Source organism: Rathayibacter sp. AY1F4 (assembly GCF_002931775.1).
Lineage (GTDB): Bacteria > Actinomycetota > Actinomycetes > Actinomycetales > Microbacteriaceae > Rathayibacter.
In genome coordinates, this window is record NZ_PSVE01000016.1 from 1 (window position 1) to 90,964 (window position 90,964).

The window sequence follows — 90,964 nt, forward strand, 5'->3', positions numbered from 1 at the left end:
GCCGATGGTACTGCAGGGGGGACCCTGTGGGAGAGTAGGACACCGCCGGACACCATTCACGATGGCCACCCAGAAATGGGTGGCCATCGCTGTTTAACCACCACCTCGGATCCCCGCTGCTCACTGGAGCGCGGTGCGGGTTAGGGTGGTGCGACGGTTACGGCCGTCCTCCCCGCCCTCGGGCGGGTCAACTCCACAGAGCATCACCACGACAGGCGAGGAACGCATGGACGACTCAGGATCCGACCGCAACGACCGGGACTCCGGACGTCGTGACGAGCGGCCGCCTCGCGCCGGCGGCCCCGGCCGCTCCTCGAACGATCGCGGGGGCTCGGGCGATTCCCGCCCCCGCCGCGACGGTGATGCTCGTCCTCCCTATCGTGGCGGTGGCGACTCCCGTCCGCAGCGTGATGGTGACTCGCGTCCTCCGTACCGTGGCGGTGGCGATTCGCGTCCGCAGCGTGATGGGGACTCGCGTCCTCCGTACCGTGGTGGTGGGGATTCCCGTCCGCAGCGTGATGGGGACTCGCGTCCTCCGTACCGTGGCGGTGGCGATTCGCGTCCGCAGCGTGATGGGGACTCGCGTCCTCCGTACCGTGGTGGCGGCGATTCCCGTCCGCAGCGTGATGGGGACTCCCGTCCTCCGTACCGTGGCGGTGGCGATTCGCGTCCGCAGCGTGACAGTGACTCTCGTCCTCCTTACCGCGGGGGTGGGGATTCCCGTCCTCAGCGCGATGGGGACTCCCGTCCTCCTTACCGTGGAGGTGGGGACTCCCGTCCGCAGCGGGACGGTGACTCGCGTCCTCCCTATCGCGGTGGCGACTCGCGTCCGCAGCGGGACGGTGACTCTCGGCCTCCTTATCGCGGTGGCGACTCGCGTCCCCAGCGTGACGGGGACTCCCGGCCTCCTTACCGTGGAGGTGGAGATTCGCGTCCGCAGCGGGATGGTGACTCCCGCCCTTCCTACCGTGGTGGTGGCGACTCTCGTCCGCAGCGTGACGGGGACTCGCGTCCGCCATTCCGCGGTGGATCGCGCGATGGGGGAAGCAGGCCGTGGTCGGACGATCGTCGGGGCGGCGGAGACCGCCAGGGCGGCGGACGCGGACGCGAGGGCTTCGGCGGCGGACGCGGCGGCCCCCGCGAGGAGCCGGAGCTCACCGAGGAGGAGCGCGAGCGGCGCTCCCTCCAGTCGGTGCGTCCGCGCCACGACGACCCGGACCTTCCGGACGACGTGCAGGCCAAGGACCTCGACAAGGTCGCCCGCAACGAGCTGCGCACGCTCTCGAAGGACAACGCCGAATGGGTCGCCCGTCACCTGGTGATGGCCGGCCGCCTCCTCGAGGAGGACCCCGAGCTGGCGCACCGCCACGTGCTCTCGGCGGCTCGTCGCGCGGGACGCATCGCCGTGGTCCGCGAGTCGCTGGCCATCTCGGCGTACGCGACGGGCGACTTCGCCCTGGCGCTGCGCGAGCTGCGGACCTTCCGTCGGATCTCCGGCTCGGACGAGCAGGTGCCGCTGATGGTCGACTCCGAGCGCGGCGTCGGCCGACCCGACAAGGCGCTCGAGCTGGGACGGTCGATCGACCGCACCACGCTGAGCCCCGGCGCGCAGGTGTCGCTGGCGATCGCCATGTCCGGCGCCCGCCTCGACCTCGGGCAGGCGGAGCTCGCTCTCATGGAGCTCGAGATCCCGCAGCTCGACCCGGACCGCGCGTTCTCGTACAGCCCGGATCTCTTCGCTGCCTACGCACTCGTCCTCGACGAGGTCGGCCGTTCCGACGAGGCCGCGGAGTGGCAGCGTCGCGCCGACATCGCGGCGCAGGCCGTCTTCGCGGCCGAGGGCGGCGGTGACGACGAGACGATCGAGGTGATCGAGGAGGAGCACGAGTCGGCCGGCGCCGCGTCCGCTCCCGATCGCGCCGAGGAAGGGACCGCGGTCGACGACGCGGACGACTACCTGGACGACGAGGACGGCCCGACCGCCGTCGACGACGCGGACGAGGACGAGGTCCACCGGACCGTCTCCGAGGAGATCGCCGACGATGACGACGCGGACGCGGACGACGCCGCTGCGACCGCTGACGCCGAGGCCGACCTCGTCGACACGGACGAGCCGACCTTCGCGGACGAGTCCCTCGAGTCCGACGATCTCGCCGAGACGGACCCGGATGAGGCTCTCGACTCGGCTGACCCGACCGCCGACGAGTCGGTCGAATCCGCCGACACCACCGAGGAGGACGCCGATGTTCCGCAGCAGCAGGACTGAGCCCACTCCGCTCGACGGCCGCGACTCCGTCCTGGCCGACCTCGACGGGGTCGTCTACAAGGGCGCCGACGCGATCCCCTTCGCGGTGGAGAGCCTCAACCGCGCGGCCGAGACGCTGCGGGTCGGCTACATCACCAACAACGCCTCCCGCACGGACGCGTCCGTCGCCGGGCACCTCTCCGAGCTGGGGCTGAGCGTCCGGCCCGAGGACGTCGTCACCTCCCCCCAGGCGGCGGTCGTGCTGCTCGCCGACCTGGTGCCGGCCGGCTCGACGATCCTCGTCGTCGGGGCGGAGGGCCTCACCTCCGAGGTCGAGCGCGCCGGGTTCACCGTGACGCGCAGCGCGGAGGACTCGCCGGCGGCGGTCATCCAGGGCTTCGCACCCACGGTCGGCTGGGAGCAGCTGGCCGAGGCCTCGTTCGCGCTCCACACGGGGATCCCGTGGGTCGCGACGAACACCGACTGGACGATCCCCGTCGCCCGCGGCATCGCCCCGGGCAACGGGACCCTCGTCTCGGCCGTGCACACCGCGGTCGGTCGGCTCCCGGTCGTCGCGGGCAAGCCCGAGCGGGCCATCTTCGACGCGGCGACCGCGCGCTTCGGCTCGACGAACCCGCTGTTCCTCGGCGACCGGCTCGACACCGACATCGCCGGCGCGAACGGCGCAGACATGGAGAGCGCCCACGTGCTCACCGGGATCGACCGGGCCAAGCAGCTCCTCGCCGCGGAGCCCAAGCTCCGGCCGACGTACATCCTCGGCGACCTGCGCGAGCTGCACCTGCCCTACCCGGCGACGACGGTCTCGCGGAACGGCACGCACGCCGTCCGCGGCGCCAAGGTCCGCCTCGACGGCGACTCCGTGGTGATCGTGGACGCCGGCGATGACGCGACCGATCTGCTCCGGGCCGCCTGCTCGGTGATCTGGTCGTCCGGCCGCGCGATCTACGGCCTCGACGTGCCGGAGTCGCTCTACAGCTGAGCCTGCTCGGCGGGCTCCCGGCGTCCCTCGCGGCGCAGGAGCCCGTCGAGCCGGCGGGCCAGACCGACCGCGACGATCGCGATCAGCGCGGCGTACGAGAAGGTCGCGGCGAAGACCCCGGTCCCGGCCCCGATCAGGCCGGTGACCGCCGCCGCGAGGAGGCCCGTCAGCGCGAGGGAGACCGAGGCGCCGGTCGAGTCGGCGATCTGCAGGGCCGAGCTGTTGAAGCCCTCCCGGCCCGGAGCGGAGAGCGCGAGCGTCATCGTCCCCATCCGCGGGAACATCGTGCCCATGCCGCCGCCGGCCAGGAACCAGCCCACGCCCGCGACGATCGGGCTGAGGGCGAGCACCGTGACGAGCAGCACGACTCCGATGCCGGCGAGCACGAGCGACGTGCCGAGCCGCATCGCTCCGCCGTGGCTGAGGCGGGTACCCGGGCGTCCCTGGATGTTCGAGCCGAGAGCCCAGGAGACGGCGCCCGCGGTGAGCATGGCGCCCGAGAGCCAGGGCGGCAGGCCGTACTGCTCCGAGAGCAGCAGCGGCAGGTAGACCTCGGTGCCGAAGAACGCCGCGGCGACGAGGGCGCGGAGGAGGATCACCGACGGCAGGACGCCCCGAGCGCGCAGCGTGCCGTCGGGCAGGAGCGCGCGAACCGCCACGACCACGACCACCACGGCGGCCGCGGCCAGGAGCCCGGCGAGATCGGGCGCGAGCTCGGCGCTCGTGCTCAGCACGACGACTCCGGCCGAGACGACCACGGCGCGGGCGATGCGGCCGACGGCCCGGCGATCGAAGGGGAGGCGCTCGCGCGGCTCGAGCGAGCGGAGCGTCGGCGCGATCGCAGCGCTCGCGAGGGCCACCAGGGCGACGACTCCGAAGAAGACCCAGTGCCAGCTCACGAGCTCGGCGACGACTCCGGCCACCAGCGGCCCCACCAGCGACGGCACGACCCAGGCCGCGGCGAAGGCGCCGAAGATCCTCGGATGCAGCTCGCTCGGGTAGACCCGCGCGACGAGCACGTAGAGGGTGACGGTGATCCCTCCGCTGCCCAGCCCCTGCAGCAGGCGGGCCGCCACGAAGACCGGCATCGACTGCGCGGCACCCGCGGCGACGAGACCCAGGGTGAAGAGCAGGATCGCGACCACGAGCGACGGCGTCGGGCCGCGGCGGTCGGCCGAGGAGCCGGCCGCGACCATCCCGACCACGGCGGCGGCGAGCGTCGCCGCGAAGGCCAGTGGGTAGAGGGCACGACCGTCGAGGTCGGCGCTGACGATCGGCATGATCGTCGTCACGGCGAGCGACTCGAACGCGCAGAGGAAGACGAGGCTCGTCGTTCCGATGGTCGTCAGGAGGAGGGGAGCCGAGGTGATGCCGCGGCGATCACGAGAACGCACCTGCTCAACAGTACGCCGAGCGCACGGCCGGTCAGCGGTAGACGGCCCAGTCGTCCTTCGCGAGCACCGTCGGGGTGCCCTCGATCTCGACCAGCCAGCCGCGGTCGTCGCGCTCGAGGTAGCGCCCCTGCACGATCTCGGGGGCCCAGCCGCCGTCGCGGGAGGAGATCCAGCGGACGAAGCGGACGGTGCCTCCGCGCCGGAACAGTGTGCCGTTGTGGTCGCTCATGCGGGGATCTTCTTCACGGAGAGGTCGTCGGGCGACGAGGTTTCGGGGAGGAGGTGGAGGCCGAGGCGGCCGTTCGAGGCGTTCGAGAGCTCGCGCAGCCAGTGCGGGTTCAGCTCGATCGCGGCGGTGCCGTCGTACTCGTAGCGGGTGGGGATGCCGGGGTGGAGCCACAGTTCGGAGCGGCGGCCCTCGGCGTCCTCGATCGTCAGGAGGAAGCCCTCGCCGCGGCGGAACCGTGAGGTGATCACGGTCTGGAGGTGGGCCAGGGCGCGGTCCTCGAAGGCGTGCGAGCTGGCCGGTGCGCCGTAGAGCAGTCGTCCCATCGAGCGCACCTCCTCACCGTCGGCGGCGCACGGAAGGCGTGCCGCACCGTCGACACTAGGTATTGCTAAGTCGGTTGACTAACAGTCTCGGCGCCGACTGCGCTTTCGGGACACACGCCGTCCGATCGCCGGAGAAGTGGTTCGATGGGTGCAGCGAGTTCCCGTCCGGGGCGCCTGCCGCTCGGAAGGTGCACCTCGATGGACGCTCGGCCAGACCTGTTCGCCCTGCTCACGCGATTGCGCACGGCGGAGCGCGACTACGACGGCCGCGTGGAGCGCCGCCTGGGCATAGGCGCCACGGATCTCGCGGCCCTGCGGCTGATCGGGGTCGGGGAGCGGCGCGACGAGATCGTCCGCGCCGTCGACCTGTCCGCGGCCCTGTCGATCACGACGGCGGCCGTCTCCCTCCTCGTCGACCGCCTCGCCCGCGCCGGCTACGTGGACCGCACTCCCGACCCGTCCGACGGCCGCGGCCGCATCCTCTGCCTGACGGAGCGCGCACAGAAGGCCATCGTCGGCACCGACGACCCGACCTACGAGCAGATCCGCGCGATGGTCGCGAAGGTGCCCGAATCGGAGGCCGCGACCGTCGCGGTGCTGCTCGACGGCCTCAGCCGCATCCTCGAGGGGCAGCCGCCGCCCGAGCTCGTCGACTGATCAGCTCTGCAGGGTGGCGCTCGGCGACTCGCCGAACCGCTCGGAATAGGCCGCGCTGAAGCGGCCCGCGTTCCCGAAGCCCCAGTGCCGGGCGACGGCGGCGACCGTCGTCCCGTGGGGCGGGCTCGCCGCCAGCTCCACTCGGGCGCGGTCGAGCCGCACCAGGCGCAGGTAGGCGATCGGGCGCATCCCGAGCACCCGCTGGAACGCGGACTGCAGGCCCCGGACGGTCAGGCCCGACGCCGCCGCCATCTCGGCCGGGCCGATCGGCTCGCTGCAGTGGGCGTGCACGTACTCGACGGCCGTCCGGACCCGCGCGTTCCGGGGGGCGAGGAGCTCCGGCGGGACCGGCGCCGACTCCGGGGGGTAGAGGTCGAGCAGGGCGGAGGCCGTGGCACGGGTGAGCTCGTCCCAGAGCAGCGGCTCGACGCGCTCGCTGCGCAGCGCGCGGGCGGAGTCGGCGACGGCCGTGCGCCAGCGGCGGATCGCCGCGGTGTCGGGGCGGTGCTCGGGGTCGAAGACGAGGGACCCGACGAGGCCCCGCTCGCCGGCGACGCGGTCGACCACTCCCCGGTCGAGGTGCACCAGGCGCTGGTCGAAGTCGACGTAGTCGAAGGCGAACGGCCGGCCGACGGGGAAGAGGACGGGACGGTTCTCCTCCATCGCGATCGAGGCGCGGCCGACGTCGATCCGGCCGGAGCCGCCCACGATCCACTGCACGACGACATCGTCCGAGTCACCCACGCCGCCCGCGAGGCGCCCGGACATCCGCGAGGTGCGGAGGGTCATCCCGCCGTCGCCGATGGCGGCGTAGCGGTAGCTGAAGTCGGCCGCGGTGGTGGCGGCGCGCCACTCGTCGCCGTTGTAGAGCCGCGCGAGGCTGTGCCGCGCCTCGTCCGGATCCTCGCCGCGGGCCTCCAGCCGGACGCGAGGGTGGTGATCGTCCACCGGTCGTTCCGGTGCCTCAGCGCGTGAGGCGCTCGATGAGCTCGCGGTAGCGCGCGGCCGTGCGCTCGACGATCTCGGACGGGAGGGTCGGCGGGAGGCCCTGGCCGTCCCAGTTGTCGGAGAGCCAGTCGCGCACGATCTGCTTGTCGAACGAGCGGCCGCGGATGCCGGCGTCGTAGTCGTCGGCGTCCCAGTAACGGGAGGAGTCGCTCGTGAGGACCTCGTCGCCGAGGGTGACGACTCCGGTCCCGCGGTCGACCCCGAACTCGAACTTCGTGTCGGCCAGCAGCACGCCGCGGGCCAGGGCGATGGTGGACGCCTCGCGGAAGACGGCGAGCGAGAGGGTGCGCAGCGCCTCCGCGGCCTCCTCCCCGACGATCTCGACCGTGCGCTCGAAGGTGATGTTCTCGTCGTGCTCGCCCTGCGGGGCCTTCCACGCGGGGGTGTAGATCGGCTCGGGGAGCGCGTCGCCGTCGTGGAGGCCCTCGGGGAGCGGGACGCCGCAGACTGAGCCCGTCTCCCGGTACTCCTTCCAGCCGCTGCCGGAGAGGTAGCCGCGCACGACGCACTCGATCGGGAACATGTCGAGCGTCTTCACCAGCATCGACCGGCCGCGGACCGCCTCGGGGATGTCGCCCGGGATCAGGTGGTTCGGGACGTCGGCGAGCTGCGCGAACCACCAGAGGGAGAGCGTGGTCAGCAGCTCGCCCTTGCCGGGGATCCCGGGCTCGAGGACCGCGTCGTACGCGCTGACCCGGTCGCTGGCGACGACGAGCATGCGGTCGGCGCCGAGCACGGGGTCGGCGTCGTCGGGGGTGTAGAGGTCGCGCACCTTGCCGGAGTAGGCGTGCTGCCAGCCGGGCAGCGGCGCCGTGGTGTCGAAGGACAGGGAGTCGTCGCGGGTCACCGCACCATTCTCCCCGATCCGGGGGGCTCCGCGGCTCCTGAAGACCTCCTGTGTCCTGGCGGATCGGGGCTGTCAAGCACGCGCGGCCGCCGATCCCGCGCGCCTAGCGTCGAGACATGACTTCGCAGAACGACCAGACCCCGCAGAACGACCAGTACACGTTCCAAGACCCGACCGCGATGTTCGCCGACATCGACACGGAGGCCCAGTACCAGGAGGGCTCCGGCCTCGACTCGAAGATGGACGACCCCGCCGACCGCGGCGAGTCGACCTACCGCGGCTCCGGCCGCCTCACCGGGCGCAAGGCGCTCGTCACCGGAGGCGACTCGGGCATCGGCGCGGCCGTCGCCATCGCCTACGCCCGCGAGGGCGCCGACGTCGCGATCGTCTACCTCCCCGAGGAGGAGTCCGACGCGAAGAAGGTCGTCGCGCTGATCGAGGAGGCCGGCCGCACCGCCGTGGCCATCCCCGGCGACATCACCGACCACGACTTCGCCGTGGGCGCCGTCGCGAAGGCCGTCGAGGGCCTCGGCGGACTGGACATCCTCGTCAACAACGCGGGCAAGCAGCAGCACGTCGAGGACTTCCTCGAGCTCTCGGACGAGCAGTTCGACGAGACCTTCAAGACCAACGTCTACGCGATGTTCTGGATGACGAAGGCGGCCGTGCCGCACCTCGCCCCCGGCTCCGCGATCATCAGCACCTCATCGATCCAGGCCTACCAGCCGTCGCCGATGCTGGTCGACTACGCCAGCACGAAGGCCACGATCAACACGTTCTCGAAGGCGCTCGCGCAGCAGCTCGCGCCCAAGGGCATCCGCGTGAACGTCGTCGCCCCGGGCCCGATCTGGACGCCGCTGCAGACCGCGGGCGGTCAGCCGTCCGACAAGCTGCCCGAGGTCGGCTCGCAGACGCCGCTCGGACGCTGGGGGCAGCCGGCCGAGCTCGCTCCCGCCTACGTGTTCCTCGCCTCCCCGGAGTCGAGCTACGTCGTCGGCGAGACGCTGCACGTCAACGGCGGCATGCCCACGCCGTAACACTCGGCGCTCACGGCGGGCCCGGTCGCGGCGCGGAGGAACCCTCTTCCGCGCCGTGGCGGGGCCCGCCGTTTTGGTTGTCGTAACAATCGACTGCTGTGCAGGTTCGTGCGCGAGAGTCGGTGCATGACCGATTCCCTGCCGATCCTCGACCTGTCCCGCCTCGACCGGGGGGAGGCGGAGGCCGCCGCCTTCCGCCGCGACCTCCGGGAGACCACGCACGACGTGGGCTTCTTCTACCTCGTCGGCCACGGCGTGCCGCAGGGCCTCCTCGACGACGTCGTCGCCGTCTCCCGCCGCTTCTTCGACCTGCCGGAGGAGGAGAAGCTCGCGATCGAGAACACCCTCAGTCCGCAGTTCCGCGGCTACACCCGCTTCGGCGCCGAGCTCACCAACGGCGACGTCGACTACCGCGAGCAGGTCGACATCGGCATCGACCGACCGGCCGTTCCCGCCGGGCCCGGCGTCGCCGACTACGAGCGCCTCGAAGGGCCGAACCTCTGGCCCGAGGCGCTGCCGGAGTTCCGCGAGGTCTTCGAGCGCTGGCACGCGGAGCTCGCCGCGGTCGCGATCCGGCTGCTGCGCACCTGGGCCGTCGCGCTCGACGCCCCGGAGGACGTGTTCGACGAGGCGTTCGCCGAGCGGCCGTTCTCGCTGGTGAAGGTCGTCCGCTACCCGGGCACCTCCGACCCGGAGCCCAAGCAGGGCGTGGGCGCGCACCGCGACGGCGGCGTGCTGACGCTGCTGCTGGTCGAGCCCGGCAAGGGCGGCCTGCAGGTCGAGCACGACGGCTCGTGGATCGAGGCACCCGCGATGGAGGGCGCGTTCGTCGTCAACATCGGCGAGATGCTGGAGCTCGCCACGGGCGGCTACCTCAAGGCGACGCTGCACCGCGTGATCTCGCCGCTGATCGGAACGGACCGGATCTCGATCCCGTTCTTCTTCAATCCCGCGCTCTCGGCCACCATGCCCTCGCTCCCGCTGCCCGAGGAGCTCAAGTCCGGCCTCTCGGTCGACCCGACGAACGCGCCGATCCTCGAGACCTACGGCGAGAACGCGCTGCGCTACCGCCTCCGGGCCCACCCGAACGTGGCGGCCGTCCACCACGCGGACCTGCTCGCTCCCACCGTCTGACCCGGGACGACGAAGGGCCCCCTCCCGCGCGAGCGCAGGAGGGGGCCCTTCGTCGTCAGTGCGTCAGCAGCGCGCGGCGGCCACGGGGACCGTCGCGGTGAACGCGGGCTGGCCGGTCGCCGATCCGGTCACCGTCACCGTGCCGGCCGGCATCGAGGCCAGGCGGGTGGTGAAGGCGGCGGAGGCGGACGATCCGGGTGCGACCGCGGTGAACGACTTCGAGCCGTAGGCCGAGGTGATCGTGACGTCCGCGGCAGCGGTGTCGGTGTTCTTCACGGTCGCGGTGAGCACGATCTTGCCGGCGACGCAGCGCGTGGCGACCGCGGGGACGAGCTCGAGGGTGTCCAGCGGGACGACGGCCGAGACCGACGTGCGCACCAGCTTGTCCGCGTACCCGGTGTAGGAGGCCGTGACGCCGGTCACGCCCGCCGGGACCGAGACGCTCGCCGAGCCGCCGGAGAGCGGGACGGTCGAGGTCCACGAGCCGCCGGTGAAGGTGACCGAGCCGACGACGTCGCCCTTGTCGGCCGCCGCGACCGTCGCCGTGACCGTGCGGCCGTCGGCGGTGAGGCTCGTGGTGGAGTCGACGGCGGTGACGCCGGTCCAGTTCTTCATGGCGGTGAGGACCGTCTGCGGGACGCTCACGAACGCGCCGTGCCGCGGGCTGGCCGGGAGGCCGGCGCGGCTCTTGGGCGAGACGTTCCAGTCGGCCGACTGCGAGAGGCGGTTCGTCTGCGAGCTGCCGGCGATGGCCGCTCCGGAGGTGAGGAAGGCCTTGTAGCCGCCGTCGCCGTAGTTGTCGACGAGGAAGGCGTAGCCGTCGCCCGTGCCGGTGGTGTCGTTCGGGTCGCCCGCGTTCAGCTTGATGATCTCGGGTCCCTCACCGGCCTGGCCGGTCTCGAGCGAGGTCATCCGGGTGTCGGTGAGCTGCCAGGTGGTGTTCGGGTCGGCGCTCCAGTTGGAGGAGGTCGTCCCGGCGGTCAGGACCTTCGACTTCTCGAGGAAGATGTCCTTCCCGGCCTCGAGGGTTCCGGCGGCGCCGCCCTCCTCGTTCTTGGTGAAGCGGTAGTAGTAGTCGCCGATCTTCGTGATCGTCGAGTCGATCCGCGCGTAGCCGGTGTCCTGCCAGGTGGCGGGAGGAGCGGTGAAGGTGCGGAAGTCGCGGGTGATCACGGAGAAGACGCGGGAGTAGAGCTTGTCGCTGTTGGTCTTCGTCGCGTCGGAGTAGAGGCGCGAGGAGAAGAACACGACGTAGGACTGCAGGGCGTCGTCCCAGTACGCCTCGGGCGCCCAGGTCATTCCGGCGGCCGGCTGGTTCACCGTGATGCCGGTGTCGGCGCCGTTGGTGCGGGTCCACTGCACCAGGTCGGTCGACTCCCAGACCTCGATCTTCAGGCTGCCCTTGGACTGGGCGTCGCCCCAGCCGGTGCCGCAGGAGATGCAGAGGTCGGTGGCGACCATGTAGTACTTGTCGCCGTTGTGCGAGCGGAGGATGAACGGGTCGCGCAGGCCCTTCGTGTCGGTCGTCGAGGTGATGACCGCCTTGCCGCCGTTGACCGGCGAGAAGGTGAAGAAGTCGTTGCCCGAGGTCGCGGCCTGGTAGATCTTCTCGTCGCCGTCCGACTTGAAGTACGCCGAGGCGTAGCCCGCGTCGGGAGCGGTGCGGCCGAGCTCGGCGACCGTCAGCGTGAAGGCGCGCGTCTCGGTGACGCCGTTGAGGGTGGCCGTGGCGGTGAGGGTGACGGTCCTGTCCCCGGAGCCGTAGGCCGGCCGGGTGACGACGCCGCCGCCGCGGTAGGGGTCGGCCGCGCCGACCGCCGGAGCCGCGTAGGAGGTGTTCGTCGGCGTGACGAGGGCCGGGTCCGAGGAGGTCCAGGTGATGTCGGTGCCGTTCCGGGCGCCCTTCACCGCGAGGGGGAGGTTCTCGGTGGTGCGCGTGGCGAGCTTCAGCGCGTCGAGGTCGTCGTTGATGCTCGGGGCGAGCACGACCACCTCGAAGGCGATCGTCGCGCCCTGGGCGGTGGTCGCCGTCAGGGTGACCGGGGTGTTCTGCGCGATCGAGCGCGAGACGACGCCGGTGGCCGAGACGACCGCGCTGTTCGAGGAGGTCCAGGTGAGCGGGACGCCGCTGCTGGAGGCGGGCAGCGTCAGGTTCGAGGAGACCTGGGTCAGCGACGGGTTGCCGGCCAGCAGGACGGGCTGGATGTCCGAGCGCAGCAGGGCGGAGGTCGCGGACGCCTTCGCCGCGGCGGTCGGCATGCTCGAGGCGACCTGCTCGGCGGTGAGGGAGGTGTCCCAGAACTTCACGTCGGTGACGTCGGCGGTCACGAGCGCGTCGCCGGAGTAGAGCGAGCGGCCGAGGTAGCCGAGCGTGGACCCGGTCGGGACGATGCTCGCCATCGACTTCGTGGTGTTCGCGGTCGAGATCTGCGTGCCGTCGCGGTAGAGGGTCAGCACGGTGCTCGACCCCGTGCCGGTGCCGACGAGCGTGAGCGTCGTGAACCCGGGGTTCAGCGTGCCGCCGAACGGCATGCGGGTCTCGCCGTTGCTGGTGGGCTCCTTGACGCGGATGCCCGCGAGGACCTGTCCGCTGGGCGAGCCATCGGGGTTGCGCGGGTTCACGAAGACGTGGTTGCCGAGCTGCGTGGTGTTCCACGGGCCGACGCCGTCGCCGATGACCCAGCCGAACTGGTTGGCGGTGGTCTGCGTCTTCACCGTGTACTCGACGGCGAACGCGTTGTCGGCTCCGGTGACCAGGCCCTGGGGGAGGCTCGCGTAGCCGTCGTTCTTGAACCGGGCGACCTGGTCGCCGCCGGCGTTCGCGAAGGACGCGTCGGTGAGGCCGGTCAGGGTGGCGTTGCGTCCGTTGCCCGAGATGTCGAGCAGGGCCGAGCCGGCGTGCGACATGTCGTAGTGCGCGGTGGGCGCAGGGACGTCGACGGCCTGCGCCGAGACGGGGACGAGAGCGCCGGTGAGGGCGACGCTCGTGCAGGCGAGAGCGGAGAGGAAGAGGGATCGCACGCGGCGCCGAGGCGCGGCGGCAGGGGGCTCCGGGGAGCGTCGTCTCATCGTCGAGACCTTTCCTTCAGGGGAGGGATGCGTCGAGCCGAGGGGACCGACGCGTGTGTTCACGTTAACATGTGGTCCGCCTCAGAGCCATGGGGGAATTGCTCCGGCATCGGGAGCGAATCATGTGACAGGGGCCCGATTCGGCGCAAGGCCTGCACCCGCGAGCGCCCGGAGCGTAGCGTGAACGCACCGCATCCTGGCCCCGGTGACGGAACCATGCCCATCCGCCTGCCCTGCGAGGACTTGACCATGACGACGCTCTTCCACACCGGAGGCTCCCTCTCCCTCGACGACGCGACCGCCGACGCCGTCGTCCGCTACTCGCTCGCGCTCGCGCAGCAGCACCGGATGAGCACGGTCAGCGTCGCCGACGACTCGGCCCCCTCCTCCGTCGTGACGCTCACCGTCGGGCTCGGCGTCCCCCTGGTGGTCGCAGGGACCGGTAGCGCAGCGGCGGAGTCGAGCGCCGAGATCCTCGAGCGCCTCGACGCGCTCGACAGTGCGGGCGGACCGGTGCCCGCCTCGGACGTCGACCCCCGCGCGACGTGGGAGCTCGAGAACGAGTACTGAGCTCCGAGCCGCGGCGCCGTCGGCGCGGATGCGCCCCGCTCCTGCTCCGCGGGCGCGGAGCGTCAGCGCCGGTAGTCGCGGATGATCTCCTGGGCGAGCGTCGTGATCGGGGTCGACGTCGCTCGCGCGCGGACCCGCAGCACCTCGAAGGCCTGCTCGACCGTGGTGCGGTGGGCGTAGGCGAGGATCCCCTTCGCCTGCTCGATCAGCACCCGGCTGTCGAGGGCGTGCTGCAGCTGCTCCTGGGTGACCGTGCTCTGCTGGAGCGCACGCTGGTGCAGGATCCCGATCGTCGCGACGTCGGCGAACGCCTGCACGACCGCGATGTCGTCCGGATCGAGCCGCCCCGGCCGGGCCTGGAAGAGGTTGAGGGAGCCGATCGTCGTCCCCGCCGACCGCATCGGCACGCAGTGCGCCGAGAGCACGTCGAGCTCGACCGCCAGCGTCCGGAACTCCGCCCACTCCTCGCCCACGGCACGGGCGTCCTCGACAATCACCGGCCGCCCGGTCTCGAAGCACTGGATGCACGGGCCCGACCCGCTATCGAGCTGGAGCAGCTCGATCAGCCGGGTGTCCTCGTCCGTGGAGGCGAGCACCTCGAGGGAGCCGGTGGAGTCGGCGAGGACGAGCCCCGCCGAGACGGCGTCGAAGAGGGTCGCGCTGCTCTCCACGAGGGTCTGGGTGAAGTCGACGACGTCGTAGTCGTCGACCAGCGTGTCGGAGAGGGCGACGAACGTCTGGATGACGCTGCGCTCGCGGGAGTTCGTCACCATGTGTCGTCCTGGGCGGTGAGAGGGCGGTCGGGGAACCCGTCGTGCCGGGCCACGATGCCGGAGGCGACATCGACGACGGAGCGCTGCTGGGCGAAGGCGTGGGCGCGCAGCAGCAGCTGCGCCTCCTCGGCCGTGCTGCCGTAGCGCGCGATGATCATGCCGGTCGCCTGGTGCACCACGCGTCGCGAGCGCGGATTCGTGCTCTCCTCGACCTCGTTGTCGCGCAGCACCGCGGCAAGCACCAGCAGCGCCGTCGCGGTGGTCGAGGCGCTGATCCGGCCGAGGAGGGAGTCGCTGAGCGACGTCGGGCGGCGGGAGTAGAGGTCGACCGCGCCGATCGAGAGCCCCGCGATCGAGAGCGGGAAGGCGAAGACCGCGCGCACCGCCGTGGGGCCGATCGCCTCGGTGAAGAGCGGCCAGCGCTCCTCCGCGCCGGTGTCCGGCACCGAGACGGGGCCGGCAGCGCGGATCGCCTCCCAGCACGGGCCCTCGCCGAGGTCGATCTGGATCTCGTCCAGCCGGCTCGCGGTGCTGTCGCTCGCGGCGACGGTCTCGCCACCGAAGGGGCTGCCGACCGTGGAGATCGCGACGCCGTCGATCGGATACCCGCGCAGATACGGGTCGCAGAGAGCGTCGGAGTCGGTCACCGCGCCCATTTTAGCCGTCGGCTCCGCTCGGAGCGACGCTCCGCCGGACCGGCGGGGACCACGACGCGGTGACGCGCGGGAGCCCGCCTGGCTGCGCTGCCCGGGCGCACGAGGCGACGGCCCGTGAAGCGGCTCGTCGGGCGCGGACGGTGCATGGTGCGGGGCGACGGGAGCCGGAGGACGGCGGCCTGCACGGCGACGGAGCGGCTCAGGCCGGGGTCGATCGAGCCGGGACGCTCGAGGGCGGCGATGAGGTCGTCGAGGACGGCGAAGGCGGGATCTGTCATCACTGCTCCTGGCCGGGTGTCCGCGGCCGTTGTCGTGCGCCGAGGCGCGGGAGGTGTCGATCGGGTGTCGTCGTGCGGGGTCCGCGCACGACGTCGACGAGGTCCTGCCCGACGGTACGGGGCGCGGATCGACCGGACGACGTGGTTGACCTCTCGGAGGTCCGCCGCTACTCGTACTCTGCGTTGAGCTCGTCGAAGTCGTTCGTGATGATCGACAGCGGGGTGTACGGCGTGATGAGGGGGAGCGCCGGGTTCGCGCGACCCTCGCCGTAGTTGACGGTCAGCCACTGCGGGGTCGGGGAGGCCAGGGCGGCCTCGACCTCGGCGCGGAACTCGTCGAGGCTCCTGTTGTTGACCGTGTAGGCGGTGCCGTTGTAGATCAGGTCGATGCGCTTCACAGCTGATCGCCCTTCGCCGGAGGACGCACCGGTTCGGCGGGCTCCGAGATCACGTACAGCCCGCCCGCGGAGTTCGCGAGGTCGGTGAGCGCGGAGATCCAGGCGGGGTTGATGCGGGGCATCCGGCCGCCGAAGTACTTGTAGCGGAGCGCGTGGGAGGGGTGGATCCAGATCGCGCTGCGGCCGTCGCCCATGCTGTGGTCGTCGCGCCAGCTGAGCAGGAACGACTCGTTGCGGCGCAGCTTCGCGGTGATGACGATCTGCAGGTGCGCGAGCACGCGGTCCTCGAATTCGATCTCGACGGTCCCGTCGTAGTGCAGCTTCCCCATCGGCGTCTCCAGCCCCTGATCTCCGGTCGGCAGGCGCCCCACCGTTGCCACCACCCTTCCGCAGACCGGAGGGATCCGACAACCCGGTCTGCCATTCTCTGCTCGACCTGTCCAGGTCTTCCGTCAGCGGCGGTCCTCTGTCAACCTTCTCCCTCCACGCAGCCGGCACTGCCGAGCATGGACGGCATGAAGCACATCCTCTTCGCCGACAAGACGATCCTCGTGGGGGACGAGGCGGCCGACGCGCTCGTCGAGTACGCCGTCGCCCTCGCCGCGAAGGGCGCGGCCGACACCGTCGAGTACACGGGGATCGGCGCCGACGGCGGGACGGTCGACGCCACCTTCCTCGTGAACGCCGCGGCCGCCCTCATCGTCGAGACCACGCCGAGCGACCTGCCCGAGCCGGACAACGCGGCGGAGGTGGCTCGGCTGCGCGAGCGGATCGACGCGCTCACCGGCGAGCATCCCGTGCAGCCCGGCGACGGCGAGCTGACCAGTGGTGCCGACTACGAGGACTCCTCCGAGCGGTGAGTGGTTCCCCGTGGTGCGCGTCCGGGCGCGACCGGCGTCCGTTACCACTGCGAGGCTCCGCAGTGAACCCCCTGATCGGCTGAGGGGAGGCGGACGTACCGTGGCCCTGCGGGTCGCCGACGACACGATCACCGGTCGACCGCTACGGGCACGGCCGCGGGCCGGCCGGGGAGGACGGGCACGATGATCGGAGACCATCCCTTCTGGGTGCGCCTCGCGCGCAAGGAGCCGCAGTGCGCCATCGTGCGCGGCCGGGTCTTCGAGATCGGCGCCCCCGACGAGCGGGATGGGGCCTTCCTCCTCACGGTCTGGGAGAAGGGGCGGCCCGTCGGGCACGTCCTGAACGTGGATCCGCCCGCCTACAAGCCGTGCGGACCGGGGCACCCGGTCGAGCCGCAGCGGGTCGACGGGGTCGAGGAGCTGCTCGAGCTCCTGGTGCCCCAGCGCACTCGGCTCGCGGCGCACGGCTGACGCCGCTCCCGTCCGCGTGGGCCGCCCGAGTCCTGTGCACCGGGAGCGGGGCGAGCGCTGAGCACCCGCTGACGGACGCCCGGGACGGGGGAGTCGTGCGGCCGGGCGGCGGCTGGCATCCTGACCTCGGTGCGACGAGCGCGCCCGCGAGGGGGAGCCCGATGAGCACCACCGAGGACGTCGACGACGGGACCGCTGAGTTCGGGTACCGCCCCTCCCTCACCCGCGGGATCGGCCGCTTCGGCAGCTTCGCCGCGGGCGTGAGCTACATCTCGATCCTGACCGGCACGTTCCAGCTCTTCTCCTTCGGCTTCGCGCTCGGCGGTCCCGCCTACTGGTGGTCCTGGCCGATCGTGTTCACCGGGCAGCTCATGGTCGCGCTGTGCTTCGCCGAGCTCGCCGCCCGCTACCCGGTCGCCGGCTCCGTCTACAACTGGAGCAAGCGCCTCGCCGGGCCGACGGTGAGCTGGCTGGCGGGCTGGCTGATGGCCACCGCGTCCGTGGTCACGCTCGCGGCCGTCGTGCTGGCGTACCAGGCGACGCTCCCGCAGATCTGGAGCGGGTTCCAGCTCGGCGGCTCCGCGGGGGTGAGCGCGGTGGTCTGGGGAGCGGTCCTGATCGCGTTCACCACCGCGGTCAACGCGCGCGGCGTGCGGCTGATGGCCCGGATCAACAGCGTCGGCGTGCTGATCGAGCTCGTCGCAGCGGTGCTGCTGGTGGCGGTGCTCGCGGTGAACGTGGTGCATCCGCCGACCGTGCTGCTCGACACCAGCGGCTACGGCGGGAGCACGCCGGGCGGGTACGCCGGCGCGTTCCTCATCGCCGCGATCGCGTCGGCGTACGTGATGTACGGGTTCGACACCGCGGGCTCGCTCGGCGAGGAGACGGTCGATCCGCGCCGGACCGCGCCGACGGCGATCCTGCGGGCGGTGACCGCCTCCTTCGTCCTCGGCGGCCTCATCCTGCTGCTCGGCATCCTCTCGGCGCCCGACCTCGCCGACCCGGCGCTCGGGCAGGCGTCGGGCGGGCTGCAGCGGATCGTGCTGCAGGTGCTCGGGGGGCCCCTCGGATCGGTCCTCCTGCTCTGCGTGGTCGTCGCGATCACCGTGTGCGCGCTGGCGGTGCACACGGCGGGCATCCGGCTGATCTTCGCGATGGCCCGCGACAACGCCCTGCCCGGCAGCCGCGTGCTCGCCCGCGTCGACCCGCGGCGCGGGACCCCGGTGGCGCCGGCGCTGGTCGTGGGGGTGCTCGCGGTGCTGATCCTGGTCGTGAACATCGGGACGCCGGCGATCTTCACGGCCGTGACGAGCGTGGCGGTCATCCTGATCTACCTCGCCTACCTGCTGGTGACGGTGCCGCTGCTGATCGCCCGGCTCCGCGGCCGGTGGCCCGCAGCCGCGCCCGGGCGCTTCTCGCTCGGCCGCGCGGGCCTGCCGGTGAACGTCGTCGCGGTGCTCTGGGGCGCGGCGATGACGATCGACCTCGCGTGGCCGCGCGTCGAGGTCTACGGGGAGGAGCTGCGCTGGAGTGCGGTCGTCGTGATCGCCGCGGTCGTCGGGATCGGCCTGGCCTGGTTCCTCCTCCGCGGCCGGCACCGCCTCGGCACCCTGCCCGCGCACGCGCTCCCCTCGACGCCGCCGCAGAGCTGAGTCGCTCGAGAAGGCCTGTTCTCGAGGGGCAGGACGATCCTTCCCGGGCGACTCGGCGGCGGCACCGGGAGGAGGATGGGGGAGCGGGTGCTCGGCCGAGCGCCGCGGGAAGGAGCGCGCGTGCGGAACCGCCTGGCGACTCCGTCCCTGCTCGCGCACGCCGTGCTCATCCAGGCCGTCGCGTTCCTGCTCCGGCCGGCCGCCGTCTACCAGGCGATCCGGCTCGACGTGCCGGCCTGGGCGCTCGGGGCGCTCGGCGCCTCGTTCGCGCTGGTGCCGCTGCTGATCGCGCTGCCGGTGGGCGGGCTGGTCGACCGGGTCGGCGCTCGGGCAGTGATGGCCGTCGGCTCGCTCGTCGCGGTGGGAGCGGCCGCGGTGCTGCTCCTGGCGGGCGGGAGCGTCGCGGGGCTGCTCCTCGGCATCGCCCTGCTCGGCGCGGGGCACCTGGGCTGCGTGGTCGGGCAGCAGACCGTCGTCGCGGGCGGCACCGGAGGGACGCGTCTCGACAGCCGCTTCGGCTACTACACGTTCGCCGCGTCGCTCGGGCAGGCGATCGGGCCCGCGTTCATCCCGGTGCTCGCGGGCGGCTCGGTGCGGCCCGACCCGGCGCCGCTGTTCCTCGTGGGCGGGATCCTCGCGGTGCTGCTGCTCGTCTCGACGGCGGGGATCCGCAGCCCGTCCCCGCGAGGACCCGCGGCGGAGGGGGCGGCGGCTCCGGGCTCGACGCTCGGTCTCCTCCGGGTGCCGGGCCTCGCGCGCGCCCTGCTGACCAGCGCGACCGTCGTCGCCGCCGTCGACCTGACCGTCGTCTACCTCCCCGCCCTCGGCGCCGAGCGAGGGCTCCCGGCCGGCGTCGTCGGGGCCCTCCTCACCGTGCGCGCGCTCGCGTCGATGGCCTCGCGGCTCCTCCTCGGTGCGGCCACCGCCCGGCTCGGGCGCACTCGGGTGATGGTGGGCGGCATCCTGATCTCGGCGCTCTGCCTGGTGCTGGTCGCCCTGCCCGCGCCGACCGTGCTCCTCTTCGTCGCGGTCGCCGCCCTCGGCCTGGGCCTCGGGATCGGCCAGCCCATCACGATGTCGTGGCTGATCGAGCGCACCCCCGCCGACCGCCACGGCCGCGCCCTCGCGCTGCGCCTGGCCGGGAACCGCCTCGGGCTGATCGCCCTGCCCAGCCTCCTCGGCGTCCTCGCGGCGGCGTCCGGAGCGGGCGGCGTCCTCATCGGCACCGGTGCCGCGGTCGGCGCGACCCTCCTCCTGCTGCGCGGGGTGCGCCTGGACTGAGGTGCCCGGGGCCGCAGTGGATCGGCGGCGCGAGCCGCGTTCCCTGGCCTCTCCGTCGGAAGACCGGAGGATCAGCTGCCCGGCTCCTCCACGCGGACGTCTTCGGCGGCCTTGTCGGCGCGCCAGCCGCGCCAGACCGGCTGGCGGAGGGTCCCGGAGGCGGTGCGCTCGCGGTAGCGGACCTCGCCGACCAGGACGGGCGACACCCAGTGCACGCCGCGCGACTCGAGCGGAGGGACGGAGACGGCGGGCTCCTCGGTGGCGTGCTCGGCCAGGCGGTCGACCAGTCCGCGGCGCTCGCGGTCGCTGAAGCCGGTGCCCACACGGCCGGAGTAGGCGAGCCCGTCCTCGCCGGGGATCGCGGTCAGCAGCGCCCCGACCGAGCCCTGCAGGCCGCCGTCGCCCTCGCGCCAGCCCACGATCACGACCTCCTGCAGCCGGTGGTGGGTGAGCTTGATCCAGTCGCGCGAGCGGCTGCCCTCCTGGTAGCGCGAGTCGCGGCGCTTGGCGACCACGCCCTCGAGGCCGAGGGCGCGGCTGGTGGCCATCGCCTCCTCCAGGTCGCCGTCGAACACGGACGGGACGTGCACGCGCTCGTTCTCGGCGACGAGCTCGACCAGTGCCGCGCGACGGGTGTCGTAGTCGCTCCCGGTCAGGTCGTCTCCTGCGCGCTCGAGCAGGTCGAAGACCATCAGGTGCACCGGCGTGGACCGGGCGGCCGCCTCGATCTCGCGCGGCTTCGTCAGCCCGCCGCGGGTCTGCAGGGCGCCGAAGTCGGGGCGCCCGCGAGCGTCGAGGGCGACGATCTCGCCGTCGAGCACGGCGTCGGCGGCGGCCTCGGCGAGCGGGGCGAGCAGGTCGGGGAACGCCGCGGTCAGGTCATTGCCGTTGCGGCTCGTGAGGGTCGCGGTGCCGCCCTGCACCCGCACGAGAGCGCGGTAGCCGTCCCACTTCATCTCGATCGCGGCCCCCGGGTCCACGTCGCCGCGGCGTCCGGCCGTGGCGAGCATGGGGCGGTGGCGGCGCGGAGCGGAGTCCTCGGCCGGGCGGTCGGCGGAGGGTGCGGGGCGGGGAGCGGGCGACGCGGCGGACGCGGTCGCCCGGCCCCGTCGCTGCGTCCCGTGCCCGTGAGCGGGACCCGGCGCCATCAGGTGCAGGAGCCAGTTCTTCTCGGCGCTCTCTCTCGAGCCCGTGTGCAGCAGGGCGTAGCGGCGGGGCTCGCCGCCGAGCCCGCCGTCGGGGCGGCCGGTCAGCACCGCGATCACCTCCTTCCCCTCGCGCCACTTCTCGAGCGCGTAGGTGCCCTCGTCCCAGATGCGCACCTCGCCGCCGCCGTACTCGCCGGCCGGGATCGTGCCCTCGAAGGTCGCGTATTCGAGGGGGTGGTCCTCGGTCTGCACCGCGAGCCGGTTCGGGTCGCCCTCCAGCGGCGGGCCCTTCGGCACCGCCCAGCTGACCAGGACGCCGTCGTGCTCGAGCCGGAAGTCGTAGTGCAGGCGCCGCGCGTGGTGCTCCTGGATGACGAAGGAGTCGCCCGAGGAGGTGCCCGCGGACGCCGCCTCGGGCACAGGCTCCGGCGTCCTCGACGCGTCGCGCATGCTGCGGTAGGTCGCCAGGCGGTCGGAGGAGGCGTCCGTCGCGGCGAAGCCCGCCATCCTCTCCGGGGTCGGCTCGAGCCCGGCACCGCGGGCGGCGAGCAGCGGGCGGAGGAGGTCGCCGTCGCTCCGCAGCCGCTCCACCACCTCGTCGGGCGACAGGTGGCGCAGGTCCTCGGCGCCCAGCTCCTCCCACGTGCGGGGCGCGGCGGCGGCCGGCCGGAGGCGCCCGCGGAGGGAGTAGGGGGCGATGGTCGTCTTCGCCGCGCTGTTCTGGCTCCAGTCGACGAGGACCTTGCCCTCGCGCAGGGTCTTCTTCATGTCCGAGACGACGAGGTCGCGGTGGTCCGACTCGAGCGCGCGCGCCAGCTCGTGCGCGACCGCCGAGATCTGGTCGCTGGAGGCGGAGGCGTCCAGCGGGCAGTAGAGGTGGATCCCCTTGCTTCCGCTGGTCACCGGCAGCGGAGCCAGCCCCATCCCCTCCAGCAGGTCGCGGGCGAGGAACGCGACCTCGGCGCACTCGGCGAGGCCCGCCCCCTCGCCCGGGTCGAGGTCGAGCACGAGACGGTCGGGCGGACGGCGCTCGCCGTCGGAGCCCACCCGCCACTGCGGGACGTGCAGCTCGAGCGCCGCCTGCTGCGCCAGCCAGGTGAGCCCGGCGACGTCGTCGACCAGCGGGTACTCGACGTCGCGCGACGAGTGCGTGAGCCGGGTCCGGCTCAGCCAGTAGGGGGCGGAGGAGGGGAGGTTCTTCTCGAAGAAGACCTCGCCCGGATGCTCGGCGGTGCCCACTCCGTCGACCCAGCGCTTCCGGGTGACCGGGCGGCGCGCGAGATGGGGCAGCATCGCGGAGGCGACGGAGGCGTAGTAGGAGAGCACGTCGGCCTTGGTGAAGCCCGTCTCCGGGTAGACGACCTTGTCGAGGTTCGTCAGCCGCAGCCTCCGCCCGCCGACCGAGACGATCTGCTGCGAGGCGGCCATCCCCCCATGGTGGAGGCAGGTGCGCGCCGAGGGAACCCCGGACCGTCGCGGGAACCCGCAGCGAGCCGCCTCCACGACTCGGGGTTCCCTCGGCGGCGGGGAGTAGCGTCGACGCACCACGTCCGAAGGAGCCCTCCGTGCCCGACACGATCGCCGACATCCCCCTCACCACGATCGACGGCACCACGTCGACCCTCGCCGACTACCCGCCCGTGCGGCTGATCGTCAACGTCGCCTCCCGCTGCGGCCTCGCCCCGCAGTACGAGAAGCTCGAGGCCCTGCAGAAGAGCTACGGGGAGCGCGGATTCACGGTCCTCGGCTTCCCGAGCAACCAGTTCCTCCAGGAGCTGAGCGACGAGGACAAGATCAAGGCGTACTGCTCGACGACCTGGGGGGTCACCTTCCCGATGTTCGAGAAGGTCCGCGTCAACGGCCGCTCGGCGCACCCGCTCTACGCGGAGCTCACCAAGGCCGAGGACGAGAACGGCAAGGCCGGCCGGGTGAAGTGGAACTTCGAGAAGTTCCTGATCACGGCCGACGGCACGGTCCACCGGTTCCGCCCGACGGTCGAGCCCGACGACCCGCGGATCGTCGACCTGATCGAGGCGTCGCTGCCCGTCTGACCCCGCTCAGCGGCGGGCGCGGGGCGGAGCACCCCGCCCGTCGCGGATCAGCGGTCGCGGAGCCCCAGGGCCGAGCGGGCGTCCGCGGGCTCGACGCCCTCGGGGCAGACGATGTCCGAGACGTCGAACGGCGTCGCGCGCGAGAACGGGATCATCTCGATCCCGTCGACGTGGCGCAGCAGCACGAGGCCGCCCTCGCCCTCGCGCAGGCTCCGTCGCACCTGGCGCAGGAAGATGCCGGCCATGTCGAGCTCGACGACGAAGGAGCGGCCGCTCACGTCGATCCGGCAGCCGATGACCGGCTGGGAGTCGACGGAGACGGAGTCCGGCACGCGGCGCGGCTCGATCGGCTGCTCCTTGCGGAGCGTCCGCACCGGGGTGAGGGTGGGCAGGCCGGTCGCTCGCGCGGTGTCCGTCATGGTCGTCTCCGTCCGTCGACGTCCGCCGATGGTTCCGGGGACGTCTTCTCGACGGCACTTCGCGTCCCCGCAGAGGGGACGGGGTTGACGGCCGCGCGATCAGGGGGCAGCGGGGCCCCTGGAGCGGCAGGGCTCAGGAGCCCTGGCGCTGCTCCTCGGGCTCCGGCAGGACCGAGAGCTCGCCGTGCATGCTGGCGACGCTGAGCATCTGCTCGATCCACGCGCGGTTGAGCTTGGGCTGGTGCGCCTCGGTGAAGCGGAAGTGCAGCGGCACCGACGGGTGCAGCCAGACGGAGCTCCGGCCGTGTCCGGTGGAGGCGTCCTCCATCCACGAGAGCGAGAAGGCTTCGTTGCGGCGCAGCTTCGAGAGGACGGCGACCTTCAGGTGCGCGAGGACGCGCTCCTCGAATTCGATCTCGAGGTTCTGCGGTCCGTAGATGAGCGTGGCCACGGGCCCCCTTCGTTCATCGGGCCGGCCCTGGCGGACGGCTCCTCGGGGGACGGTATCTGCTCGGACCCCGGTGCGGGGAATCGGGCGGGAGACACGCCGGACCCCCATTGACAGTCCCGCGGACGGGACGTACCACTGCCGGGCGTGCTGGGCGCCACGTTAGCCGACGCATGTAGCGAGAGTCGATGCTCCGTCGCGGATCTCCCGTCGGCCGGGGCCGGCCCGGGAGCGAGTGCGGGCACCTCCGGCTGCCGGCCGCGCCGCTCAGGATCCCGTCACGGCCCGGCCGGCGCGTCCCACCCCTCCTGCGGAGTCGCGCAGGTGCCGCGGAAGACGTACTGCGACGGAAGCTTCCGCTGGTGCGAGGACCAGTCGATCGCCGGCCGCCGCTGCTCCGGAGGCAGGTAGCCGAGCCGGTACACCGCCATCAGCTCCAGCTCGTCGGGCACGGCGAGCAGCGACTCGATCCGCGCCCACGCTCCCGGCACCTCCATCGGGAACGACACGAACTGGATGCCCATCCCCAGCTCGACCGTGCTCAGCCAGACGTTCTCCATCGCGGCGCCCATGCTGAACACCGAGTAGAAGGAGGAGAGCTCGCCCGGACGGTACTCGGAGCGGTCGAGCATCACGCCGAGCAGCAGCGGCGATCCCGCGACGAGCCGGCGGTTCTCCTCGCCGAGCGTCTGCGGGACGCGGAGGGAGTTCATCAGGAACTGCCCGCGCTTCGTGAAGACCTGCTTCGTGAAGGGGCGGAGCGGAGCCGGCAGCTTGTCGAACAGCATCCCGTCGCGCCGCTGCTCCATCTCCTCGCTGCTGAAGCGGAAGTAGGGCTTGTAGCGCTCGAAGAACGTGCCGTTCGACATCGCGGTGGTCATGCTCTCGCCGCTGATCGCGGCGATCCGGTCGATCGACTCGCGCTCCTCGACGAGCACGAACCGCCACGGCTGGCTGTTGAGCTGCGAGGGCGCCCGGCCGGCCACCTCCATCAGGAGCCGCTGGTGCTCCTCGGAGACGGGGTCGGGCAGGAACGCGCCGTTGGTGGTCTTCCGGCGCCGGACGACATCGAGGAACTCCATGCCTCGATCCTGCCCCGATCGATCGCGCAGAGGGGGGAACGGCGGCGGCCCGGGGCGCGCGCGGTACCATCGAGGGTCCTGTGCAGACTCGAGGGAAGCGGTGGAACGGTGAAGACGAGGGTCATCTTCTACCTTCTCGGAGGTGTGTTCGTGCTCGGCGCGGGCATCAACTCGGTCGTGGGCAGCGGCTTCTCGGTGCCGAATCTGCTGACGATGCTCTGCGGCGCGCTGATCCTCGCGATCGCCGGCTGGCAGGCGCTGCGCTCGTACCGCTCCGACCCCGACCGCGACGTCGAGCCCCCGCGCTAGAAGCCGGGGCGCGTCAGCGCAGGGCTGACCCGGCCCTGAGACGCTGGAGCACTCCTCGGCGCCGCGCCGGCCGCCGCGTCCGCCCGAGAGCGGCGAGCACGAACGGAGCCGCCGCCAGCGCGATCACCGGGTGCCGGCGTCCGTGCGTCCCGGCGAAGGGGATCACCGCCAGCGGGACGGCGGCGGGAGCCAGCGCGGACGCGGCGCGGGTGTCCGACCGCCGCAGCGTCGCCCAGGCCAGAGCGGTGAGCGTCGACGTGCAGATGTAGAGCGCGTGATGGATCCAGTGCCAGCGGCCCGTGCGGAGAGCGCCGGTGGCGACGGCGGTGCCGAGGGCGCAGTTGGCGGAGTAGCTGACAGCGGCGGCGCGCAGCCAGAGCGGACCGGAAGCGCTCGCCCTCCGCCGCGTCCTCACACCTCGCCCCGCGCGAGCAGCAGCCGGTAGGGCGCCGCGCGCTCGACCCGCCACCCCTCGGGCGCCACCGCCCGCAGCTCGGCGGCGGTGAAGCTGCGCCGCACCGACAGCGACCCGTCGTAGTGGAGGAACGAGCCGGCCGCGATCGGTCGTGTGGCCAGCAGGTAGGCCGTGTAGGCCAGCCGCGAGCGCTCGATGTCGTTGTGGAGGGCGCGCGGGGCCAGGCGCTCGCTGTCGGCGAGCAGGTCGGCGAGTGAGTCCGGCGACAGGTGGTGCAGCACGTGGTTGGAGGTCACCAGGTCGAAGTGCTCGCCCTCGGCGACCAGGTCGGCGCTGCTCGCGCGGCGGAACTCGACTCCGGGCGGCGCGGGCGTGGACGTGGCGAACGCGGAGGCGCGCTCGTCCGGATCGACGGCGGTGATCGCCAGGCGGAGGCCGTCCTCGCGGGCCCAGCCGGCGAGGGAGCGGGCGACGTCGCCGCCTCCGGAGCCGATGTCGAGCAGGCGGAACGGCTCGTCGGGCCGCAGCAGCGGACGCAGGCGCGAGCGGTAGAGGCCCCGCCACCCCGAGACCAGCCGGTTCACGGTGCCGAAGCGGGCGTAGGTGGCGTCGAGCAGGGTCCGGTCGCAGTCCGGGTCGTCCATCAGCTCCTGCTCGGAGACCTCGCGGTGGCGCAGGTCCGGCGCGAGAGGGGCTCGCGGAGTCACTCCCCGCCCCGCTTGGTGAGCAGCGCGAGCTCGACGGTGAGGCCGGGCCCGAACGCCATCGCGCCGACCCGCTCGCCGTCGGCCGCCTCGCCGTGCAGCAGGCGCCGCAGGATGAAGAGGACGGTCGCGCTCGACATGTTGCCGTTGGTGCGCAGAACCTCGCGCGACGGGGCCAGCTGCTCGTCGCTGAGGGCGAGCGAGGCCTGCACCTTGTCGAGGATGCTGCGGCCGCCGGGGTGGATCGCCCAGCGCTGCACGTCGCTCCGCTCGACCTCGGCGCCGGCCAGCAGCGGGGCGACGGCCGCCTCGATGTTCGCTCCGATGATCGAGGGCACGTAAGTGCTCAGCCGCATCGAGAAGCCGTGGTCGCCGATCGTCCACGCCATCTCGGTCTCGCCCTCGTCGGTGAGCGTCGTGGCGAGCGCGTCGAGCTCGAGCACCGGGGTGCCGGGCGCGGCCTCACGGGCGGTGACGACGGCCGCCGCACCGCCGTCGGCGAAGACGGAGGTCGCGACGATCTGCTCCGGGTCGTTGGAGCTCGTGAGGTGGATGGTGCACAGCTCGACCGCGACGACGAGGACGACCGCCTCCGGGTCGGCCTCGCAGAACTGGCGGGCGGCGCGCAGGCCGGGGAAGGCGCCGTAGCAGCCCATGAAGCCGAGGTGGAAGCGCTGCGTCGAGGGCGCGAGGCCGAGGCGGCGGACCAGCTGGTAGTCGGGCCCCGGAGCGTAGAAGCCGGTGCAGGAGACGGTCACCACGTGGGTGACGTCCTCGGCCGTCATCGACGCGGATGCGAGGGCGCGGCGGGCCGCCTCCGTGAAGAGCTCGGGAGCGCGCTCGGTGTAGACGGCGTTGCGCGCGGCCGTCCCCGGGTCGAGCACCAGGCCGCTCCCCGCGTCGTAGAAGACGCTCGCACCCTCCCGCTCGACCCGGTCGAGCTCGTCGACCACCGTGCTGCGGGTGTCGATCCCGGACGCGTCGAAGGCCGCGCCGATCAGGCGGGACCCGAGCCGGGTCATCGCGGGCTGGGACGCGAAGAGGTCGCGCACCTCGGACTGGCGCAGGACCGTGGTCGGCACCGCCGTCTCGATGCTGCGGATGTGCACACTCACCCGCAGGAACCTATCGCGGAATCCTGCGGGTGAGCGGTGCCCTGGAGCGTGATCAGAGGATCGGCTTCCCGCCGGTGACGGCGATCGTCGACCCGCTGATGTAGCTCGCCTCGTCGGAGGCGAGGAGGACGTAGGCGGGGGCCACCTCGGCCGGCTGCCCGGGGCGGCCCAGCGGGACCTGCTCGCCGAACTCGGCGACGGCCTCCTCCGGCATGGTCGAGGGGATGAGCGGCGTCCAGATCGGGCCGGGCGCGACGGAATTGGCGCGGATGCCCTTCTCGCCGAGCGCCTGCGCGAACGAGGCGGTGAGGCTGAGGATCGCCGACTTCGTGGCGGCGTAGGGAAGCAGCTGGTACGACGGCTGGTCGGACTGCACCGAGCTCGTCGCGATGATCGACGCGCCCTCCTTCAGGTGGGGCAGCGCCGACTTCACGAGGTGGAAGTAGGCGCTGATGTTCGTCGCGATCGTGCGGTCCCACTCCTCGTCCGGGATGTCGGTGACGCTCTCGCGGCTCATCTGGAAGGCGGCGTTGCTGACGAGCACCTCGAGGTGGCCGAAGCGCTCGACGGTCTCGGTGACGACGGCGCGGCAGTGCGCCGGGTCCTGCAGGTCGCCGGGGAGGAGCAGCGCCTCGCGGCCGGCCTCCCGGACCCACTTGGCGGTGTCCTCGGCGTCGTCGTGCTCGTCGAGGTACGAGATCGCGACGTCGGCGCCCTCGCGCGCGAACGCGATCGCGACGGCCTTGCCGATGCCGCTGTCGCCGCCCGTGATGAGGGCGACCTTGCCGCTGAGGCGGCCGGTGCCGCGGTAGCTGGTCTCGCCGTGGTCGGCCTTCGGCGTCAGCTCGGCCTCGGTGCCGGGCGGTGTCTGCTCGGGGGATTCCGGAGTCATGACTCTCCCTCTCGTGTCGTCGGTCGGTGCCTCCATGCAAGCGGGTGGGAGGGAGGGGGCGCAGGGGGTTGACGCCCGGACCCCTCCGTCGTGTCGTCAAGCCCGCGACACCGAGGGCTCCCTGGGTCTTGACTGAGCGTGTCGCCCTTCTTCGGGGCGCTCGGCCAGGAGGTTCGACATGAGCACGACAGACAGGGATCCGGCTGACGGCGGACTGCCGCGACGGGCAGAGGGCTCGGCGGCGGGCGGCACGGCGCGCATCGACTCCGCGGGGGACACGGGAGCGGCTGCGGCGACGGACCGCTCCGCGACTCCGGACCGTTCCGCTTCGACGGACCGCTCCGACTCGGCCCACTCGGCGCCCGAGCACCGCGCGCCCGTCGACCCCGACTCCGCCGAGGCGAAGCAGGCCCGTGCGGCCGCGCGCAAGGACATCCACCAGCGCGAGCGCGACCGCTTCGGCGGCTTCAAGATCGGCTGCGCCTTCTTCGGCTGGCTCGCCGCCACCGGACTCGCCGTCCTCCTGACCGCCCTCGTCACCGCGATCGGGGCCGCCGTCATCGGCACCCAGGACGTCACCGGCGACCTCGCGGCCGACCCCGCCGCGTTCGGCTGGGCGGGCGCGATCGCACTGCTGGTCATCCTCCTCGTCGCCTACTACTGCGGCGGCTACGTGGCCGGCCGCATGGCCCGCTTCAGCGGAGCGAAGCAGGGCGTCGGAGTGTGGGCCTGGGCGGTCGTCGTCGCGATCGTCGTGGGCATCGTCTCGGCGATCACCGGCGGCAGCCAGGCGCTCTCCGCGGTGAGCGGCTTCCCGACGATCCCCCTGGACGCCGGCGACGCCACGGCCGCGGCGGTCGTGACGGCGCTCGCCGCCCTGGTCGTCGCGCTGGTCGGCGCCGTGCTCGGCGGTCTCGCCGGCATGCGTTTCCACCGCCGCGTCGACCGCGAGGGCCTCTCCGGCCTCTCCGTCTGACGCTCCCGTCCCTCCTCCCTCCCCGGAAGCTGCCGCTCCGGTACGCCACGCACGCCGTGTCGCGCACCGGAGGGGCAGCTCACGGAGGGGAGGTAGGGTCCATCGCGTGACGGGGGAGCGAGGGACGCGGCTGGCGGACGAGCTGCGGGAGTGGGACGCGGGCGCGCTCGCGGACCTGCGGGACGAGTACCTGGCGTTCCTCGAGCAGCGCGGCGAGCCGGCGCTCGAGCGCGACGGCGGCCCCGAGCACGTCACGGCGAGCTGCTTCGTGCTCTCGCCGAATCTGGCGCAGGTGCTGCTCTGCTTCCACCGCAAGGGCCGGTTCTGGGTGCAGCTCGGCGGTCACGTCGAGCCCGGCGACCACTCCACGGCCGACGCGGCCCTCCGCGAGGCGCGGGAGGAGAGCAGAGCGGCACGACTGCAGCCGCTCGGCGTCCTGCCCCTCGACCTCGACCGGCACGCGCTCGGCGACGGCTTCGGCCGCTGCTCGCGACACTGGGACGTGGGCTACGGCGCGATCGCCGATCCGGACGCTCCCGTGACGGTCAGCGACGAGAGCGACGACGTGGCCTGGTGGCCGGTCGACGCGCTGCCCGCCGAGGTGCCGCCGGGGTTCGCCGAGCGGCTGGCCGGGGCGCTCGCCGCGGCGCGGCTGCTCCGTGGTGCGGGGTCGCTCGGCGGCTGATCGAGGCCCGCCTCCACCCACCTCGCATCCCGGCAGCGCGCCTGCGACGAGTCCTCCCCGTGACTCCGGCGCCGTGCGGCACGATGGGGCGATGAGCAGCACCGCTGACCCTGTCGTCGTCCTCGCCGGTGCGAGCGGATTCCTCGGGACGGACCTCGCCCGCCGCTTCGCCGCCGACGGCTGGACGGTGCGGAGGATCGGCCGCTCCGGGCCGGACGCGCGCTGGGGCGACACCGCCGGCATCACCCGGGTGCTCGACGGTTCGCGCCTCCTGGTGAACCTGGCCGGCAAGAGCGTCGACTGCCGGTACACCGCGGCGAACCGGGCCGAGATCCTCCGCTCGCGCGTGGCGACCACCGCGGAGCTGCACCGCGCGGTCGCGGCGGCCGCGACTCCTCCGCCGGTCTGGATGAACGCGAGCACGGCGACGATCTACCGGCACGAGGAGGAGCGGGCGAACACCGAGGACGAGGGCGCGCTCGGCGAGGGCTTCTCGGTCGACGTGGCGCGGGCGTGGGAGTCGGAGTTCTTCGCCGGGGAGACGCCCGGCGTGCGGCGCGTGGCGCTGCGGATGTCCATCGTGCTCGGAGACGGTCCGGCGACGGCGATCCTGCTGCGGCTGGCGCGGCTCGGCCTCGGCGGTCCTCAGTTCGACGGGCCGTGGCCCTCGACGCGCGCCCGCCGGGAGGCCGGCGTGCACCACGAGCACCGGCGAACCCGCGGCCGTCAGCACTTCAGCTGGATCCACGTGGAGGACGTCCACCGGTCGATCCGCTTCCTCGAGGAGTCGACCCTCGACGGGCCGGTGAATCTCGCGTCGCCGAATCCGAGCGACAACACCGAGCTCTCCCGGCTGCTCCGCGCCGCCGTGGGCCGCCGGATCGGCGTGCCGGCTCCGCGCTTCGTCCTCGAGCCCGCGACGCTCGTGCTCCGCACCGAGTCCGAGCTCCTGCTCAAGTCCCGCTGGGTCGTGCCCGCCCGCCTCGAGGACGCCGGCTTCACCTTCGCGCACCCCCACCTCGCCGAGGCCCTCCGCACCCTGGCCTGACCCGCCCCCTGCGTGGCGACCGACCTCCGCCGCGAGCCCGTGTCGCGGAGGTCCGAGTCCGAGCGCGGATCCACCCCACCCCCGGCCACCCTCGAGGCGTCGACCGGAACGCGTGCCGAGCGTTTCGGACGCGCCGAACGCTCCCCGGTCTCCGAGACCCGGCCACTCTCCCAGCCGACCGCGCCACGCCGCGCGGGGAGCGGCGTGGCCGACAGCGCGTCGGAGGTCGCGCTACTGCGCGACCTTCGCCGCGATGTCGCTCCGATACACCCCGCCGTCGAGGTGGATCAGGTCGAGCGCGCGGTACGCCCGCTCCCGCGCCTCGGCGAAGTCGGCGCCGCGTGCGACGACGTTGAGCACGCGGCCGCCGGTGGCGACGAAGCTCCCGTCGACCAGCTGGGTCGCAGCGTGGGCGATGGTGACGCCGGGGACGTCCGCCGCCGCGTCGAGTCCGGTGATGGTCCGTCCGGTGACGGCGTTCTCGGGGTAGCCCTCGCTCGCGAGGACGACGGTGACGGCGACCTCGTCCGTGAACGCGGGCCACGGGACGGAGGCGAGCGCGCCGGTGGCCGCCGCGTGCAGCAGCGCGGACAGCGGGGAGGCGAGGCGGGGGAGGACGACCTGGGTCTCGGGGTCTCCGAAGCGGGCGTTGAACTCGATCACGCGCAGGCCCGCGTCGGTCACGATGAGGCCGCAGTAGAGCAGTCCGACGAAGGGGGTGCGCTCGCGCTCGAGCTGGCGGATGGTCGGGATGGCGACCGTGTCGATCACCTCGTCGACGAAGGCGCGCTCGCTCTCCCAGCGGTCGGCGAGCCAGGGGAGCGGGGAGTAGGCGCCCATGCCGCCGGTGTTCGGCCCTTCGTCGCCGTCGCCCAGGCGCTTGAAGTCCTGCGCGGGGGAGAGGGGGACGACGTCGTGGCCGTCGGAGAGGAGGAAGAGGGAGACCTCCTGGCCGGCGAGGAACTCCTCGATGAGGACGTCGCCGGACTGCAGCCAGAACTCGGCGTGCGCGATCGCCGCGCTGCGCGACTCCGTCACCAGGACGCCCTTGCCCGCGGCGAGGCCGTCGGCCTTGACGACCGAGGGGAGTCCGTACTCGTCGATGGCGCGGGTCGCGTCGACCAGGGTGGAGACGCGGGTCGCGCGGCCGGTGGGCACCCGGGCCATGTCCATCACGCGCTTCGCGAAGGTCTTCGAGCCCTCGAGTGCGGCGGCGGCCCGGTCGGGGCCGAAGGTGGGGATGCGGCGCTTGCGGAGCGCGTCGGCGACTCCGGCGACCAGGGGCGCCTCGGGGCCGATGACGACGAGCTCGATGCCCTGCTCCACCGCGAAGTCGCTGACCAGCCGGGGGCTGTTCGTGTCGAAGTGGATGACCTCGACGTCGCGCGCGATGCCGGCGTTGCCGGGCGCCGCGATGATCTCGTGGTGCTCCTCCTCCGCGAGGAGAGCCGTGATGATGGCGTGCTCACGGGCACCCGAACCGAGGACGAGGATCTTCACCCTGACAGGATAGGGCGCCCCGCCCCGGGGCTGGTCCCTGTGACGTCCTCCTCCGCAGGGCGGCGCTGCGGACGCCGACACGCCGGGCGGAGCCCCGCGGGAGGCCTCCGGGAGCGAGCGGCGGCGGCAGGATGGATGCATGGCCAAGGGCAGGATCGATGAGGCGAGCGGGCAGTCCGCGGTGCGGGCGGCGCTCGCCGGAGGAGCGGACCGGAACACGACGGCGACGGCGGTGCGGTTCCTCCTGCAGATCATCGAGACGAACGTCCCCGGACGCAGCGTCGAGGTGCGCGTTCCGCCGTTCGGCGCGGCCCAGTGCGTCGAGGGACCGGGTCACACCCGCGGGACTCCGCCGAACGTGATCGAGATGGACGCGGCGACCTGGCTGCCGCTCGCGACAGGCTCCCTGCCGTGGAGCGAGGGCCTCGCGAGCGGGCGGATCCACGCCTCCGGAGTGCGCGCGGACCTCACGCCGTTCCTCCCCATCCTGCGCGTCGGCTGAGCGTCGGCGAGTTAACTTTTCGTAAACGCGGCGGCGAGCCGTCGTCGGAACGTTTGACCTGGGGTCCGCCGTCGGGTTGTCTGGGAATAACCCCCTCACGCGGCACGAATCCTCTCCGGATCCACCGCTCGATGCTTGGAGTCCCCTTCACGATGCGCAGTACTTCCCCGGGCCGACGCGGCCTCACCCGACTCCTCTCCGCGACCGCCGTCGGCGCCGTCGCCGGAGCGGCCCTCCTCGGCGCCACGCCCGCCGCGGCGGCCGAGGGCGATGTCGCCATCGACATCCTCTCGATCAACGACTTCCACGGGCGGCTCGCCGCCGACCGCGCCGTCGCCGGAGCCGCCGTGCTCGCCGGCGCCGTCGACTCCTACCGCGCCGCCAACCCGAACACGCTGTTCGTCTCGGCCGGCGACAACATCGGCGCCTCGACCTTCGTGTCGAAGGTGCAGGGCGACATCCCCACGCTCGACTCGCTCAACGCGATGGGCCTCGACGTCAGCACGCTGGGCAACCACGAGTTCGACCAGGGCCGCGCCGATGTCGACGGCCGCGTCGTGGACGCCTCGGCGTTCCCCTACGTGAACGCGAACCTCTACGACACCGCGACCGGCGAGCGCGCCTACTCCCCGTACGTGATCACCGAGCAGGACGGCGTCTCCGTCGCCTTCATCGGCGCGATCACCGAGGACCTCGGCAAGCTCGTCAGCCCCGCCACGATCTCGACGCTCTCCATCGAGCCCATCGCCGAGAACGTCAACGAGGTCGCCGCGCAGCTCCAGGACGGCGACGCCGCCAACGACGAGGCCGACGTGGTCGTCCTGCTCCTGCACGAGGGAGCCGACGCCGACGCGGCCGAGCTGAACACTCCGGAGGCGGACCCCAAGTTCGGCGCGATCGTCAACGCGGTCGCCCCGAACGTCGACGCGATCGTCTCGGGCCACAGCCACCAGGAGTACAACGCGGGCATCGACGCCGGCCGGGCCTTCCCGACCGTCGTGTCGCAGACCGGCAGCTACGCCGAGAACATCGGCCGCATGTCCCTGACCGTCGACCCGGCGACCAAGCAGCTCACCTCGCTCACCAGCGAGGTCGTGCCGCTGACGAAGGTCGTCGACGACCCGGCCTCGGACGACCCGGCCAAGACGATCGTCGTCGGCGCCTTCGAGCCCGACCCCGAGGTCGAGACCATCGTCGCCGACGCCCAGGCCGTCGCCGTCCGCGAGGGCAGCGTGAAGGTCGGCACCATCACCGAGGACATCTCGCGCGCCTACCGCCCGGACGGCACCACGACCAACCGCGGCTCGGAGTCGACCCTCGGCAACCTCGTCTCGGACGCTCAGCTCTGGGCCACCCGTGAGCTCGGCACGCAGATCGCCTTCTCGAACGCGGGCGGCCTGCGCGACGACCTCTCCTACACCGCGACTCCGGACCAGCCCGGCGACGCGGACGGCGTGGTCACCTACGCCGAGGCCTCCGACGCCCAGCCCTTCGCGAACACCCTGGTGACCCTGCAGCTGACCGGCGAGCAGATCTCCGACCTGCTCGAGGAGCAGTGGGTGGGCAGCTCCAGCCACCCGCAGCTGAACCTTTCCACCTCGAAGGACCTCACCTACGTCTTCGACGCCACGGCGCCCGAGGGCTCGCGCATCTCGCAGGTGTTCTTCCAGAACGAGCCGATCGACCCGGCCGCGACCTTCACCGTCGTGACCAGCAGCTTCCTCGCGAGCGGCGGCGACGGCTTCAGCACCTTCACCGAGGGCACCGGCACGGCCGACTCCGGCCGCATCGACCTGGACGCCTTCGTCGGCTACATCCAGGACCTCGGCACCGTCAGCCCCGACCCCGTGCAGCGCACGATCGGCCTGACCGACAACGTCCCGGACTCGGGCGAGTACGCGGTCGGCGACACGATGACCGTCGACCTCTCCTCGCTCCTGTTCAGCACCGGAGCCGCGGCCGACACCACCGTGACCGCGAGCGTCGACGGCACCGTCGTCGGCACCGCGACGATCGACCCGACCCGGGCCGTCACCGACGACTCGACCGGTCGCGCCTCTTTCTCGGTCCCGATCGACGAGAGCCTGGCGGGCGGCGCGCACACCGCGACGTTCGCGCTCGACACCACCGGCACCGAGATCAGCGTCGGCTTCGCCGTCGCGGCCGGCGCCGGAGCGGGCACCCCGACTCCCGGACCGACCACGGAGCCGACGCCCGCGCCGACCACGCCGCCCATCACGGGCCCCGCGCCGACGCCGACCACTGCTCCGGTCGCCGGCTCGCACCACCTCGCCGAGACCGGAGTGGACGCGACCCCCGCGTTCGCCGCCGGGATCGCCGCTCTGCTGCTCGGTCTGGGCATGACGGTCGCGCGCCTGCGCCGCCGCACCGCCGCGAAGTAGCCGCACCGCGCGCACGACGGGCCCTCGACTCCGGTCGGGGGCCCGTCGTCGTGTGCGGGGCGAGCCGATGGTCGACCGCCGGGAGCTGTGGCGGGGAGGCGCTCCCCGAGGAGCGGCAACAGCCCCCGGAGACGCGAGAACGCCGCCTCCCGATCGGGAGACGGCGTCGGAACGCGATGAGGTGCTGTCGCGGAGCGGCGGGGCTCAGTGCTGCGCGGGGACCTGACGGTAGCCGTCGCGGCTGGCGACGAGCACCGTCGACACCGTGCCCCATGCGGCGAGGCCACTGAGGACGACGAGGATTGCGATGCTCATGAGTGTTCTGCCTTTCGTTGCGGCGGCTTCTGATCGATCCGCCGGGATGCTGTGTACAACGTCCAGTGTCCGGCCCGGTGTTCCGTAGGACAATCGAACTGTTCTTGCCCTGACGTGTAGTTTCTCTACATGGACGTGCGACGGCTGGAACTGCTCCGCGAGCTCTCGATGCGCCGCTCGATCACGGCCGTGGCGGAGGCGACGCACCGCACGCCCTCCGCGGTCTCGCAGCAGCTCAAGGTGCTCGAGCGCGAGGCCGGCGTGCCGCTGATCGAGCGCTCCGGCCGCGGCGTGGTGCTCACGGCGGCGGGACGCGAGCTCGCCCGGAGCGCCACCGAGATCGCGATCGCGCTCGAGCGGGCCGACGCCGTCTGGCAGACGTTCAAGAACAACCCGATCGGCGAGGTCACCATCGCGACCTTCCCCACCGCGGGCCAGATGCTCCTCCCGAACGCGCTGGTCGCGCTCCGCAGCGTCGAGGGACTCGTCGTGCAGTGCGAGGACGCGGACCCCGGCACCGACGAGTTCGCCGACCTGACCGCCGACTTCGATATCGTGCTCGCCCACTCGCCCACCGGCAGAAGCGCCTGGGCCGGCCGCGGACTCGCGATGGCGGAGCTGATGGTCGAGCCCCTCGACATCGGCCTGCCGGCCGGGCACCGCCTCGCGGACCGGGCGACGGTCTCGGCGGCGGACCTGGTCGGCGAGACCTGGATCGGCGTCCCGGACGGGTTCCCGTTCGAGCGCGTGATGCAGGACATCGAGACCGCGTCCGGCGAGGCGGTGCGGGTGGAGCAGCGCTTCGCGTCGACCCGAGTGACGGAGGCGTTCGTCGCGGCGGGCCTGGGCATCGCGGTGCTCCCGCGCTACACGGCGGGCGGCGCGGGAGTGGTGGTGAAGCCGCTCCGCGGAGTGAACTCCGTGCGGCACATCGTCGCGCTGATGCGGCCGGACCGGGCGGAGCGGCTCTCGGTCCGCACCGTCGTCCGCGAGCTGCGCGCGCAGGCGGGCCGGCTGGTGCACGCGCTCTGAGCGATCACGGTGCCGTGCCCTCGCCCGCACGGGGGAGAATGGAGGCATGAGCGATCCCGCCCGCCCCGAGGTCACCCGCGAAGAGGTCGACGTCCGCCGCTCCCCGCGCGTCTGGCGCATCCTGACCCTCGGCGTCGGGCTCGGAGCGATCGCGGCCTTCGTGCTGACCTTCGCGCTGCCCGAGACGCAGGGCTTCTCCCGCGGGCAGGTCTTCGGCTTCAGCCTGCTGCTCTTCGTGACGCTGTTCGGCGCTCTCGCGGGGCTTGTCGTGGTGCTGCTCGACCGGGTCGTCGGCCGGAAGGTCGTCCGGACCACCGCCGAGCGGATCGTCGAGCGCGAGGACGCGGCCGAGGAGCCCGTGGCCGAGGAGGCCCTGCCCGACGTGCGCACGACGTCCGACGAGGACGACCCGCGGACGGGGTCCGACCGGGTCTAGCCGGCGGAGGCGCGCCGCCCTGCGGCCGCGGCACTCCGCCCTGCGCTGAGGGTCCCGCCCGCGGCTCGTGCTCGCGGACGGGACCGCGGCGTCAGCGTCCCCGGCGCGACGAGGAGCGGCGGCTGCTGCTCGTCGTGGACGTCGGGCGCTTGGCGGCGGCGCGCTTGGCCTTCTGCGACTTCGAGATCTTCTTGGCCACGAAGGTGAGCAGGAACGGAAGGATTCGGTAGATCACGGGGGACTCCTCGGGTGCATGCGCGCGGGGCCGCGCACCCTCCGATCATGGAGCGGCGCAAGGATCCGCGGCACCCGTTGCGTCGCGCCCGGCGCTGTGCAGAGCTCAGCTCAGCTGCGTGCGCTCCACCCAGTCGAGGTACTCCGGGGTGACGGTGCCCGTGACGTACTCGCCGGTGAAGCAGCTGGTCTCGAGGTCGGTGACGTCCGAGCCCTCGAGGATCGCCGCCTTCATGTCGGCGACCTCCTGGTAGATCAGCTGGTCGGCGCCGATCGCCTCCGAGATCTCGGGGATGCGGCGGTTGTGGGCCACGAGCTCCTGGCGCGAGGGCATGTTGATCCCGTACACGTGCGGGTAGCGCACGGGGGGCGCGGCGGACGCGAAGGTGACCGTGTTCGCGCCGGCCGCGCGGGCCATGTCGACGATCTCCTTGGAGGTGGTGCCGCGGACGATCGAGTCGTCGACGATCAGGACGTTCTTGCCCTTGAACTCGCTCGACATCGCGTTGAGCTTCTGCCGCACCGACTTCTTGCGGACCGCCTGCCCGGGCATGATGAACGTCCGGCCGACGTAGCGGTTCTTGTAGAAGCCCTCGCGGTACTCGATCCCGAGCTTCTGCGCGACCTGCATCGCGGCGGGGCGGGAGGAGTCGGGGATCGGCATGACGACGTCGATCGCTCCGCCCGGGGTGTACTGCGCGATGGTGTCGGCGAGGCGGTCGCCCAGGCGCAGGCGCGCCTCGTAGACCGAGATGCCCGACATCACGGAGTCGGGGCGGGCGAGGTAGACGTACTCGAACGAGCACGGGATGAGTCGCGGGTCCTTCGCGCACTGGCGGCTGGCCATCCGGCCGTCGGGGGTGATGAAGACCGCCTCGCCGGGAGCGACGTCGCGGACGATCTCGAAGCCCTGCGCCTCGAGCACGAGCGACTCGGAGGCGACGACCCAGTCGTCCGGCGCCCCGGTGTTGCTGCGGCGGCCGACGATGAGCGGGCGGATCCCGAAGGGGTCGCGGAACGCCAGCAGCCCGACGCCGGCGATCAGCGCGATGGTGGCGTAGGAGCCCTCGACGCGCTCGTGCACGCGGGCGACGGCGTCGAACACCTCGTCGGCGTCGAGGTCGCGGCCCGACATCGAGGCCTGCAGCTCGTTCGCCAGCACGTTGACCAGCAGCTCCGTGTCGGAGGTGGTGTTGAGGTGGCGGCGGTCGATGCGGAAGAGCTCCTCGGTGAGCTCGCGCGTGTTCGTGAGGTTGCCGTTGTGGACGAGGATGATGCCGTACGGCGCGTTCACGTAGAACGGCTGGGCCTCCTCCTCGCGCTCGGCGTTGCCCTTCGTCGCGTAGCGCACGTGGCCGAGGCCCATGGATCCGAGCAGCGAGCGCATGTCGCGGGTGCGGAACGCCTCGCGGACCTGTCCCGCGGCCTTCTTGATGTGCAGGGTGCTGCCGTCGGCGGTCGCGATGCCGGTCGAGTCCTGGCCGCGGTGCTGCAGGAGGGAGAGGCTGTCGTAGATGGACTGGTTGACCGGTCCGGAGGACACGATCCCAACGATTCCGCACATGCCGGAGGGGCTCCCAAGGGGATAGCAGGGGGGTTTGACGGTCCATCCTGGCACGCGGGGGACTCATCCCCTAATGGTTCGCCGTGGGCGGATCCGTGGTCGCGGGGGTGCTCAGGGCGGCGCCGACCGGCGGATCGGCCGGGCCGTCGTCGCCATCCGACCGGAGCGCGCGCGACCAGGCGACCTCGCGGCCGAGCTGCCCCGACTCGGTGAACAGCCGCACCTGATGGGTGCCGGCCAGGGCGGCCGCGAGCTCGTCGCGATCGGCGGGCTCGAATCCGAGCGACCGCCAGAAGGGGCCGGATCTGCGGGAGAAGAGCCAGGCGCGTCGGGCACCGCTCCGAGCGGCGTCGGCGAGAGCGTGGCGGGCGAGGCGGCTCCCCGCGCCGGACGCTCGGCGGTCCGAGGCCACCGCCACGCTGCGGATCAGAGCGTGGCTTCCGTCGGTACTCGGCTCCCAGCCGGTGCTGCCGACGACGCGACCGCTCCGGTCGCGCTCGAGCCAGAGGCGCACGGAGGGGGAGTCGATCCCGGCGAGCGTGAGGTCGGCGGCCGCGAGGAAGGCGCGCGCCGCGTCGACGTCCGCCGGTCCCGCACGCTGCAGCTCCACCCGTCCGATGCTGCCGCAGAGGGGCCCTCAGAGGAGTGCGCGGCTGCGGAGAGGCGGAGATCCCGGGCCGGGATCCGGCTCCGCGCCGCGGCGGGAGAGGGCAGTCGGTAGGGTCGTCGCGTGAGTGATGAGACGAGCAGCTACGCCCGCGCAGGAGTCGACACGGCGGCGGGGGACCTCGCCGTCGAGCTGATGAAGTCGGCGGTGTCGGCGACGCACGACAGCCGGGTCCTCGGCGGGGTCGGCGGCTTCGCGGGTCTGTACGACGTCTCCTTCCTCCGCGACTTCCGAGCCCCCCTCCTCGCGACCTCGACCGACGGCGTCGGCACCAAGGTCGCGCTCGCGCAGGCGATCGACAAGCACGACACCATCGGGCAGGACCTCGTCGGCATGGTCGTCGACGACATCGTCGTGGTCGGCGCCCGCCCCTTCTTCATGACCGACTACATCGCGTGCGGCAAGGTCGTCCCGACCCGCATCGCCGACATCGTCGCAGGCATCGCGCGCGCCTGCTCCGAGACGGGCACCGCGCTCGTCGGCGGCGAGACGGCCGAGCACCCGGGCCTGCTCGGACCCGACGACTACGACGTGGCGGGCGCGGCGGTCGGCGCGATCGAGGCCGACCAGGTGCGCGGTGCCGACCGCGTGCGCGACGGCGACGTCGTGGTGGCGATGGCCTCCTCCGGACTGCACTCGAACGGCTACTCGCTCGTGCGCCACATCCTCGCCGAGCGCGGCATCGGCTTCACCGACCGCTCCGAGGAGCTGGGCGGCGTGGTCGGCGAGGTGCTGCTGGAGCCGACCCGCCTCTACACCCGGCCCCTCCTCGACCTCCTCGACGACGCCGAGCTCGGCCCGGCCGTCCACTCCATCAGCCACGTCACCGGCGGCGGGATCGCGGCGAACCTCGCCCGGGTGCTGCCGCGCGGCTCCTGGGTCGAGGTCGAGCGGGCGAGCTGGAGCCCGTCCGACGTGTTCCGCGCGCTCGCCGGGATGTCCGGCGCGACGCTCGAGAGCACCGAGGGCACCTGGAACCTCGGCATCGGCATGTTCGCCGTGGTCGCGGCGGAGGTGGCCGACGGCGTGATCGCGCGCCTCGAGCGCTCGGGCGTCCCGTCGTGGGTCGCGGGCCGCGTCTCGACCGCCGCGCGCGGGTTCGAGGGCTTCGAGCAGGGCGCGAAGGGCGTCGACGGCGGAGCGGTCCGCCTGGTCGGGTCCTACGCGGGCTGATCCTCGGAGGCGCCGCGGATCAGCGCGGTACGGCGTGCGCGCGCTCCCAGGAGTGCTCGTGCCGGGTCAGCAGCCACGAGCCCGCAGCGCAGAGCGCGCAGGCGGCCGCGGTGGCGAGCAGGGCCGTCGCCCAGGTCGGGGCGTCGCGGCTGACGAGCAGGTTCGCGGAGGCGACCAGCACGCCGAGACCGGCGCCCGCGCTGGTGCCGAGCACGAACGGGCCGTCGCGGCGGCTCGCGACGCGCACCGCGACCATGCCGGCGACAGCTCCCGCACCTCCGACGACTCCGATGCCCGCGCCGGAGGCCGCTCCCATGAGCAGGCCGAAGCTCACCAGCCCGGGCGGGCCGTCGGCGGCGAGGACGCCGGGCAGGTAGAGGACCAGGGCGACGGCGGCGCCGACCGCGCCGCCCACCAGGATCGCGCCGACCAGCAGGGCGGCGGTGACGTAGCCGATCCGCGCGGCAGGCCGCGCGGATCCTCCGGGTTCGAACATTCGCGGCTCCATCGACGCGGGCCCGCGGGGCAGCGGGCGGTCCTCGGACAGTACGCCCGAACGCCCCTCGGCGGAACCGCCGTCGGGGATCGGCGGGTCTAGCGGCGGAGGGTCTCGCTCGGGAGCTCGCCGAAGCGCGTCGCGTAGTGCTGGGCGAAGCGACCGCCGCTGATGAACCCCCAGCGGGCGGCGACGTCGCCGACCACCAGCGAGCCGGCCGACCCGGACACGAGCTCCTCGTGCGCGCGCTCGAGGCGGACGTCGCGCAGGTAGTGCCGCGGGGTCTCGCCGAAGGCGCGCTGGAACGCGAGCTGCACGCCGCGGACCGTGAGCCCCGCAGCGTCGGCGATGTCGGCCACTCCGAGGGGCAGATCGGCGTTGGCCTGCACGAACTCCACGGCCCGGCGGAGGCGCCGCGCGCTGACCGAGGGCGGCACGGCCGGCAGCGGGGCGATGCGGTGGGCGAAGGTCTGCAGGGCGGCGAGCGCGGCGATGCGGGCGACGCCGTCGCGCTGCAGCACGGTGGGCGTGTGCGCGGAGGCGAGGGTGTCGCGCAGGAGCCGGATCGCCGCCCACCAGGCGGTCGTGTCTCGCGCCACGGGGGCGAACCGCAGCGGGCCGGGCTCGGTGCCGTGCAGCTCGGCGGCGATCGCCTCGAGGTGGGCGGCCTCGAAGTGCACGAGCGCGTCGCGGTACTCGAGGGCCTCGAAGCCGAAGGGCCGGCCGCTCGGGAACATGGCCGGGCGCCCGACGACGAGGCGGTGCTCGTCGCGCCCCAGATCGAGGGAGGCGCGCCCCGCGGTCAGCCAGAGGGCGACGTAGACGTCGCTCGGGGCCACCGTGCCGCGCACCCGGCCGAGGAAGGAGGCGGAGTGGAGGCTCACGGGCCCGGGCCCGGTCGTCGTGTAGCGGAACGCGAACGGCACGACCGAGCGCTCGGCTCGGAAGCCGGAGCCGTTGTACGAGCCCGCGTAGAAGTCGCGCGCCTCGTCGAGGTCGCTCCCGCGACGCTCCGACTGCCACACGGGCAGCCGTGCGGGCGGGGAAGTGCTCATCGGGTCAGTGTCCCAGGGGGCACCGACATTCTGCCCTCGGTGGCGGAAAGCGGGAGAACGTGCTCAGCCGAGCGACCCGCGCTCCAGGTCGGGTCCCTCACCCGCCGGATCCCCGCCCGCACGCGAAACGGGGCCGCCCCGAGGGAGCGGCCCCGATTCACGGGAGGAGTCACGCACGCTTCTGGTGCGGCTCCTCGACGAGGTCCGTGTCGTCGCCGTCGTCCTCGGCGTCGATCCACTTCGAGTAGTCCGGCTCGTCCGGGTGGCTGAGCTCGCGCTCGAGCGCACTGTAATCGACCGCCGGGCTGAACGACTTCAGCTCACGGGCGATCTTGGTGTTCTTCGCCTTCTGACGGCCGCGCCCCATGGGTGACCCCCTCACGATGACAGGCCAGACGGGCAGTGAGCCGGCTGGGGAAAAGAGCAGACAGGGAAAGTTGAAATCTACGCGGTAGTTTAGCAGACGGGGGACACGCCACCCCGGGCCTCGATCTGCCGGACGGCCGCCCATCCTCGACCGCGTCAGGAGCACCGTGGACAGCGTCGCCCCACCGCGTCCCGTCGTGGTGATCGGCGCGGGTCAGGCGGGTCTGTCCGTGGCCTACTACCTGCGCCGTCTCGGCCTCGTCCCCGGGCGCGACCTGATCGTCCTCGACCGCGGTCCGGAGCCCGGCGGGGCCTGGCAGTTCCGCTGGGAGGCCCTGCGGCTCGGCTCCGCGCACCGCGTGCACGATCTCCCGGGCATGGAGCGGATGGGGCTGTCGTTCCGGACGGCCGATCACCGGCGACCGGCACGGGACGTGGTCCGCGAGTACTACGGGCGCTACGAGGAGGAGCTCGGTCTCGAGATCCGCCGTCCGGAGTCGGTGCGGCGCGTCACGAGTGCGACGCCGCACGACACGGGGTCGCCGCTCGTCGTCGAGTCCGACCGCGCGGTCGAGCGCGCGAGTCTGCTCGTCAACGCGACCGGCACCTGGGGATCGCCCTTCGTCCCGCACTACCCCGGGCGGGACCGCTTCCGCGGCGTGCAGATCGACCCGACCGAGTACGTCCGCGCCGAGGACTTCGCCGGGAAGCAGGTGCTCGTGGTCGGCGGCGGCACCTCGGCGATCGGCTTCCTGCTGGAGCTCGAGCGGGTGGCGCGCTCCCTGACGTGGGCGACGCGGCGACCGGTCGTCTACCACGACGGCGAGCAGCTGGCGATGGAGTCGGCGGTGGAGGCGGTGGCCGAGCAGGACCGCGCCGCCCGCGCCGGGCTGCCCCTCCCGAGCATCGTCGGCGGCACGGGCGTGCAGCGCACCCGCCGGGTGGTCGCTGGGATCGAGCGCGGGCTCCTGCACGAGCGGGGCATGTTCTCGTCGATCGAGGAGGAGGGCGTCCGCTGGCCGGACGGCTCCTTCACGCGCGCCGACGCGATCATCTGGGCGACGGGCTTCCGGCCGGAGCTGCGCCACCTCGCTCCACTCGGGCTGCGCGAGCGCGAGGGCGGCATCGCTGTCGCCGACGGCGCCTCGCTGACGGATCCGCGCGTCTTCTTCGCCGGCTACGGCCCGACGGCCTCCACCATCGGGGCGAACCGCTCGGGCCGGCGCATCGCGCGCGCGGTCGTGGCGCGCCTGCCCTGAGCGCGCCTGCCCTGAGCGCGCCTGCCCTGAGTCGGTCTGCCCTGAGCGGCGCGGCGCCTCAGATCCTGCCGTCCCAGTCCACCGGCACCACGGAGCCGCGGTAGCGGATCCCGTCCACGCGGATCGGCCCGGCGAGCGCGGGCGAGAGCGGCGCGACGACCAGGGTGTCGCCTCCGGGAGCGAGCCCCAGCGCCGCCGACAGCACGGCGACGGAGGCGGCCGCCGACCAGGCCTGCGGTCGGCAGGCCGCCGGGTACGGCACCGGCGCGTGCACCTCGGCGGCGGGGTCGCCCGAGTGCAGCTCGGGCATCCGGTAGCCGAAGCCCTCGGCCGCGGCGATCAGTCCGCGCGAGAGGGTCGTCGCCTCCGCCCCGAAGCCCTCCCGGGCGAGCCCGGTGACGGCGATCGCGGTGTCGTGCGCCCAGACCGAGCCGCCGTGGTACGACAGCGGCCAGTAGCCGCCCGAGCCGGTGTCCAGGGTGCGCAGGCCGAAGCCCGAGTCGAGCCCGGGGGAGACCAGCAGCTCGGCGACCCGGGCGGCGTGCTCGGGGGAGAGGATGCCGGTACCGAGGAGGTGGCCGAGGTTGCTGGTGATCGTGTCGACCGGGCGCCCGGCCGCGTCGAGCGCGATCGCCGGGTAGCCGCCGTCGGCGTCGTCGATCCAGAACGCCTCCGCGAAGCGCGCCTTCAGCGTCGACGCCGCCTCGCGCCACTCCGAGCCGTCGCGGCCGAGGTGCTCGAGCAGCGCCGCTCCGCCGACCATGGCTTCGTGGGCGTAGGCCTGCACCTCGCAGAGCGCGATCGGACCCTCGGCGAGCGTGCCGTCGCGCCACTGGATCGAGTCGCCCGAGTCCTTCCAGCCCTGGTTGGCGAGGCCGTGCCCCGTGGTGTCGACGTACTCGAGGAACCCGTCGCCGTCCGAGTCGCCGTCGTCGCGGAGCCAGCGCAGCGCCGCCTCCAGGGCGGGCAGCAGCTCCTCGACCTCGTCGTCCGGGAGCCCCCAGCGCCAGGCGTCGTGGAGGAGGCAGACCCAGAGCGCGGTGGCGTCGACCGTGCCGAAGTAGAGCGGGGGCAGCGAGACGCCCTCGCCGGGGATCTCGAGGGTCGTGGCGCGCAGCTCGTGCATGATCCTGCCCGGCTGCTCGGCGGTGTCCGCGACGTGGCGGGTACCCTGCAGGCCGGCCAGGACGCGGAGGGTGGAGGCGGCGATCCCGGTCCCGAGGGGGAGGAGCATCCGCGCCGCCCAGATCGAGTCACGGCCGAAGAGGGTGAAGAACCACGGCGCTCCCGCGGCGAGGAACGGCTCGCCGGGGCGCTCCACGGTGACCATGCGCAGGGCGTCGAGGTCGTCGAGCGCGGCGCGGCACCAGGAGGCGAGGCGGGAGTCGCCGGTCTCGAGCGCGGTCCCCGCCCACTCGGCCGGTCCGGACGCGGCGGCGACCACGGCGGAGGCGTCCTCCGCGGCGACGCTCCACACGACCTCGACGCTCCCGCGGGCCGGGACCACGACGCTCCAGGTGAGCACCGTGCCCGAGATCGAGGCGCCGGGTGCGCGCAGCTCGGCGCGGACCGGGCCGTGGGTCCAGTCGAGGCCCCCGTCCACCGGAGCGGTCGCGAAGGAGGGCTCGTCGCGGAGCCCCGCCTTCACCACGTGCACGAGCGAGAAGTCGGGATCGAGGGTCAGTTCGACGGTGGTCGCGACCTGGTCGGGGAGCGCCGACTCGAGGCGGATGCTCTCGCGGACGCCGCCGGCGGAGACCTCCCGCGAGCGGACCACGCGGATCCGCGGGTCCGCGGCGGCGTCGTCGAGATGGCGGGCGAGCGCGGTGAAGCGGGCGGAGGAGGCGCCGTCGCGGCCGGTCGCGATCGCCTCGAGCGCCGCGCCACCCACCCGGAGGGAGGCGCCCGCGAGCACGCGCACGTCGCCGAGGTAGAACCCGTGCACGGGGCGGGAGCCGACCTCGCCCGCCTCGTCCGACCACAGCTGCACGGGTGCGCGGAGCAGGACGAGGGAGTCGTGGAGGAGGGGCTGGCGGGGCGGGGTCTGTCGGTCGTCGCGCTCGGTCGTCACGGTCGACTCCTCACTGGATCGTCGGTGCTGGGGGCGTGCCGCCGATCGTCCGCCGCCGGCCCCGGGAGTGCCGGAGCGGGGCGGACGGTTGACAGCGGCGTCGTCGGAGGTAACCTTACCGAAGGATTTGATCGATCAAATCGGTGGATCCCGCCTGGTTGGAACGATCAAGAGCACGTCGAGGAGGACGCATGGCACTGCCGACCGTCGAGGACGTCGCCCGTGCCGCGGGCGTCTCGCGCCAGACCGTGTCGAACGTGCTCAACAGCCCGCACATCGTCCGCGACAGCACCCGCGAGCGCGTCGAGAAGGCGATCGGCGACCTCAACTACCGGCCGCACGCCTCAGCCCGCCGCCTTCGCACCCGCAAGTCCGGCACCATCGGCGTCCGGATGGACCGCGTGCTCGACGGCATCTCCGGCAGCCTGCTCGACCGCTTCCTCCACGCCGTCACCGAGCAGGCCGACGCGCGCGGCATGCGCATCCTCCTCTACACGGCGAAGAGCCCGGAGGAGGAGATCGAGCGGATCGGACGCCTCCGCGACGGAGCCGACGTCGACGCCTTCGTACTCACCTCCACCTTCTACGGCGACCCCCGGACCGCCTGGCTGATCGAGCAGGCCGTGCCCTTCGTCACCTTCGGCCGCCCCTGGGGCGTCGACGACCGCAACGACCCGCAGCACCTCTGGGTCGACGTCGACGGCGCCGCCGGGCTCGCCCAGGCCACGGCGCACCTCGCCGACAGCGGCTGCTCCCGCATCGGCTTCCTCGGCTGGCCGAGCGGATCCGCGACCGGCGACGACCGCCGCAGCGGCTGGGAGCGGGTGCACCGCGAGCGGTTCCCCGACACGCCACTGCTCGCCGCCTCCTCCGAGGACGACGTCCAGCAGGCCCGGATCGCGGCCATCGAGTTCCTCCGCGCGACCCCGGAGCTCGACGGGCTGGTCTGCGTCTCCGACTCGCTCGCGCTCGGCGCCTCGATGGCCGCCGTGGCCGTCGGTCGGCCCTCCCTCCCGATCGTCGGCTTCGACAACACCCCCGTCGCCGCGGCCGTCGGCCTGCCGAGCATCGAGCAGGACCTCGACGCGGTGGCCGCGGGCGCGCTCGAGCTCCTGCTGGGCGAGCGCGGCGACGACGTCGTCCACCGCTCGCTCGCTCCGGGCGAGGCCCACCGCCTGATCGAGCCCCACCTCGTGCTCCGCACACCCCTCCACCACCCCGCCGACTGAGGCGCCGTCACTCCGACCGGCGCCCCTCCCCACGAAAGGCCAGACCATGACCCCCACCCACCGCGCGGCACGCTGGGGTGCCGCGATCCTCGCCGGAGGCCTGCTGCTCCCGCTCGCCGCCTGCTCGAGCGGCTCCGACTCCGGTGACGCGGGCGGCGACTCCGCCCTCACCGTGATGATCGGCTCGTCCGGCGACGCCGAGACGACCGCCGTCACCGACGCCGTGAACGCCTGGGGCGAGCAGAACAGCACGACGGTCGACGTGGTCGCCGCCAGTGACCTGACGCAGCAGCTCGGGCAGGGCTTCTCCGGCGGCAACCCGCCCGACCTCTTCTACATGAGCTGGGACCAGTTCCAGACCTACGCGAGCAACCGCTACCTGGAGCCGTACGCCCAGGACGCCGGGAACGCCGACGCCTTCTACCCGGCGCTGCGCGACGCGTTCAGCTACGACGACCGGTTCTACTGCGAGCCCAAGGACTTCTCCACGCTCGGCCTCGTGATCAACACGGACCTCTGGGCGGCGGCCGGCCTCACCGACGCGGACGTCCCCACCGACTGGGCCTCGCTCGAGTCGGCGGCGACGAAGCTGACCGCGAACGGAGTGACCGGGCTCTCCTTCGGCGCCGAGTACGCGCGCATCGGCACCTTCATGAACCAGGCCGGCGGATCGCTCCTCTCGGAGGACGGCACCACCGTCACCGCGGACACCCCCGAGAACGTCGCGGGCCTGACCGAGGTGAAGACGCTGCTCACCGACGGCGTGCTGAAGTTCCCGGCCGCGCTCGACTCCGGCTGGTCCGGCGAGGCGTTCGGCAAGGGCGCGGCGGCGATGGTCATCGAGGGCCCGTGGATCAACGGAGCGCTCGCGGCCGACTACCCCGACGTCGACTACCGCGTCGCCGAGCTCCCCGCCGGCCCCGGCGGGAAGTCGACCTTCACCTTCAGCAACTGCTGGGGCGTCCCCGTCGGCAGCGCCACGGCCGAGAAGACGGAGTCGCTCGTGTCGGCCCTGACCTCTGACGAGCAGCAGCTCGCCTTCTCGGACGCCTTCGGAGTCATCCCCTCCACCGAGACCGGAGCCGCCGAGTACGCGACGAAGTACCCCGAGAACGCCGCCTTCGTCTCCGGCAACGACTACGCGGTGAGCCCGGTGGCCTTCGCCGGCGCGGCGACCGTCATCACCGACTTCAACTCGGCGCTCGAGGGCCTCGCGACCGGCGACCCGGAGTCGATCCTCGGCGACCTGCAGACCAACCTGCAGGACGCGCTCGACACGGCGAACGCGAAGTAGCCCGGCCGGGAGGCGGCGGACCCGACCGCCGCCTCCCCGTGCCCGACCGGCACGCCCCACCCCGCGCACGTGAGTCGAAGGAGACGCATCGATGAGCACCACCGCCGCCCCCCGGAGCCGCCGCTCCGGCATCCGCGGGCACGAGGCCCGCTACGGCTGGCTCTTCACCCTCCCGGCGATCGTCGTGATCGGCGTGTTCCTCGTCGTCCCGATCGGCCTCGCCCTCTGGGTCAGCGTCAGCAACTGGAACGGGCTCGGCTCGCCCCTCGGGCCGACCGCGCAGTTCGTCGGAGCCGACAACTACCGCGCGGTGCTCACCGACTCCGGCCTGGCGCAGAAGGACTTCGGCACCGCGATCCGCAACAACGTCTACTACGTGCTGCTCGTGGTGCCGCTGCAGACCGCGCTCGCGCTCTTCCTCGCCGTGCAGGTGAACCGGCGGATCCTGCGGGGCCGGGGCTTCTTCCGCACCGCCTTCTACTTCCCCTCCGTCACCTCCTCGATCGCGATCACCGTGATCTTCCTGTTCCTCTTCTCCGCCTCCGGCGTCGTCAACGCGGTGCTCGGCTGGTTCGGCGCCGACGGGCCGACCTGGATGGCCGACCCGACCGGTGTCCTGCACTCGCTCCTGGGCGCCGTCGGCGTCGACGGCTCCGGGCCGCTGGCCGCGGGCGCCCCGCTCGGCCTCACCTGGTGGGACTGGCTGTCGGGCCCGTCCGTCGCGATGTGCGTGCTGATCACGATGGCGATCTTCACCACCTCGGGCACGTTCATGCTGCTGTTCCTCGCGGCGCTGCAGAACATCGGCGCCGAGATCGACGAGGCGGCGCTCATGGACGGCGCCGGCCCGCTCCGGAAGTTCTTCTCGGTCACCCTGCCGATGCTCAAGCCCACGCTCTTCACCGTGCTGACCCTCGGACTGATCGGCACCTGGCAGGTGTTCGACCAGATCTACCTCACCGGAGGAGGGGCGCCGGGCAAGACGCTGCTCACCCCGGCGTACCTCGCCTACGAGTCCTCGTTCACGGACCTCCGCTGGGGTCAGGGCGCCGCGATCGCCTTCATCCTCTTCTTCATCATCGTCGTGCTGACGCTCCTGCAGCGGGCGCTCCTCCGCGAGAAGGGGGAGCCGCGCCGGCGCCCCCGCCGCGCCGCCCGCGCCGACGCCGCGACGACCCTCACCACGGGAGGCATCCGATGAGCACGCTGACCGAGCCCGGCACCCGCGCCCCCGAGAGCCCCGAGCCCGCCGCGCCGGTCCCGCACCGCCGCATCCGCCTCGGCGCCCGCGGCCGCGCGTCGCTGATCGGCGGCTACCTGCTGCTGATCGCGCTGGCGCTGGTGTACATCTACCCGTTCCTGATCTCGGTCGCCTCGTCGTTCAAGTCGGACGCCGACGCCACCGCGAACCCGCTGTCGCTGCTGCCCGCGACCTGGTCGTTCGCCTCCTACGAGCGGCTGTTCACCGACGTCCCGCTGCCGCTGTGGACGCTCAACTCGGTGATCGTCACCGTGTTCGTCACCGTCGGCCGGGTCTTCTTCGACTCGCTGGCCGGCTATGCGCTGTCGCGGCTGCGCTTCCGCGGACGGGGCCTGCTGTTCGCGCTGTTCATCGGAGTGATGAGCGTGCCCGCGGTGGTGCTGCTGATCCCGCGGTTCCTGATCCTCAAGCAGCTCGGCCTCTATGACAGCTACGCGGGGATGATCGTCCCGCTGATCGTGGACGCGGCGGGGATCTTCATCATGAAGCAGTTCTTCGACTCGATCCCGCTCTCCATCGAGGAGGCCGCGCGGATCGACGGGGCCGGAGTGTTCCGGACCTTCCGCTCGATCGTGGTGCCGATGGCGCGTCCGGCGATCGTGACGCTGTTCATCCTGTCGTTCCAGGGCTCGTGGAACGAGTTCTCGCACTTCGTGGTGTCTCGGCAGTCGCCGGAGCTCAACACGCTGACGACCGGAGTCGCGTCGCTCGTGTCGGGGCAGCTGGGCACCGGCAACCAGTACCCGCTGCAGCTCGCGGCCGCGGTACTGATGTCGATCCCGGTGGCCGTGCTGTTCTTCGTCTTCCAGCGGCGGATCATGAACACGACCGAGGGCGCGGAGAAGGGCTGACGCGGGGGCTCCGGAGAAGCGTCTCCGGATCATGCTGAGCGAGCATCGCGCGCGGGTGGCCGACTCGTGCCGATCGAGCAGCGCACAGGCCGCGGCCGACGCAAGCTGATCGAGCAGCGCACAGGGCGCGTATCGAGATCCGTGTCCGTGCGACGGGCCTCGATACGCCCCTGCGGGGCTGCTCGATCAGCATGCGCGGAGCGCCGCCGCTACTTCGCGAGGAACTCCAGGACGACGCGGTTCCACTCCTCCGGGTGGCTCACGGTCACTCCGTGCGGGGCGCCGTGGACGACGTGCAGCTCGGAGCCGGGGATCGCCGCGTGGGTGCGGGCGCCGGAGCCCTCGAACGGAACCGTGCCGTCGCCGTCGCCGTGGATGACGAGCGCGGGCACCGACACGTTCGGCAGGTCCTCGCGGAAGTCGGTGGTCGCGAAGGCCGTCATGCAGGCGAGCGCGGCGTGCTTGGCCGACTGCTTCGCTAGGGCGATCGCCTCCTGGCGCTGCTCCTCCGTCACCTTCAGCACGCCGTCGACCGAGAAGAAGTCGGTGGTGAACTGGTCGTAGAAGTCGTCCTCGCTCTTCGTGAGGCCCGCGGTCATCTGCGCGGCCTGCGCCTTCTCGAGCGGGCCGTCCGGGTTGTCGTCCGTCTTCATCAGGTACGGCGGGACGGCCGAGGCGAAGACGACGCTGTGCAGGCGCTCGGCGCCGTGCTTCGTGAAGTAGCGGGCGACCTCGCCGCCGCCCATCGAGAAGCCGACCAGGGTGACGTCCTGCAGGTCGAGCTCGGTGAGGAGGGTGTGCAGGTCCTCGGTGAGCGTGTCGTAGCTGTAGCCGGTGAGCGGCTTGTCGCTGCGCCCGAAGCCGCGGCGGTCGTAGGTGACGACGCGGTAGCCGGCCTCGGCGAACGCGGGGACCTGCTCCTTCCACGACTCGCCCGAGAGGGGCCAGCCGTGGATGAGGACCACGGGGCGGCCCGATCCGCCGGTGTCGTCGACGTGCAGGTCCGTGTCCTTGAAGAGTCCGTGGTGGGCGGTGATCTCGGCCATGGCGAGTGCTCCTTCCGGCGCCGACGATCGGCGTCACTTGATGTTCGAGGACGTCCCTGCGAGCGGATGGCCGGGGCGGGGAGGGTTGACAGCTCCCGTCAGTCCGCGACGACGGCCGCGGCGAGCCCCCGCAGCGTCGCGTGCAGCCCGGGGCTCATGGGCAGCCCGGCGTCGAGCACGGCGTTCGCGGCGGCGACCAGCACCGGTGCCGCGGGGGAGGAGACCACGGTGAGGCCGACGGGCGGATCCGTGTCGCCCGAGGGCCGCACGACCAGGACGAGCCGGGAGCTGGGAGCGCTCGTGCTGATCGTCGCTCCCGATCGGGCGGGCAGCACCGCGAGGGTGCCGCGGCCGACGAACTCGCGCTCCTCCCGACTGGCGACGGTGAACGCGCCCTCGAGCGGGAGCAGGAGCACCACCGACCCCGGGTCGGCGCGGGGGCTCGGGCGGAAGTCGATCGTGCCGGCCGTGTGCCAGATCCGCCGCAGGAGCACGCCCTCGGCGGCGGCCTCCTGACCGGTGACGGCGAAAGCGGGGTCGGGCCCGGCCTCGGCGTGGCGGGCCCGCAGCCAGTGCCGGGCGGAGTCGCCGCGGAGGGGCATCGGGCGGATCAGCGGATCGGACACGGCGGCTCCCGAGGAACGCGGACCTGAATCGGCCGAGACAGTGAGGAACCATCATCCTAGGAGCGGCGGGAGGCGTCGTCCCGGAGTGGCGCGTCCTCACATGCCGATGCCGCCCCGGCCGCGCTGAGCGCGACGCCGGAGCGGCATCCGAAGGGTGGTGCGGACTACTGGAATCCGCCGCCACGGTCCTCCGGGTCCTCGATCGGGTCGGAGTCGGGAGTGTCGATCGAGTAGGTCACGTGGACCGCCTCGCCGACCTCCTTCGCGGAGACGGCGTTGTAGACGAGGTGCGTCTCCTGGCCGTCGACGGCGGCGTAGACGTCGACCTCCTTCTCGTAGCCCCCCTCGGTGCTGACGCGGTTCTCGGTCTGGCCGTCGAACGGCCCGCCCTGGAAGAAGGCGAGGTAGCTCTCGCCCTCGGCGAGTGCGCGGATGTCTTTGCTCATGCCCCCAGGTCTACCACTCGGCGCCTTCCCGCCGCTCGGCCTTGCGCTCGGCGGGCGGAGGAGGGCCGGGAGCGGCGGCGGCCGTGCCGCGAGGTGGCACTGCTCGACGGGATCTCTCCGCACGCGCCGTCAGGGCACGAGCCGCTGCGTGATCGAGGCGGTCGGCCCGCTCAGCGCGATCTCTGCGAGCGCGCCGTTGACCAGGGGCATCTGCGGCGGCTGGTGCCCGGTGTCGACGTCGAGGATCACCGGCACACCGAGGTCGCCGAGAGCGCGCCGCACCGCGTCCTCCTGGCTCAGCTCGGGCAGGGACGCGCCCTCGGTCCGGCCGATCAGGACGCCGGTCGCCTGCTCGAACCACCCCGCGAGGCGGAGGGAGGTGAGCATCCGGAGCACCGAGACGGAGTCGGACCCGGCCGCCTCCAAGTAGACGACAGTCCCCTCCGGCGCGTAGCGGCGAGCGAAGCCCGGCACGTCGCCGTAGGGCGTGCCCGCGAGCAGGGACACCGTCTCGAGGCATCCGCCGATCAAGCGGCCGCGCCGACTCGGTTCGGCGGGCTACGACGTCCGCCTCCGGCCGCACGCCCTGAGTGCTCGCCATCCGACGACGCTAACGCCGCTCGCGGCGACCGGCTTCGGATGCCCGGTCCGGCGAGTACCTCCGCGCCCCTCCTGCCCCGAATTGTCGGCCGGCCGCCGAGCGCGATCGCGAGGAGGGTCAGCGCGAGTGCCGCGCCGCCCACCCACTCGCGCGCAGCGCCGGCCGCCAGGAAGAAGGACGGGGCCAGGAGGCGCACCGGAACGTGACGTCGCGGTCTCGCGCAGGCGTCTCGGCTCCGCTGCTGCCGGCGGCGATCCGCGCCACACGGCTCCTTCAGCTCGTGAGGCGGCCGATCTCGTCCTCGGAGAGGAGGCGGTCGGAGTAGAGCACGATGCGAGCCGCGGGGTCGGGGCTGTGCGCGTCGGGGCCCGCCCACCTCCGTTCGAGACCGAGTCGAGCGACCGTGCGGTGCGATCGCTCGTTCCGTTCCGCGACGACCGCGGTCACGGGGAGCTCCGGCCGGAGCCGCCGCGCCCGAGCGATCCCTGCGGAGGCGACCTCCTGGGCGTACCCCCTGCCCCAGTGGTCCGGATGGACGGTGAACGCGACGTTCCAGGCCGTGTCGGTGAGGAGGGTGCATCCGCCGATCCCGATCGCACCGTCCGCGCCGCCCTCGGGACTCCGCAGCCGGACGACCCAGCTGCTGAGGTCGTCCCGTTCCCACTGCGCCGTCCGGCGGGCGAGCACCGCCCGGGTCTGCTCGACGGAGCCGTGTCGGAGGAGGGGGTCGCCCGCCGCGATCCGCTCGTCGGAGTGCAGCCGCCACAGCTCGTCCAGATCGCTCTCGGCGGGACGGAACAGCCGGAGCCGCTCGGTCGTCTCGTCGGGGCGATCACCGGCGCCGATGCTGCTAACGCTCGCTCGAGGCGGGACTCGGGGCCATCGGGGCGGTCGCCGAGGGGTGAGGCGAGCGCGGTGACCGCGCCTGGACGTCCACCCGCTCAGCCCGTGATCAGGCCGGTGAGGCGGTCGGCGGCGGCTCCGACGGTCGAGACTGCATTGACCGTGACGAGGCAGGCGATTCCCCAGAACCAGGTGCGACCGGGTGCCCCGGCGCTGCGCCGCTCGAAGGCGAGCCACCAGGCGCCGACCACCGAGACGCACGCCGCGACCACCGAGCCGAGCGCCATGCGGACGTACTCCTCCGGTCCGGGGGAGGACCAGGCCGTGGTCGCGAGGACGATGAGCAGCGGGACCACGATCATCCCCAGTGCGCCGAGCAGCACCGCGTGGAGGTGACTGCGGGGAGGGGCCCCGGCCGTCGTCGTCGCGGTCCGCGTCCGTGTCGTGTCCATGCCGCGTCCCCCGTCGCCGCGGTCCGGTCCGCGCTGCCCCGACGCTATCCGCTCGCCGTCCCGCCGTCACCCCGCACCTCCGAGCGGGCCGCGTGCCCGGTGGCGTCAGCACCACGCCGCCCGCGCCGCCCCGGCCGAACGCCGAGAACGTAGGATGTCCGGGATGACGATCGGACGCCGCCTCTTCCTCTCGGGAGCCGCCACGGGAGTCGGGCTCCTGGCCCTCGCGGGCTGCACGCCGTCGCGTCCGACGCCGACCCGCTCCGTCACGAAGGCCCCCGTGCCCACGCCGAGCACCACCGCCGTCCCCGCGCCGGCCGCCTTCGTGCGCTCCGCCTGGGCCGAGGATCCGTACGCGCTCGGCTCCGTCTCGTACCTGCCCGTCGGCGCGACGCCGCAGCACCGCACCGACCTGGGCACCGCGGTCCTCGACCGCGTCTTCCTCGCGGGCGAGGCCACCGACACGGAGGCGCCCGGCACGCTCCAGGGCGCCTGGAACTCCGGGGTCCGCGCGGCCGCCGAGATCAGCGCCGTCGCCGACGAGGGCGAGCGGATCGCGATCGTCGGGGCCGGCCTCGCCGGAGCGGTCGCCGCACGGCGCCTGTCCGACGCGGGCTTCGACGTCACCGTGGTGGAGGCGCGCGAGCGCACCGGCGGCCGCATCGCCACCGCGACTCTGGACGGCTGGCCGATCGCCGTCGAGACCGGAGCCTGGGCCCTCACCGGCGCGGGAGCCGCCCTGCGCGAGAGCATCGCGGACGCGGGCGTCGTCACGACCGCGGTCGACCTCGCCGACGTCCGCTCGAGCGACGCCGACGGCGCGGCCCTCGACACCGGCACCACGGGCGCCGACGCCCTGACCCGTGCTCTCGAGTGGGGAGCGGAGCAGCCGGAGGACCTGGCGCTCGCCGAGTCGTTCGCCGGCTCCGGAGCGCCCGACCCCGCCGAGGCCGAGCCGGGCTCCGGCGACGGCGACGCCGCCCGCGTGGCGGCGCACCTCGCCGGGACGACCGCGCTGCGCACCGGCGCCGCTCCCGAGGAGCTCTCCTCCTGGTACGGACTGGGAGACGCCTCCGCCGCCACGACCGCGGAGGAGCTGAGCGACGACTCCGGCGACGCGCTGCTGACCGACGGGCTCGCGCCCCTGGTCGACACCTTGCTCGCCGACGTCGAGGTCTCGTTGCGCGCCGTGGTGAGCGGGATCGGCTACACGGACACCGGGGTCAGCATCCGGCTGGGCACCGGCGAGTCGTTCACAGCCGACCGGGTGCTGGTCACCGTGCCGATCGGGGTGCTCCAGACCGACGCGATCGCCTTCGACCCGCCGCTCCCGTTCGCGCAGCGCGCGGCCGTCGCGGCCCTCGGCTCCGGCGTCGTCGAGACGCTGTGGCTGCGCTTCGACGAGGCGTTCTGGGAGGCCGACGCCCCCGCGCGCTGGTCGCTCGTCGGCTCCGAGGCGGGCATCACCGAGTGGCTCAATCTTCAGCCGTCGACCGGCGAGGCGGTGCTCGTCGGGCTGGTCGGAGCGGATCAGGCCCTCTCGCTGCAGGACCTCAGCGACGACGAGCTGGTCACCCTCGCGCAGACGGCGCTCGAGCCGTTCGCCGTCGTCCCCGGCTGACGAGCTCGCGGAGCCGCGCCAGCGGCCCTTGCCACTCCGACGCGTGCGCCGCCCCGAGCGGCCGCACCCGGCTGAGCGCGAGGACGAACGCGGCGATGCCGGAGATCAGGCTCAGCACGATCACGTCGTAGAGCACGAACATCACGGGGCCGTCGACCTGGCCGGGGTCGAGGAAGAAGTACGGGTACCAGCCGATGAGGGCCCCGCGGACCAGGGTGATGACGCCCCAGACGATCGGGAAGCCGAGCACCGTCAGCGCCCCGCGCCAGGCGACCGGGCGGCGGCCGGGTCCGAGGATCCAGTCGAGGATCGCGAGCGTGGGGATCACGAAGTGCAGGAGCGCGCTCGACCAGGGCACGTCGACCCGCACGCCGCGGTTGTTGGCCTCGACCGCGATCAGCCCGAAGACGATCCCCGACACGACCATGTAGGTGAGCACGAGCGCCCGCACCGTGCTGAGCCAGCGCGGCTCCCGCTCGCGCGCGAGGGCGACCAGGCCGGACAGGCCCAGCACTACGACCCCGGCCATGTTCGACTGCGTCGTGAAGTAGGCGAAGAAGTTGTCGATCTGGAACGCGCGGAAGCCCAGTGTGTAGAAGAAGTCGCCGACGAGTCCGACCGCGCCCAGCCCGGCGAGGGCCAGGCGGAGGATCGCGAACGCCTTCCGCACACCCGCTCCGATCCGTCGCCGCTGGGCCCGGAGGGCCGGACTTCCGGACGATTCTACGGTCGCCGCGCTCGGAGCTCCCCGAGCGCGCGGCTCCGCCGGACGGGGGAGGCGGGCCCCGCGGAGGCGATCTAGCGTGAAGGAATGGTGCGCGCACAGGACGGGAAGGGTTCGGGTCGGATGTCGACGGAGGAGGCGTCCCGGCGCTGGAACGCGGTCACGGGTCCGCTGTTCCTCGCGGCGGGAGCGGTCTTCGCGGTCCTCGGGAATCCGGTCTGGCCGGTGTTCCTCGTCCTGGGGATCACGTTCCTCGGGCTGACCACCGGCCCCGGGAGGCCGACGAGCCGGAGCGGAGCGCAGGAGCCGGACCGCGATCGGTGACGCGCGCTTCGCGACGCGGACACTCGCCGGTCGCGTCGCCGGGATAGCGTGCGTGTCATGCCCTTCACGCCGAGCCACGCCGTCGTCGCGCTCGCGTTCTCGAACGGCCGGATCCCCGCCGCGGCCGTGGCCATCGGCGCGATGGTCCCGGACATCGGCATGTACCTCCCGATCGCCGTCGCCCGCGAGTCCACCCACTCCCTCCTCGGGGTCGTCACCGTCGACCTGCTGCTCGGAATGCTCGGCCTCGCGCTGTGGAGCGCGGTCGTCGCTCCGGCCTGGCGCGACCTCGCGCCCGCGCTGGTCCGCTCGCGCCTGCGTCCCCGGCGCTCGCCGCCCCGCGGGGCCGCCGCATGGATCCGCGTGCTCGTCTTCGCGGCCGCCGGCATCGCGATCGGAGCCGCCAGCCACGTGATGTGGGACGGCTTCACCCACCGGGGCGGCCTCTTCGTCTCGGCGATCCCCCTGCTGCAGCAGGAGCTCGGGCCCTTCCCCGGCTTCCGATGGGCGCAGTACGCGAGCGGCGTGCTCGGGCTGCTCGGGCTCGGGATCGGCGCGGTGGTCTGGTACGTCGGCCGCCGTCCCCGGAAGCTCCGCTCCGACGGCCGGCAGCCGGTGCGCATCGCGGCCGCGGCCGTGGTGCTCGCTGCCGCGGTGGTTCCCGCCGGGATCGTGCTGGCGGGGGCGGGCATCGATCCGCTCGACGCCGCCTACCGGGCGCACGTGGTGCGGGCGGCGATCCTGCTCGTGGGCGGCGGCGCGGCGGCCGCGGTCGCCGTCGCGGCGGTCTGGTGGCTCACCGGCCGAGGGGTGCGCGGGGCCGTCGTCTGAGACGGCGGAGGACGAGCCTGTCGTCTGAAGGGAGCACGGGCATCCGTCGCGAGGAGGATGCGCCGGTGCATAGCCCACCGATAGCGTCGGACACGGCCCGTTGGGGCGGGCCGCCTTCGGGGGAAGGCACTAAGGGGAAATCGGGGGCTCGCGGCACACGCCGCGGGCCCTCTACCCGTTTCCGGGCCCGCGTCGCCTCCGGGCCCGCGCCGGCTCAGCGCCGCTTCGAGCGCGGCCGGTTCTGCGTGGCCGGGTGCTGCGGGATGCGCGGAGCGCCCTCGCCGGCGGCACCCTGGGGGAGCGAGGACGCGGGCGGGATCGGGCGGCGGGTCACCGGGCGCACCGGCTCGCCGCGGCGCGTCTGGCCGGGGATCGGCCGCGAGCGGCGTCCGTAGATCAGCTCGGACGAGTCCAGCAGCCACGGCACCAGCGCCACCGTCACTCCGTGCACCAGCAGGAGCTTCTGGCGGATCCGCCGCGACTTGTGGTTGTGGAGGAACGCCTCCCACCAGTGCCCGACGATGTACTGCGGCATGTAGACCGTCGTGATCTCGGAGCCGTGCTCGAGGCGGTGGGCCTTGATGTACTTGATCAGCGGGTACGAGATGTCGCGGTAGGGAGAGGCCACGCAGCGCAGCGGCACCTCGATGTCCATCTGCGCCCAGTCGGCCTTGAGCTGCGCGGTCTGCGCGTCGTCGATGGAGGAGTGCACCGCCTCCAGCGTCTCGTGCCGCGCCGCGATGGCGTAGTCGAGCGCCTTCAGCGTGGGCTTGTTCATCCGGCCCACCAGCACGATCGCGTGGTCGCCGTTGGCGCCGAAGGTCGTGGTCGGGTCGACCTCGATCTCTTTCTCGACGTCGCGGTAGTAGCGGTAGACGCCGGCCATCAGGACACCGAGGATCGGCATCACCAGGTAGACGAGCCAGGCGCCGTGGGTGAACTTCGTGATCGTGACGACGACGAGCACTGCGAACGTCAGCGTCGCGCCGAACAGGTTGATGGCCAGGCTCGTGTAGACGGTGCGCGAGCCCTCGCCGTTGCGGATCATCCGCACCCAGTGCTTGACCATGCCCGACTGCCCGAGCGTGAACGAGACGAAGACGCCGATGATGTACAGCTGCACGAGGCTCGTGAGCGAGGCCTGGTAGACGAGCAGGATGATCGCGGCGACGAGCGCCAGGATGATCACTCCGTTGGAGTAGATGAGGCGGTCGCCGCGGGTGTTCAGCGACTTGGGCGCGTAGCCGTCGCGGGCCAGCACGGAGCCCAGCAGCGGGAAGCCGTTGAACGCGGTGTTCGCCGCGAGGAGCAGGACGGCGGCCGTCGCGGCCTGGATGATGAAGAACAGGATCGTGTTGTTGCCGAACGTGGCGGCGGCGACCTGCGCGATCACCGAGCGCTGCGGGGTCGTGGCGCAGTCGGCGAAGCCCACCAGATGGCAGGCGTTCTCGGCGTAGTGCACGTTCGAGAGCAGGGCGAGGGCGGTCAGGCCGACGAAGAGCACGATCGCGATCGTGCCCATCGCGACGAGGGTGCGCTGGGCGTTCTTGACCTTCGGGGCGCGGAACGCGGGCACACCGTTCGAGATGGCCTCGACGCCCGTGAGCGCCGCGCAGCCGCTCGCGAAGGAGCGCAGCAGCAGGAGGACGACGGCCGCCTGCGTGAGCTGCTCGCCCTGCACGGTGAAGCCCGCCGACTCCGCGACCGGGGTGTCGCCGAAGGCGGTGCGGACCAGGCCGACGACGACCATGACGAAGACGCTCGCGACGAAGAGGTACGTCGGGACGGCGAAGGCGCGGCTCGACTCCGAGACGCCGCGGAGGTTCACGGCCGCCAGCAGCACCACGAAGAGGATCGCCAGCTCGACCCGCAGCGGCGCCAGCTCGGGCACCGCGGAGATGATGTTGTCGACTCCGGAGGCGACCGACACGGCCACGGTGAGCACGTAGTCCACGAGGAGGGCGGCGGCGACCGTGAGGCCCGCCGTCTCGCCCAGGTTGGTGCGGGCGACCTCGTAGTCGCCGCCGCCGGACGGGTAGGCCCGGATCAGCTGGCGGTAGCTCAGCACCACCACGACGAGGAGGACGACCACGCACGCGGCCACCCAGGGGGCGAAGGTGAGGAAGGAGAGTCCGCCGAGCAGCAGGATCATCAGCAGCTCCTGCGGCGCGTAGGCCACGGAGGAGAGCGGGTCGCTGGCGAAGATGGGGAGCGCGAGCCGCTTCTGCAGCAGCTGTCCCTCGAGCTTGTCGCTGGGGAGCGGCTCGCCGATGAAGAAGTGCTTGGCGGTGCGCAGCTCGGTCGCGTCGGCCGATGATCCGTCCGCGGCGGACGGGGGGCCCTCGTGTGTCACGAGCGATGACACTACTCCGTGCGAGGGGGCAGTCAAGACGGCCGGGAGCGGACCGAGCGGAGGCTGATCTCGCGCTGTGACCGGGAGTTTCCCGGTGCGCCGGGGAGCGGCGGCCGGCGTGCTTCCGGCCGGCGCCCCGAGCGGGGGGTCAGCGGCCGTCGCGGGTCGCGGCTCCGATCAGGCCGGTGAGGCTGTCGCGGAGCGCGGTGAGCTCCTCGAGGGGGACGTCGAGCCGCTCCACGATCTGCGGAGGAACCTGCAGGGCCTGCTCGCGGAGGGCCGCTCCGGAGGGGGTCAGCGCGACGTCGAGGCGGCGCTCGTCGTCGCTGCTCCGGGCCCGCGTGACGTGGCCGCTCGCCTCCAGGCGCTTCACGAGCGGGCTGAGCGTGGCCGGCTCGAGGCGGAGGGCGGAGCCGAGGTCGGCGAGCGAGCGGGGGCTGCGCTCCCAGAGCGCGAGCATCACGAGGTACTGCGGGTGCGTGAGTCCGAGCGGCTCGAGCACGGGGCGGTACAGCCCGATGACGGTGCGCGCCGCGACGGCGAGGGAGAAGCAGACCTGGTTCTGGAGGGCGAGCGGGTCGGTTTCCACGGCGTCATCCTCTCATCGTGCCCTGATGGTTAGTACACTAAGGATATGACGCGGAAGAAGACCGGCTCCCTCTACCAGCGCTTCAACGCGCGGCTGTTCCCCTGGATCGGCCCGCCGCCGCTCGGCCCGTACGACCAGCCCGAGCAGGAGGCGCCCGCGGGGCAGGCGTGCCCGCTCTGCGGTCGGCCGATGTCCGAGCACGTCATCGACCGCTCCGGTCCGCGCACCCAGCTGTACTGCCCGAGCGACCCCTCCTGAGTCGCACGCCCCCGTTCGGGGGTCGGGGGCTTCGGGCGGCGGGGGCGGATGATGAGCGCATGTCCCGTCTGAGCCCCACCGCCGCCCGCGTCGTCCAGTACAGCCGTTTCGGCGACGCGGACGTCCTCGAGATCGCCGAGGTCGAGCGGCCGAAGCCCGGGGCGGGCGAGGTGCTGGTCGAGGTGCTTTCCGCCGGGGTGAACCACATGGAGGCGTTCATCCGGCAGGGCCAGTTCGACTCCGACCACTCCGCGGCCTTCCCGATGCGCCAGGGCACCGACTTCTCGGGCGTCGTCGTCGCGCTCGGCGAGGGCGTCACCGACATCAAGCTCCGCAGCGACGTGGTCGGCCACGCGCTCGTCGGCTCCCACGCGACCCACGTCGTGGTGCCGCGCCGCAACCTCGTCGCCAAGCCCGCCTCCGTGAGCTGGGAGGTCGGCGGCGCGCTGTTCCTCGCCGGAGTGACCGCGTGGCGCGCGCTGGAGGCCACGCATGTGGGACCCGACGACACCGTCCTCGTCTCCGCGGCGGCCGGAGGAGTCGGCAGTCTCGAGATCCAGCTGGCGAAGCTCCGCGGCGCGACCGTGATCGGCACCTGCGGCGAGCGCAACTTCGACTACCTCCGCCAGATCGGCGTGAAGCCGGTGGTCTACGGCGACGGGATCGCCGACCGCATCCGGGCCGCGGCGCCCGGCGGGGTCACGGTGTTCCTCGACAACTTCGGCGGGGAGAACGACGCCCTCGCCGACGAGCTCGGCATCGCGGCGGGCCGCTTCCACTCCAGCGACGACCGCAAGGAGATCGAGCTGCGCGCCGTCTGGCCCGACGCCGAGACCGCCCAGCGCGACACCGAGATCCTCGGCGAGCTGGTCGGCCTCGTCGGCGAGCAGAAGCTGCGGGTGCTCGTCTCGGGCTTCTACCCCTTCGACCAGGTGCAGGACGCCTTCGACGACCTCGAGAAGCGGCACTCGCGCGGCAAGATCGTCCTCGGCATGAACCCGGTCGACCCGGCGAAGGTCACCAAGGCGCGCGACATCCACGAGGCCGGCCGCTAGCCGGCGGCTGTCACGTCCGCGGGCGGGTGGCGTCGAGCGCGTCGAAGACCGCGGCGTTGAGGGAGAAGGCCAGACGCGCCTCCGCCACCATCGCGTCGAGAGCGCGCGGAGGCAGGGCCAGCTCGTCGAGCTGGATGCGGTACGCCCGCTTGAAGTGCACGGCGTTCGGGATCGCGTCGAAGCGGAAGAACGCCAGCTGCTCCGCGTCCGCGCCGTAGTGGCGGGTCATCATCGTCGCGATCGCCTGACCGCCCGAGAGGTCGCCGAGGTAGCGCGTGTAGTGGTGGGCGAGGTGCAGCAGTCCGTCGCCGTCGCCGAGGGACTCCAGACGGGCCGCGTAGCGCGCCGTCGCGTCGAGGGGGACGATCGAGGCGGGGTCGACCCCGAGAGCGGCGAGGCCGGAGCGCAGGGCTGCGACGCGGTGGACGGCGGTGTCGTGGAGCAGGGCCGGATCCTCCGGGGCGGGGCGGCGCGACTCCAGCGCCTCGTAGACGGGGAGCAGCTGTCCGAGGTAGCGCGCGAACTCGCGGAGGGAGAGCGTGCCCTGCATCAGCGCCGTGATGTAGCCGCGCGATTCGGCGTGCCTGTGCTCCTCGGAGGTGGCCTCGCGGAGTGCGGCGGCGACTCCCGGAGGCGCTGTCGGGGCGGGGGTGGAGGGGCTGTCGGTCGTCGTGGCTGCGGTCACGGTCGGCTCGTCTCGTCGGGGGCCAGGGCTCGCGGTGGGCGAGCGAGGTTAGGTTAGCATTAGCTAACTTTTCGACCAGCCCCCGCCTCGGGCGCCTCTGAGAAAGGCGACATCGTGCCGCTCCTCCACCGCCGCTCCGCAGGCCTCCTGGCCGCCGCCCTGGTCGCTCTCGGGCTGCTGGGCGGCTGCTCCTCGGCGGAGTCCGCGGTCGACGGCCCGGTCACTCCGCGTCTCGCCGACGTCGCACCGCTCGCCGAGCCGCGCACCGCTACCGGCCCCTCCACGGCCCGGATCCAGGCGGCTCCCGTCGAGCCGATCTCGTCGGGTCCGCAGGCGCTGCCCGCCTCCGTCGTCGACGCGCAGGGCACGGCCGTCACGGTGGCCGACACGTCCCGCATCCTCGCGCTCGACCTGTACGGCTCCACCTCGCGGCTCGTGTTCGAGCTCGGTCTGGGCGACTCCGTCGTCGGCCGCGACCTCTCGAGCGACTTCGCCGAGATCGCCGACCGGCCGATGGTCACCCGCAACGGGCACGACCTCGCCGCTGAGGCGATCCTCGACCTGGCGCCGACCGTGATCATCACCGACACCAGCCTCGGCCCGTGGGACACCGTCCTGCAGATGCGGGACGCCGGCATCCCCGTCGTCGTGGTCGGCGCGGACAGGTCGATCGCGACCATCCCCTCCCTCGTCGGCGAGGTGGCGGCGGCGCTCGGCGTGCCGGAGCGCGGAGCCGAGCTCGCGGCGCGCGTGAGCGCCTCCGTCGACGAGACGATCGCCCGCATCGGCGCGGTCGCCCCGGCCGACCCGGCTCAGCGGCTGCGGATCGCGTTCCTCTACGTGCGCGGCCAGTCCGGCGTCTACTACCTCTTCGGCGAGGGCTCGGGCGCCGACGACCTCGTCCGCTCGCTGGGCGGTGTGGACGTGGCGGAGGAGATCGGCTGGCAGGGGATGCGACCGCTCACCGACGAGGGGCTCGTCGCCGCCGCACCGGATCTCGTCCTGATGATGACCGGCGGCCTCGACTCGGTCGACGGAGTGGACGGACTGCTCCAGCAGGTGCCCGCGCTCGCCCAGACACCGGCCGGGCAGAACCGCCGCATCGTCGACATGGCGGACACCCGCATCCTCAGCTTCGGCCCCGACACCCCGCGCACGCTCGACGCGCTGGCTGTCGCGATCTACGCTCCGGACAGCGCCCGATGACGGCCGTCGCGGGAGCGCCCGCCCCGCGCCTCAGCCGGGTCCCGGTCCTCATGGGCGCCCTGATCCTCGGGCTCGTCGTCGTCGCCGTCGTCTCCGCCGGTCTCGGGCAGCTCCCGATCCCACCCGCGCAGATCCTCGGCTCGGTCGCCCAGCACGTGAACGACGTCCTCGGCGCTCGAGTGCTGCCGGTGCTCGAGACCCCCGCACACGTGAACGGCGACGCGACGCTCTGGGCGATCCGCTTCCCCCGGATCGCGATGGCCGCCGTCGTCGGGGCGGCGCTCGCCGTGGGCGGGGCCGTCATGCAGGGGGTGTTCCGCAATCCGCTGGCCGAGCCCGGCGTCGTCGGAGTCTCCTCCGGAGCCGCTCTCGGCGCGGCCGCGGTGATCGTGACCGGGCTCGACGCGCTGGGGCCGCTGACCGCGCCGGCCGTCGCCTTCGTCGGCGGGCTGATCGCGACCCTCCTGGTGTACCTGACGGCCCGGGCCCGCGGGCGCACCGAGGTGGTCACGCTCGTGCTCACCGGCATCGCGGTGAACGCGGTCGGAGGCGCGGGGATCGCGCTCCTCACCTTCCTCGGCACCACGCAGCAGCGCGAGCAGATCGTGTTCTGGCAGCTCGGGTCCCTCAACGGCACGCGCTGGCAGGACGTGGCGATCGTCCTGCCGATCACCGCGGCAGGCATCGTCGCGGCCGCCCTCCTCTCGCGCCGGCTCGACCTGCTGGCCCTCGGCGAGCGCCAGGCGCAGCACCTCGGGGTGCCGATCGAGCGGACCCGGATCGCCGCGATCGTGGTCGTCGCGGCGCTCACCTCCGCCGCCGTCGCCCTCTGCGGCATCATCGCGTTCGTCGGGCTGGTCGTGCCGCACCTGCTGCGCATGGTCCTCGGGCCGGCGCACTGGGCGCTGATCGGCACGAGCGCCGTGGGAGGGGCGCTGCTGCTGGTCTCCGCCGACGCGGTCGCGCGCACCGCGGTGCCGTACGCCGACCTGCCGATCGGGATGCTCACCGCGCTGGTCGGCGGTCCGTTCTTCTTCTGGCTGCTGCGGCGGGCCCGCGTGCGCTCGGGAGGCTGGGCGTGAGCGCGGAGGAGCGGCTGCGCGCGTCCGGTGCGGGCGTCGCCTACGGCCGCCGTCAGGTGCTCGACCGCATCGATCTGAGGATCCGCCGCGGCGAGTTCGTCGCGCTGGTCGGGCCGAACGGCGCCGGGAAGTCGACCCTCCTCTCGGTGCTCGCGGGGGACTCCGTGCCCGACGCCGGCGAGATCGACCTCGACGGGCGGAGCCTCCGGAGCTACCGCGCGCCCGAGCTCGCTCTGCTGCGCTCCGTGCTGACGCAGTCGAACGAGGTGTCGTTCCCCTTCACGGTCGCCGAGGTGGTCGAGATGGGCCGGTCGCCGAGACGGGGCGCCGACGGTGCGGGTGCGGCCGTCGCGCTGGCCCTCGCGGACGCGGAGGTCGCGACGCTGCGCGACCGGCGGATGCCCGAGCTCTCGGGTGGCGAGCGGGCGCGGGTGGCGTACGCGCGGATGCGCGCGCAGGAGTGCGATCTGGTGCTGCTCGACGAGCCGACGGCCAGTCTCGACATCCGACATCAGGAGCGCCTGCTCGGCCAGGTCCGCTCGCACACGGAGTCGGGCGGCTCGGCCGTCGTCGTGCTGCACGATCTCGGGCTGGCCGCCGCCTACGCCGACCGCGTCGTCGTGCTCGAGGGCGGACGGGTCCGCGCCGACGGGCCGCCCGCGCTCGCCCTGACGACGGAGCTGCTGAGCGACGTCTACCGCTTCCCGATCCGCGTCGACGCCGACGCCGACGGAGTCCTCTCGATCCGGCCGGAGCGTGCGCGGCGCACCGACCGGCCCCCGTCAGACGCCGACACCCGCGCCGCTGCGCCGACAGGAGAGATCCGATGATCCGCACGTTCCGCCGGGCTGCTGCGGCGGGCCCGCACCGTCCGGCCGCTCCGGCCCGCCTCCTCGCCGCCGTGCTGCTCGGGGCGGCGGTCGCCGCCGCTCCGCTCGCCGCCCCCGCGGCCGCCGCCGCCGGCTCCGTGACGATCACCCTCCCGGGCGGTGCGTCCGCTGCCGATCCCGCCGAGGCGACGTCGATCACCGTCGCAGGACGCGGATTCCAGTCGGTCGCGGGGGGCTTCGGCGGGGTGTACGTCCTGTTCGGCTGGGTGTCGGGCGAGGGCTGGGCGCCCAGCAGCGGCGGGCAGGCCGGTGCCGACTACCGGTACGTGCCCGACTCCCAGTCGAAGGACAACGCGGGCTACGAGCGGTTCGTGGCCTTCCCGGGCGGCGAGACGGAGTCGGCGGCGAACGGCGTGCTCGCGGCCGACGGCTCCTTCGTCGTCGACCTGACGATCCCGTCGGCGCGCTTCGAGGCGATGGACCGCTCGGGGGCGCTCACGACCGTCGACTGCCTCGAGGTGCAGTGCGGCGTGATCACCCTCGGCGCGCACGGAGTGAAGAACGCGAGCAACGAGTCGTTCACTCCGGTCTCGTTCGCGGCGCCCGCGGCGGCCCCCGCTGCGGCTGATGCGGGCGCGGGAGCCGCGGGCGCGGCGGTTCCGGGCTCGGAGGAGTCGACCGCGGCCGTCGGCACCGCGCGCGTCGGCTACACCGCCTCCTCGGCGGTCGCGGGGAACGCCCTCTCCTTCACCGGTCAGGGCTTCGCCGCCTCGGAGCAGGTCGTCGCGACCCTCGACGACGGCGTGGTCGGCGTCGGCCCGCTCACCGCCGGCACCCGTGGCGAGATCGCGGGGGTCCTCCCGCTGCCGGCCGATCTGCGCGGCGGCACTCACCTGCTCACGCTCACGGGCGCCGCCTCGGGAGCGAGCGCGCAGAGCGAGGTGACCGTCGTCGCGGCGGCCGCGCCCGGCGCGCCGAGCGCTCCACCGGCGCAGGAGGTGCCGGTCTGGCTCCCCCTCGCGCTCGGCGCTGCTCTGCTCATCGCGGCGGGGCTGGTGCTCGCGAGTGCCGTCGTGGCGATCGTGCGCGCGGCGCGCCGGCGGCGGACGCGGCGGGGATCGGAGGTGCGGAGCGTGGTGTCCGGTGCGGACCCGGCTCTCGCTGAACCGGTCGACGCGGAACCGGTCGACGCGGCGTCCGCCCCGGCGCCCGTCGCCGCCGCGCCTCCGCTGCTCGACCGCGAGACGGCGGACGCCCGATGAGGCGCCGCCTGGCGGGCCTCGCAGCCGCGGCCGTGCTGGCGCTGGGGCTCGCTCCGGCGGCCGCCGCGACGCCCACCACTCCCGGAGGAGGGACCGAGATCGGCGTGACCGTGCCCGAGGGCGTGACGACCGGAGCCGACGGCCGCATCGCGGACGCCGAGCTCCGCTGGGGACTCAACCGCGAGACCTCCGGCGGCGCCTTCGCCGGCGGCTGCAACTTCCTCAGCGCGGGCACCGCGGGCGATACCGGCGGCTCCCGCGTCTGGGCCGAGGCGGACGGCCTCTACTCGTCGCGGGAGGGGGCCGTCTCGATCGAGAAGGCGACGGCGGACGGAGGGTGGACCGGCGCCTCCTTCGCCACCCGCTGCACCGACCCCTCGGGCGCGGCCGTCCGCGCCGCCTCGCCGGCGTCGAGCACCCAGACCCAGGTGGTCATCGGCGGCGGCGCGGGCGAGGCCTCGGCAGCGGGTCTGACCCTCCGCTGGAGCGGCTCCTTCACCGTCGCCTTCTACGGAGGCATGACCTACTGGAGCGCGAGCGACCCGGTGCTCGAGCTCGACGCCGCCGGGAACGGGCGGCTGACCGCCACCGCGAGCGGATACGGCGCCTCCCGCGACGACGCCTCGGTCTGGCGCCCGGTCCCCGCCGCCTCGGTCGTGCTCGCCGAGGTCCGCGGCGCACCGCTCGGGGCCGGCGGATTCAGCGTGATCCCGGAGTACCGGGGCGTAGCGAGCCAGATCGGCGGGCAGGTGCCCAGGACCGCCGAGAACGAGGCGCACTGGGGATCGTTCCCACCGAGCTTCCTGCGCTTCCAGGAGCAGACCGGCCAGGTCGGCTACTGGCTGACCTCGGGCGGCGTCCGCGATCCGGCGAAGCCCGCCACCCCGCTCCTGGTGAACTACGACGCCTCCGCGCCCGTGGTCGTCGCGGTTCCGGAGACGGGTGCGGCGCCGACGGGCTCCGCTCCCACGGGCCCCGCTCCCACCGGCGGCACGGCGGCGGCCGGGGCCGCGGGGCCGACCGCCGCGACGGCGCCTCCGTCCGCGGCGGGCGCTGCGGAGGCGGGGCTCGTCGGCGAGGCGACCACGGTCGTCCGCGACGGCGGCGGACTGGTGCCGGAGGCGGTGGCGGGTTCCCCGGTGCTCCCGCTGCTGATCGGAGCGCTGGCGCTCGCCGTTCTGATCGCCGTCCTGGCCGTCCTGCACCTCACCGGGTGCCTCCCGTGGCGACGGGGAGCGGCCGGCTGAGCCGCCCGCCCTCGGCCGGTGGTCGGCGCGACTCCTCCGATGCGCAGAACGTCGGCTGCGTCGGTCGGGCCTCCTCTGTCCCGGCAGGGCGGCTGTTCTCCGCTGACGTTCTGCGCGTGCGGTGCGGCTATCCCCGGGAGGAGGCGCGCGCCCGGCGCCGCCCGAGGGCCACGGCGAGTGCGACGAGCGCAGCGGCCCCCAGCAGGATGAGGAGGGCGGCGACCGGGACGGCGGCCAGGCCGAACTCGGCCGTGACCGCCTCCATCGCCGCGGCACCGAAGCCCACGCTGCTGGGCTGCAGGCTCACGGCGCCCGAGAGCCGGAGCAGCGCACCGACGCCGTCGAGGCGCTCCTGCACGTCGATCTCCGAGCCCGGGAGAACCTCCGGGAGCTGCCGCTGCGCGCTCGCCGCGGCGACTCCGAACGGACCGGAGACGCTCGTGGAGGTCTGCCCGGTGATGCGGGTGTTGCCCGTGTTCGCGACGGAGTAGTCGACCGTGACGAAGCCGACCGCGAGGGGGTTCCAGCTGCCCGAGAACGCCACCCGCGGCTCCGACAGCTCGACCGTCGGGACGAGATCGCCCGCCACGCGCAGCTGCAGGCGCGTGCCCAGACGGCGGTCGACCTGGACCTGGGCGTCCGGGTCGTCGACGCGGAGGGACGTGACGATCCCCGCGGGGTGGTCCCCGGGGAGGGCGTCGGCCGGAACGGTCACGGTGAAGGGGACGGCGGCCTCCTGGCCCGGGGCGAGCGACAGCGACGCGGAGTCGAGGGAGATCCAGGTGCCGGAGTCCTCGGAGGCGGTTCCCGCGGTGAGCACGTCGATCCCGCCTTCGCGGGTGGTGAACGCGTCGGCGGAGTAGAGGTCGAGGACGAGCTCGGCGGCGCCGTCGTTGCGGACCGAGATCGAGTCCTCGACGACGGCTCCGGCATCGAGCGCGTAGTCGAAGTTCGCGCGGACGGCGCCGGAGTCGTCGGCGGTCGGGCCGATGCTCCAGGCCGGGCCGGTCGCGGCGGCGGGCGCGGCGGAGACGGTCGACGCGTCGGCGGCGGGCGCGGCAGCGAGCACGACTCCGACGAGGAGGGCGGTGAGTGCGAGGGGGGAGCGGTGCATGGGGTCCGTCTCGGTGCAGGAAGTGGAGTGACGAGAGGGCGGCGCCGCCTCCCGGAGGAGTGCGGCGCCGCCCCGAGGGGTCGCCCGGCCGGTCAGCCGAGCGCGGTGACGGTGAGCGTCGCCGCGTAGTCGCCCGCGGGCGTCGTGGTGGGGATGACGAGCTTCACGGCCGCATCGACGGAGGCGCTCGCCGCGGCGGTGCTGGAGGCGAGCGTCGCGGGCTCGGCGAGTCCCGCCCCGTTCTCGAGGGTCGAGCCGACAGCGGCGCCGGCCGCGACCGCCGGTCCCGCACCGGCGACGCTCGGCGTCCAGCCGAGGTAGCCGGCGTCGAAGCCGCCGGCGGCGGAGGTGAAGCCGCTGACCGACCCGGCGATGCTCCAGCCGTACGGAGTCGAGCCGCCCGAGCGGGTGTCGGTCACGGCGATGGTGTTGAGCGCGCCGTTCGCGACGAACGTCGATCCTGCCTGCACCGCCGTGCCGAGGCTGACGGCGTCGGTGCTCTCGAACGCCCAGCCGAAGCTCCCGGTGGCCGGGGGAGCGGTGACGGCCGGGACCTGGACGGTGATGTCCTGCTCGCCTGGCTCGGTCGGCGGGGTGGTCGGCGGCGTGGTCGGCGGCGTGGTCGGCTCCGGAGTCGTGGCGCCCGTCAGCGTGTACGCGACCGAGAGCGGCGAGGCGGGCTTGGCCGCGTCGCGCGAGCCGCCGGAGCTGTACCAGTAGCTGCTCTGGCCGGTCTTCGCCTGGAAGTCGATGAAGCTCTGCGGGAACGAGCCCCACGACGCTCCGGTGCGCGACTGCGCGGTCCCCGCCGTGGTGACCGCGACGCCGAGGTAGTCCGGAGCGGCCGTGAGGGAGTCGTCGTCGGCCGCGGCTCCGCGGATGTCGGCGAGGACGACCTGCTGCGGGGCGACCGGGACCCACTTCGTCTGGTCGGCCATGTCGGTGCCGTAGCCGCTCGCGGTCGCGGTCAGCGTCCCGTTGCCCGCTCCGTCCACGCTCAGCACCGGATCGGTGGCGGTCCAGTAGGTGAGCCCGCCGTAGAACGCGACGGTGAAGGAGCCGTCCCACTCGATGCGCGTCGAGCCGTCCGCGGCGACCGTGCCGGTGCCGCCGTCGACGAGGACCGCGTTCCGGGTGAGGGAGGCGGTGGAGGCCGGGTTGACGGGGGTGCCCGCGGCGGTCTGGCACTTGGTGCCCCAGCTGGTCGGCACCAGTGCGCCGGAGGCGTCGGGCTTCACGATCGAGACGTTGCCCGCCTCCTGGGCGTAGAAGCCGTCGGCCTCGGTCCAGAGGCGGGAGCTGCCGGTGTCGCCGGCGGTCCCCGCGCTGAGGAAGTTGCAGCCGCCGAAGAACGCGCCGCCGCCGGCCTCGCCGCTGAGACCCCAGGTGAAGGAGGCGTCGGTGACGGTCCCGGGCGAGGCGGCGGCGGACGCGGACGGAGCGAGCGCGAGGGCGCCGCCCGCCAGGGAGACGGTGGCGAGCAGCGCGATGGCGGCACGGTGGATGCGGGGTCGTCGTGGATGCACGGCGTGGTCCTCTCGGAGGATCGGTAAGGGTCGCCTCACCTTACTTAGGGTCACCTTATTAAGGCAATCCTCACTCCGGGCGGTCCGATCGACCCGGCCGTCCCGTCCCGCGCCGCGCGAGCGCCTCCGCAGTGCCATGATCGTGCGCGGAGGCGCACCGCGCCCGAGAGGAGCAGCGCGATGGAGGAGCCCGTCGTCGCGATCGTCTGGATCGTCTCGTTCGTGGTGGTGACCGTCCTGGTCACCGGGCTGTCGGGGCGGGTGAACTGGTCCGCTCCCGTGGCGCTCGTCGCCGTCGGAGCCCTCGCCTCCTTCGTCCCCGGGATCCCGGAGGTGGTGGTCGAGCCGGACGTGGTGCTGTTCGGGATCCTGCCGCCGCTGCTCTACGCGGCGGCGATCCGCACCTCCGTCCTCGACGTCCGCGCTCGCGGCGACAGCATCCTCCTGCTGTCGGTCGGGCTCGTCGTCTTCACGGTCGCGGTGGTCGGCGCGGTGGCCTGGATGGTCGTCCCGGCGATCACGGTCGCCGCGGCCCTCGCGTTCGGCGCGATCGTGGCGCCCACGGACGCGGTGGCGGTCACGGCGATCGCGGGGCGGCTCCGCCTGCCGCGGCGCATGCTCACGGTGCTCGAGGGCGAGAGCCTCCTCAACGACGCGACCGCACTGGTGGCGCTGAACGCCTCACTCCTGGCGATCGTCAGCACGGTCACTCCCGGGCGCATCGCGCTCGACTTCGTGCTGGCCGTGGCGGTGGGCGGCGGGGTCGGGATCGGCATCGCCGTGCTGCTCGGGTTCGTGCGCAAGCAGGTGCAGTCGTCCGTCCTGGACACGAGCCTCTCGCTGGTGACGCCCTACGTCGCGTTCATCCCGGCGCAGCTGCTGCACGGTTCCGGGGTGCTGGCGGTCGTGGTCGCGGGGCTCTACCTGGGCTACCGGGCGCCGGTCATCCAGTCCGCGCAGGCGCGGATCGCGGAGTCGCTCAACTGGCGGACGATCCAGTTCCTGCTCGAGAACGCGGTGTTCCTCTTCATCGGGCTGAGCCTGTCGTCGGTGGTGGAGGCGACGGCCGACTCGGGCATCGGGGTCTGGCAGACGGTCGGCATCGGCGCGGCCGTGCTCGCGGCGCTGGTCGGGAGCCGCGTGGCCTGGATGTGCATGACGACGCTGCTGTTCCGGCACGGTCCGCGCCGGCTGCAGCAGCGCGGGTGGACCTGGCCGACCGCGATCGGGGTGTCGTTCGCGGGCATCCGCGGCGTGGTCACCCTCGCCGCCGCGTTCCTCCTGCCCGCGGAGACGCCGCAGCGCGCGTTCCTGCAGTTCCTCGCCTTCATCGTGGTGGCGGGGACGCTCGTCGAGGGGCTCGCGCTCCCGCGGCTCGTCCGCGCCCTGAAGCTGCCGGCCCCGAACGAGATGCAGGAGCACGTCGAGAAGCAGATGCTGCTCGCCGAGGCGCAGGCCGCCGGGCTCGCCCGGCTCGACGCGGAGCCGCAGGACGGAGTGGAGGACCGCGTTCTCGACCGGCTGCGGCGGAACGCGACGTTCCTCGCCGACGCCCTGGAGAACCCTCCGGAGGGCGAGGGCGTGGAGCCGCTCCCGCAGGCCTACAACCGGCTCCGGCGCGTGATGATCGCGGCCGAGCGGGAGGCGGTGCTCCGCGCGCGCTCCGAGGGGCGGTACCAGGAGCCGGCGGTGGTGAGCGCTCTGGCGTTCCTCGACGTGGAGGAGGAGGCGCTGGCGGTCGGGCGGCAGTAGCGCCGGGAGGGCGGGGACCCCGGGCGGGATCCCCGCCCTCTCGGCGGTACGGTGTCCGGGCTCAGTCCAGGGTGGAGCGGACCGAGGCGCGGGCCTCGTCGAGCGCGGCGCGCAGGGCGTCGACGCTCGCGGTCGTCACCGATCCCGAGGAGGCGGCGGTGCGCAGCTCCGCGCGCAGCTCGTCGCGGAACTCGGTGAGCAGCACCTCGGCGTCGCGCAGGGCGATCCGCGAGGCGGTGCGCGCGTCGGGCGAGGCCGGTGCGGCCTGCTCCGGCGCGGGCTGCTCGGAGGGGGTGCCGGACGTGTCCTGCGGGCGCGGCTCCTCGGCAGAGTGCTCCGGTCGGCGTCCGGGCTCCCGCGAGTCGCGCGCGGCGCTGGCCAGGTCGGCGCGGAGGCTCTTCATCGCCTCCGCGACGCCGAGGCGGACCTCGTCGGCGAGCCGGCGGACGGAATCGGTGAGCTCCTCCTCGATGTCGCCCAGGTCGGTCGCGCGGTTCGCGAGCTCGGCGCGGCCGGCGTCGGTGATGGAGTAGACGGTCTTGCGGCCGTCGGCCTCCTTCGTGACGAGTCCCTCCTCCTCCAGCTTCGCGAGGCGCGGGTAGACGGTGCCGGCGCTGGGCGCGTAGGTGCCGCCGAAGCGCTCGCTGAGCGCCTGGATCAGCTCGTAGCCGTGGCGCGGCGATTCGGCGAGGAGGTTGAGCAGGTAGAGGCGCAGGCGGCCGTGCGCGAAGACGGGGCTCACAGCGAGCTCCCGTCCATCGGGCGGCGGTCGTCGGCCGGGCCGGTGCCGGGGGAGCCCCAGCCCTCGCCCACCGAGGCGGAGGACGCGGCGACGGACCGGCGGACGACGACCACGTCTCCCGAGACGGAGTTGGCGGCGACGTCGACCCACTTCGAGTCGAGCGAGCCCGTGGTCGAGGTGAAGCCCCGGCCGAAGGTGCCCTTGACGACGGAGCCGTCGAGCTGGAGCGTGCCCGAGACGGTGTTGATGCGGTAGCGGGCGCCGAGGCCCTCGTCGACGCGGATCGTGAGGTCGCCGCTGACGGTGTTGGCCTGGATCCGGTCGGGGGTGCCCTCGGCGTCGACGAACACGCTGCCCGAGACGCCGTCGACGGTGAAGCGGGTGAGCTCGCCGGTCGCGGTGACGTCGCCGGAGACGGTGCGCGCGGTGACACGGCCGGTGTGGCTGCGGACCGAGAGCTCGCCGTGGACGGTGTTCACCTCGATGTCGCCGTGCAGGCCGTCGACGACGATGTCGCCGCCGACCGTCGAGACGCGGGCGTCGCTGTGGAGACCCGAGACCAGGCCGTCGGCCGAGACGGTGTCGAACTTGAGGTCGACGCCGCGGGGGACGAGGAGGCTGATGTCGGCGCGGTCGCCGCGGCGGCCGAGGCCCTTCACGACGTCGACGATGGTGTCCCAGCGGAGCTGGACGTGGTCGATCTCGAGGCGGTCGCCGTCCATCGAGACCTGGAGCGGGCGGCCGTCGACGCTGTGGACCTCCACGCGAGCGGTCGGCTCGTCGTGGGCGATGACGTCGATCTGGCCGCCGACGAGGGCGACCTTGACCGAGCGGACGACGTCGAGGTCGATGACCTTCGTCTCGCCGGCCTGTACGAGCCATTTCTCGAGGGACATGAGCTCCTCCTCCTGCACCGGGGTGCCTTTCTGAAACGCGATACATCGCGAGTGGACGAGAGTCACGATATATCTCGATCGCTGCGGTCGGCAACGGGGCTCGGCCGGTTCCCAGCGTCGACGGGCCGGGACCGGGGCGGGGCCGAGGCGGGATGAGGCCGGGGGCCGGAGCCGAGGCCGCCGTCGAGGGGGTGAGGCCGCGGCGGGCGCCGTGGTAGACCGGGCGCATGGACCCGATCGCGGCACTCGAGGAGATCGCAGCACTGCTCGAGCGGGAGCGGGCCTCCCGCTACCGGGCGAAGGCGTTCCGCCGGGCGGCCGCGGTGCTGGAGGGGATGGCGTCCGCCGAGCGGGACGACCTCGCCCTCGTGCGGCGGGCCTCCGGGATCGGCGACACGACCTTCACGGTGATCGAGCAGGCGCGGTCGGGCCGGGTGCCCGACTACCTCGCGGAGCTGCGCGGCTCGGCTCCTCCGCCCGCGAGCGCTCTGCGGGGACGGCTGCGCGGCGATCTCCACAGCCACAGCGAGTGGTCCGACGGGGCGACGCCCGTCCTCGCGATGGTGGACGCGGCCCGCGCGCTCGGCCACGAGTACCTGGCGCTCACCGACCACTCGCCGCGGCTCCGGGTCGCCCACGGTCTCAGCGCGGAGCGGCTGGAGGAGCAGCTCGCCCATCTCGCTGGCCTCGACACCGGGACCCTGCGGCTGCTCAGCGGGATCGAGGTCGACGTCCTCGAGGACGGCGCGCTCGACCAGACGGACGAGCTGCTGGACCGCCTCGACGTGGTCGTCGCGAGCGCCCACTCGAAGCTTCGGCTGCCCTCCCGCGAGATGACGGCCCGGCTGGTCGCGGCGGCCTCGGATCCGCGGACCGACGTCCTCGGCCACGTCACGGGGCGGCTGGTGTCGGGCGAGCGCGGCACCCGCCCGCCGTCGACCTTCGACGCCCGGGCCGTGTTCCGCGCGTGCGCCGACCACTCCACCGCGGTCGAGATCAATGCCCGCCCCGAGCGCGAGGACCCGCCGGACGAGCTGATCGCGCTCGCGCTCGAGGAGGGCTGCCTGTTCTCGATCGACAGCGACGCGCACGCTCCGGGCCAGCTGAGCCTGCTCGACTACGGAGCCGAGCGGGCGGAGCGGCTCAGCGTCCCGGAGGAGCGGATCGTGACCACCTGGCCGGTCGAGCGGCTCCTGGAGTGGACCCGCGGCTGAGGATCCTCGCGCGTTGCGCAAACGAACTGCGGCCATCACCCCCTTGACAGGAGGCCGTACCGCGGGAGGAGATCCGACGCAAGTGGCGAAATCCCAGCCGCCCACGCGGCATGCTCGGTACCGGTCCGCTCCTCCTGGGCCGCTCCAGCGGTCGGGAGTCGCGCTCCGTCGCACTCTCCGCTCCGACAGACCAGGTGAACCATGGCCACGCAGACCGCTCTCGACGCCGTGCGCGCCGCTCCCACTCTGCTCGAGGCCGTCCGGATGGCCGACGAGCTGACGGTCGCCGCGGTGAGCGACGGTGGTGGCCGCGCGGTGCGCCTGCTCACCCGCGCAGCCCTGGACCCCTCGGACCAGCTCACTGCGATCGCGGCCGTGCACTCGCTCGCGCAGGTCTTCGACGAGGAGGCCGACCTCGCGCTGCTGATGCTGCTCGAGGACGAGCGCCCGTACCTCCGCGAGCACGCCGCCTGGGCCTTCGGCGGGCGCCTGCCCCGCCCCGCCGCGCTCGGACCGCTGCTGCGCCTGGTCCGCGACGGCGGCTTCTCGGGCATGCTCGCGCAGCGCACCGTCCTGCTCTGGGCCTCCTCGACCCCCGACCTCGTCGCCGTCGCGCTCGAGGGCGCGCTGCTCGGCGAGCGCGAAGCGGCGGCCCGGGCACGGCTCGTCGAGACCCTGGGCCTCGTGCCCGGCACGATCGCCGAGCGCACCCTCCTGCACGTGGCCGCCGATCGTGCGGAGGGGCTGGAGGCGCGGGCCGCCGCGACGGACGCGCTCGGCGAGCGCGGCTCCGACGACGCCGAGCTCCTGCTCACCGGCCTGGCCCAGGAGGCGGCGCCGATCGGGCCCCTCGCCCGGCTCGCCCTCGGCGACCTCGCCCCCGCACCGGCCGTGGAGGCCGGGCCGACGGTCGCGCAGCTCTTCGTCCACGCCGACATCGACGGCACCCTGACGCGGGTGGGCGCCGGCGACAACGGCGGCATCGCGACCCTGCTGGTGCGCCTGGGCGACTCGCTCGTCGAGCAGGAGGGCATCGATCGGGTGCTCACGCTCTCGCGCGGGACTCCGGCCGAGGCCGAGCGCGCGCTCGGCGAGCTGCCCGACTCCGGCCACGGCTTCGCTCCGGTCCCGTTCGTGGGGCCGCCCGTCGCGATGCCCCAGGCGTGGAGCCGCCGCATCGCCGCCGAGCGCGGCATCCGCCGGATCCTGCGCGCGGCCGGCCGGGTCGACGTGCTGCACCTGCGGATGGCGGACGTCGGATCCCTCGCGGCGGCCGCGGTCGCCCGGGAGCTCGAGATCCCCGTCGTGTTCACCCTCGCTCCGGACCCGCACGCCCTGATCGCGGGCCTGGACGCGTCCGGCGCCCTCACCCGCGCGGACTTCGGCGAGCGCGACGCCGCCGAGCACTTCTGGTTCCGCGTGCGCCTGGTGCAGCGCCTGGCCGCCGACGCCGCGCACACCGTCCTGTTCCCGCGGGAGGAGCTGGCGGCGACCATCCGCGAGCTGATCGGCGTCGACATCACCGCGCACCCGGAGCGGCACACGATCGTCCCGGAGGGGATCGACGTCGGCCTGGTCGAGCGCGGCGAGTCGGCCGCACGGGCCTCCGCCGCCGGTGAGCCGGTCGCGCTGGACGAAGGCGGGGACCTGGCCTCGCTCGACCTCCTGCTGGAGGAGCTGCCCGAGCACCGCCGCGGCCTCCCGCTGCTGCTCAGCGTGGGCCGCCTGCACCGGGTGAAGGGGATGGCGGCGCTCGCCGAGGCCTGGGCGTCCGACCCCTCGCTCCGGGAGCGCGCCAACCTGCTCCTGGTCGGCGGCGACCTCGCCGACCCGAGTCCCGACGAGCGCGAGCAGCTCGACCGCATCCGCGCCGTCGCGTCCGACGGGCTGCTCCTGGCCGGACACCGCCCGAACGGCACCGTGGCCCGCTGGCTCGGCGCGATCCGGCACGGCCGACCGGGGCTCTCGGCTCCGGGAGGCGCCTACGTCTGCGCGAGCGTCAAGGAGGAGTTCGGCATCGCCCTCCTCGAGGCGCTCTCCGCAGGACTGGTCGTCGTCGCTCCGGCGACAGGCGGGCCCGCGACCTACGTCGAGGAGGGGGAGACCGGCTTCCTGGTCCACACCGCCGACCCCGCGGCACTCGCCGCCGGCGCCGCCGCCGCACTGGATCTCGCAGGAGGGCCTCTCGGCGAGCACGCCGCGGCCCGCGGGCGTGCGATGGTCGCCGAGCGCTACACGGTGCAGGCCATGGCTCATGCCCTCTCGGGCGTCTACGCGCACGCGACCGCGGACCAGGAGCGTCCCCTCCGCTCGCCGCTCGTGCTGGGGGCCTCGTGACCCTGCTGATCATCAGCCCCGACTACGCGTCGCACCTGCTGCCGCTGGCGACCCTCGGCACGGCGTGGCAGGAGGCGGGCGAGCGCGTCGTCGTGGCCACCGGCGACGCGACGCGCTCCATCGTCGACGGCTTCGGATTCGAGCACATCGCGCTCCGGCTGGGGCGCGGCTCCAACCCGGGCACGATCCGCGCGGAGGAGCAGGCGCCCGACGAGGGCGCGTCCCTCCGCGGCTTCTTCGACGCCACCCGGCGCGGGATGGTCCCGACCCTCGCCTACCAGGCGCGGGAGCGGCTCACCGATCTGCTCTGGGATCCGTCCGGCGTCGCCGGACGCCTGCGCGTGATCCTCGACGAGGTGCAGCCCGACGCGATCGTGGTCGACCACCTCGCCTTCACCGCGCGCGTGGCGCTGAAGGCCCTCCGCGTGCCCTACGGCGACGTCGTGCTCGGCCACCCCAGCGCCCTCACGGTGCCCGGCGAGGTCTACGGGTTCCCTCCGGTCTGGCCGGACGCCTTCGCGCCGGAGCCGGACGACCTCGATGCGCTCCGCAGCCTCTGCGAGCAGGTGCGCGACTCCTTCACCGCCGAGTGGAACGCCGCCCTCACCACCCTGGACCCCGGAGCGGCGCCCAGCGCCGACGCCTTCGCCGAGAGCGGCGACGTCCTGCTGCTCAACTACCCGGGCGAGCTCCACGACCCGGCCCGCACCGCTCAGCTGCCGCCGCACGCGTTCCTCGGCTCCGCCGTCCGCGAGGAGCCGGACGACGCGGAGGTCGAGGAGTGGCTCGCCGCGTCCGAGGATCCGGTCGTCTACGTGAGCTTCGGCAGCTTCCTCTCGGTGCGCGACGACGTGCTCGCCCGGGTCGTCGAGGCCCTGGCCGGCGTCGTGGCCGGGGGCAGGCCCGTCCGGGTGGCTCTCGCCTCCGGCGCGACCGAGCGCTCGGCCCTGGGCGAGGTCCCGGAGGGCTGGCTGGTCCGCGGCTTCCTGCCGCAGGTCGCGCTCCTGCGCAGGGCCGCACTCGCGGTCAGCCACGGCGGCAACAACAGCGTCACGGAGGCGATGACCGCGGGCGTGCCGCTCGTCGTCCTGCCGTTCTCGACGGACCAGTTCGCGGGGGCGGCCGCACTCGAGGACGCCGGGTTCGCCGCCGTGCTCGACCCCAACGCCGCCTCCGCGGGAGAGCTCGCGGAGGCTGCGCGGCGGATGCTCGCACTCGACGCTCCCGCCCGGGAACGGCTGGCGGCGCTCGCCGAGGGCCTCGCCCGCGAGACGGGACCGCAGCGGGCCCTCTCCGCCCTGAGCGGAGCGACCGTCCAGCGCTAGCCTGGGCCGATGGTCGAGCCGACACCCCGGGACGCGCCCCTGCGCGCCGAGCGGGACGCCGCGCGGGCGGAGCCGATGCTGGCTGCTCTCGGCCCGTTCGGGCGCTTCGAGGGGATCGTCCCTCCGCTGTTCGAGGAGGCCGTGCGGATCCTGCACCCCTCCGACGACCCGCCCCGGCGCTGGCGCGAGGTCGCCGAGCGGGAGGGGACGCTCCTGCATCCGCTCGCGCAGTGGTACTCGCTCACCGGCGAGCATCCCGACGAGTACGCGGAGCCCCGCCTCGGAGTGCTCCCGCTCGACGAGCTCGCGGCCGTCGCGGCCGTGCTCGCGGAGCACACGAGCACCCCCGACGACTGCCTGGCCGTGTTCTGGGAGGGGTTCGGCGTGCTGAGCGGCGGGTCGCGGATCCTGATCTCCCGCTCGGACGCCTCGGACGAGCTGCCCGAGTGGATGAGCGACACTCGGCCGACCGGCTGGGAGCACCCCGCGACCGCCGCCGCGGCGACGGTCGAGCTGCCGGGGCGGGAGGGGCCTCTGCTCTCGCTCGACGTCAGGGTGCTCGAGGACACCGCGTGGGCGCGCGCGGCGGGCTTCGCCGACGCCTCCGGACTCGTCGTGCAGACTCCGCTCGCGCTCTGGCCGGAGGACCGGGCCTGGTACCTCGCGAGCGAGGTCGACTTCGACTCGACGCTGATCGGCGGCTCGCGCGCCCTCGTCGACGACCTGCTGCGGGTCTCCGCCGCGGGGCGGATCGAGGCGCTCCTGCTGCCGGAGCAGGTGGACCTCACGAGCACCGGAGACCGGCTCAACCCGAGGCGGCGGTGACGGGGTGAGCGACGAGGACGACGAGCGCTGGCTCGTGGTGAAGGGCCGCCGATGGCGGCGCACCGACCCCTCGCTGCCGGAGGACGTGGTCGCCGGCCTCACCTCGCACCTCGGGCGAGGGCGCTCGGGAGTGCGCTCCGCCAGGCTGCACGAGGACGCGGAGGCGGAGGCGCTGGCGCGCAGGAGGGTCGGGCTCGCCAAGCACGGGCTGGGCGAGCGCGGACCGGCATGGTGGGACGAGCCCGAGGCCGATCGTCTCGAGCGCGCCCGCGAGGCGCTGCGGGCGCTCGAGGAGCTCGGCGCTCCGGAGGACTGACTCGGCTTCTGCATACCCCGAGCGTGCTCGTCGGGCGAGGCGGGCGGGGAGTGCCCGAGCGGATCCGGGGAGAGCGCGCGGAACCGCGGCCTGTGGAGGACGACCGCCCCGGCGGAGGCCGCCGACAGAGGCCGCCAGCCGAGCCCGCCCGCCCCTAGCGGAACCTCACCACGAAGCCGTCCTCCGGCCCGGTCGGGAAGCTCTGCAGGCTCACGCGCAGATCCTGCCCGTCCTCGACGTCGTACGGGTGCCCCGCGGCCAGGAGCTCCAGCGCCGCGGACAGCAGGTCGACGGTCGCCGGCTCGCCCGGGCACCGGTGGTCGCCTCCGTAGTGCCCGCCGCCCTGGGCGATGAAGCCGTTGCGGTCGACCGGCGACCGGAACCGCTCCGGATCGAAGCGGCCCGGCGCCTCCCAGTGCGAGCCGTGGTCCGTCGCGTAGAGGTCGAGCAGCATCCACTGCCCCGCGGGAAGCGTCTCGCCGCGGAAGTCCAGCTCCCGGCGGGCCCTTCCTCCGACCATCGGGAAGAACGGGTAGAAGCGCCGCACCTCGTTCGCGAACGCGACGCGCTCCTCCTGGTCGGCGAGCCGCTCGCGCCACTCCGGATGCCGGTGCAGCGCGAGCGCCGCCAGGACCACGAAGCGCCCCACCGCGACCGTGGGCCGCAGCAAGTTGATCAGCTCCACCGCGGCGACCTCGACGGGCAGGAGGCTGCCGTCCTCCTTCTCGTGCGCGATCCGGTGCAGGGGAGTCGGGGAGGGTCCGGCCGTCCGGCTCGCCTCGATCAGGCCGCGCGCCCACCGCTCGGTCGAGCGGCGGCGGAGTCGTGCGGCCCAGTTGGGCGGGCCGAAGCGCCCGGCGTTGTCGATCATCGCCCGGAGCTCGTCCGTGCGCCGCAGCACCTCCTCCTCGTCGGCCTCGATGCCGGCCCACGACAGGACCGCGCGGCCCAGGACCTCCGCGGCGACGTCCTGGAGGCGGACCCGCTCGCCGGTCAGCCGGGCGGCGGACGCCTGCCACCCCGCGCGAAGGCCGAGACCAGCCTCGACCGCTGCTCGGGCGCCTCCACCAGATCCAGGAACATCCGCTTCCGCCGCCGGTGCGGCTCGTCCTCGAGGGTCTGCACGCTGCCCTCGTCCTGCAGGAGGTGCAGCACCGAGCCGGGCAGCGCGCCCTCGCGGTCGAAGCGCCCGCCCTCGTAGAAGAAGCGCGCCGCCTCGATGCCGCGCGCCATGATCACGGGGCGTCCGAGGATCCGGGTGCGGAACGCGTCCGCGCCCACGTCGTCGAAGCGCCGCGTCCCGAAGAGGTAGCCGTCGGCGAGGACGGCCGCGCTGCTGTCGACCGCGGGGAGGACGGGGATCGAGGCGGCGATCAGCCGGCCGATCCCTCGGTGTCGTCGCCCTCGGCCTGCGAGGGCTTGTCGACGCCCGCGTCGTCGACGTGGTCGTGGTTCTGCGGGTTCTCCTGCGGCTGCTCGGTCCGGTCGGTCATGGTGCTCCTCTCGCGTCGGCGCGGTGCGCGCCTCGCGGCCACGGTAGGAAGAGCGCGGCGGACCCGGGTACCCCGTTGACTCGCGGGGGAGGGGCGGGGAGACTCCGCCGCCCTCAGCGCCTCCGCAGGAGGACCGGCGCGGTCGCCCAGACCACGGCGAGCAGCAGCAGCACGCCTCCGCCCGCCCAGAGGCCTGCCGGCCCGTCCAGCACGACGTCGAACACGAAGCCCACGACTCCGACGAACAGCAGCGATCCCGCCGCGAGGCACACCGTGACCACCCGGTTGCCGAACCGCACCAGCTCGGCCTTCCTCCGCCGCTGGAACAGCAGCCGGTGGGCGATGACGGGCGCCAGCGCCAGGATCGTGACGCACGCGGCGAGCAGGACGAGCACGAGGTAGAGCGCCACGTCGGGCGGCGCGAGGTCGGCGAAGCGCTGCTGGAAGCACAGCGTCAGCAGGAAGCCGCCCAGGATCTGCGTGCCGGTCTGCACGACCCGCAGCTCCTGCAGGATCTCGTTCCAGTTGCGGTCGGATCGCTCCTCCACCGTCTCGTCGCGACCGGAGTCGGGGGCGGAGGGGTCGACGGGTCGCTCGCTCATGGGACGAGGGTAGGGCTCAGCCGAGCAGGGACTCCGCCAGCGAGATCGCCCCGCGCACCCCGGACTCGTCGCCGAGGGCCGGGCGCACGATGCGGATCCGCCCGCCGCCCGTCCCCGTCGCTCCGGGCGCGCCCATCAGCCGCTCGACCTCGGCCTCGACCGCGGGGACGAGCCCCGGCGTCTTCGACACGCCTCCGCCGACGACCGCGAGCCGCACGCCCGCGACGTAGGCGAGCGTCGTGACGAGCTGCGCGAGGTAGTAGGAGCTGAAGCGGAGGTTCGCGGCCGCCTCCTCGGGGCCGAGGCGGGAGCCGTCGACGCCCCAGCGCGCCGAAATCGCGGGACCGGCGACCAGGCCTTCGAGGCAGTCGCCGTGGAACGGGCAGGTGCCGGCGAAGCCGTCCTCGGGGTGGCGGCGGGGCAGCAGGTGCGCGACCTCGGGCCAGCCGCTGCCGGCGAGGAGCCGTCCGCCCGCGATCACGCCGCCGCCGACTCCGGTGCCGACGGTCAGGTAGACGAAGTCGTCGACTCCGGCTCCGGCGCCCCAGCGGGATTCGCCCAGGGCGGCTCCGTTGACGTCGGTGACCAGCGCGAGCCGAGCGCCCGGTGCGGCCGCGCCGATCGGGCCGAGGACGTCAGTGCCCTCCCAGCCGAGCTTCGGCGTGGAGGTGAGGTGCCCGTAGGTCGGCGAGCCGGGATCGATGTCGAGCGGGCCGAAGGAGGCGACGCCGACCGCGGCGACGGTGCCGTCGACTCCGTGGCCGCTGACGAAGCCGGCCAGATCGGCGAGAGTCTCGGCGGGCCCGCGGGTCGGCAGGGTCGTCGTCGCGAGGATCCGCTCGGGATCAGCGGCGTCGGCGACCGCCGCGACGACCTTCGTGCCCCCGGTCTCGATGCCGACGAGGAGGGGACGGTCGGCGGTGGCGCTCATGGATCTCCAGGGCTCGTGCGGTGCGTCTCGGGTCTCAGCAGGCGGACAGCGAGCGCACCTGCGCCGACAGGGTCAGGGGGCTGCCGAGGAGCAGCACCTGATCGAGGTCGTGGCCCTGCATCTTCACACGGGTGCTGCGCGGCAGGCAGGTCGGCTCGCTGAGGTAGAGCGGGGCGCCCTGCTTCGCGGCGACCGGGCCCACGGCCAGCGCGTCGGCGAAGCCGGTGGCGGTCGCGAGGTAGACGGTGTCGCCCAGCTCGGACGGCGGGAAGACGTCGTTGAGGCGTCGGCTGGTGTCGTGGCGGTCCGTCCCGGCGATGCGCGACACGGTGTCGGCGATCTTCGCGGCGCGGAGGTCGGCCTCGACGGCGGTCGAGATCGACGGCGCACCGCCGAGCAGCTGCACGGAGGAGGGGTCGAGTCCGGCGAGGGTGTCGCGGGTCGGCTGGTCGAGGCGCGAGCGGGCGCCGTCGACGAGGAGGACGGGCTCGGCGCGGCGGCCGGCGATCGGCGCCACCGAGAGGGCGTCCGGGAAGTTGGTGCCGGTCGCGACGAAGACGTTCTCGTAGCTGCCGTCCGGGAAGGCGTCCTCGACGATCCGGCGCGAGGTGTCGTAGCGGTCGACGCCCTCGATGCGCTCGGTCGGGATCCCGAGGGCCCTCACCTGCTGGAGCACCGAGTCGCTCACGGAGAGGGCGCTGCCGACCACGACGATCCGCTGCGGGGCGAGGCGGCGCAGCTCGTCCGCCACCACGGCGGGCAGGACGCTCGGGTCGGTGAGCAGGAGGGCGCCGCCCTGCTTCGCGGCGGCGGGGCCGGCGCTGAGCGCGTCCGGCCAGTTCGCTCCGCTGGCGAGGTAGACGACGGGGGCGCCGTCGGCGAATCCGGAGGCGGTCACCGCGACGGCGGTCGCGTACCGGTCGGTCCCGGCGAGGCGGGCGACGTCGGAGGAGTAGGCCGACGGGAAGAAGTCGATGCCGCTGCGGCCGCCCGGCGGCACGGAGACGACCGCGCGCTCGTCGAGGCGGGCCAGGCGCGAGAAGTACTGGTCGTCGTAGGCGGGGTACCCCGGCTCCACGAGGCGCAGGAGGTAGTCGCCGGCGGGCAGGGCGAGGTCGCCCGTGTCCCACGCACGGGCGGCGCCGGGGGCTCCGGTGACGGGGACGGTGTCGAGCAGCGAGTACGTCCCTCCGTCGACCCACCAGGCCTGCACGTCGAAGGAGGGGGAGGAGACGCCCGGGACCGCGTCGGCGGTGACCGATCCGGACAGCTCGGCGGTGCGCAGGAGGGAGATGGCGACGGACTCGTCGGTCCCCCGGGTCGTCCTCGCGGCCTCGGCGACCGGGGTGTCGCCGAACCAGGTCGGGTACCAGTCGTCGCTGCCGATCAGGTTCGCGCGGACGGTGAGGGGCTCGCCGCCGGGAACGGGGAGGGAGAAGTCGGCGCCCGTGTTCGCCTGGGCGACCACGTCACCCTCGGCGTCCTCGACCTGGACGTAGAAATACGGGTTCTCGGGGGCGGGGTGCTCCTCATCGGCGTCGCGGAGCGCGATGGTGCCCGAGAGGACGACCTCGGCGGCCGCCTCCTGCGCGGCGCTCGCGCCCGGGAGATCGGGGGCGGCGACGGCCGGACCGGCCGCGAGGCCGGCCAGCAGGAGAGCGGAGACGCCGATCGCGGCGAGGGAGCGTGCGGGCACGGCGGGCCTTTCGGCAGGATCCGCGGGAGGCCGCGGCGGACACGGTGTCTGAATGCTAGCCGCCGCCCGCCTCCGGGCGAGGGCGGGTGTCGGCGGGATGGGCCCCCGTCCGGGGGACGATGGTGGTGGATCCCCGGGGCCGCCGGAGGAGTCCGCGCGAGCACGCTTCCCCGGCGACCCGGGTCGGATCCCCTACTTGACGACCGCTGCGGTGGCGGCGGAGGTGCGCGTCGCCGTCGTGTAGTCGGCCTTCTTGCCGGTGACGGTCACCGTGATCTTCTTCCCCACCGTGGCGCTGGTCGGCTTGTAGGTGGCGGAGGTCGCCCCGGAGATCGCGGTGCCGTTCGCCTTCCACTGGTAGGTGAGGGCCACCGGCGAGGGACCCCACGTGCCCGGCTTGGCGGTCAGGGTGGAGCCGACCTTCGCGGTGCCGGTGATCGTCGGGGTCGCGGCGGAGAGGGTGCCCGCCACCACGGCGCTCGTCTTCGCGGAGGTCTTCGTCACGGCGGTGAATCCGGACTTCGACCCCGTGACCGTCACGGTGATCGTCTTCCCGAGAGTGGCGCCGGTCGGCGTGTACGTCGCGGACGTCGCCCCGCTCAGAGCGGTGCCGTTCGCCTTCCACTGGTAGGCGAGGGCGACGGGGGAGGGGCCCCAGGTGCCGGGCTTCGCGGTGAGGGTCGACCCGACCTTCGCGGTGCCGCCGATGGTCGGCGTCGCGGCGGTGATCGCGCCGCCGGTCACGGCAGCGGTCCCGGAGGAGACCCGCGTGGTCGAGACGTAGCCCGACTTCGAGCCCGTGACGGCGACGGTGATCACCCTGCCCGCGTCAGCCGCGACCGGACGGTACGTGGTGCCGGTCGCCCCGCTGATCGCGGTGCCGTTCGCGCGCCACTGGTACGCGAGGGCCACGGGGGAGGGGCCCCAGGTGCCGGCGCTCGCCGTGAGCGTCGAGCCGACCGCGGCGGTGCCGGTGACGGTCGGAGTCGCGGCGGTGAGGGCGGTGCCACCGATGCGCACGACGGTCGATGCCGCCCCGCTGTCGCCTCCGGCGTTGATCGCGCTGACGCTCATCGTGTAGGTGGCGCCCGCCGCCAGGTGCGTGAACGTGAAGGAGCGGGCGGTGGCGGCGACCGTCGTCGACCACGGACCGGCGCCCGCGTTGTCGACGCCGTTGCGCGAGACGCGGTAGCCGGTGATCGCCGGGTTGCCGGCCGACTCCGGAGGCGCCCACGAGATCGTCGCGGATCGCACGCTGTCGTTCGTGGTGCCGGCGACGCGCGTGGGGACGGAGGGGGCGAAGTAGGCGTCGGCGGTGCGGGTGACCGTTGCCGCTTCGCTGGTGCCGACCCCGTTGATCGCCTGAACGGTGAAGGTGTAGGAGGTGTTCGGGCGCAGGTTCGTGAACGTCTGCGAGCGGCGGTCGGCGGCGACGACGGTCGACCAAGGGCCGCTGCCGGACGCGTCGGTGCCGTTGCGGCTGACCCTGTAGCCCGTGATGTCGGTGCCGCCGTCGGCGTAGGGCGCCTCCCATGAAACGGTCATCGACGTGCCGCTGGGCTCCGCGTATGCGAATTCAGGAGCAGCCGGACGGGTGGTGCCGGTGCCGAAGGAGACACAGCTCTTTGGAGAGTCGAGGTAGTCGGCATAGTCGGCACTTTCCGACCTGAAGTACCAGGACGCAGCCCAGATGCAGTATTCGTAGCGATGGCCAGCGGCCACATCGAGATTCTGCGAGGTTGTGGTCAGGGAGTACTCGACGTCGTAGCCGCTGCCGTTGCCCCAGTCATCGTCGTAACTCGCAATATCGTCGAGCGTGGCGTGGTACTCCTCGAAGGAGCACGCTTCCCCGTTGATCGACGGCCGCCTCCACCGGGCGGAAGCCAGTGCTGTGGATTCGTCGTAGGCCACCGAGAGCTCGGCCGGCGCAGGGACGTTCCAGTAATGGTAGAGACCGGTGCTAGTCGGGATGCTCTGGGTCGATGATGCGACTAGTTTCTGGCCGTACTCGCCGCCGGAGAACGAGGCGTTGAAATCAGTCACACTCGCAACTTCGATGGTATAGCCATTCACATCGCGAGGTAAGTCGAAAGAGACCGATGTTGCGTTCGACACTTCCGTCAGGGCTGTCGTATACGAGTCGGTGTCCCCATATCGCGTCGTGTAAATCGTGTAGATGTGCACGCGATAGCCGGCGACCTTCTGCGCGGGTGCCGTCCACGAGATGGAGACGGCGTCCGTGCAGCTGTTGTCAGACGCGACGACGTTCGTCGGCGCAGCCGGCGATCCTGCGGCCTGGGCCGGGGTCGCGACGAAGAGGGAGAGGAGCAGGGCGAGGAAAAGGGAGACGCTGAGGGTCTTCGTTCGCATGGAGGAGGGCATCCGGATTCGTCGGAGCGAGAAGGCCGACGACTGTCGGGCCGGAGGGATCGTCCCATGCCGCTTATCGCTGCCCTAAGTCCCCCATTCAGGGCAGAATTCGGTGGATTCCACAGATGTCATCAGCGCGATGACAAGAGAGAGGGATAAGGCCTTCTCGTCGAGAGGCGCAGCGTCGTCTCTCCGAAAGCCCCTGCCTCAGGGCGAGGAAGAGGAGTCGCGGCGGCAACACAGCGCCCCGCGCGAGAACCGCGGCGGTTTTCCGCGCCGCACCCACCGTTCACGCGCGTTCCGTGCGCCCCACGGCGAGAACCGCACGATCGGCGCGTGCAAGACTGGGCGCGAGCGTGCTCCATCCCGCTGCGTCATGCGCGGGGCACGGAGCCACTGGACCCGGTCCGCTCATCCGCATCCTTTCGCAGGAGGACTCGAATGACCGATACCGCCGTGCTCGCCGAGGCACCCGCCCGAACTCCCGTCGCGAAGACGATTCTGATGTGCCGTCCCGAGCACTTCACCGTCGTCTACCGCATCAATCCGTGGATGGACCCGCAGGTCCCCACCGACACCTCCCTCGCCGTCCGGCAGTGGCAGACCCTCTACGACACCTACGCCGATCTCGGCTTCACGATCGAGCTGATCGAGCCCGAGACCGGACTGCCGGACATGGTCTACGCGGCCAACGGCGGATTCGTGATCGACGGCATCGCCTACGGCGCCTCCTTCACCTACCCCGAGCGCCAGCCCGAGGGCCCGGCGTACATGGACTGGTTCCGCTCGGCCGGCTTCGACGTCCGCGTCCCCGAGGAGATCAACGAGGGCGAGGGCGACTTCCTCCTCGTCGGCGAGCGGATCCTCGCCGGCACGGGCTTCCGCTCCGCCTCCGACTCGCACGCCGAGGTCGCCCGCGTCTTCGGCCGCGAGGTCGTCACGCTCGAGCTCGTGAACCCGTCGTTCTACCACCTCGACACCGCGATCGCCGTGCTCGACGACACGAACATCGCCTACCTTCCGAGCGCGTTCAGCGAGCAGGGCAACCGCACCCTCCGCGAGCTCTACCCCGACGCGATCCTCGTCTCGGAGGAGGACGCGTCCGTGCTCGGGCTCAACTCCTTCTCCGACGGCCTCAACGTCGTCATCGCCTCCCGCGCGACGGGGTTCGAGCGCCAGCTGCGCGAGCGCGGCTACAGCCCGATCGGCGTCGACCTGTCCGAGCTGCTGCTCGGCGGCGGCGGCGTGAAGTGCTGCACGCTCGAGCTGCGCCGCTGACCCACTCCCCGTGGTCGGCGACCCGCAGCGCCGACCCACCCTCCACTGTCCACGATCCGTCGCACTCGACGCCGAGTGCGACGACTCCTGGAGAGTCGATCGTCCCCTCAGGAGGAACGACATGAGCATCACCGACACCGACACCGCCCGCTCCGCCGCCCTCATCGCCGCGGAGGAGGAGCACGCCGCCCACAACTACCACCCGCTGCCCGTCGTCGCGGCCACCGGCGAGGGCGCTTGGATCACCGACGTCGAGGGCGTCCGCTACCTCGACTGCCTCGCCGCCTACTCCGCCGTGAACTTCGGCCACTCGCACCCGGTGCTTCTGGAGGCGGCCCGCGAGCAGCTCGGCCGCGTCACCCTCACCAGCCGCGCGTTCCACAACGACCGCCTCGGCCCGTTCGTCACGGCGCTCGCCGCACTCGCGGGCAAGGACATGGTCCTGCCGATGAACACGGGCGCGGAGGCGGTCGAGTCGGGCATCAAGGTCGCCCGCGCCTGGGGCTACCGGGTCAAGGGCGTCGCTCCGGGCCGGGCGAACATCATCGTCGCGGCGGGCAACTTCCACGGCCGCACCACCACGATCATCTCGTTCAGCGACGACGCGGAGGCGCGCGACGGCTTCGCCCCGTTCACGCCCGGATTCCGCACGGTCCCGTTCGGGGACGCGGAGGCCCTCGAGGCCGCGATCGACGACGACACCGTCGCCGTGCTGATCGAGCCGATCCAGGGTGAGGCGGGCATCGTCGTGCCGCCGGCCGACTACCTCCCGGCCGTCCGCGAGATCACCGCTCGCCGCAACGTCCTCTTCATCGCCGACGAGATCCAGTCCGGCCTCGGCCGCACCGGCGCCACCTTCGCCTGCGACCTGGTCGGAGTCGTCCCCGACGTCTACCTGCTCGGCAAGGCGCTCGGCGGCGGCATCGTCCCCGTCTCGGCCGTGGTCGCGGACGCCGACGTGCTCGGCGTCCTGCAGCCGGGCCAGCACGGCTCCACCTTCGGCGGCAACCCGCTCGCCGCCGCCGTTGGCCTCGCGGTCGTCGAGATGCTCGCGACCGGCGAGTACCAGGCCCTCGCCCGCGAGCGCGGCGCCCAGCTGCACGCCCGCCTCGAGGCGCTGATCGGCCGGGGAGTGGTCGCCGTCCGCGGCGCCGGACTCTGGGCCGGCATCGACATCGACCCGGGGCTCGCCTCGGGCCGCGCCGTCTGCGAGGCCCTGATGGCTCGCGGAGTGCTGGCCAAGGACACGCACGGCTCGACGATCCGCCTGGCTCCGCCGCTCGTGGTCACCGCCGCCGAGATCGACTTCGCCGTCGACGAGCTGGAGGCCGTGCTCGAGTCGCTGCGCTGAGGCGCACCGTCCCGCCTCTCTCCGCGAGATGCCGCTCCGGTCCGCGACACGCTGTGTCCGGCGTGCCCGAGTGGCATCCCGCGGGAGGGGGGAGGGACATGTTGAGACGGGACGTCTCGATGTCGCGGCAGGCCGTCGCCGCTCTGCGATACTCGCGCGATGAGCACACCTCTCCCGCCGGAGAACACCCCGCCCTCGTCCCCCGACCAGCCCGCCGCAGGCCCCGCCTACGGC

Annotated in this window: 90 protein-coding genes; 43 read left to right on the forward strand and 47 right to left on the reverse strand. The window is 73.3% G+C overall.

The genetic code is table 11. The annotated features are described in order from the left end of the window. Positions 1-1,192: 1,192 nt before the first annotated feature. Both C5C59_RS17315 and C5C59_RS11065 read left to right on the forward strand, forming a co-directional pair. Positions 1,193-2,266, forward strand: coding sequence for a hypothetical protein (locus C5C59_RS17315; protein ID WP_258062727.1), 1,074 nt, complete (start codon positions 1,193-1,195; stop codon positions 2,264-2,266). Next, the gene (locus C5C59_RS11065; RefSeq protein ID WP_104226795.1) at positions 2,244-3,245 is read left to right on the forward strand and encodes an HAD-IIA family hydrolase; all 1,002 of its coding nucleotides are present in this window, start codon (positions 2,244-2,246) and stop codon (positions 3,243-3,245) included. The genes C5C59_RS17315 and C5C59_RS11065 overlap by 23 nt, the downstream gene beginning before the upstream one ends. Here C5C59_RS11065 and C5C59_RS11070 read toward each other — a convergent pair. From C5C59_RS11070 to C5C59_RS11080, 3 genes are read right to left on the reverse strand one after another with little or no spacing between them, the layout of a single operon-like run. Further along, a complete protein-coding gene (locus C5C59_RS11070) occupies positions 3,236-4,639 on the reverse strand; it encodes an MFS transporter (protein WP_258062728.1) in 1,404 nt (467 codons plus the stop codon). The genes C5C59_RS11065 and C5C59_RS11070 overlap by 10 nt on opposite strands. A 31-nt stretch (positions 4,640-4,670) precedes the next feature. Then, positions 4,671-4,868, reverse strand: a complete 198-nt coding sequence (locus tag C5C59_RS11075; RefSeq protein ID WP_068256013.1) for a hypothetical protein — start codon at positions 4,866-4,868, stop codon at positions 4,671-4,673. Beyond that, the gene (locus tag C5C59_RS11080) at positions 4,865-5,191 is read right to left on the reverse strand and encodes a hypothetical protein (protein ID WP_104239024.1); all 327 of its coding nucleotides are present in this window, start codon (positions 5,189-5,191) and stop codon (positions 4,865-4,867) included. The genes C5C59_RS11075 and C5C59_RS11080 overlap by 4 nt, the downstream gene beginning before the upstream one ends. A gap of 198 nt (positions 5,192-5,389) precedes the next feature. On the opposite strand from C5C59_RS11080, the gene C5C59_RS11085 reads away from it, so the two are divergent. Then, the gene (locus C5C59_RS11085; RefSeq protein WP_159940166.1) at positions 5,390-5,848 is read left to right on the forward strand and encodes a MarR family winged helix-turn-helix transcriptional regulator; all 459 of its coding nucleotides are present in this window, start codon (positions 5,390-5,392) and stop codon (positions 5,846-5,848) included. Here C5C59_RS11085 and C5C59_RS11090 read toward each other — a convergent pair whose 3' ends face one another. Together C5C59_RS11090 and C5C59_RS11095 are read right to left on the reverse strand one after the other, a co-directional pair. Continuing rightward, the gene (locus C5C59_RS11090) at positions 5,849-6,796 is read right to left on the reverse strand and encodes a helix-turn-helix transcriptional regulator (RefSeq protein WP_104239022.1); all 948 of its coding nucleotides are present in this window, start codon (positions 6,794-6,796) and stop codon (positions 5,849-5,851) included. It abuts the gene before it with no gap. A 16-nt stretch (positions 6,797-6,812) separates the two neighbouring features. Then, positions 6,813-7,703, reverse strand: coding sequence for a phosphoribosylaminoimidazolesuccinocarboxamide synthase (locus C5C59_RS11095; protein WP_258062729.1), 891 nt, complete (start codon positions 7,701-7,703; stop codon positions 6,813-6,815). Between the two features lie 116 nt (positions 7,704-7,819). Between C5C59_RS11095 and C5C59_RS11100 the strand changes: the two genes are divergently transcribed. After that, the gene (locus C5C59_RS11100; protein ID WP_104223791.1) at positions 7,820-8,740 is read left to right on the forward strand and encodes a glucose 1-dehydrogenase; all 921 of its coding nucleotides are present in this window, start codon (positions 7,820-7,822) and stop codon (positions 8,738-8,740) included. A 126-nt stretch (positions 8,741-8,866) separates the two neighbouring features. Next, positions 8,867-9,874: an isopenicillin N synthase family oxygenase gene (locus C5C59_RS11105; RefSeq protein WP_104239021.1), complete on the forward strand. Its 1,008-nt coding sequence runs from the start codon at positions 8,867-8,869 to the stop codon at positions 9,872-9,874. A gap of 63 nt (positions 9,875-9,937) precedes the next feature. On the opposite strand, the gene C5C59_RS11110 is transcribed toward C5C59_RS11105, so the two are convergent. Next, entirely contained in the window at positions 9,938-12,895 is a 2,958-nt protein-coding gene (locus C5C59_RS11110) for an immunoglobulin-like domain-containing protein (RefSeq protein WP_258062730.1), read from the reverse strand. 297 nt (positions 12,896-13,192) lie between these two features. Here C5C59_RS11110 and C5C59_RS11115 point away from each other — a divergent pair, with 297 nt between their 5' ends. Beyond that, positions 13,193-13,513, forward strand: coding sequence for a hypothetical protein (locus C5C59_RS11115; RefSeq protein ID WP_104239020.1), 321 nt, complete (start codon positions 13,193-13,195; stop codon positions 13,511-13,513). Positions 13,514-13,575: 62 nt separating this feature from the next. Here the strand turns inward: C5C59_RS11115 and C5C59_RS11120 are convergent, their stop codons facing one another. The 5 genes from C5C59_RS11120 to C5C59_RS11140 form a co-directional block, all read right to left on the reverse strand. Next, a complete protein-coding gene (locus C5C59_RS11120; protein ID WP_104239019.1) occupies positions 13,576-14,286 on the reverse strand; it encodes a GAF and ANTAR domain-containing protein in 711 nt (236 codons plus the stop codon). Further along, a complete protein-coding gene (locus C5C59_RS11125) occupies positions 14,280-14,933 on the reverse strand; it encodes a GAF and ANTAR domain-containing protein (RefSeq protein WP_146079593.1) in 654 nt (217 codons plus the stop codon). Before C5C59_RS11125 ends, C5C59_RS11120 begins: the two co-directional genes overlap by 7 nt. After that, entirely contained in the window at positions 14,930-15,220 is a 291-nt protein-coding gene (locus C5C59_RS11130) for a hypothetical protein (RefSeq protein ID WP_104233816.1), read from the reverse strand. Before C5C59_RS11130 ends, C5C59_RS11125 begins: the two co-directional genes overlap by 4 nt. 167 nt (positions 15,221-15,387) lie before the next feature. After that, entirely contained in the window at positions 15,388-15,618 is a 231-nt protein-coding gene (locus C5C59_RS11135; RefSeq protein ID WP_104239017.1) for a hypothetical protein, read from the reverse strand. Continuing rightward, on the reverse strand, positions 15,615-15,947 hold the full coding sequence (locus C5C59_RS11140; protein ID WP_104239016.1) for an ATP-dependent DNA ligase: 333 nt from the start codon (positions 15,945-15,947) through the stop codon (positions 15,615-15,617). Before C5C59_RS11140 ends, C5C59_RS11135 begins: the two co-directional genes overlap by 4 nt. Positions 15,948-16,133: 186 nt before the next feature. Here C5C59_RS11140 and C5C59_RS11145 point away from each other — a divergent pair, with 186 nt between their 5' ends. The 4 genes from C5C59_RS11145 to C5C59_RS11160 all read left to right on the forward strand — a co-directional run bounded on the left by C5C59_RS11145 (position 16,134) and on the right by C5C59_RS11160 (position 19,882). Further along, the gene (locus tag C5C59_RS11145) at positions 16,134-16,478 is read left to right on the forward strand and encodes a hypothetical protein (RefSeq protein WP_146079592.1); all 345 of its coding nucleotides are present in this window, start codon (positions 16,134-16,136) and stop codon (positions 16,476-16,478) included. Positions 16,479-16,661: 183 nt separating this feature from the next. Then, positions 16,662-16,949, forward strand: coding sequence for a hypothetical protein (locus tag C5C59_RS11150; protein WP_104239014.1), 288 nt, complete (start codon positions 16,662-16,664; stop codon positions 16,947-16,949). Between the two features lie 161 nt (positions 16,950-17,110). After that, entirely contained in the window at positions 17,111-18,601 is a 1,491-nt protein-coding gene (locus C5C59_RS11155; RefSeq protein WP_104239013.1) for an APC family permease, read from the forward strand. 120 nt (positions 18,602-18,721) lie between these two features. Further along, positions 18,722-19,882, forward strand: coding sequence for an MFS transporter (locus C5C59_RS11160; protein WP_258061331.1), 1,161 nt, complete (start codon positions 18,722-18,724; stop codon positions 19,880-19,882). Positions 19,883-19,953: 71 nt separating this feature from the next. Here C5C59_RS11160 and C5C59_RS11165 read toward each other — a convergent pair whose 3' ends face one another. Next, on the reverse strand, positions 19,954-22,458 hold the full coding sequence (locus tag C5C59_RS11165) for an ATP-dependent DNA ligase (protein ID WP_104239011.1): 2,505 nt from the start codon (positions 22,456-22,458) through the stop codon (positions 19,954-19,956). Positions 22,459-22,595: 137 nt separating this feature from the next. Here C5C59_RS11165 and C5C59_RS11170 point away from each other — a divergent pair, with 137 nt between their 5' ends. Further along, the gene (locus C5C59_RS11170) at positions 22,596-23,081 is read left to right on the forward strand and encodes a glutathione peroxidase (protein ID WP_258062731.1); all 486 of its coding nucleotides are present in this window, start codon (positions 22,596-22,598) and stop codon (positions 23,079-23,081) included. Between the two features lie 47 nt (positions 23,082-23,128). Here C5C59_RS11170 and C5C59_RS11175 read toward each other — a convergent pair whose 3' ends face one another. The 3 genes from C5C59_RS11175 to C5C59_RS11185 form a co-directional block, all read right to left on the reverse strand. Next, on the reverse strand, positions 23,129-23,500 hold the full coding sequence (locus tag C5C59_RS11175; RefSeq protein WP_104239010.1) for a hypothetical protein: 372 nt from the start codon (positions 23,498-23,500) through the stop codon (positions 23,129-23,131). A 133-nt stretch (positions 23,501-23,633) separates the two neighbouring features. Next, positions 23,634-23,951: a hypothetical protein gene (locus C5C59_RS11180; protein ID WP_244229547.1), complete on the reverse strand. Its 318-nt coding sequence runs from the start codon at positions 23,949-23,951 to the stop codon at positions 23,634-23,636. A 275-nt stretch (positions 23,952-24,226) separates the two neighbouring features. Beyond that, positions 24,227-25,030: a nitroreductase family protein gene (locus C5C59_RS11185; RefSeq protein ID WP_104239009.1), complete on the reverse strand. Its 804-nt coding sequence runs from the start codon at positions 25,028-25,030 to the stop codon at positions 24,227-24,229. A gap of 108 nt (positions 25,031-25,138) precedes the next feature. Between C5C59_RS11185 and C5C59_RS11190 the strand changes: the two genes are divergently transcribed. Continuing rightward, a complete protein-coding gene (locus tag C5C59_RS11190) occupies positions 25,139-25,339 on the forward strand; it encodes a hypothetical protein (RefSeq protein WP_104223776.1) in 201 nt (66 codons plus the stop codon). 13 nt (positions 25,340-25,352) lie between these two features. On the opposite strand, the gene C5C59_RS11195 is transcribed toward C5C59_RS11190, so the two are convergent. Genes C5C59_RS11195 through C5C59_RS11210 form a run of 4 tightly spaced genes read right to left on the reverse strand, consistent with a single transcriptional unit; the run spans position 25,353 to position 28,465 of the window. After that, complete coding sequence (locus C5C59_RS11195; protein WP_104239008.1) at positions 25,353-25,754, reverse strand: hypothetical protein; 402 nt, start codon at positions 25,752-25,754, stop codon at positions 25,353-25,355. Continuing rightward, positions 25,751-26,461 (reverse strand): class I SAM-dependent methyltransferase, encoded by a 711-nt coding sequence (locus tag C5C59_RS11200; RefSeq protein ID WP_258059460.1) that lies wholly within the window; start codon positions 26,459-26,461, stop codon positions 25,751-25,753. Before C5C59_RS11200 ends, C5C59_RS11195 begins: the two co-directional genes overlap by 4 nt. Then, positions 26,458-27,573, reverse strand: coding sequence for a type III polyketide synthase (locus C5C59_RS11205; RefSeq protein WP_104239007.1), 1,116 nt, complete (start codon positions 27,571-27,573; stop codon positions 26,458-26,460). Before C5C59_RS11205 ends, C5C59_RS11200 begins: the two co-directional genes overlap by 4 nt. Positions 27,574-27,625: 52 nt before the next feature. Continuing rightward, positions 27,626-28,465, reverse strand: a complete 840-nt coding sequence (locus C5C59_RS11210) for an SDR family oxidoreductase (RefSeq protein WP_104239006.1) — start codon at positions 28,463-28,465, stop codon at positions 27,626-27,628. A 178-nt stretch (positions 28,466-28,643) separates the two neighbouring features. On the opposite strand from C5C59_RS11210, the gene C5C59_RS11215 reads away from it, so the two are divergent. The 3 genes from C5C59_RS11215 to C5C59_RS11225 all read left to right on the forward strand — a co-directional run bounded on the left by C5C59_RS11215 (position 28,644) and on the right by C5C59_RS11225 (position 31,174). Further along, positions 28,644-29,441, forward strand: coding sequence for a hypothetical protein (locus C5C59_RS11215; RefSeq protein ID WP_104251272.1), 798 nt, complete (start codon positions 28,644-28,646; stop codon positions 29,439-29,441). A gap of 106 nt (positions 29,442-29,547) precedes the next feature. Beyond that, positions 29,548-30,126 carry an NUDIX hydrolase gene (locus C5C59_RS11220; RefSeq protein WP_258062733.1) on the forward strand — a complete coding sequence of 193 codons (579 nt, stop codon included), beginning with the start codon at positions 29,548-29,550 and terminating at the stop codon, positions 30,124-30,126. Positions 30,127-30,217: 91 nt separating this feature from the next. Further along, entirely contained in the window at positions 30,218-31,174 is a 957-nt protein-coding gene (locus tag C5C59_RS11225; RefSeq protein WP_104238725.1) for an epimerase, read from the forward strand. Positions 31,175-31,405: 231 nt separating this feature from the next. Here C5C59_RS11225 and purD read toward each other — a convergent pair whose 3' ends face one another. Then, a complete protein-coding gene (purD, locus tag C5C59_RS11230; protein WP_104238724.1) occupies positions 31,406-32,674 on the reverse strand; it encodes a phosphoribosylamine--glycine ligase in 1,269 nt (422 codons plus the stop codon). 139 nt (positions 32,675-32,813) lie between these two features. On the opposite strand from purD, the gene C5C59_RS11235 reads away from it, so the two are divergent. The 4 genes from C5C59_RS11235 to C5C59_RS11250 all read left to right on the forward strand — a co-directional run bounded on the left by C5C59_RS11235 (position 32,814) and on the right by C5C59_RS11250 (position 37,361). Continuing rightward, positions 32,814-33,176: a sterol carrier family protein gene (locus C5C59_RS11235; protein WP_104223770.1), complete on the forward strand. Its 363-nt coding sequence runs from the start codon at positions 32,814-32,816 to the stop codon at positions 33,174-33,176. Positions 33,177-33,328: 152 nt separating this feature from the next. Continuing rightward, positions 33,329-35,578 carry a bifunctional UDP-sugar hydrolase/5'-nucleotidase gene (locus C5C59_RS11240; RefSeq protein WP_181134885.1) on the forward strand — a complete coding sequence of 750 codons (2,250 nt, stop codon included), beginning with the start codon at positions 33,329-33,331 and terminating at the stop codon, positions 35,576-35,578. A 444-nt stretch (positions 35,579-36,022) separates the two neighbouring features. Continuing rightward, complete coding sequence (locus C5C59_RS11245; protein ID WP_104238722.1) at positions 36,023-36,925, forward strand: LysR family transcriptional regulator; 903 nt, start codon at positions 36,023-36,025, stop codon at positions 36,923-36,925. Positions 36,926-36,971: 46 nt separating this feature from the next. Continuing rightward, the gene (locus C5C59_RS11250; RefSeq protein ID WP_104233832.1) at positions 36,972-37,361 is read left to right on the forward strand and encodes a hypothetical protein; all 390 of its coding nucleotides are present in this window, start codon (positions 36,972-36,974) and stop codon (positions 37,359-37,361) included. A 91-nt stretch (positions 37,362-37,452) separates the two neighbouring features. Here C5C59_RS11250 and C5C59_RS17320 read toward each other — a convergent pair whose 3' ends face one another. The 3 genes from C5C59_RS17320 to C5C59_RS11260 form a co-directional block, all read right to left on the reverse strand. Next, entirely contained in the window at positions 37,453-37,596 is a 144-nt protein-coding gene (locus tag C5C59_RS17320; RefSeq protein WP_181065538.1) for a hypothetical protein, read from the reverse strand. A 105-nt stretch (positions 37,597-37,701) separates the two neighbouring features. Beyond that, positions 37,702-39,159 (reverse strand): amidophosphoribosyltransferase, encoded by a 1,458-nt coding sequence (gene purF / locus C5C59_RS11255; protein WP_104223766.1) that lies wholly within the window; start codon positions 39,157-39,159, stop codon positions 37,702-37,704. Between the two features lie 70 nt (positions 39,160-39,229). Then, positions 39,230-39,769 carry a GNAT family N-acetyltransferase gene (locus tag C5C59_RS11260; protein ID WP_104238721.1) on the reverse strand — a complete coding sequence of 180 codons (540 nt, stop codon included), beginning with the start codon at positions 39,767-39,769 and terminating at the stop codon, positions 39,230-39,232. A 120-nt stretch (positions 39,770-39,889) separates the two neighbouring features. Here C5C59_RS11260 and purM point away from each other — a divergent pair, with 120 nt between their 5' ends. After that, on the forward strand, positions 39,890-40,999 hold the full coding sequence (purM, locus tag C5C59_RS11265; protein ID WP_104238720.1) for a phosphoribosylformylglycinamidine cyclo-ligase: 1,110 nt from the start codon (positions 39,890-39,892) through the stop codon (positions 40,997-40,999). 19 nt (positions 41,000-41,018) lie between these two features. Here purM and C5C59_RS11270 read toward each other — a convergent pair whose 3' ends face one another. From C5C59_RS11270 to C5C59_RS11280, 3 genes are all read right to left on the reverse strand, one after another. Continuing rightward, the gene (locus C5C59_RS11270; protein WP_104238719.1) at positions 41,019-41,495 is read right to left on the reverse strand and encodes a hypothetical protein; all 477 of its coding nucleotides are present in this window, start codon (positions 41,493-41,495) and stop codon (positions 41,019-41,021) included. A gap of 98 nt (positions 41,496-41,593) precedes the next feature. After that, positions 41,594-42,550 carry an AraC family transcriptional regulator gene (locus C5C59_RS11275; RefSeq protein WP_146082836.1) on the reverse strand — a complete coding sequence of 319 codons (957 nt, stop codon included), beginning with the start codon at positions 42,548-42,550 and terminating at the stop codon, positions 41,594-41,596. Positions 42,551-42,719: 169 nt separating this feature from the next. Continuing rightward, positions 42,720-42,917 carry a DUF3073 domain-containing protein gene (locus C5C59_RS11280; RefSeq protein WP_097167615.1) on the reverse strand — a complete coding sequence of 66 codons (198 nt, stop codon included), beginning with the start codon at positions 42,915-42,917 and terminating at the stop codon, positions 42,720-42,722. Positions 42,918-43,083: 166 nt separating this feature from the next. Between C5C59_RS11280 and C5C59_RS11285 the strand changes: the two genes are divergently transcribed. After that, on the forward strand, positions 43,084-44,175 hold the full coding sequence (locus tag C5C59_RS11285) for an FAD-dependent oxidoreductase (RefSeq protein WP_104226818.1): 1,092 nt from the start codon (positions 43,084-43,086) through the stop codon (positions 44,173-44,175). A 58-nt stretch (positions 44,176-44,233) separates the two neighbouring features. Here the strand turns inward: C5C59_RS11285 and C5C59_RS11290 are convergent, their stop codons facing one another. After that, the gene (locus C5C59_RS11290) at positions 44,234-46,246 is read right to left on the reverse strand and encodes a glycogen debranching N-terminal domain-containing protein (RefSeq protein ID WP_104238717.1); all 2,013 of its coding nucleotides are present in this window, start codon (positions 46,244-46,246) and stop codon (positions 44,234-44,236) included. A 191-nt stretch (positions 46,247-46,437) separates the two neighbouring features. Here C5C59_RS11290 and C5C59_RS11295 point away from each other — a divergent pair, with 191 nt between their 5' ends. The 4 genes from C5C59_RS11295 (at position 46,438) to C5C59_RS11310 (ending at position 50,881) form a co-directional block, all read left to right on the forward strand. Continuing rightward, positions 46,438-47,475 carry a LacI family DNA-binding transcriptional regulator gene (locus C5C59_RS11295; protein ID WP_104238716.1) on the forward strand — a complete coding sequence of 346 codons (1,038 nt, stop codon included), beginning with the start codon at positions 46,438-46,440 and terminating at the stop codon, positions 47,473-47,475. A gap of 46 nt (positions 47,476-47,521) precedes the next feature. Next, complete coding sequence (locus tag C5C59_RS11300; protein WP_104238715.1) at positions 47,522-48,769, forward strand: extracellular solute-binding protein; 1,248 nt, start codon at positions 47,522-47,524, stop codon at positions 48,767-48,769. A 91-nt stretch (positions 48,770-48,860) separates the two neighbouring features. Next, on the forward strand, positions 48,861-49,970 hold the full coding sequence (locus C5C59_RS11305; RefSeq protein ID WP_104238714.1) for a carbohydrate ABC transporter permease: 1,110 nt from the start codon (positions 48,861-48,863) through the stop codon (positions 49,968-49,970). Then, the gene (locus C5C59_RS11310) at positions 49,967-50,881 is read left to right on the forward strand and encodes a carbohydrate ABC transporter permease (RefSeq protein ID WP_104238713.1); all 915 of its coding nucleotides are present in this window, start codon (positions 49,967-49,969) and stop codon (positions 50,879-50,881) included. The genes C5C59_RS11305 and C5C59_RS11310 overlap by 4 nt, the downstream gene beginning before the upstream one ends. 209 nt (positions 50,882-51,090) lie before the next feature. Here the strand turns inward: C5C59_RS11310 and C5C59_RS11315 are convergent, their stop codons facing one another. From C5C59_RS11315 to C5C59_RS17590, 6 genes are all read right to left on the reverse strand, one after another. Continuing rightward, positions 51,091-51,927 carry an alpha/beta fold hydrolase gene (locus C5C59_RS11315; protein ID WP_104238712.1) on the reverse strand — a complete coding sequence of 279 codons (837 nt, stop codon included), beginning with the start codon at positions 51,925-51,927 and terminating at the stop codon, positions 51,091-51,093. Positions 51,928-52,025: 98 nt separating this feature from the next. Next, positions 52,026-52,553 (reverse strand): hypothetical protein, encoded by a 528-nt coding sequence (locus C5C59_RS11320; protein ID WP_104238711.1) that lies wholly within the window; start codon positions 52,551-52,553, stop codon positions 52,026-52,028. Positions 52,554-52,717: 164 nt separating this feature from the next. Further along, positions 52,718-52,999 (reverse strand): oligoribonuclease, encoded by a 282-nt coding sequence (locus C5C59_RS11325; RefSeq protein WP_104238710.1) that lies wholly within the window; start codon positions 52,997-52,999, stop codon positions 52,718-52,720. Between the two features lie 129 nt (positions 53,000-53,128). Continuing rightward, positions 53,129-53,530, reverse strand: coding sequence for a hypothetical protein (locus C5C59_RS11330; RefSeq protein ID WP_104238709.1), 402 nt, complete (start codon positions 53,528-53,530; stop codon positions 53,129-53,131). A 343-nt stretch (positions 53,531-53,873) separates the two neighbouring features. Beyond that, positions 53,874-54,635, reverse strand: coding sequence for a GNAT family N-acetyltransferase (locus tag C5C59_RS11335; RefSeq protein ID WP_258062739.1), 762 nt, complete (start codon positions 54,633-54,635; stop codon positions 53,874-53,876). Further along, the gene (locus tag C5C59_RS17590) at positions 54,542-54,895 is read right to left on the reverse strand and encodes a hypothetical protein (RefSeq protein ID WP_258062734.1); all 354 of its coding nucleotides are present in this window, start codon (positions 54,893-54,895) and stop codon (positions 54,542-54,544) included. Before C5C59_RS17590 ends, C5C59_RS11335 begins: the two co-directional genes overlap by 94 nt. 163 nt (positions 54,896-55,058) lie before the next feature. Between C5C59_RS17590 and C5C59_RS11340 the strand changes: the two genes are divergently transcribed. Beyond that, on the forward strand, positions 55,059-56,516 hold the full coding sequence (locus tag C5C59_RS11340) for an NAD(P)/FAD-dependent oxidoreductase (protein ID WP_181134887.1): 1,458 nt from the start codon (positions 55,059-55,061) through the stop codon (positions 56,514-56,516). Here C5C59_RS11340 and C5C59_RS11345 read toward each other — a convergent pair. After that, positions 56,467-57,186 carry a Pr6Pr family membrane protein gene (locus C5C59_RS11345; RefSeq protein WP_104238706.1) on the reverse strand — a complete coding sequence of 240 codons (720 nt, stop codon included), beginning with the start codon at positions 57,184-57,186 and terminating at the stop codon, positions 56,467-56,469. The genes C5C59_RS11340 and C5C59_RS11345 overlap by 50 nt on opposite strands. 141 nt (positions 57,187-57,327) lie before the next feature. Here C5C59_RS11345 and C5C59_RS11350 point away from each other — a divergent pair, with 141 nt between their 5' ends. Both C5C59_RS11350 and C5C59_RS11355 read left to right on the forward strand, forming a co-directional pair. Then, complete coding sequence (locus C5C59_RS11350) at positions 57,328-57,564, forward strand: hypothetical protein (RefSeq protein WP_146079591.1); 237 nt, start codon at positions 57,328-57,330, stop codon at positions 57,562-57,564. Between the two features lie 57 nt (positions 57,565-57,621). Beyond that, positions 57,622-58,395, forward strand: coding sequence for a DUF4184 family protein (locus C5C59_RS11355; RefSeq protein WP_104223752.1), 774 nt, complete (start codon positions 57,622-57,624; stop codon positions 58,393-58,395). 214 nt (positions 58,396-58,609) lie between these two features. On the opposite strand, the gene C5C59_RS11360 is transcribed toward C5C59_RS11355, so the two are convergent. Then, positions 58,610-60,691, reverse strand: coding sequence for an APC family permease (locus C5C59_RS11360; RefSeq protein ID WP_104238727.1), 2,082 nt, complete (start codon positions 60,689-60,691; stop codon positions 58,610-58,612). Positions 60,692-60,896: 205 nt separating this feature from the next. After that, the gene (locus C5C59_RS11365) at positions 60,897-61,337 is read right to left on the reverse strand and encodes a MarR family winged helix-turn-helix transcriptional regulator (protein ID WP_104223751.1); all 441 of its coding nucleotides are present in this window, start codon (positions 61,335-61,337) and stop codon (positions 60,897-60,899) included. A gap of 45 nt (positions 61,338-61,382) precedes the next feature. Here C5C59_RS11365 and C5C59_RS11370 point away from each other — a divergent pair, with 45 nt between their 5' ends. Further along, positions 61,383-61,595, forward strand: coding sequence for a hypothetical protein (locus C5C59_RS11370; protein ID WP_104223750.1), 213 nt, complete (start codon positions 61,383-61,385; stop codon positions 61,593-61,595). Between the two features lie 59 nt (positions 61,596-61,654). After that, entirely contained in the window at positions 61,655-62,650 is a 996-nt protein-coding gene (locus tag C5C59_RS11375) for an NADP-dependent oxidoreductase (protein ID WP_104238704.1), read from the forward strand. 10 nt (positions 62,651-62,660) lie between these two features. On the opposite strand, the gene C5C59_RS11380 is transcribed toward C5C59_RS11375, so the two are convergent. Beyond that, a complete protein-coding gene (locus C5C59_RS11380; protein ID WP_104238703.1) occupies positions 62,661-63,335 on the reverse strand; it encodes a heme oxygenase (biliverdin-producing) in 675 nt (224 codons plus the stop codon). 114 nt (positions 63,336-63,449) lie between these two features. On the opposite strand from C5C59_RS11380, the gene C5C59_RS11385 reads away from it, so the two are divergent. Genes C5C59_RS11385 through C5C59_RS11405 form a run of 5 tightly spaced genes read left to right on the forward strand, consistent with a single transcriptional unit; the run spans position 63,450 to position 68,962 of the window. Next, positions 63,450-64,541 carry a hemin ABC transporter substrate-binding protein gene (locus tag C5C59_RS11385; protein ID WP_219812455.1) on the forward strand — a complete coding sequence of 364 codons (1,092 nt, stop codon included), beginning with the start codon at positions 63,450-63,452 and terminating at the stop codon, positions 64,539-64,541. Beyond that, a complete protein-coding gene (locus tag C5C59_RS11390) occupies positions 64,538-65,623 on the forward strand; it encodes an iron ABC transporter permease (protein WP_104238701.1) in 1,086 nt (361 codons plus the stop codon). Before C5C59_RS11385 ends, C5C59_RS11390 begins: the two co-directional genes overlap by 4 nt. Continuing rightward, complete coding sequence (locus C5C59_RS11395; protein WP_104238700.1) at positions 65,620-66,453, forward strand: heme ABC transporter ATP-binding protein; 834 nt, start codon at positions 65,620-65,622, stop codon at positions 66,451-66,453. The genes C5C59_RS11390 and C5C59_RS11395 overlap by 4 nt, the downstream gene beginning before the upstream one ends. Then, positions 66,450-67,715, forward strand: a complete 1,266-nt coding sequence (locus tag C5C59_RS17325) for a hypothetical protein (RefSeq protein ID WP_181134888.1) — start codon at positions 66,450-66,452, stop codon at positions 67,713-67,715. Before C5C59_RS11395 ends, C5C59_RS17325 begins: the two co-directional genes overlap by 4 nt. Then, positions 67,712-68,962 (forward strand): hypothetical protein, encoded by a 1,251-nt coding sequence (locus C5C59_RS11405; protein ID WP_104251274.1) that lies wholly within the window; start codon positions 67,712-67,714, stop codon positions 68,960-68,962. The genes C5C59_RS17325 and C5C59_RS11405 overlap by 4 nt, the downstream gene beginning before the upstream one ends. 127 nt (positions 68,963-69,089) lie before the next feature. Here C5C59_RS11405 and C5C59_RS11410 read toward each other — a convergent pair whose 3' ends face one another. Both C5C59_RS11410 and C5C59_RS11415 read right to left on the reverse strand, forming a co-directional pair. Next, positions 69,090-70,076, reverse strand: a complete 987-nt coding sequence (locus tag C5C59_RS11410) for a hypothetical protein (protein ID WP_104239543.1) — start codon at positions 70,074-70,076, stop codon at positions 69,090-69,092. A gap of 92 nt (positions 70,077-70,168) precedes the next feature. Beyond that, complete coding sequence (locus C5C59_RS11415; protein WP_104239544.1) at positions 70,169-71,602, reverse strand: hypothetical protein; 1,434 nt, start codon at positions 71,600-71,602, stop codon at positions 70,169-70,171. Positions 71,603-71,782: 180 nt separating this feature from the next. Here C5C59_RS11415 and C5C59_RS11420 point away from each other — a divergent pair, with 180 nt between their 5' ends. Further along, complete coding sequence (locus C5C59_RS11420) at positions 71,783-73,354, forward strand: sodium:proton antiporter (RefSeq protein ID WP_104223748.1); 1,572 nt, start codon at positions 71,783-71,785, stop codon at positions 73,352-73,354. Between the two features lie 61 nt (positions 73,355-73,415). Here C5C59_RS11420 and C5C59_RS11425 read toward each other — a convergent pair whose 3' ends face one another. Together C5C59_RS11425 and C5C59_RS11430 are read right to left on the reverse strand one after the other, a co-directional pair. Further along, complete coding sequence (locus tag C5C59_RS11425) at positions 73,416-74,096, reverse strand: PadR family transcriptional regulator (RefSeq protein ID WP_104239545.1); 681 nt, start codon at positions 74,094-74,096, stop codon at positions 73,416-73,418. Then, positions 74,093-74,992: a hypothetical protein gene (locus C5C59_RS11430; protein WP_258062737.1), complete on the reverse strand. Its 900-nt coding sequence runs from the start codon at positions 74,990-74,992 to the stop codon at positions 74,093-74,095. Before C5C59_RS11430 ends, C5C59_RS11425 begins: the two co-directional genes overlap by 4 nt. A gap of 227 nt (positions 74,993-75,219) precedes the next feature. Here C5C59_RS11430 and C5C59_RS11435 point away from each other — a divergent pair, with 227 nt between their 5' ends. The 5 genes from C5C59_RS11435 (at position 75,220) to C5C59_RS11455 (ending at position 81,009) form a co-directional block, all read left to right on the forward strand. Next, positions 75,220-76,206 carry a PHP domain-containing protein gene (locus tag C5C59_RS11435; RefSeq protein ID WP_104239546.1) on the forward strand — a complete coding sequence of 329 codons (987 nt, stop codon included), beginning with the start codon at positions 75,220-75,222 and terminating at the stop codon, positions 76,204-76,206. Positions 76,207-76,407: 201 nt separating this feature from the next. Beyond that, a complete protein-coding gene (locus C5C59_RS11440; RefSeq protein WP_104239547.1) occupies positions 76,408-78,543 on the forward strand; it encodes a glycosyltransferase in 2,136 nt (711 codons plus the stop codon). Beyond that, positions 78,540-79,868, forward strand: a complete 1,329-nt coding sequence (locus C5C59_RS11445; protein ID WP_104251275.1) for a glycosyltransferase — start codon at positions 78,540-78,542, stop codon at positions 79,866-79,868. The genes C5C59_RS11440 and C5C59_RS11445 overlap by 4 nt, the downstream gene beginning before the upstream one ends. Positions 79,869-79,877: 9 nt before the next feature. Further along, the gene (locus C5C59_RS11450; protein ID WP_104239534.1) at positions 79,878-80,693 is read left to right on the forward strand and encodes a hypothetical protein; all 816 of its coding nucleotides are present in this window, start codon (positions 79,878-79,880) and stop codon (positions 80,691-80,693) included. A gap of 4 nt (positions 80,694-80,697) precedes the next feature. After that, a complete protein-coding gene (locus tag C5C59_RS11455; protein WP_104239533.1) occupies positions 80,698-81,009 on the forward strand; it encodes a biopolymer transporter Tol in 312 nt (103 codons plus the stop codon). A gap of 154 nt (positions 81,010-81,163) precedes the next feature. Here C5C59_RS11455 and C5C59_RS11460 read toward each other — a convergent pair whose 3' ends face one another. The 6 genes from C5C59_RS11460 to C5C59_RS11485 form a co-directional block, all read right to left on the reverse strand. Further along, positions 81,164-81,910, reverse strand: coding sequence for a cytochrome P450 (locus C5C59_RS11460; protein ID WP_104239532.1), 747 nt, complete (start codon positions 81,908-81,910; stop codon positions 81,164-81,166). Between the two features lie 92 nt (positions 81,911-82,002). Then, entirely contained in the window at positions 82,003-82,290 is a 288-nt protein-coding gene (locus C5C59_RS11465) for a hypothetical protein (RefSeq protein WP_104239531.1), read from the reverse strand. Positions 82,291-82,615: 325 nt separating this feature from the next. Next, positions 82,616-83,104 (reverse strand): DUF6328 family protein, encoded by a 489-nt coding sequence (locus tag C5C59_RS11470; RefSeq protein WP_104239530.1) that lies wholly within the window; start codon positions 83,102-83,104, stop codon positions 82,616-82,618. A gap of 16 nt (positions 83,105-83,120) precedes the next feature. Continuing rightward, on the reverse strand, positions 83,121-84,035 hold the full coding sequence (locus tag C5C59_RS11475) for an ROK family protein (protein WP_104239529.1): 915 nt from the start codon (positions 84,033-84,035) through the stop codon (positions 83,121-83,123). 34 nt (positions 84,036-84,069) lie between these two features. Beyond that, positions 84,070-85,731: a cell wall-binding repeat-containing protein gene (locus tag C5C59_RS11480; RefSeq protein WP_104239528.1), complete on the reverse strand. Its 1,662-nt coding sequence runs from the start codon at positions 85,729-85,731 to the stop codon at positions 84,070-84,072. Positions 85,732-85,923: 192 nt separating this feature from the next. Continuing rightward, on the reverse strand, positions 85,924-87,774 hold the full coding sequence (locus C5C59_RS11485; RefSeq protein ID WP_181134889.1) for a fibronectin type III domain-containing protein: 1,851 nt from the start codon (positions 87,772-87,774) through the stop codon (positions 85,924-85,926). A gap of 768 nt (positions 87,775-88,542) precedes the next feature. On the opposite strand from C5C59_RS11485, the gene ddaH reads away from it, so the two are divergent. Both ddaH and rocD read left to right on the forward strand, forming a co-directional pair. Beyond that, on the forward strand, positions 88,543-89,379 hold the full coding sequence (ddaH, locus tag C5C59_RS11490; protein WP_104239526.1) for a dimethylargininase: 837 nt from the start codon (positions 88,543-88,545) through the stop codon (positions 89,377-89,379). 121 nt (positions 89,380-89,500) lie between these two features. After that, entirely contained in the window at positions 89,501-90,730 is a 1,230-nt protein-coding gene (rocD, locus tag C5C59_RS11495) for an ornithine--oxo-acid transaminase (RefSeq protein ID WP_181028797.1), read from the forward strand. Positions 90,731-90,964: the final 234 nt, after the last annotated feature.

Excerpts from the sequence above, each read along its gene's own strand:
- C5C59_RS11065 (WP_104226795.1), top strand. The coding sequence starts at position 2,244 with ATGTTCCGCAGCAGCAGGACTGAGCCCACTCCGCTCGACGGCCGCGAC.
- C5C59_RS11075 (WP_068256013.1), bottom strand. The coding sequence starts at position 4,868 with ATGAGCGACCACAACGGCACACTGTTCCGGCGCGGAGGCACCGTCCGC.
- C5C59_RS11080 (WP_104239024.1), bottom strand. The coding sequence starts at position 5,191 with ATGGGACGACTGCTCTACGGCGCACCGGCCAGCTCGCACGCCTTCGAG.
- C5C59_RS11085 (WP_159940166.1), top strand. The coding sequence starts at position 5,390 with ATGGACGCTCGGCCAGACCTGTTCGCCCTGCTCACGCGATTGCGCACG.
- C5C59_RS11100 (WP_104223791.1), top strand. The coding sequence starts at position 7,820 with ATGACTTCGCAGAACGACCAGACCCCGCAGAACGACCAGTACACGTTC.
- C5C59_RS11105 (WP_104239021.1), top strand. The coding sequence starts at position 8,867 with ATGACCGATTCCCTGCCGATCCTCGACCTGTCCCGCCTCGACCGGGGG.
- C5C59_RS11115 (WP_104239020.1), top strand. The coding sequence starts at position 13,193 with ATGACGACGCTCTTCCACACCGGAGGCTCCCTCTCCCTCGACGACGCG.
- C5C59_RS11120 (WP_104239019.1), bottom strand. The coding sequence starts at position 14,286 with ATGGTGACGAACTCCCGCGAGCGCAGCGTCATCCAGACGTTCGTCGCC.
- C5C59_RS11130 (WP_104233816.1), bottom strand. The coding sequence starts at position 15,220 with ATGACAGATCCCGCCTTCGCCGTCCTCGACGACCTCATCGCCGCCCTC.
- C5C59_RS11140 (WP_104239016.1), bottom strand. The coding sequence starts at position 15,947 with ATGGGGAAGCTGCACTACGACGGGACCGTCGAGATCGAATTCGAGGAC.
- C5C59_RS11145 (WP_146079592.1), top strand. The coding sequence starts at position 16,134 with ATGAAGCACATCCTCTTCGCCGACAAGACGATCCTCGTGGGGGACGAG.
- C5C59_RS11150 (WP_104239014.1), top strand. The coding sequence starts at position 16,662 with ATGATCGGAGACCATCCCTTCTGGGTGCGCCTCGCGCGCAAGGAGCCG.
- C5C59_RS11155 (WP_104239013.1), top strand. The coding sequence starts at position 17,111 with ATGAGCACCACCGAGGACGTCGACGACGGGACCGCTGAGTTCGGGTAC.
- C5C59_RS11165 (WP_104239011.1), bottom strand. The coding sequence starts at position 22,458 with ATGGCCGCCTCGCAGCAGATCGTCTCGGTCGGCGGGCGGAGGCTGCGG.
- C5C59_RS11175 (WP_104239010.1), bottom strand. The coding sequence starts at position 23,500 with ATGACGGACACCGCGCGAGCGACCGGCCTGCCCACCCTCACCCCGGTG.
- C5C59_RS11185 (WP_104239009.1), bottom strand. The coding sequence starts at position 25,030 with ATGGAGTTCCTCGATGTCGTCCGGCGCCGGAAGACCACCAACGGCGCG.
- C5C59_RS11210 (WP_104239006.1), bottom strand. The coding sequence starts at position 28,465 with ATGACTCCGGAATCCCCCGAGCAGACACCGCCCGGCACCGAGGCCGAG.
- C5C59_RS11215 (WP_104251272.1), top strand. The coding sequence starts at position 28,644 with ATGAGCACGACAGACAGGGATCCGGCTGACGGCGGACTGCCGCGACGG.
- C5C59_RS11225 (WP_104238725.1), top strand. The coding sequence starts at position 30,218 with ATGAGCAGCACCGCTGACCCTGTCGTCGTCCTCGCCGGTGCGAGCGGA.
- C5C59_RS11235 (WP_104223770.1), top strand. The coding sequence starts at position 32,814 with ATGGCCAAGGGCAGGATCGATGAGGCGAGCGGGCAGTCCGCGGTGCGG.
- C5C59_RS11240 (WP_181134885.1), top strand. The coding sequence starts at position 33,329 with ATGCGCAGTACTTCCCCGGGCCGACGCGGCCTCACCCGACTCCTCTCC.
- C5C59_RS11245 (WP_104238722.1), top strand. The coding sequence starts at position 36,023 with ATGGACGTGCGACGGCTGGAACTGCTCCGCGAGCTCTCGATGCGCCGC.
- C5C59_RS11250 (WP_104233832.1), top strand. The coding sequence starts at position 36,972 with ATGAGCGATCCCGCCCGCCCCGAGGTCACCCGCGAAGAGGTCGACGTC.
- purF (WP_104223766.1), bottom strand. The coding sequence starts at position 39,159 with ATGTGCGGAATCGTTGGGATCGTGTCCTCCGGACCGGTCAACCAGTCC.
- C5C59_RS11270 (WP_104238719.1), bottom strand. The coding sequence starts at position 41,495 with ATGTTCGAACCCGGAGGATCCGCGCGGCCTGCCGCGCGGATCGGCTAC.
- C5C59_RS11275 (WP_146082836.1), bottom strand. The coding sequence starts at position 42,550 with ATGAGCACTTCCCCGCCCGCACGGCTGCCCGTGTGGCAGTCGGAGCGT.
- C5C59_RS11280 (WP_097167615.1), bottom strand. The coding sequence starts at position 42,917 with ATGGGGCGCGGCCGTCAGAAGGCGAAGAACACCAAGATCGCCCGTGAG.
- C5C59_RS11295 (WP_104238716.1), top strand. The coding sequence starts at position 46,438 with ATGGCACTGCCGACCGTCGAGGACGTCGCCCGTGCCGCGGGCGTCTCG.
- C5C59_RS11300 (WP_104238715.1), top strand. The coding sequence starts at position 47,522 with ATGACCCCCACCCACCGCGCGGCACGCTGGGGTGCCGCGATCCTCGCC.
- C5C59_RS11305 (WP_104238714.1), top strand. The coding sequence starts at position 48,861 with ATGAGCACCACCGCCGCCCCCCGGAGCCGCCGCTCCGGCATCCGCGGG.
- C5C59_RS11310 (WP_104238713.1), top strand. The coding sequence starts at position 49,967 with ATGAGCACGCTGACCGAGCCCGGCACCCGCGCCCCCGAGAGCCCCGAG.
- C5C59_RS11315 (WP_104238712.1), bottom strand. The coding sequence starts at position 51,927 with ATGGCCGAGATCACCGCCCACCACGGACTCTTCAAGGACACGGACCTG.
- C5C59_RS11325 (WP_104238710.1), bottom strand. The coding sequence starts at position 52,999 with ATGAGCAAAGACATCCGCGCACTCGCCGAGGGCGAGAGCTACCTCGCC.
- C5C59_RS17590 (WP_258062734.1), bottom strand. The coding sequence starts at position 54,895 with ATGGACACGACACGGACGCGGACCGCGACGACGACGGCCGGGGCCCCT.
- C5C59_RS11340 (WP_181134887.1), top strand. The coding sequence starts at position 55,059 with ATGACGATCGGACGCCGCCTCTTCCTCTCGGGAGCCGCCACGGGAGTC.
- C5C59_RS11350 (WP_146079591.1), top strand. The coding sequence starts at position 57,328 with ATGGTGCGCGCACAGGACGGGAAGGGTTCGGGTCGGATGTCGACGGAG.
- C5C59_RS11355 (WP_104223752.1), top strand. The coding sequence starts at position 57,622 with ATGCCCTTCACGCCGAGCCACGCCGTCGTCGCGCTCGCGTTCTCGAAC.
- C5C59_RS11370 (WP_104223750.1), top strand. The coding sequence starts at position 61,383 with ATGACGCGGAAGAAGACCGGCTCCCTCTACCAGCGCTTCAACGCGCGG.
- C5C59_RS11375 (WP_104238704.1), top strand. The coding sequence starts at position 61,655 with ATGTCCCGTCTGAGCCCCACCGCCGCCCGCGTCGTCCAGTACAGCCGT.
- C5C59_RS11390 (WP_104238701.1), top strand. The coding sequence starts at position 64,538 with ATGACGGCCGTCGCGGGAGCGCCCGCCCCGCGCCTCAGCCGGGTCCCG.
- C5C59_RS17325 (WP_181134888.1), top strand. The coding sequence starts at position 66,450 with ATGATCCGCACGTTCCGCCGGGCTGCTGCGGCGGGCCCGCACCGTCCG.
- C5C59_RS11405 (WP_104251274.1), top strand. The coding sequence starts at position 67,712 with ATGAGGCGCCGCCTGGCGGGCCTCGCAGCCGCGGCCGTGCTGGCGCTG.
- C5C59_RS11410 (WP_104239543.1), bottom strand. The coding sequence starts at position 70,076 with ATGCACCGCTCCCCCCTCGCACTCACCGCCCTCCTCGTCGGAGTCGTG.
- C5C59_RS11420 (WP_104223748.1), top strand. The coding sequence starts at position 71,783 with ATGGAGGAGCCCGTCGTCGCGATCGTCTGGATCGTCTCGTTCGTGGTG.
- C5C59_RS11430 (WP_258062737.1), bottom strand. The coding sequence starts at position 74,992 with ATGTCCCTCGAGAAATGGCTCGTACAGGCCGGCGAGACGAAGGTCATC.
- C5C59_RS11435 (WP_104239546.1), top strand. The coding sequence starts at position 75,220 with ATGGACCCGATCGCGGCACTCGAGGAGATCGCAGCACTGCTCGAGCGG.
- C5C59_RS11440 (WP_104239547.1), top strand. The coding sequence starts at position 76,408 with ATGGCCACGCAGACCGCTCTCGACGCCGTGCGCGCCGCTCCCACTCTG.
- C5C59_RS11450 (WP_104239534.1), top strand. The coding sequence starts at position 79,878 with ATGGTCGAGCCGACACCCCGGGACGCGCCCCTGCGCGCCGAGCGGGAC.
- C5C59_RS11470 (WP_104239530.1), bottom strand. The coding sequence starts at position 83,104 with ATGAGCGAGCGACCCGTCGACCCCTCCGCCCCCGACTCCGGTCGCGAC.
- C5C59_RS11475 (WP_104239529.1), bottom strand. The coding sequence starts at position 84,035 with ATGAGCGCCACCGCCGACCGTCCCCTCCTCGTCGGCATCGAGACCGGG.
- ddaH (WP_104239526.1), top strand. The coding sequence starts at position 88,543 with ATGACCGATACCGCCGTGCTCGCCGAGGCACCCGCCCGAACTCCCGTC.
- rocD (WP_181028797.1), top strand. The coding sequence starts at position 89,501 with ATGAGCATCACCGACACCGACACCGCCCGCTCCGCCGCCCTCATCGCC.